At 63.5% G+C, this 115,083-nt stretch carries 102 protein-coding genes (2 of these 102 only partly in view); 38 read left to right on the top strand and 64 right to left on the bottom strand.

Going from position 1 to position 115,083, the window contains the following annotated elements; genetic code table 11:
* The 3 genes from DZG07_RS02155 to DZG07_RS02165 all read right to left on the bottom strand — a co-directional run.
* On the bottom strand, positions 1-165 hold the beginning of the coding sequence (locus tag DZG07_RS02155; protein ID WP_162931534.1) for a hypothetical protein. Its footprint begins 417 nt before the window's first position; 165 of the gene's 582 nt are visible here — the first part of the coding sequence; the start codon lies at positions 163-165; the stop codon falls past the left edge of the window.
* A gap of 42 nt (positions 166-207) precedes the next feature.
* Positions 208-432, bottom strand: coding sequence for a hypothetical protein (locus tag DZG07_RS02160; protein ID WP_133304712.1), 225 nt, complete (start codon positions 430-432; stop codon positions 208-210).
* Between the two features lie 75 nt (positions 433-507).
* Positions 508-720, bottom strand: coding sequence for a hypothetical protein (locus tag DZG07_RS02165; protein WP_119813946.1), 213 nt, complete (start codon positions 718-720; stop codon positions 508-510).
* Positions 721-885: 165 nt separating this feature from the next.
* Between DZG07_RS02165 and DZG07_RS02170 the strand changes: the two genes are divergently transcribed.
* Positions 886-1,872: an NAD(P)-dependent oxidoreductase gene (locus DZG07_RS02170; protein ID WP_119813948.1), complete on the top strand. Its 987-nt coding sequence runs from the start codon at positions 886-888 to the stop codon at positions 1,870-1,872.
* Here DZG07_RS02170 and DZG07_RS02175 read toward each other — a convergent pair.
* On the bottom strand, positions 1,869-2,687 hold the full coding sequence (locus tag DZG07_RS02175) for a class II glutamine amidotransferase (RefSeq protein WP_119813950.1): 819 nt from the start codon (positions 2,685-2,687) through the stop codon (positions 1,869-1,871). The two genes, DZG07_RS02170 and DZG07_RS02175, sit on opposite strands and share 4 nt — an antisense overlap.
* A gap of 57 nt (positions 2,688-2,744) precedes the next feature.
* Positions 2,745-2,963 (bottom strand): DUF6356 family protein, encoded by a 219-nt coding sequence (locus DZG07_RS02180; RefSeq protein ID WP_119821309.1) that lies wholly within the window; start codon positions 2,961-2,963, stop codon positions 2,745-2,747.
* 105 nt (positions 2,964-3,068) lie between these two features.
* On the opposite strand from DZG07_RS02180, the gene DZG07_RS02185 reads away from it, so the two are divergent.
* The 5 genes from DZG07_RS02185 to DZG07_RS02205 all read left to right on the top strand — a co-directional run bounded on the left by DZG07_RS02185 (position 3,069) and on the right by DZG07_RS02205 (position 6,594).
* Positions 3,069-3,539 (top strand): Lrp/AsnC family transcriptional regulator, encoded by a 471-nt coding sequence (locus DZG07_RS02185; protein WP_119813952.1) that lies wholly within the window; start codon positions 3,069-3,071, stop codon positions 3,537-3,539.
* Positions 3,540-3,592: 53 nt separating this feature from the next.
* Positions 3,593-4,066 (top strand): dUTP diphosphatase, encoded by a 474-nt coding sequence (dut, locus tag DZG07_RS02190; RefSeq protein ID WP_091911618.1) that lies wholly within the window; start codon positions 3,593-3,595, stop codon positions 4,064-4,066.
* On the top strand, positions 4,063-4,713 hold the full coding sequence (locus DZG07_RS02195; protein ID WP_091911620.1) for an HAD family phosphatase: 651 nt from the start codon (positions 4,063-4,065) through the stop codon (positions 4,711-4,713). Before dut ends, DZG07_RS02195 begins: the two co-directional genes overlap by 4 nt.
* Before the next feature lie 70 nt (positions 4,714-4,783).
* Entirely contained in the window at positions 4,784-5,593 is an 810-nt protein-coding gene (locus tag DZG07_RS02200; RefSeq protein ID WP_119813954.1) for an isocitrate lyase/phosphoenolpyruvate mutase family protein, read from the top strand.
* On the top strand, positions 5,590-6,594 hold the full coding sequence (locus DZG07_RS02205) for a proline racemase family protein (protein ID WP_119813956.1): 1,005 nt from the start codon (positions 5,590-5,592) through the stop codon (positions 6,592-6,594). Before DZG07_RS02200 ends, DZG07_RS02205 begins: the two co-directional genes overlap by 4 nt.
* 331 nt (positions 6,595-6,925) lie before the next feature.
* Here the strand turns inward: DZG07_RS02205 and DZG07_RS02210 are convergent, their stop codons facing one another.
* Positions 6,926-7,636, bottom strand: coding sequence for a sulfate transporter family protein (locus DZG07_RS02210; protein WP_119821311.1), 711 nt, complete (start codon positions 7,634-7,636; stop codon positions 6,926-6,928).
* Between the two features lie 236 nt (positions 7,637-7,872).
* Between DZG07_RS02210 and DZG07_RS02215 the strand changes: the two genes are divergently transcribed.
* Positions 7,873-8,865: an adenosine kinase gene (locus DZG07_RS02215; RefSeq protein ID WP_119813958.1), complete on the top strand. Its 993-nt coding sequence runs from the start codon at positions 7,873-7,875 to the stop codon at positions 8,863-8,865.
* Positions 8,866-9,127: 262 nt separating this feature from the next.
* On the opposite strand, the gene DZG07_RS02220 is transcribed toward DZG07_RS02215, so the two are convergent.
* The 4 genes from DZG07_RS02220 to DZG07_RS02235 form a co-directional block, all read right to left on the bottom strand.
* A complete protein-coding gene (locus tag DZG07_RS02220) occupies positions 9,128-10,426 on the bottom strand; it encodes a sorbosone dehydrogenase family protein (protein WP_119813960.1) in 1,299 nt (432 codons plus the stop codon).
* Positions 10,427-10,539: 113 nt separating this feature from the next.
* Complete coding sequence (locus DZG07_RS02225; protein WP_119813961.1) at positions 10,540-11,424, bottom strand: prolyl oligopeptidase family serine peptidase; 885 nt, start codon at positions 11,422-11,424, stop codon at positions 10,540-10,542.
* A 250-nt stretch (positions 11,425-11,674) separates the two neighbouring features.
* Positions 11,675-12,352 carry an isochorismatase family protein gene (locus DZG07_RS02230; protein ID WP_119813963.1) on the bottom strand — a complete coding sequence of 226 codons (678 nt, stop codon included), beginning with the start codon at positions 12,350-12,352 and terminating at the stop codon, positions 11,675-11,677.
* A 99-nt stretch (positions 12,353-12,451) separates the two neighbouring features.
* Positions 12,452-14,740 (bottom strand): NADP-dependent malic enzyme, encoded by a 2,289-nt coding sequence (locus DZG07_RS02235; protein ID WP_119813965.1) that lies wholly within the window; start codon positions 14,738-14,740, stop codon positions 12,452-12,454.
* 133 nt (positions 14,741-14,873) lie between these two features.
* Between DZG07_RS02235 and mutS the strand changes: the two genes are divergently transcribed.
* Positions 14,874-17,576 (top strand): DNA mismatch repair protein MutS, encoded by a 2,703-nt coding sequence (gene mutS, locus DZG07_RS02240; RefSeq protein WP_348626419.1) that lies wholly within the window; start codon positions 14,874-14,876, stop codon positions 17,574-17,576.
* 234 nt (positions 17,577-17,810) lie between these two features.
* On the opposite strand, the gene DZG07_RS02250 is transcribed toward mutS, so the two are convergent.
* Both DZG07_RS02250 and DZG07_RS02255 read right to left on the bottom strand, forming a co-directional pair.
* The gene (locus DZG07_RS02250) at positions 17,811-18,782 is read right to left on the bottom strand and encodes a small ribosomal subunit Rsm22 family protein (protein WP_119813969.1); all 972 of its coding nucleotides are present in this window, start codon (positions 18,780-18,782) and stop codon (positions 17,811-17,813) included.
* 92 nt (positions 18,783-18,874) lie between these two features.
* On the bottom strand, positions 18,875-20,137 hold the full coding sequence (locus DZG07_RS02255; protein WP_119813971.1) for an Hsp70 family protein: 1,263 nt from the start codon (positions 20,135-20,137) through the stop codon (positions 18,875-18,877).
* 185 nt (positions 20,138-20,322) lie between these two features.
* On the opposite strand from DZG07_RS02255, the gene DZG07_RS02260 reads away from it, so the two are divergent.
* Together DZG07_RS02260 and murJ are read left to right on the top strand one after the other, a co-directional pair.
* The gene (locus tag DZG07_RS02260; protein WP_119813973.1) at positions 20,323-23,127 is read left to right on the top strand and encodes a [protein-PII] uridylyltransferase; all 2,805 of its coding nucleotides are present in this window, start codon (positions 20,323-20,325) and stop codon (positions 23,125-23,127) included.
* Positions 23,128-23,475: 348 nt separating this feature from the next.
* Complete coding sequence (gene murJ / locus DZG07_RS02265) at positions 23,476-25,068, top strand: murein biosynthesis integral membrane protein MurJ (protein WP_119813975.1); 1,593 nt, start codon at positions 23,476-23,478, stop codon at positions 25,066-25,068.
* 3 nt (positions 25,069-25,071) lie between these two features.
* On the opposite strand, the gene DZG07_RS02270 is transcribed toward murJ, so the two are convergent.
* Positions 25,072-25,386: a HigA family addiction module antitoxin gene (locus tag DZG07_RS02270; protein ID WP_091911644.1), complete on the bottom strand. Its 315-nt coding sequence runs from the start codon at positions 25,384-25,386 to the stop codon at positions 25,072-25,074.
* The gene (locus tag DZG07_RS02275; RefSeq protein WP_091911646.1) at positions 25,361-25,642 is read right to left on the bottom strand and encodes a type II toxin-antitoxin system RelE/ParE family toxin; all 282 of its coding nucleotides are present in this window, start codon (positions 25,640-25,642) and stop codon (positions 25,361-25,363) included. Before DZG07_RS02275 ends, DZG07_RS02270 begins: the two co-directional genes overlap by 26 nt.
* Positions 25,643-25,784: 142 nt before the next feature.
* Between DZG07_RS02275 and trpS the strand changes: the two genes are divergently transcribed.
* From trpS to DZG07_RS02290, 3 genes are all read left to right on the top strand, one after another.
* Entirely contained in the window at positions 25,785-26,852 is a 1,068-nt protein-coding gene (gene trpS, locus DZG07_RS02280; protein ID WP_119813977.1) for a tryptophan--tRNA ligase, read from the top strand.
* Positions 26,853-26,996: 144 nt separating this feature from the next.
* Positions 26,997-27,488 (top strand): universal stress protein, encoded by a 492-nt coding sequence (locus tag DZG07_RS02285; RefSeq protein WP_091911648.1) that lies wholly within the window; start codon positions 26,997-26,999, stop codon positions 27,486-27,488.
* A gap of 106 nt (positions 27,489-27,594) precedes the next feature.
* On the top strand, positions 27,595-28,170 hold the full coding sequence (locus tag DZG07_RS02290) for a NifU family protein (protein ID WP_091911650.1): 576 nt from the start codon (positions 27,595-27,597) through the stop codon (positions 28,168-28,170).
* 220 nt (positions 28,171-28,390) lie between these two features.
* Here the strand turns inward: DZG07_RS02290 and DZG07_RS02295 are convergent, their stop codons facing one another.
* Together DZG07_RS02295 and DZG07_RS02300 are read right to left on the bottom strand one after the other, a co-directional pair.
* Positions 28,391-29,011 carry a L,D-transpeptidase gene (locus DZG07_RS02295; protein ID WP_091911652.1) on the bottom strand — a complete coding sequence of 207 codons (621 nt, stop codon included), beginning with the start codon at positions 29,009-29,011 and terminating at the stop codon, positions 28,391-28,393.
* 358 nt (positions 29,012-29,369) lie between these two features.
* Entirely contained in the window at positions 29,370-29,762 is a 393-nt protein-coding gene (locus DZG07_RS02300; RefSeq protein ID WP_245429565.1) for a type II toxin-antitoxin system PemK/MazF family toxin, read from the bottom strand.
* Between the two features lie 144 nt (positions 29,763-29,906).
* On the opposite strand from DZG07_RS02300, the gene DZG07_RS02305 reads away from it, so the two are divergent.
* Positions 29,907-30,407 carry an MmcB family DNA repair protein gene (locus tag DZG07_RS02305; RefSeq protein WP_091911657.1) on the top strand — a complete coding sequence of 167 codons (501 nt, stop codon included), beginning with the start codon at positions 29,907-29,909 and terminating at the stop codon, positions 30,405-30,407.
* 244 nt (positions 30,408-30,651) lie between these two features.
* Here the strand turns inward: DZG07_RS02305 and DZG07_RS02310 are convergent, their stop codons facing one another.
* From DZG07_RS02310 to DZG07_RS02335, 6 genes are all read right to left on the bottom strand, one after another.
* Entirely contained in the window at positions 30,652-31,215 is a 564-nt protein-coding gene (locus tag DZG07_RS02310) for an ActR/PrrA/RegA family redox response regulator transcription factor (RefSeq protein WP_119821315.1), read from the bottom strand.
* A gap of 117 nt (positions 31,216-31,332) precedes the next feature.
* Positions 31,333-32,658, bottom strand: a complete 1,326-nt coding sequence (locus DZG07_RS02315) for an ActS/PrrB/RegB family redox-sensitive histidine kinase (RefSeq protein ID WP_091911659.1) — start codon at positions 32,656-32,658, stop codon at positions 31,333-31,335.
* Between the two features lie 39 nt (positions 32,659-32,697).
* The gene (gene hrpB, locus DZG07_RS02320) at positions 32,698-35,325 is read right to left on the bottom strand and encodes an ATP-dependent helicase HrpB (protein WP_119813981.1); all 2,628 of its coding nucleotides are present in this window, start codon (positions 35,323-35,325) and stop codon (positions 32,698-32,700) included.
* Positions 35,322-35,969 carry an ATP-binding cassette domain-containing protein gene (locus DZG07_RS02325; RefSeq protein ID WP_119813982.1) on the bottom strand — a complete coding sequence of 216 codons (648 nt, stop codon included), beginning with the start codon at positions 35,967-35,969 and terminating at the stop codon, positions 35,322-35,324. The genes hrpB and DZG07_RS02325 overlap by 4 nt, the downstream gene beginning before the upstream one ends.
* Before the next feature lie 34 nt (positions 35,970-36,003).
* On the bottom strand, positions 36,004-37,683 hold the full coding sequence (locus DZG07_RS02330; protein WP_119813984.1) for an ABC transporter permease subunit: 1,680 nt from the start codon (positions 37,681-37,683) through the stop codon (positions 36,004-36,006).
* A gap of 313 nt (positions 37,684-37,996) precedes the next feature.
* Positions 37,997-39,217 (bottom strand): ABC transporter substrate-binding protein, encoded by a 1,221-nt coding sequence (locus tag DZG07_RS02335; RefSeq protein WP_119821317.1) that lies wholly within the window; start codon positions 39,215-39,217, stop codon positions 37,997-37,999.
* Between the two features lie 255 nt (positions 39,218-39,472).
* Here DZG07_RS02335 and DZG07_RS02340 point away from each other — a divergent pair, with 255 nt between their 5' ends.
* The 4 genes from DZG07_RS02340 (at position 39,473) to DZG07_RS02360 (ending at position 44,099) form a co-directional block, all read left to right on the top strand.
* Positions 39,473-40,180 carry a DUF1045 domain-containing protein gene (locus DZG07_RS02340; protein WP_119821319.1) on the top strand — a complete coding sequence of 236 codons (708 nt, stop codon included), beginning with the start codon at positions 39,473-39,475 and terminating at the stop codon, positions 40,178-40,180.
* Position 40,181: 1 nt separating this feature from the next.
* On the top strand, positions 40,182-41,321 hold the full coding sequence (locus DZG07_RS02345) for an alpha-D-ribose 1-methylphosphonate 5-triphosphate diphosphatase (protein WP_119813986.1): 1,140 nt from the start codon (positions 40,182-40,184) through the stop codon (positions 41,319-41,321).
* Positions 41,318-41,944, top strand: a complete 627-nt coding sequence (gene phnN, locus DZG07_RS02350) for a phosphonate metabolism protein/1,5-bisphosphokinase (PRPP-forming) PhnN (RefSeq protein ID WP_091911671.1) — start codon at positions 41,318-41,320, stop codon at positions 41,942-41,944. The genes DZG07_RS02345 and phnN overlap by 4 nt, the downstream gene beginning before the upstream one ends.
* A gap of 922 nt (positions 41,945-42,866) precedes the next feature.
* Positions 42,867-44,099 carry an HlyD family secretion protein gene (locus DZG07_RS02360; protein WP_091911673.1) on the top strand — a complete coding sequence of 411 codons (1,233 nt, stop codon included), beginning with the start codon at positions 42,867-42,869 and terminating at the stop codon, positions 44,097-44,099.
* A gap of 33 nt (positions 44,100-44,132) precedes the next feature.
* Here DZG07_RS02360 and DZG07_RS02365 read toward each other — a convergent pair whose 3' ends face one another.
* Positions 44,133-45,209, bottom strand: a complete 1,077-nt coding sequence (locus DZG07_RS02365) for an FAD-binding oxidoreductase (RefSeq protein ID WP_119813988.1) — start codon at positions 45,207-45,209, stop codon at positions 44,133-44,135.
* A gap of 160 nt (positions 45,210-45,369) precedes the next feature.
* On the opposite strand from DZG07_RS02365, the gene DZG07_RS02370 reads away from it, so the two are divergent.
* Complete coding sequence (locus tag DZG07_RS02370) at positions 45,370-46,050, top strand: permease (RefSeq protein ID WP_119813990.1); 681 nt, start codon at positions 45,370-45,372, stop codon at positions 46,048-46,050.
* Positions 46,051-46,074: 24 nt separating this feature from the next.
* Here the strand turns inward: DZG07_RS02370 and DZG07_RS02375 are convergent, their stop codons facing one another.
* Entirely contained in the window at positions 46,075-46,404 is a 330-nt protein-coding gene (locus DZG07_RS02375; protein WP_119813992.1) for a metalloregulator ArsR/SmtB family transcription factor, read from the bottom strand.
* A gap of 47 nt (positions 46,405-46,451) precedes the next feature.
* Here DZG07_RS02375 and DZG07_RS02380 point away from each other — a divergent pair, with 47 nt between their 5' ends.
* The 3 genes from DZG07_RS02380 (at position 46,452) to cml (ending at position 50,050) form a co-directional block, all read left to right on the top strand.
* Positions 46,452-46,934, top strand: a complete 483-nt coding sequence (locus tag DZG07_RS02380) for an SRPBCC family protein (protein ID WP_119813994.1) — start codon at positions 46,452-46,454, stop codon at positions 46,932-46,934.
* Positions 46,935-47,042: 108 nt separating this feature from the next.
* Positions 47,043-48,656 carry an EAL domain-containing protein gene (locus tag DZG07_RS02385; RefSeq protein WP_119813996.1) on the top strand — a complete coding sequence of 538 codons (1,614 nt, stop codon included), beginning with the start codon at positions 47,043-47,045 and terminating at the stop codon, positions 48,654-48,656.
* 182 nt (positions 48,657-48,838) lie between these two features.
* On the top strand, positions 48,839-50,050 hold the full coding sequence (cml, locus tag DZG07_RS02390) for a CmlA/FloR family chloramphenicol efflux MFS transporter (RefSeq protein WP_281004515.1): 1,212 nt from the start codon (positions 48,839-48,841) through the stop codon (positions 50,048-50,050).
* A 247-nt stretch (positions 50,051-50,297) separates the two neighbouring features.
* Here cml and DZG07_RS02395 read toward each other — a convergent pair whose 3' ends face one another.
* The 7 genes from DZG07_RS02395 to DZG07_RS02425 all read right to left on the bottom strand — a co-directional run bounded on the left by DZG07_RS02395 (position 50,298) and on the right by DZG07_RS02425 (position 56,983).
* Entirely contained in the window at positions 50,298-51,395 is a 1,098-nt protein-coding gene (locus DZG07_RS02395) for a DUF1513 domain-containing protein (RefSeq protein ID WP_119821321.1), read from the bottom strand.
* Positions 51,396-51,400: 5 nt separating this feature from the next.
* Positions 51,401-52,477, bottom strand: a complete 1,077-nt coding sequence (locus DZG07_RS02400; protein WP_119814000.1) for an imelysin family protein — start codon at positions 52,475-52,477, stop codon at positions 51,401-51,403.
* Positions 52,477-54,003 (bottom strand): di-heme oxidoredictase family protein, encoded by a 1,527-nt coding sequence (locus DZG07_RS02405; RefSeq protein WP_119814002.1) that lies wholly within the window; start codon positions 54,001-54,003, stop codon positions 52,477-52,479. The genes DZG07_RS02400 and DZG07_RS02405 overlap by 1 nt, the downstream gene beginning before the upstream one ends.
* Positions 54,004-54,271: 268 nt before the next feature.
* Positions 54,272-54,757 carry a bacterioferritin gene (gene bfr, locus DZG07_RS02410; protein ID WP_091911689.1) on the bottom strand — a complete coding sequence of 162 codons (486 nt, stop codon included), beginning with the start codon at positions 54,755-54,757 and terminating at the stop codon, positions 54,272-54,274.
* The gene (locus DZG07_RS02415) at positions 54,723-55,034 is read right to left on the bottom strand and encodes a (2Fe-2S)-binding protein (RefSeq protein WP_091911691.1); all 312 of its coding nucleotides are present in this window, start codon (positions 55,032-55,034) and stop codon (positions 54,723-54,725) included. The genes bfr and DZG07_RS02415 overlap by 35 nt, the downstream gene beginning before the upstream one ends.
* A gap of 124 nt (positions 55,035-55,158) precedes the next feature.
* Positions 55,159-56,463 carry an imelysin family protein gene (locus tag DZG07_RS02420; protein ID WP_244537784.1) on the bottom strand — a complete coding sequence of 435 codons (1,305 nt, stop codon included), beginning with the start codon at positions 56,461-56,463 and terminating at the stop codon, positions 55,159-55,161.
* A gap of 10 nt (positions 56,464-56,473) precedes the next feature.
* A complete protein-coding gene (locus tag DZG07_RS02425; protein WP_119814004.1) occupies positions 56,474-56,983 on the bottom strand; it encodes a hypothetical protein in 510 nt (169 codons plus the stop codon).
* A 408-nt stretch (positions 56,984-57,391) separates the two neighbouring features.
* On the opposite strand from DZG07_RS02425, the gene DZG07_RS02430 reads away from it, so the two are divergent.
* Entirely contained in the window at positions 57,392-58,639 is a 1,248-nt protein-coding gene (locus tag DZG07_RS02430; protein WP_119814006.1) for an FAD/NAD(P)-binding oxidoreductase, read from the top strand.
* A gap of 22 nt (positions 58,640-58,661) precedes the next feature.
* On the top strand, positions 58,662-59,396 hold the full coding sequence (locus DZG07_RS02435) for an MBL fold metallo-hydrolase (RefSeq protein WP_119814008.1): 735 nt from the start codon (positions 58,662-58,664) through the stop codon (positions 59,394-59,396).
* A gap of 97 nt (positions 59,397-59,493) precedes the next feature.
* Here DZG07_RS02435 and DZG07_RS02440 read toward each other — a convergent pair whose 3' ends face one another.
* The gene (locus tag DZG07_RS02440) at positions 59,494-60,942 is read right to left on the bottom strand and encodes an aldehyde dehydrogenase family protein (RefSeq protein WP_091911697.1); all 1,449 of its coding nucleotides are present in this window, start codon (positions 60,940-60,942) and stop codon (positions 59,494-59,496) included.
* Positions 60,943-61,246: 304 nt separating this feature from the next.
* Between DZG07_RS02440 and DZG07_RS02445 the strand changes: the two genes are divergently transcribed.
* Both DZG07_RS02445 and DZG07_RS02450 read left to right on the top strand, forming a co-directional pair.
* Complete coding sequence (locus tag DZG07_RS02445; RefSeq protein ID WP_091911698.1) at positions 61,247-62,491, top strand: TCR/Tet family MFS transporter; 1,245 nt, start codon at positions 61,247-61,249, stop codon at positions 62,489-62,491.
* Between the two features lie 212 nt (positions 62,492-62,703).
* Positions 62,704-63,060, top strand: coding sequence for a septal ring lytic transglycosylase RlpA family protein (locus tag DZG07_RS02450; protein ID WP_091911700.1), 357 nt, complete (start codon positions 62,704-62,706; stop codon positions 63,058-63,060).
* On the opposite strand, the gene DZG07_RS02455 is transcribed toward DZG07_RS02450, so the two are convergent.
* From DZG07_RS02455 to DZG07_RS02505, 10 genes are all read right to left on the bottom strand, one after another.
* Positions 63,030-64,109, bottom strand: a complete 1,080-nt coding sequence (locus DZG07_RS02455) for a D-alanine:D-lactate ligase-like protein (RefSeq protein WP_119814010.1) — start codon at positions 64,107-64,109, stop codon at positions 63,030-63,032. The two genes, DZG07_RS02450 and DZG07_RS02455, sit on opposite strands and share 31 nt — an antisense overlap.
* Before the next feature lie 1,389 nt (positions 64,110-65,498).
* On the bottom strand, positions 65,499-67,469 hold the full coding sequence (locus DZG07_RS02465) for a beta-galactosidase (protein ID WP_119814014.1): 1,971 nt from the start codon (positions 67,467-67,469) through the stop codon (positions 65,499-65,501).
* Positions 67,470-67,484: 15 nt separating this feature from the next.
* The gene (locus tag DZG07_RS02470) at positions 67,485-68,363 is read right to left on the bottom strand and encodes an SMP-30/gluconolactonase/LRE family protein (RefSeq protein ID WP_091915584.1); all 879 of its coding nucleotides are present in this window, start codon (positions 68,361-68,363) and stop codon (positions 67,485-67,487) included.
* Positions 68,356-68,994 carry a 2-dehydro-3-deoxy-6-phosphogalactonate aldolase gene (locus DZG07_RS02475; protein WP_119814016.1) on the bottom strand — a complete coding sequence of 213 codons (639 nt, stop codon included), beginning with the start codon at positions 68,992-68,994 and terminating at the stop codon, positions 68,356-68,358. Before DZG07_RS02475 ends, DZG07_RS02470 begins: the two co-directional genes overlap by 8 nt.
* Positions 68,991-69,932: a 2-dehydro-3-deoxygalactonokinase gene (locus DZG07_RS02480; RefSeq protein WP_119814018.1), complete on the bottom strand. Its 942-nt coding sequence runs from the start codon at positions 69,930-69,932 to the stop codon at positions 68,991-68,993. The genes DZG07_RS02475 and DZG07_RS02480 overlap by 4 nt, the downstream gene beginning before the upstream one ends.
* Entirely contained in the window at positions 69,932-70,699 is a 768-nt protein-coding gene (locus DZG07_RS02485; protein ID WP_119821323.1) for an SDR family oxidoreductase, read from the bottom strand. The genes DZG07_RS02480 and DZG07_RS02485 overlap by 1 nt, the downstream gene beginning before the upstream one ends.
* 121 nt (positions 70,700-70,820) lie before the next feature.
* A complete protein-coding gene (locus DZG07_RS02490; protein ID WP_091915940.1) occupies positions 70,821-72,164 on the bottom strand; it encodes an EAL domain-containing protein in 1,344 nt (447 codons plus the stop codon).
* Between the two features lie 144 nt (positions 72,165-72,308).
* Positions 72,309-74,132, bottom strand: a complete 1,824-nt coding sequence (locus DZG07_RS02495; RefSeq protein ID WP_119814020.1) for a GtrA family protein — start codon at positions 74,130-74,132, stop codon at positions 72,309-72,311.
* A 63-nt stretch (positions 74,133-74,195) separates the two neighbouring features.
* Positions 74,196-74,603: a GtrA family protein gene (locus tag DZG07_RS02500; RefSeq protein ID WP_245429566.1), complete on the bottom strand. Its 408-nt coding sequence runs from the start codon at positions 74,601-74,603 to the stop codon at positions 74,196-74,198.
* An 8-nt stretch (positions 74,604-74,611) separates the two neighbouring features.
* Entirely contained in the window at positions 74,612-75,856 is a 1,245-nt protein-coding gene (locus DZG07_RS02505; protein WP_119814024.1) for a glycosyltransferase family 2 protein, read from the bottom strand.
* 210 nt (positions 75,857-76,066) lie between these two features.
* Here DZG07_RS02505 and gshB point away from each other — a divergent pair, with 210 nt between their 5' ends.
* Positions 76,067-77,005 carry a glutathione synthase gene (gene gshB / locus DZG07_RS02510; RefSeq protein ID WP_119814026.1) on the top strand — a complete coding sequence of 313 codons (939 nt, stop codon included), beginning with the start codon at positions 76,067-76,069 and terminating at the stop codon, positions 77,003-77,005.
* A gap of 187 nt (positions 77,006-77,192) precedes the next feature.
* A complete protein-coding gene (locus tag DZG07_RS02515) occupies positions 77,193-78,728 on the top strand; it encodes a YifB family Mg chelatase-like AAA ATPase (RefSeq protein WP_091915942.1) in 1,536 nt (511 codons plus the stop codon).
* 51 nt (positions 78,729-78,779) lie between these two features.
* Here the strand turns inward: DZG07_RS02515 and DZG07_RS02520 are convergent, their stop codons facing one another.
* The 9 genes from DZG07_RS02520 to dnaK form a co-directional block, all read right to left on the bottom strand.
* Entirely contained in the window at positions 78,780-79,355 is a 576-nt protein-coding gene (locus tag DZG07_RS02520) for a transglutaminase-like cysteine peptidase (RefSeq protein ID WP_244537912.1), read from the bottom strand.
* 310 nt (positions 79,356-79,665) lie between these two features.
* Positions 79,666-80,943 (bottom strand): polyhydroxyalkanoate depolymerase, encoded by a 1,278-nt coding sequence (locus tag DZG07_RS02525; RefSeq protein ID WP_119814028.1) that lies wholly within the window; start codon positions 80,941-80,943, stop codon positions 79,666-79,668.
* Between the two features lie 204 nt (positions 80,944-81,147).
* A complete protein-coding gene (locus DZG07_RS02530) occupies positions 81,148-81,438 on the bottom strand; it encodes a DUF1330 domain-containing protein (RefSeq protein ID WP_119814030.1) in 291 nt (96 codons plus the stop codon).
* 168 nt (positions 81,439-81,606) lie between these two features.
* Positions 81,607-82,305 carry an orotidine-5'-phosphate decarboxylase gene (gene pyrF, locus DZG07_RS02535; protein WP_119814032.1) on the bottom strand — a complete coding sequence of 233 codons (699 nt, stop codon included), beginning with the start codon at positions 82,303-82,305 and terminating at the stop codon, positions 81,607-81,609.
* Positions 82,302-82,898, bottom strand: a complete 597-nt coding sequence (locus tag DZG07_RS02540) for an NAD(P)H-dependent oxidoreductase (protein WP_162931535.1) — start codon at positions 82,896-82,898, stop codon at positions 82,302-82,304. Before DZG07_RS02540 ends, pyrF begins: the two co-directional genes overlap by 4 nt.
* Before the next feature lie 61 nt (positions 82,899-82,959).
* Entirely contained in the window at positions 82,960-83,568 is a 609-nt protein-coding gene (pmtA, locus tag DZG07_RS02545; RefSeq protein WP_091915608.1) for a phospholipid N-methyltransferase PmtA, read from the bottom strand.
* A 113-nt stretch (positions 83,569-83,681) separates the two neighbouring features.
* Positions 83,682-84,809: a molecular chaperone DnaJ gene (gene dnaJ, locus DZG07_RS02550; RefSeq protein WP_091915610.1), complete on the bottom strand. Its 1,128-nt coding sequence runs from the start codon at positions 84,807-84,809 to the stop codon at positions 83,682-83,684.
* 174 nt (positions 84,810-84,983) lie between these two features.
* Positions 84,984-86,075 (bottom strand): acyltransferase, encoded by a 1,092-nt coding sequence (locus tag DZG07_RS02555; RefSeq protein ID WP_133304715.1) that lies wholly within the window; start codon positions 86,073-86,075, stop codon positions 84,984-84,986.
* 188 nt (positions 86,076-86,263) lie between these two features.
* A complete protein-coding gene (dnaK, locus tag DZG07_RS02560) occupies positions 86,264-88,180 on the bottom strand; it encodes a molecular chaperone DnaK (protein ID WP_091915614.1) in 1,917 nt (638 codons plus the stop codon).
* 216 nt (positions 88,181-88,396) lie between these two features.
* Here dnaK and DZG07_RS02565 point away from each other — a divergent pair, with 216 nt between their 5' ends.
* On the top strand, positions 88,397-89,521 hold the full coding sequence (locus DZG07_RS02565; RefSeq protein WP_119814036.1) for a zinc metalloprotease HtpX: 1,125 nt from the start codon (positions 88,397-88,399) through the stop codon (positions 89,519-89,521).
* Here the strand turns inward: DZG07_RS02565 and DZG07_RS02570 are convergent, their stop codons facing one another.
* The 7 genes from DZG07_RS02570 to infC form a co-directional block, all read right to left on the bottom strand.
* On the bottom strand, positions 89,522-90,508 hold the full coding sequence (locus tag DZG07_RS02570; RefSeq protein ID WP_119814038.1) for a Gfo/Idh/MocA family oxidoreductase: 987 nt from the start codon (positions 90,506-90,508) through the stop codon (positions 89,522-89,524).
* Positions 90,509-90,988: 480 nt separating this feature from the next.
* Positions 90,989-93,394, bottom strand: a complete 2,406-nt coding sequence (gene pheT / locus DZG07_RS02575) for a phenylalanine--tRNA ligase subunit beta (RefSeq protein ID WP_119814040.1) — start codon at positions 93,392-93,394, stop codon at positions 90,989-90,991.
* 22 nt (positions 93,395-93,416) lie between these two features.
* Positions 93,417-94,502, bottom strand: coding sequence for a phenylalanine--tRNA ligase subunit alpha (gene pheS / locus DZG07_RS02580; RefSeq protein ID WP_119814042.1), 1,086 nt, complete (start codon positions 94,500-94,502; stop codon positions 93,417-93,419).
* A 97-nt stretch (positions 94,503-94,599) separates the two neighbouring features.
* Entirely contained in the window at positions 94,600-95,001 is a 402-nt protein-coding gene (gene rplT, locus DZG07_RS02585) for a 50S ribosomal protein L20 (RefSeq protein ID WP_091915625.1), read from the bottom strand.
* 85 nt (positions 95,002-95,086) lie between these two features.
* On the bottom strand, positions 95,087-95,290 hold the full coding sequence (gene rpmI / locus DZG07_RS02590) for a 50S ribosomal protein L35 (RefSeq protein ID WP_091915627.1): 204 nt from the start codon (positions 95,288-95,290) through the stop codon (positions 95,087-95,089).
* 199 nt (positions 95,291-95,489) lie between these two features.
* Complete coding sequence (locus tag DZG07_RS02595) at positions 95,490-96,110, bottom strand: isoprenylcysteine carboxylmethyltransferase family protein (RefSeq protein WP_091915629.1); 621 nt, start codon at positions 96,108-96,110, stop codon at positions 95,490-95,492.
* 127 nt (positions 96,111-96,237) lie between these two features.
* The gene (gene infC / locus DZG07_RS02600) at positions 96,238-96,774 is read right to left on the bottom strand and encodes a translation initiation factor IF-3 (RefSeq protein WP_091915946.1); all 537 of its coding nucleotides are present in this window, start codon (positions 96,772-96,774) and stop codon (positions 96,238-96,240) included.
* A 205-nt stretch (positions 96,775-96,979) separates the two neighbouring features.
* Here infC and DZG07_RS02605 point away from each other — a divergent pair, with 205 nt between their 5' ends.
* The 9 genes from DZG07_RS02605 to DZG07_RS02645 all read left to right on the top strand — a co-directional run bounded on the left by DZG07_RS02605 (position 96,980) and on the right by DZG07_RS02645 (position 105,760).
* Positions 96,980-97,753 (top strand): alpha/beta hydrolase, encoded by a 774-nt coding sequence (locus DZG07_RS02605; RefSeq protein WP_119814044.1) that lies wholly within the window; start codon positions 96,980-96,982, stop codon positions 97,751-97,753.
* 4 nt (positions 97,754-97,757) lie between these two features.
* The gene (locus DZG07_RS02610; RefSeq protein WP_119821325.1) at positions 97,758-98,900 is read left to right on the top strand and encodes a benzoate/H(+) symporter BenE family transporter; all 1,143 of its coding nucleotides are present in this window, start codon (positions 97,758-97,760) and stop codon (positions 98,898-98,900) included.
* A gap of 220 nt (positions 98,901-99,120) precedes the next feature.
* Complete coding sequence (locus DZG07_RS02615) at positions 99,121-99,582, top strand: DUF2852 domain-containing protein (protein WP_091915635.1); 462 nt, start codon at positions 99,121-99,123, stop codon at positions 99,580-99,582.
* Between the two features lie 152 nt (positions 99,583-99,734).
* The gene (locus DZG07_RS02620; RefSeq protein ID WP_119814046.1) at positions 99,735-100,493 is read left to right on the top strand and encodes a M48 family metallopeptidase; all 759 of its coding nucleotides are present in this window, start codon (positions 99,735-99,737) and stop codon (positions 100,491-100,493) included.
* A gap of 74 nt (positions 100,494-100,567) precedes the next feature.
* On the top strand, positions 100,568-101,227 hold the full coding sequence (locus DZG07_RS02625; RefSeq protein ID WP_119814048.1) for a phosphoribosylanthranilate isomerase: 660 nt from the start codon (positions 100,568-100,570) through the stop codon (positions 101,225-101,227).
* 113 nt (positions 101,228-101,340) lie between these two features.
* Positions 101,341-102,561, top strand: coding sequence for a tryptophan synthase subunit beta (trpB, locus tag DZG07_RS02630; protein WP_119814050.1), 1,221 nt, complete (start codon positions 101,341-101,343; stop codon positions 102,559-102,561).
* Between the two features lie 2 nt (positions 102,562-102,563).
* A complete protein-coding gene (gene trpA, locus DZG07_RS02635; protein WP_119814052.1) occupies positions 102,564-103,403 on the top strand; it encodes a tryptophan synthase subunit alpha in 840 nt (279 codons plus the stop codon).
* A 36-nt stretch (positions 103,404-103,439) separates the two neighbouring features.
* A complete protein-coding gene (gene accD, locus DZG07_RS02640) occupies positions 103,440-104,366 on the top strand; it encodes an acetyl-CoA carboxylase, carboxyltransferase subunit beta (RefSeq protein WP_119821327.1) in 927 nt (308 codons plus the stop codon).
* 62 nt (positions 104,367-104,428) lie between these two features.
* On the top strand, positions 104,429-105,760 hold the full coding sequence (locus DZG07_RS02645) for a folylpolyglutamate synthase/dihydrofolate synthase family protein (RefSeq protein WP_119814054.1): 1,332 nt from the start codon (positions 104,429-104,431) through the stop codon (positions 105,758-105,760).
* Positions 105,761-106,697: 937 nt separating this feature from the next.
* On the opposite strand, the gene DZG07_RS02650 is transcribed toward DZG07_RS02645, so the two are convergent.
* The 6 genes from DZG07_RS02650 to tsaE form a co-directional block, all read right to left on the bottom strand.
* The gene (locus DZG07_RS02650) at positions 106,698-106,979 is read right to left on the bottom strand and encodes a cupin domain-containing protein (RefSeq protein WP_091915649.1); all 282 of its coding nucleotides are present in this window, start codon (positions 106,977-106,979) and stop codon (positions 106,698-106,700) included.
* Between the two features lie 135 nt (positions 106,980-107,114).
* Positions 107,115-107,438: a thioredoxin gene (trxA, locus tag DZG07_RS02655; RefSeq protein WP_091915651.1), complete on the bottom strand. Its 324-nt coding sequence runs from the start codon at positions 107,436-107,438 to the stop codon at positions 107,115-107,117.
* 74 nt (positions 107,439-107,512) lie between these two features.
* Positions 107,513-111,037 carry a double-strand break repair helicase AddA gene (gene addA / locus DZG07_RS02660; RefSeq protein WP_119814056.1) on the bottom strand — a complete coding sequence of 1,175 codons (3,525 nt, stop codon included), beginning with the start codon at positions 111,035-111,037 and terminating at the stop codon, positions 107,513-107,515.
* The gene (gene addB / locus DZG07_RS02665) at positions 111,034-114,165 is read right to left on the bottom strand and encodes a double-strand break repair protein AddB (RefSeq protein WP_119814058.1); all 3,132 of its coding nucleotides are present in this window, start codon (positions 114,163-114,165) and stop codon (positions 111,034-111,036) included. The genes addA and addB overlap by 4 nt, the downstream gene beginning before the upstream one ends.
* Positions 114,162-114,887 carry a nucleotidyltransferase family protein gene (locus DZG07_RS02670; RefSeq protein WP_119814060.1) on the bottom strand — a complete coding sequence of 242 codons (726 nt, stop codon included), beginning with the start codon at positions 114,885-114,887 and terminating at the stop codon, positions 114,162-114,164. Before DZG07_RS02670 ends, addB begins: the two co-directional genes overlap by 4 nt.
* A protein-coding gene (gene tsaE, locus DZG07_RS02675; protein ID WP_119814062.1) for a tRNA (adenosine(37)-N6)-threonylcarbamoyltransferase complex ATPase subunit type 1 TsaE crosses the window boundary here: on the bottom strand, positions 114,884-115,083 show its end. The gene runs 1,300 nt beyond the window's last position; only the last 200 of its 1,500 coding nucleotides appear in the window; the start codon falls outside the window, past its right edge; the stop codon is at positions 114,884-114,886. Before tsaE ends, DZG07_RS02670 begins: the two co-directional genes overlap by 4 nt.

The following is a 115,083-nucleotide window of genomic DNA, read 5'->3' on the forward strand; positions in this document are numbered from 1 at the left end:
GACATAGGCAGGCAGCACGCCCAGAACCGGCGAGGCGGCATCGGGTTTTTCGTGAATGTTCGCAAGCGCGTCCGTGCCCGCGACGGACCAGCCTTCGAAGTTGCAGGCTCCGTCGGCTGCCGCTTCGACACGCAATGGCTGCGCCAGGAGCGCTGATATGGCCATCACCGCGGCAGGCAAAAACCAATTGGTTGTCGCGCCCATCTCTCACGGCTCCCTGGAAGACGGCAGCCGAGGATCGGGAGCGTCCCTGCCTGATGACGCCCTGCCAAGAAAGACGAACATGAGCAGGAGATGCGCGGCCGCGAAGCCTACGGAAAGCCAGAAGAAAGGCGACCATGCTGCCGTGGACACCAGCATCGTCAGCGCGGCATTGAAGATGAAGCCGAGAGCGTCGATCGCGAAGCCGCAGATGACAAGAACCGCTGCCATCGCGATCATGACCGACCGGTGCCGTGGCAGAAACAATGCGGCCGCAAGCGAGATCGGGTAAAGAACGGCATTCAGCTAGCCAAAGAAGGCGTAGAAGACACCGGCTCCCTGCTTATCCGAGGCGGGCTCGCAAGTATCGACAGCGCCGCACATAGCATCGGTGATGGCGCCGATCATGACGTGCAGTTTGAAATAGGCCAGCGCGATGCCTGCGCCGAGCGCAAGAACAATCCAGAAAACTATATACGCCCAGCGCCCCGCTGAATATCCAAGATCGAAACCCCGCATGAAAACCCGTCTTCAGTTCCTCTTGGACCAACTATATGCATGCTTTCCGGGCAGCGCCATCCTTTCCAAAAGAGGTAACTACGAGCGAACATCCCGGTATTTTCTATGGCCGACCGAGCCCTGCTTCGGCACTATCGACGGCATGCTGAAGGGAACCGAATCGCGATGAAAGTTCTGGTGACGGGAAGTGCCGGCCATCTCGGCGAAGCGTTGATGCGCAGCCTGCGTGAGCAAGGGCACGAGGCCATCGGGCTCGATGTTCTGGCTTCGCCCTCCACGGCCGGTGTCGGCTCGATAACCGACCGTGCCTTCGTGCGGCGTCACATGCAGGGCATGCAGGCGGTGCTCCATGCCGCCACGCTGCACAAGCCGCATGTCGCCACCCACAGCCGGCAGGATTTCGTCGATACCAATATCAGCGGCACGCTCAACCTGCTGGAAGAGGCTGCCACTGCGGGCGTCAGCGCTTTCGTCTATACCAGCACGACGAGCGTCTTCGGCGACGCGCTGGTGCCGCCGGCCGGTGCTCCCGCCGCCTGGATCACCGAGGACGTCATGCCCGTTCCCAAGAACATCTATGGTGTGACCAAGGCGGCAGCGGAAGATTTGTGCCAGCTGTTTTCGAGAAACCAGAAGCTGCCGGCGATCGTGCTGCGCACCTCGCGCTTCTTCCCCGAGGAGGACGACGACAGCGATGTGCGAAAAACCTATCCCGACGATGCCAACGTCAAGGTCAACGAGTTCCTGAACCGTCGCGTCGACATCAGCGATATCGTCGACGCGCATCTGCTTGCCATCGAGCGCGCGCCGGCGATCGGCTTCGGCAAATACATCATCAGCGCCACCACGCCCTTCCTGCCGGAGGACCTGGCCGAACTGCGCACCGATGCGCCAAGCGTGGTGCGGCGACGCGTGCCGGGCTACGAGGTCGAATACCGGCGTCTGGGCTGGACGATGTTTCCGAGCATCGGACGCGTCTATGTCAACGCGCGTGCGCGGCGCGAACTCGGCTGGCAGCCGCGCTACGATTTCGGCTCGATCCTCGAGCGCCTCAAGGCCGGGCACGATCCGCGCAGCCCGCTGGCGCAGGCGATAGGCTCCAAGGGCTATCACGACGAGGTTTTTGCCGACGGCCCCTATCCGGTGAATTAGGCCGGGATGCGCTGGCGAGTGGCAGAGGCAACAGCCGCTGCCTCCGGCTCGAACGGCCGAATCGTCATCGCGTCTGCCGTCATGGTGACGAAACTCGAAGGCGGGATCGGCTGCCAGTTCGGGCCTTCGCGGTCGAACGGTTCGGAGACGAGGCAGCGGCCGCCGGACTCGCGGAACGAGCCCGCATAAAGCGTCGGCGCATGAGCGTCGGTGGAATAGCGGATCGCGTAGAGCGTCTCGCCGTCTGAAAAGGCGGCGGTGAGTTTCAGCGCCGGTTCCAGCTCGGCACGGCGGCAGGCTTCAAGCACGCGCACCGTCGCGCGGGACGCAGCACCCTGCGGATCTTCGGCCAGCCCCTCCTGAAGCATCATCAGGAAAAACAATTCGGAATCGGTCGTGCCTTCGCGCTGGTCGTAGAGCGTATCGCTGATCGAATTTTCGAGGCCGCGGCGCACGCGCTCGAAGCCGCCGATCTGGCCGTTATGCATGAAGGCCCAGCGGCCCGACACGAAGGGATGGCAGTTCATGCGGCTGGTCGCGCCGCCGGTCGCGGCGCGGACATGGGCCAGGAACAGGCCGGACCGGATTTGCCGGCACAGGCTTTTCAAATTCGGGTCCGACCATGCCGGAAGGATGTCGCGGTAGAGGCCGGGCTCAGGCCGCGCGCCATACCAGGCAACGCCAAAACCGTCGCCATTGGTCGGCGACTTGGCTTCGAGCGCATGGTGGCTCTGGGCGATCAGCGAATGGCAGGGGGCGGCAACGATGTCTTCGAGAAAGACTTCAGGTCCGAGATAGGCCGCCCATCGGCACATCGATTTACTTGCCCCTCAAGCTTGACCCCGAAAAGTTGCAGACTTTTCGGACGAAGGTCATGCGTTTTTCGCGCGATTATGCGTCCGCTCGTAGAGCTGGCGAATGATTCCGCTCGCCGTAGATTCGAACAGGAAGGGTAACAAAGCGTGAATGAGGGCGGCGAAGGCAGCCAGGAACAGCCTCCCCGAGAATTTTCCGGCAAAGGCCATGTGCTCGAGATAGCTCTCGTCGACCGAAGCCGGGTGATCGGTGAAAATCCTTGCGACGCGGTTCATTGCTGTCTCCCATTTTTGACCGTGCGTGAAGATTAACCCGCCCGACATGGTGATTCGTCCCAATTTTTCCTTGTCCGAAGGATAATTTTGGGACATTCATCCCAAATGAGCGAAAAAATCGATACGATCGATCGAAGAATCCTCGCCGAACTGCAGCGGGACGGCACGCTTTCCGTCGATCAGTTGTCCGAGCGCGTCGCCCTTTCGCGCAATGCCTGCTGGCGGCGGGTCAAGCGGCTGGAGGATGACGGCTTCATCACCGGGCGCGTGGCGCTGGTCGATGCCGAAAAGCTCGGCCTCGGCCTCTCGGTCTTCATCATCGTGCGCACCTCCAACCACGACCCCGAATGGCTGATAAAATTCCGCAGCGCGGTCACCGCATTTCCGGAAATCACCGGCGTCTACCGCATGTCGGGCGACCTCGATTATGTGCTGCGCGCCCGCGTGTCGGACGTGAAAGCCTATGACCGCCTCTACCAGCGGCTGATCGCCAGGGTGCCGCTGTCGGACGTTTCCGCCTCCTTCGTCATGGAAGAGATCAAGGAGACGACGGTCGTTCCTGTCGAAATCCGTTGAAGGAACGGCCACTGGAATTGACGAAACCCTCAAGCCGGACGATAGATCGCGCCATGAAAACGGCTTCCCAAAATTCTCCTGTCGTCGGCGTCGTCCGGCTTTCCCACAGCAATGGCCTCGACCTGCCGGCCTATGAGACGGCGGGGGCGGCCGGCATGGACCTGCGCGCGGCGGTGCCTGAAGACCGGCCGCTGCTGATCCTGCCGGGCAAGCGCGCTCTGGTGCCGACCGGGCTGATCCTCGAAATCCCGGAAGGTTTCGAAGGGCAGATACGGCCACGCTCCGGCCTTGCCTTCAAGCACGGCATCACCTGCCTCAACACGCCGGGCACGATCGACAGCGACTATCGCGGCGAGGTCAAGGTTCTGCTGGTCAATCTCGGCGACGAGGACTTTGCCGTCACGCGCGGCATGCGCATCGCCCAGATCATCTTTGCTCCGGTGACGCGCGCCTCGATCGAGGAACGCAGCCTTGCCGGCTCGACCGAGCGCGGCGCCGGTGGCTTCGGCTCGACGGGCAGCGCGTGACGACGCCAAAGCTCGTCATCTTCGATTGCGACGGCATCCTGGTCGACACCGAGCGGCCGGCCAACGAGTTCATGGCGTCCGTGCTCACGCAGCGGGGCTTTCCGGTCACCTATGAGGAATGCCGGCGGCGCTTCGTTGGCCGCTCGCTCGTCTCGGTCCAGCAGGAGATCGAGGCGACGGGCATTACGATCGGCAATTTCGTCGACGACATCTATGCCGAGCTGCCGCGCATTCTCGATGGCGTGCAGGCCATTCCCCATGTCGAGACTTTCATCCAGACTGTTAAGGCAGCAGGCATCCCCTTCTGCGTCGCCTCCTCCGGCAAGCCGGAAAAGATGAAGATGACGCTCGGCGGCACCGGGCTTCTGCCCTATTTCGAGCATGCCATGTTCAGCGCGACGATGGTAGAACGCGGCAAGCCATTCCCCGACCTGTTCCTTCACGCCGCCCGACAGATGGGCCTTTCGCCTGCTGATTGCATCGTCATCGAGGACACCGTCGCGGGCGTCACGGCGGGCGTGTCAGCCGGTATGCGCGTCTTTGCCTATCACGGCGATCCGCACTCGGACCGGGATGGAATGGCGGCGTCGGGCGGTATTCTGTTCGACGACATGCGCGCGCTGTCAGGATTGATTCCGATCGCCTGAATCGGGTTTGCCGTGCCACAATCTCCAGCGTAGACTTGGCTTCAATTCACCCTGATCGAGGTCATCTGCAATGGACAAGGGCGCGGTTTTTCGCAAGCTCCATGAGGCGCCGGGCGCCTTCGTCATCCCCAACCCATGGGATATCGGCACCGCCAAGCTGCTGGCAGCCTCGGGCTTCAAGGCGCTGGCCACGACCAGCGCCGGCTTTGCCTTTTCGCGCGGCCTGCCCGACGGCGGCGTGCCTTTCGACGTCATGATCGCCCATTGCAAGGAATTGTCCGGCGCAACGGACCTGCCGGTTTCGGCCGACCTGGAAAAGGGCAAGGGCGACAGCCCGGAAAGTGCTGCCGAAACCATCTTCGCCGCCGAAGCGGCAGGCCTTGCCGGCTGCTCGATCGAGGATTTTTCGGGCGATCCGGCCAAGCCGGTCTACGAGTTCTCACATGCGGTCGAGCGCGTCACCGCCGCGGTGGAGGCAGCGCGCGCGCTGCGGCACGATTTCGTCTTCACCGCACGGGCGGAGAATTTCCTGCGCGACAACCCCGATCTCGACGACACGATCGCGCGGCTGCAAGCCTTTGAGCGGGCCGGCGCTGACGTTCTCTATGCGCCGGGCATCACCGACATTGAGACGGTCCGCAAGATCTGCTCGGCAGTGTCCAAACCGGTCAATGTGCTGGTCGTGCCGGGTTTCACCGTGGACGGGCTCGCCCAGGCCGGCGCGAAACGCATCTCGCTCGGCTCGAAGCTGACGACCTACGCCTTCGGCATGCTGCAGAAGGCATCGCGCGAAATGCTGGACAACGGCACATTTGAGTTCTCGCGCGACGGCATGGCCTTCGGCGCATTGCAGACCATGTTCTCGACCGCCGACGCATGACCGAAAGCGTCACCGTCGTTGACATGCACACCGGTGGCGAGCCGCTTCGGATCGTCACCGGAGGCTATCCCAAGATTCCCGCCGGCACGATCCTTGAGAAGCGGGCCTATGTGCGGGACAATCTCGATCATCTGCGCAAACTGCTGATGTTCGAGCCGCGCGGCCATTACGACATGTATGGCGCGCTGCTGGTCGAACCCGACCTGCCGGGAGCCGATCTCGCCGTGCTGTTCATGCACAATGAGGGCTATTCGACCATGTGCGGCCACGCCATCATCGCGCTCGGCCGCCATGCGATCGATCAGGGCATCGTTGCGGCGCAGGAACCGGTAACCACGGTCAACATCGAATGCCCCTGCGGCATGGTCGTCGCCTCGGTTGAGTTGAAGGACGGCAAGTCGGGTGCCGTCTCATTCGAAAGCGTGCCGGCATTTCTGTTTGCGCGCGACCAGAGCCTTGACTTGCCGGGCCATGGCAGCATCGCCTTCGACATTGCCTATGGCGGCGCTTTTTACGCGCTGGCCGACTGCCGCCAGTTCGGGCTGGAATTTGGCAAAAACCGCGCCCGCGACTTCGTCGATGCCGCAACCGCGCTGACCGAAACGCTGAAGCGGGATTTCCCGCTGTCGCATCCCGACCATGACGATCTCGCTTTTCTCTACGGCACGATCCTGACCGATGGCGGCGACGGCACCAACGGCCAAGCGACCAAAAACATCTGTGTCTTCGCCGAGGCCGAGGTCGACCGCTCGCCGACCGGATCCGGCGTCACCGCGAGGCTGGCGGCCATGCATGCAAAGGGGGCGCTGGCAGTCGGCGAGACGCGCCTGTTCGAAAGCATCGTCGGCTCGCAATTCAAGGGCTCAGTGGCACGGACGACGACGGCTGGAGCGCATGACGCCATCATCGCGCGTGTCGGCGGCAGGGCCTTCTACTCCGGTAAAGCCGAGTTCTTCCGCGAGGAGGATGACGAATTGGGTCGTGGGTTTCTGGTGAGGTAATTGCCTGACGCAGGTTTCGGGCCACAACCTTTACGCCGTAAGGACGGCAGGCCTGTCGCGTGAAATTCGACCCCCACTCCGTCTCGGCTTCGCCGAGCCACCTCTCCCCCGATCGACGGGGGAGAGGAAACGCCGTTCGTAAGCTTGGCTCCCTTCCTCTCCCCTTTTGAGGGGGAGAGGTGCCGAGCGAAGCTCGGCGGAGTGGGGTCTGCCCTGCCATATGCGGTTCCCCTAGTAAGGGCGGAGAGAGAAGGAGGCTGGCCGCAACGCTGGCGATCTCCCTCTCCCCGTTCTTCACGGGGAGAGGGTAAGGGTGAGGGGCAATTTGATGCTAAGCCTCTACACGTTCCCGCACTGAGACCATCTTGTGCAGATGCACCATCATGGCGGCGGCAAAGAGCGGCGTCAGCAGGTTGAGCAGGGGCACGGCCAGGAACGCCGCTATCACCAGGCCGGCCATGAACACCGTGCCGGCATATTTGCGCCGCAGCGCCTTGGCCTCGGCTTCCGGCCGGAAGCGCATGGCGGCGAATTCGAAGAATTCCCGACCGAGCAGATAGCCATTTACGACGAAGAAGGCGCCGATATTGACCCCCGGCACCAGCAGCAAAAGCAGGGCGAACAGATTGCCCAGGACGACGATACCGAAGAACTTCAGCGACAGGATCAGCGCCCGAACGGCAGGCACCGCGCGGCCGGGTTTGTCCTGCGGATAATCGTTTCTTTCGACCACCTCGGCGACATCATCCAGAAACAGGCCGGCTACCACGGCCGTCACCGGAGCGATCAGCAGGGCCAACCCCAGCGCCAGCCCGATGCCGGCGAGGATCGCGGCGATCAGGCTGAGCCAGCCGGCCCAGGATGGAAATCCCGGCAGCAGCGCATCGATCCATGGCAGGGCCAGCGCATCGAAGGCCTGATGCAGGCCGAACCACAATGCGGCCAGCGCCAGCAGCGTGATGCCGATAGTCTTGAAAAACACCGTGCGGAATTCAGCGGTGAAGAGTTTGCCGGCAGCGGCGCGGGCGGCGTCGAGGATCATCGGCAACAGTTCCTTTCGCGTCCAGAGGGCGCTTGCAACCGCCGAGAGATAGGCAGGCTTTCTGCCGACCGCAAGAATGCGCAGCCGGCAGGCTTTGCAAAACCGCCCCGCATTTCCGGTCGACCATGATCTTTTGTGAAAATCCGGTTCCACTTTTCAAGATCATGGTCTAGACCCACGCGCGGCCGGTGTGCCAAAGGAATTCATCTTTCCTGCGCGGTTCTGCGGAGATTTTCATGAGCCAGTATGACGTGCTTTGCATCGGCAATGCCATTGTTGACATCATTGCCCAATGCGACGACGCCTTTCTCACGGAAAACCGCATCATCAAGGGGGCGATGAACCTGATCGACGCCGAGCGCGCCGAGCTGCTCTACAGCCGCATGGGCCCGGCGATCGAGGCTTCGGGCGGCAGCGCCGGCAACACGGCGGCGGGCGTGGCAAGCTTCGGCGGGCGCTCGGCCTATTTCGGCAAGGTATCCCGGGACCATCTCGGCCAGATCTTCACCCACGACATCCACGCCCAGGGCGTCGCCTTCGACACCAGCCCGTTGACCGGCACACCGCCGACGGCGCGCTCGATGATCTTCGTCACGCCCGATGGCGAACGCTCGATGAACACCTATCTCGGCGCCTGCGTCGAACTCGGCCCGGACGATGTCGAGGCCGACAAGGCGAGCGGTGCAAAGGTCACCTATTTCGAGGGCTATCTGTGGGACCCGCCGCTGGCCAAGGAAGCGATCCGCCTCACCGCCGGCCACGCGCACGCCGCCGGCCGCGAAGTGTCGATGACGCTGTCCGACCCGTTCTGCGTCGACCGCTACCGCGACGAATTCCTCGACCTGATGCGGACCGGCACGGTCGACATCGTGTTTGCCAATGAGAGCGAGGCGAAATCGCTCTACCAGACCGAATCCTTCGAGCAGGCGCTGGAGCTGATCCGCAAGGATTGCAAGATCGCAGCCGTCACCCGCTCCGAGCTCGGCTCGGTGATCGTGCGCGGCGATGAAACCGTCACCGTCGATGCGATCGAGATCGAGAAACTCGTCGACACGACCGGCGCCGGCGATCTCTACGCCGCCGGCTTCCTGTTCGGCTACACATCAGGCCGAAGCCTCGCCGATTGCGGCAAGCTCGGCTCGCTGGCGGCCGGGCTGGTCATCCAGCAGATCGGCCCGCGCCCACGCAAGAATCTGCGCGAAGCAGCCGAGCAGGTCGGGCTGATCTAACGCCAGCCCGTTCCGGCCGTTCTCAGAGACCGTTTCGAAACTCGCTTTGGCGAGTCATGTGGTGGTGGTTTCGAGAACCGTAGCGCAGCGGACATTCGGGTCCGTGAGCAACGCATGACCCCGAAATCGGAATCGATTTCGGGGTCATGCGCCAAGCAAAGTTCTAGAGCGTCCTTTGCGCGTCCAACCGGACGCGCGGCGCTCTAGTAAGCGCAGAAAACGCCATCAGATGGCCGCCAAAGCGAGTTTCCAAAACGGTCTCTCAGGCTCCCGTCACGCGCCAGATGGCATCACCGGCATCGTCGGCCACCAGAAGCGAACCATCCGGCCCGATGGCGACGCCCACGGGACGGCCGTAGGAAACCTTTTCGTCCGGGGCGAGGAAGCCGGTCAGTATGTCCCGCGCCGGGCCGGACGGCTTTCCCCCCTCGAACGGCACGAAGACGACGCGGTAGCCTGAGAGTTTGCTGCGATTCCACGAGCCGTGCTGGCCGATTGCCATGCCGTCCGGGAATCCCGGCAGCGTGCCCGCCGGCATCCAGCACAGGCCGAGCGATGCCGTATGACCGCCGAGCGCGAAATCCGGCTGGATGGCGCGGGCAACCAAAGCTGCGTCCTGCGGCACGCGGTCGTCCACCGTCTGGCCCCAGTAGCAGTAAGGCCAGCCGTAAAAGCCACCATCCTGCACCGAGGTGAGATAGTCGGGCGGCGTCTCGTCGCCGAGGCCGTCACGCTCGTTGACGACCGTCCAGAGCACGTTCGTCTGCGGCTCCCAGGCGAGCCCGACCGGATTGCGCAGGCCCGCGCCGAAGATGCGGCCCTGACCGGAGGCGATGTCATATTCGTAGATCGCCGCGCGGCCTTCCTCGGCCTCCATGCCCTCATCGCCGATATTGCTCTGCGATCCGACGCCGACATAGAGCTTGGTGCCGTCGCGGCTGGAAAGGATGCTGCGCGTCCAATGGCCACCCGGCTTGAAGTCGAATATTTTTTGGCCGGTAGCCGAAATCTGTGTCTCGCCGGTTTTATAGGGAAAGGCCAAGAGGCCGTCGGTGTTGCCGACGTAGAAAGTGTCGCCGACCAGCGCCATGCCGAAGGGCTGATTGAGCCCAGCGAGAAAGATTTCCCGCGTTTCGGCCACACCGTCGCCATCCGCGTCGCGCAGCAGCGTGATGCGGTTCGCGCTGACGCCGACGGCGGCGGCCCGCTTCATGGTGCTGTACATCGCATAGTCGAACGCCGAGCGTATGCCGCCGGGCGTGCTCAGTGCCTCGGCGATCAGCACGTCGCCATTCGGCAGAACCTCGATCCAGCGGGGATGCTGCAATCCGCGCGCGAAGGCGTTGACCTTGAGGCCGGGCGCGGCAACCGGCGTCCGCCCCTCATGCCAGCCCCGTGCCGTCGGCATCTTCAGCGTCGGAATGCCCTGTGGCCTGGCTGGCGGAATCGCCGGTGTGTCCCCGACCGCCTGCGGCAAGGCCTGGTCACCCCGATGACGCAACAGGATCACGCCTGCGCCAACCATTGCAACCAGCCGCGCAAAGATGTCCGAAAAGGCCATTGATATTCCCGCTCATGAATGATGGCGGCAGGATTACACAAGTCGAACGCGGGTTGAAACCCGGCACCGCAAAACTGGCTGCGCAGAGCCCTGCAGTTCTGTCGCCAGGATTGTCAGATGGTCTCGAAAAAGCGAAGCGCCTCCGCGCTTTCGCCGGGTATGGCCGAGGAGTGATCGCCTTCGACGATGGCACGGCGCACATCCAGGCCGGCCGCACGCGCCCGCGATACCGTCAGGCGGACGGTGTGATCGCTGTTCATCTCCTTGCTGCCATGGAGCATCAGCACCGGGCATTTGAAGCTGCCGGCAAAACAGACCGGCGAGCGCATGTCGAACTCCTGCGGATCGTCGGCATCGAAGCGGATGTCCTCGGGAAAATGGCGGAAGAAAGCCCGCGCGTCCGGGTTGCCCGCATAAGCGGCGGCTGCACGGAAGGGATGCCTGCTCATGGCCGCAAGCAAGGTCAGCGTTCCGCCGACGCTATGCCCCGCAATGTAAAGGCGGGCCGGATCGACCCCCGGATAGGCCCGCAGGACGTCGGCTGCGGCAAGAACGTCGGCCGTCTCGTCATAAAAGCCCGAAAAGCTCCCCGGCAAGCCGTTCTCGCCGCGCATGGCGGGGATCATCGCCACATAGCCCGCTTTCACGAAGGGATGCGCAAGATCGTCCCAATGGCCCGGCCACAATGCGTTGCCGCCATGCAACACGAGCACGCCCGGCCGAGGCCTCGACGCATCGGCGTTCTCCGATACCCACGCGGCAAGCTTGAGCGGGCCGGACCTGTAGTCCAGCCGGCGGGCGCCATGCGGCGGCGAAAGCGGCTGCGGCGGATCGGGCGAAGGGCCGGTCTGGGTCAGATGCGTGCGAAACCGCTCGCGCGCCACCGCATAGTCCTCGCGAACGAGCTTCGGCTCACCTTGGGCCCTGGCGGCGGTTGCAGGAAGAAGCAACCCGGCAGCGGCTGCATGGGAGAGAAAAGCCCGGCGGTCCATCTTCATGAGGAGCGCGTCCTGTTTCGATCAGCAAAGCCATCGCCGATTATTAAGCCGGTTTCACGGCCCTCCCCAATTTTTGAGCGCTGCGTGACGGAAATCAACTGCCTGCACCGCCAGTTGCGGCGGCTACGGCGTTCACATTGTCGCTACTTCGGATTGAAGAAGCGCCGGACAAAGGATGGCGTCCGCCGCAAGGCAGACGCCGGAGAGCCTACGCGCCGGGTGGTTTAGAGGGAACATCCCCTCGCCGGCTTCAAAGGCCGGCGTAAAGCTCCGCCGCATTCTCGTAGGTGAAGCGCAGCGGCACCGCGCCCTCGACCATCCACGCCTGAACCGTCTCACCTGCCATCAGCCGGGAGGCGCTGCCGGTATCGGCAACCGCACCGCCATAGAGCCGGTTGGCAAGGTTGAGAATGCCGGTCTGGTGCATGGCGACGCTGCCGCTGCCGCAGGCATCCTTGACCAGCACGACACGCAGGCCGGTTGCCACCGCATGCTTGACGGTGGCGTCGATGCAGGCTTCCGTCCAGACGCCGGCGACAAAAACCCATTCGACGCCGCGCTCGCGCAGCAGTGCCGCCAGCCGGCCATCGCCAAAAGCGCTCGCCTCGGATTTTATCAGCAGCGGCTCGTCGCCCAGCGGCGCAACCTCGGGGCAGATTGCGGTGAGCGGATCATCCTTGTCGCTGAAATAGGAACGGCCGTCGGCAAGAACCGGATGAAACGGCCTCCTCGCCGCCGCATCGACGACATAGGCGAAATGCAGCACCGGCACGCCGGCGGCGCGTGCGGCCTCCTGCAACCGCACCACATTGGCCAGCACCCGGTCGTAATCCATGGCGAGCAGGCGCGGATCGCCGCGATGCTCCTCCTGCAGGTCGATGCAGAGAAGTGCCGCCTTTATTGGGTCGAGGGACAAGGAGGCTTTCATGCAGGCAATTCTCCGCAGCAACATCTGCTGCGGATTAACAGCCTGCCCCGGTTCGCCGCGCTATCCGTGGAGCGACGCGGTCGAGCGGTTTTCGGCCTCTCACGCCCCCGCGCTATACGCCGCGATTGCCGCCATGTTGACGATGTCTGAATCCTTGGCGTTGAGCTGCACGATCTGCACCGGCTTGTTCAACCCGACCAGCAGCGGGCCGATGACGGTGGAGCCGCCGAGTTCCTGTAGCATCTTGGTCGAGATCGAGGCCGAGTGGAACGCCGGCATGACCAGAACGTTGGCAGCACCCGACAGGCGGCAGAACGGATATTGCTGCTGCATCAGCCGGTGGTTCAGCGCGACGTCGGCGGCCATTTCGCCGTCATATTCGAAATCGACGCGGCGCTTGTCGAGGATTTTTACTGCCTCCTGCACCCGCTCCGAGCGCTCACCCTGCGGGTGGCCGAAGGTGGAATAGGCAAGCATGGCGACGCGGGGCTCATAGCCCATGCGCCGCGCGAAGCCGGCAGCTTCCTCGGCGATATCGGCGATCTGCTCGGCATTGGGCATGTCGTGGACGGCAGTGTCGGCGACGATCACCGTGCGGCCACGGCACAGCGCGATCGACACGCCGATGACGCGGTGGCCCGGCTTGGCGTCGATGACGTGGCGGATATCGTCCAGCACCGTCGAATAGTTGCGCGTGACGCCCGTCACCACCGCGTCCGCGTCGCCCAGCGCCACCATGGTCGCGGCGAAGTGATTGCGGTCGTTGTTGATCAGGCGCTGGCAGTCGCGGAACAGGAAGCCTTTGCGCTGCAGGCGTTCATAGAGATAGTCGGCATAGACGGCGTTGCGGCGCGACAGCCGCGCATTGATGATCTCGATGCCCGGCTTGTCGAGATCGACGCCGGCATGGCGGGCGTTTTCCTTGATGACATCGTCGCGGCCGACAAGGATCGCCGTGCCGAGCTTCTGGTTGGCGTAGGACACCGCCGCGCGCATGACCTGCTCCTCCTCGCCCTCGGCGAAGACGACGCGCTTGGGCTGGCGGCGCACACGGTCGTAGATGCGCTGCAGCGTCGAGGCGATCGGGTCGCGGCGGGCCGAAAGCTCGTTGGCATATTTGCCGAGATCGAGGATCGGCCGGCGCGCGACGCCGCTTTCCATCGCAGCCTTGGCCACTGCCACCGGGATGGCCGAGATCAGGCGCGGGTCGAACGGCACCGGAATGATGTAGTTGGGACCGAATTTCGGCCGCATGCCCTGATAGGCGGCGGCGACATCGTCCGGCACGTCCTGCCGTGCCAGCGCGGCAAGCGCCTGCGCGGCGGCGACCTTCATCTCGTCATTGATGGTGGTTGCCCGCACATCGAGCGCACCGCGGAAGATATAGGGGAAGCCCAGCACATTGTTGACCTGGTTCGGATAGTCCGAGCGCCCGGTCGCCATGATCGCATCGGTGCGGATTTCCGCCACTTCCTCCGGCGTGATTTCCGGATCGGGATTGGCCATGGCGAAGATGATCGGGTTTTTCGCCATCGACTGGATCATCGGCGTGGTCAGCGCGCCCTTGGCCGACAGGCCGAAGACGATGTCGGCGCCGTCGAGCGCGTCGGCCAGCGTGCGCGCATCGGTCTTGGCGGCGTGGGCCGACTTCCACTGGTTCATGCCTTCGGTGCGGCCCTGATAGACCACGCCCTTGGTGTCGCACAGGATGACGTTTTCCGGCGTAAAGCCCATCGACTTGATCAATTCGATGCAGGCGATTCCGGCCGAGCCGGCGCCGTTGCAGACGAGCTTGGCCGTCTTCATGTCGCGGCCGGTGATCTCCAGCGCGTTGATGAGGCCGGCCGCGGCGATAATCGCGGTGCCGTGCTGGTCGTCGTGGAAGACCGGGATATCCATCAGCTCGCGCAGGCGCTGCTCGATGATGAAGCAGTCAGGCGCCTTGATGTCTTCCAGATTGATGCCGCCGAAGGACGGCCCGAGGAAGCGGACGCAGTTGATGAATTCGTCAACATTCTCGGTATCGACCTCGAGATCGATGGAATCGACATCGGCGAAGCGCTTGAACAGCACCGCCTTGCCTTCCATCACCGGCTTGGAGGCCAGCGCGCCGAGATTGCCGAGGCCGAGGATGGCCGTGCCGTTGGAGATGACGGCGACCATGTTGCCGCGCGTCGTGTAGTCGAAGGCGCGGCTCGGGTCTTCGGCGATGGCCAGAACCGGCACGGCGACGCCCGGCGAATAGGCGAGCGACAGGTCGCGCTGCGTCGCCATCGGCTTGGTCGGGTTGATCTCCAGCTTGCCGGGTCGGCCGGATGCGTGGAAATCGAGCGCCTCCTCGGCGCTGACGGAGGGGCCTGCGTTGTCGGATTTCTTGCCGGATGCCATGATTAAGCGCAGTCCCTTCCCTAACGTGCTTCTTTTTGTGGAGTGTTCGGGATTAAGGCTACACTTCCGCTCTGTAAACCGCCAAGCAGGACAAAGCTCTTTTTTGGATGAGACAGTGAACGACGAAACGCCGATCCGCATCGAAGGCAGTTCGCCCGCTTTGAACGCGGCAGCCGCCACGCCGATGATGGAGCAATTTATCGAGATAAAGGCGGCGAACCCGGATTCGCTGCTGTTTTATCGCATGGGCGATTTCTACGAGCTGTTCTTCGATGACGCGGAAGCTGCCTCCCGCGCGCTCGGCATCGTGCTGACCAAGCGCGGCAAACATCAGGGCCACGACATTCCGATGTGCGGCGTGCCGGTGCATGCGGCCGACGACTATCTGCAAAAGCTGATCGCGCTCGGCTTTCGTGTTGCTGTCTGCGAGCAGATCGAGGACCCGGCCGAGGCCAAGAAGCGCGGCTCGAAATCCGTGGTCAAGCGCGACGTCGTCCGCCTCGTCACGCCCGGCACGATTACCGAGGAAAAGCTGCTGGCGCCGTCGGAATCGAGTTTCCTGATGGCGCTGGGGCGGGTGAAGGGCGGGGCCGACAACACCTATGCGCTGGCCTGGATCGAGCTTTCGACCGGCATTTTTCGCGTGGCGGAAACCACCGCCGACAATCTGCTTGCCGACATCTTTCGCGTCGACCCGCGCGAGCTGATCATTGCCGAGCCGGTGTTCTATGACGAGGAGCTGAAGCCGGTCTTCGATCTCGTCGGCCGCGTCGCCAGCCCGCAGCCGCCGAGCCTCTTCGATTCGGCCTCCGCACCTGCGCGCATCGCCCGTTTCTTCGAGGTGGCGACGCCGGACAGTTTCGGCACATTTTCCCGCGCCGAGCTTTCGGCGGTTTCGGGCATCGTCGCCTATGTCGAGAAGACGCAGAAGGCCGAGCGCCCGCCGCTGTCACGGCCCGAACGCGAGCAGTCGGGCTCGACGCTGTTCATCGACCCGGCGACGCGGGCCAATCTGGAGCTGCTGCGCACCATGGGCGGCAGCCGCGAGGGCTCGCTGTTCAAGGCGATCGACCGCACCGTGACCGGTGCCGGCGCGCGGATGCTTGCCGACCGGCTGATGTCGCCGCTGACCGACCCCAAGACGATCAACCAGCGCTTCGATTCCATCGCCTTCTTCCTTTCCGAGCGGCGGCTTTCCGAAAGCCTGCGCGCCTGCCTGAAGGGCGTGGCCGACATGCCGCGCGCGCTGACACGGCTGGCGCTGAACCGCGGCGGTCCGCGCGATCTCGGCGCGCTACGTTCGGGCTTCGAGGCAGCCCTTGCGCTGCGCACGCTGTTCACCGACGTCATCGCTCCCGCCGAGGTAACGGCAGCGCTCGAGGCGATCTCGGCTCTGCCGATCCGCTTTGCCGACCATCTTACGGCAGCGCTTGGCGACGAACTGCCCTTGCTCAAGCGCGACGGCGGTTTCGTCCGCTCGGGCTACCATGCCGAACTCGACGAGATGCGGGCGCTGCGCGACGAATCGCGCCGGGTGATCGCCGGCATGGAGCGGGACCTGATCGAAGAAACCGGCATCCGCTCGCTGAAGATCCGGCACAACAATGTGCTTGGCTATTACATCGAGGTGACCGCCAACCATCAGGCGATCATGATGGGCACGGACGAGGCCAAGGGCCGCTTCATCCATCGCCAGACCATGGCCAACGCCATGCGCTTCACCACCACCGAACTTGCCGAGATGGAAACCAAGATCGCCAACGCCGCCGAGCGCGCGCTGTCGATCGAGCTTGGCGTGTTCGACACGCTGGTGGCGGAATCGGTCGGCCATGCCGACGTGATCCGTTCAGGTGCGGCGGCTCTCGCCGTGCTCGACGTGTCGGCAGCACTCGCCGTGCTGGCGCTTGCTGAAGCCTGGTGCCGGCCGGTGGTGGATGCCAGCCTTGCCTTCGAGATCGTCGGCGGGCGTCATCCGGTGGTCGAGCAGGCGCTGCGGCGCGCGGCGGCAAATGAATTCGTCGCCAATGACTGCGACCTGTCGCCGGAAGGCGGCGCCAAGGCCGGCGCGATCTGGCTGCTGACTGGCCCGAACATGGGCGGTAAATCGACCTTCCTGCGCCAGAACGCGCTGATAGCCATCCTCGCCCAGATGGGCTCCTACGTGCCGGCGAAATCGGCCAGCATCGGCGTGGTCGACCGGCTGTTTTCCCGCGTCGGCGCCTCCGACGATCTGGCGCGCGGGCGCTCGACCTTCATGGTCGAGATGGTCGAGACCGCAGCCATCCTCAACCAGGCCGGCGAGCGCGCGCTGGTGATCCTCGACGAAATCGGGCGCGGCACCGCGACCTTCGACGGCCTGTCGATCGCATGGGCGGCGGTCGAATATCTGCACGAGAAGAACCGCTGCCGCGCGATCTTCGCCACGCATTTCCACGAGATGACCGCACTCGCCGGCAAGCTGGAGCGGCTGCACAACGTCACCATGCGGGTCAAGGAATGGGAAGGCGACGTCGTCTTCCTGCATGAAGTCGGCAAGGGTGCCGCCGACCGTTCCTACGGCGTGCAGGTGGCCCGTCTTGCCGGCCTGCCGGACGCCGTGGTGCAACGGGCCAAGGACGTGCTGCACCAGCTCGAGGCCGGCGAGACATCAGGGAAGGCCGACCGCCTCGTCGACGACCTGCCGCTGTTTTCTGCGGTGGTGAAAAAGGAAACGCCTGCCCCGGCAAAGAACGACGCGCTGGGCGGTGCGCTTGCCGCGCTTAATCTCGATGAAATGACCCCGCGCCAGGCGCAGGAGGCGTTGTATCGGCTGAAGGAGATGCTGGGGAAGGGGTGAGGAACGTCGCGTTCGATTGCAGTTTTATTGTTCAAGCTGCCGCTCGACGTTGCCCCCCTCTGGCCTGCCGGCCATCTCCCCCACAGGTGGGGAGATCAGCCTTCATGACGGCGGCGCGAGCAAAGCTGCTAATCTCCCCACCTGTGGGGGAGATGGCCGGCAGGCCAGAGGGGAGCGCGAAGGAATGCGGCAGACGTGGTTTGGGTTGCCACCATAGCGTAGCAGCCATCAAGCCTACTCCACCCACATCCCATCGCCCCAGTCCAACTTGCGCGCAGACTTGAACGCAGCCCCCTCTCGGCGAGTAATCAGCCTTTCGGCAACTGCGCCATCCGCCTCGCACAGCTTCAGCCGAACCATGCCGCTACTCGCCTGCGGCGGTGCCAGCACGCGCGCCTGCTGCCCATCCGCCGGCACACGCGACGCCGCGACAAAAATATACTTCTCGTCCTCCCACGGCACCTCGCCGCCCTTGGCCAGCCTATGCAGGCGCGAGCGGGCGACGCGGCGGGAGAAGTGGCACCAGTCGGGTGTAACCAGCGGGCAAGCTGCCTGATGCGGGCAAGGCGCCGCAAGATGCGCGCCGGCTTCGATCAGCCGCGAACGCACGCGCAATATGCGCTGCCAGCCGGCCGGCGTGCCGGGCTCGACGATGACCAGCGTGCCCGTCGTCAGGCTCCACAGCCGGTCGACCAGCGCATCGATCCTCGCCGGGTCGAGCTCGTCCAGCACATAGGCGAGCGTCACCAGATCGGCAGGTTGCAGATCGCGAAGACCGCCGCTCACATCGGCGGCGACATAGCGCGCAATTGTCGGCGTAGCATGACCGGCTAGCCCCGCTCCAACCGCGCGGATGGACGGGCTGGTCTCGACCAGCACCGCCTCCTCCAGACCGTCCCAGCAATCGCGCGCCGCCCAGAACGCCGTGCCGGGACCGGCGCCGACATCGAGCAAGGTCCTGGGCGAAAAGTCCGGCAGGCTTTCCGCCACCATCTCCATGCTGGCGCGAACCGCCGCAAAGGTCGCCGGCAGCCGCGTCGCCAGATAGGCTTTCGCCGCGAGATCGTCGGAGAGATGCAGCCGGCCGTCGCGCGTCTCGGCGCGATAGCGGCGTGACAACGTATCCGCCGCCTGCTTCAGCTTCGGCAGCGGGATGCCTTCCAGAACCTGATCAACCGCCTGCCGCAGCGGCGCGGGAAGTTCCATACCTGTTAGTTTCCCTCTTGGGGCGGGACGACCTTCTTATTCCTGAAGCATGATCTTGCCCCAAAAAGTCTGCAACTTTTTGGGATCATGCTTTAGGCGCTGCCGAATTTCCGTGACGCGTCGAGCGCGAGGCCGAGCCCGACCGAGCCGAACATATCGCCTTCCACCACCGTTGCACCCGGAAAAAGCGCAAGCACGCTCTGCTTGAGCAGCGGTATCGCCGTCGAGCCACCGGTGAGGAACAGCGTCGTAATCTGCCCCGCCTTCAGGCCGGCATCCTCGAGCGTCCTGGACACCGTGGCGGTGACGCGGCCCACGGCTTCCTCGATCGCCGCATCCAGCCCGGCGCGCGTCATCGGCACGCTCAGCGTCTCGTGGGTCAGGCGAATGTCCATCAACGCCTCGGCGCTGTCGGTCAGTTCGATCTTGGCGCGCTCGACCTTGCCGGCCAGCGCATGGCCCTGCCGGTGGCTGACGATGTCGATCATGCGCTCGACCAGTTCCGGCCGCGCCGCCTCGTAGCGGATCTGGCGCAGGTCGGTCGCCGCCTTGGCGGTATAGAGCTGGTTAATGCGCTGCCAGGTAGCGAGGTCGAAGAAATAGCCGGCTGGCAAGTTGCGCTTGCCGTCCTTGGTCTGCGTCTTGTAGCCGAGCTCGGGCATCAGATGCGCCATAGACAAGAGCCGGTCGAAATCGGTGCCGCCGATATGGACGCCGGTGTTGGCCAGGATGTCGTCCTTGCGGTCGACGGCGCGTGCCCGCTCTGGCGAGACGCGCACGATGGAAAAGTCCGACGTGCCGCCGCCGATATCGATGATCAGCGCCAGCTCCTCGCGCCGCACGCTCTGCTCGTAATCGAGGGCAGCCGCAATCGGTTCGAACTGGAAGGCGATGTGCTGGAAACCTTGCGCACGGGCGGCCTTTTCAAGTTGGCCCTGCGCGTCGCGGTCGGCTGCCTCGTCGTCATCGACGAAATGCACCGGGCGTCCGAGCACGACGCTGGCGACTTCGCCGTCGGCGGCGTGCTCCAGCCGCTGCTTCAGATAACCGACAAAGGTGCCGATAATGTCGGAGAACGCCAGGTAGCGCGCCTTGATGCGGGTCTTTTCATGGATAAGCGAGGAGCCAAGCACGCTTTTCAGCGCGCGCAACAGGCGGCCTTCGGCATGTTCGGTATAGTCTTCGATGGCGCGCCGGCCGAAATAGGTGCCGTTGTCCTCGAAATTGTAGAAGACCGCGCTCGGCATGGTGACATGCTCGTTCTCCAGCCGCACGAGCCGTGGCCGGCCCTGATCCATGACGCCCACCGTCGAGTTGGACGTGCCAAAGTCGATGCCACCGCTGATCGGTTTCATGGGGTGCTTCCTTGTCTTTGATTGCGGCCGCGGCGCGGGGAGACAGGCGGTTACACAAGGCGGGCGACAATGTCGAGGCTGCAGGCCGGTTTTTTTGCTTGCCCCGCCACGATTTCGCACCCCATACCCACATAAGGAAAAACGCGGTATAGACGCCGCCCGGAAAGCGAGTCTTCTACTCAGGCATGGCAAAGATTCCCCTCAAGCTCGAAGAGATGGTCGACGGCGAAATCCTGCGCCGCGAACTGACGGCACTCACAGCCGAGACCGGCGGCGATGGCTCGTCGCTGGCCGTGCGCGGCAAGGTGCTGCAGCTGCTGAAAGAGACCAGCGTTGCCGGCCGCGCGGTCGCCGAAAGAATGCTGATGGAGGATGGCGGCGGCACCGCCTGTGCGGCGCGGATTTCCCATCTCATGGACGAGATCATCCGCGCGCTCTACGATTTCGCCGTCACCCATGTCTATCGCGCCAAGAACCCGTCATCGGCCGAGCGCATGGCGGTGGTGGCGGTCGGCGGCTATGGCCGCGGCACGCTGGCGCCCGGTTCCGACATCGACCTCCTGTTCCTCCTCCCCTACAAGCAAACGCCGTGGGGCGAGCAGATCGTCGAATACATGCTCTACATGCTGTGGGACCTCGGCCTGAAGGTCGGCCACGCCACCCGCAACATCGAGGAATGCCTGCGCCTGTCGCGCGGCGACATCACCATCCGCACCGCCATCCTCGAGGCCCGTTTCATCTGGGGCGAGGAAAAGCTCTTCAACGAACTGCTTTCGCGTTTCGACAAGGAAGTGGTGAAGGACACCGGCCCTGAATTCGTCCAGGCCAAGCTGGCCGAACGCGATGACCGCCACGCCAAGGCCGGCGAAAGCCGCTATCTCGTCGAGCCCAACGTCAAGGACGGCAAGGGCGGCCTGCGCGACCTGCAGACGCTGTTCTGGATCGGCAAATATTTCTATCGCGTCCGCACCGGCGACGAGCTGATCGACCAGGGCGTTTTCACCCGCGCCGAATACAACCAGTTCCTCAAGGCCGAGGATTTTCTCTGGGCGGTGCGCTGCCACATGCATTTCCTCACCGGCAAGGCCGAGGAAAGGCTGCATTTCGACATCCAGCGCGATATCGCCGAACGGCTCGGCTATACCAGCCATCCCGGCCTGTCGGCGGTCGAGCGCTTCATGAAGCACTACTTCCTCATCGCCAAGACCGTCGGCGACCTGACCCGCATCTTCTGCGCCGGGCTGGAGGAGGAGCAGGCCAAGCATGTGCCGGGCTTCAACCGCATCTTCCTCACCTTCTCGCGTCGCCGCCGCAAGCTGGCCGGCACCACCGACTTCATCGTCGACAATCACCGCATCAACGTCGCCGACGACCATGTCTTCGAGCGTGACCCGGTCAACATGCTGCGCCTGTTCTGGTTCGCCGACCGGCACGGGCTGGAGTTCCACCCGGACGCGCTGAAGCTTTTGACGCGCTCGCTGTCGCTGGTCGACAAGAACCTGCGCCGCAACAAGGAAGCCAACCGGCTGTTCCTGGATATCCTGACGTCGGACCGCAACCCCGAGCTCAATCTGCGCCGCATGAACGAGGCCGGCCTGCTCGGCAAGCTGATCCCGGATTTCGGCCGCATCGTCGCGATGATGCAGTTCAACATGTATCATCACTACACGGTCGACGAGCATCTGCTGCGCTGCATCGGCGTGCTGTCGGAAATCGAACGCGGCGACGGCGAGAAAATCCACCCGCTGTCGCATTCGTTGATGGCGGGGCTGAAGAACAAGCGTGAGGCGCTCTACGTCGCCGTGCTGCTGCACGACATCGCCAAGGGCCGTCCCGAGGACCATTCGGAGGCCGGCGCACGGATCGCCCGTCGTCTCTGCCCGCATATGGGGTTGTCGGCGGCCGACACCGAGACCGTGGCATGGCTGGTGGAAAACCACCTCGTCATGTCGATGACGGCACAGACGCGCGACCTCAACGACCGCAAGACGATCGCCGATTTCGCCGATCTGGTGCAGTCGGTCGAGCGCATGAAGCTGCTGCTGATCCTGACCGTCTGCGACATTCGCGGCGTCGGTCCTGGCGTGTGGAACGGCTGGAAGGGACAGTTGCTGCGCACGCTCTATTACGAGACCGAACTTCTGCTGACCGGCGGCTTCTCCGAAGTGTCGCGGGCGCAGCGTGCCGGACAGGCACGCGAAAGACTGGCGGAGGCCCTTGCCGATTGGCCGGATAATGAGCGCAAGCGCATCGTCGGGCTGCCCTATGAGAACTACCTTCTGGCGGTCGATCTCAAGGACCAGATCCGGCATGCCCAGTTCATCCGCGAGGCCGATGCGGCACAGAAAAAGCTCTCGACCATGGTGAAAACCCATGAATTCGAGGCGGTGACCGAAATCACCGTGCTGGCGCAGGACCATCCGCGCCTGCTTTCCGTGATTGCGGGCGCCTGCGCGGCAGCCGGCGGCAACATCGTCGACGCGCAGATCTTCACCACCTCCGACGGGCGGGCGCTGGACACGATCCTTATTTCCCGCGAATTCGACCGCGACGAGGACGAGCGCCGCCGCGCCGAGCGCGTCGGCCGGCTGATCGAGGACGTGCTGTCCGGCAAGAGCTGGCTGCCGGAGATGATCGAGAAGCGGACCAAGCCGAAGCGCGGCGCCAAGGCCTTCCGCCGCGAGCCGCGCGTCGATATCCGCAACACGCTGTCGAACCGCTTCACCGTCATAGACGTGTCCGGCCTCGACCGGCCGGGCCTGCTGTCGGAAATCACCGGCGCGCTGTCCGACCTGTCGCTGGACATTGCGTCCGCGCACATCACCACCTTCGGCGAAAAGGTGATCGACACTTTCTATGTGACCGACCTGACCGGCCAGAAGATCGACAACCCGACCCGGCTCCAGACCATCCGCACCAGGCTGATCGCCACGCTCGGCGGCGAGGCTGCCGTCCAGCGCGCAGCCAAGGCCAAGGCGGCAGCGGAATGAGCGCCGCGCCGCTATTCTCCCCCTCGAGGGGGAGATGTCGCCAAAGGCGACAGAGGGGGTCGGCAGACGCCGCACTCGACGCAAAGGAACGTCGAGCACTGCCGCACCGACCCCACCCGGCCGCTCGACGGCAGGGCAATTGGATATGGCACGGCCTACCCCCACTCCGTCGCGCTTCGCGCGCCACCTCTCCCCCTCAAAAGGGGAGAGGAAGGGAGCCAGCCTCGCGGCCGTGTGGTTCCTCTCCCCCGTCGATCGGGGGAGAGGTGGCTCGGCGAAGCCGAGACGGAGTGGGGGTCGAATTTCACATGCAATCGCCTCCCCCTCGAGGGGGAGGGAGACCACTCCATGAGCCTGATCAAGAAATTCGCCACCGTCGCGTCGGGAACGCTGATGAGCCGCGCCTTCGGCTTCATCCGCGAGATGCTGATGGCAGCGGCGATCGGCACCGGGCCGATTGCGGATGCCTTCTACGCCGCCTTCCAGTTTCCCAACACGTTTCGCCGGCTGTTTGCCGAAGGCGCCTTCAATGCCGCCTTCGTGCCGCTCTTCGCCAAGGAGATCGAGGCCCACGGCACCGATGGCGCCAAGCGCTTTTCCGAAGAAGTCTTCGGCGTCCTGTTCACCGCACTTCTGGCGCTGACCATCGTCATGGAACTGGCGATGCCGCTGCTGGTGCGCTTCGTCATCGCGCCGGGCTTTGCCGACGACGCGCAGAAATACGATCTCACCGTGGCGCTGGCCACCATCATGTTCCCCTATCTCATCTGCATGTCGCTGGCGGCGATGATGAGCGGCATGCTGAATTCGCTGCGCCGCTATTTCGCTGCGGCAATCGCCCCGGTATTCCTCAATTTCATCCTCATCGGCGTGCTAGCCAACACCTGGCACAAGGGTCATGACGGCCTGACCGTCGGCTATGCGCTGTCCTGGGGCGTGCTGGCGGCGGGGCTGGTGCAGCTCGCCATCGTCTGGATCGCTGTGCGCCATGCCGGGATCTCGATCGGCTTTCGCCGCCCGCGCCTGACGCCCAACGTCAAGCGCCTGCTGATCCTCGCACTGCCCGCCGCCATCACCGGCGGCATCACCCAGATCAACCAGCTCATCGGCACAGCCATCGCGTCGGGCCAGAACAGCGCCGTCTCCTCGCTGGCGCTGGCTGACCGCGTCTACCAGCTGCCGCTCGGCGTCGTCGGCGTGGCGGTCGCCATCGTGCTCCTGCCCGAACTGGCGCGCGCGCTGAAATCCGGCAATCTGAAAGAGGCCGCCAATCTGCAGAACCGCTCGGTCGAGTTCACGCTGTTCCTGACCTTGCCGGCAACCGCCGCCCTGCTGGTCATGTCGGAACCGATCGTGCGCGTGCTCTACGAGCGCGGCCAGTTCGCCGCCACCAACAGCACGCCGACGGTCGCCGCGATCCTCGCCATCTTCGGCCTCGGCCTGCCGGCCTTCGTGCTGATCAAGGCCTTCACGCCCGGCTATTTCGCCCGCGAGGACACGCGCACGCCGATGATCTTCGCCGCGATCTCCGTGGCGGTGAACATCGCCGTCGCGCTGACGCTGTTTCCCGAAATGGGCGCGCCGGGCATCGCGGTTGCTTCCGCTATCGCCGGCTGGGTCAATGCGGCCATGCTCTTCGGCGTGCTGATCAGGCGCGGCCACTGGGGCACCGATCTTCCGCTGCTGACCCGCATCCCGCGGCTGGTGCTGGCGGCAGCGGTGATGGGCCTTGCGCTCTATTTCGCCATCCAGTGGCTCGCGCCCTACCTCGCCTCGTCCTCGCCGGTCTACACGCAGGCCGCGACGCTGGCCATTCTGGTCGGCGCCGGCACGCTCATCTACTTCATCGTCGCCTTCGGCACCGGCGGCGCCGATATCGGCATGCTGCGGCGGAGTATCAAGCGGGGGAGAGGAAAGCCGCCCGCGCCGGAACCGGAGTGACGCCTACGCGGCGCGCGGTTGGATCTTGGCAAGTTCGTCACCGAGCCGGCGCTTTTGCTCCATGAGCTCGAAATCATGCTGAAGACCGAGGAAAAACCCTTCCGATATGCCGAAATAGCGGGCCAGCCGCAGATCGGTATCGGCGGTCACCGCCCGTTTGCCCAAGACGATCTCGTTTATCCGACGCGGCGAAACGCCGATGGCGCGCGCCAGCGCATTCTGGCTCAGATGCATAGGCTCCAGGAACTCGGACAGCAGGATCTCGCCGGCATGCGGATTGTGCAGATGCTCGTCAGTGGTAATCGGTGATTTCGACATCGCTCGGCTGCCCTTCCTTCCATTGGAAACATATGCGCCACTGATCGTTTATCCTGATCGAGAATTGCCCTTTGCGATCTCCTTTCAGGGCCTCAAGCCTGTTGCCAGGCGGCACGCGCAGATCGTCCAGTTGCCGCGCCTGATTGATGAGCCTGAGCTTGATCAGCGCCTTGTTCTGGATGTCGGGCGGCAACCTGCGGCTTCGCAGACCATTCCATATCTTCTCCGTCTCGGGATCAGCGAAGCTTGCAATCATTACTCAATATATAACGCATAACGTTATAAGGTGCAACGGAAGACATTTGAAGCCACTTGATCGCGCCCGCGCCTTCGTTCATAAGCGCGCATCGATTTTCGCCGCGCGCGAAACGGCCCTCCACAAGCCACGAGGAACACAAATGACCGCCTTCAAGCCGCTCGTCTTTTCCGGTGTCCAGCCGACGGGCAATCTCCATCTCGGCAATTATCTCGGCGCCATCCGCCGCTTCGTCATGCTGCAGGACAGCCATGACTGCATCTACTGCGTCGTCGACCTGCACGCGCTGACCATCGCGCCCGACCCGGTCGAGCTGATGAAGGCGACGCGCGAAGTGACCGCGGCGTTCCTGGCCGCCGGCATCGACCCGAAGAAGCACATCGTCTTCAACCAGAGCCGGGTGATGCAGCATGCCGAGCTGGCCTGGGTGTTCAACTGCGTCGCCCGCATGGGCTGGCTGAACCGCATGACCCAGTTCAAGGAAAAGGCCGGCAAGGACCGCGAGAACGCTTCGGCGGGCCTGTTCGTCTATCCGAGCCTGATGGCTGCCGACATCCTCGTCTACCGCGCCACCCATGTGCCGGTCGGCGACGACCAGAAGCAGCATCTTGAGCTGACCCGCGACATCGCCCAGAAATTCAACAACGACTATTCCAGCCGCATCGCCGATCTCGGCGTCGGCGTGGAGATGATGTCGGGCGAGGAGAAGGTGAACGGCTTCTTCCCGCTGACCGAGCCGCTGATCGAGGGCCCGGCGCCGCGCGTGATGTCACTGCGTGACGGCTTGAAGAAGATGTCGAAATCCGACCCTTCCGACCTGTCGCGTATCAACCTGACGGACGACGCTGAGACGATCTCCAAGAAGATCCGCAAGGCCAAGACCGACCCGGACGGCCTGCCGTCCGAGGCGGACGGGCTGAAAGGCCGGCCGGAAGCCGAAAACCTCGTCGTGCTCTATGCCGCCCTTGCCGAAACCAGCAAGGACCAGGTGCTCGCCGAGTTCGGCGGCCAGCAATTCTCCGCCTTCAAGCCGGCACTTGCCGATCTTGCCGTGGCCAAGCTCGCGCCGATCGCCACCGAGATGCGCCGCATTTCGGCCGACACCGCCTATATCGACAGCGTGCTGAAGGACGGCGGCGAGCGCGCCGGCAAGCTTGCCGAGACCACCATGAAGACGGTGCGCGACATCATCGGGCTCGTCAGCAACTGACGAGCCGCCTGCGCCTTGCTTCCAAACCGCCTAGTGACCCCCGAAATGTCAGCAGCATTTCGGGGCCATATGCTGGCGCTTGCCGATGGCGGGCGCCAATGGCAGATTGCGCCGAAACAGGCTTTCCCGCGATAGGGTTGGAAAATGGTCTCTAAACGTCTCAGCCGGGAAGCCGGACACCGGCGCAAATTCCTCGCGATCATCGACGACACGCCGGAATGCGAGCGCGCCGTGGCCTACGCCTCGCGCCGCGCGAAAAGCACCGGCGGCGTGGTCGTGCTGCTCTATGTCATCGAGCCCGGCGATTTCCAGCACTGGCTCGGCGTCGAAAAGATCATGCGCGAGGAGGCGACGGCCACCGCCAAGGCAGCACTGGACACCTATGCGGTGAAGGTGCGCGAGACGCTGGGCATCGAGCCGGAACTGGTGGTGCGCGAGGGCAAGCCGGCCGAACAGATCCATCTTTTGATCGAAGAGGACCAGGATATCGCCATCCTGGTGCTTGCGGCGGGTGCTGCCAAGGAAGGTCCGGGACCGCTGGTTGCCTCGATTGCCGGCAAGGGTGCCGCCTTCCCCATTCCCGTCACCGTCGTGCCGCAGAATCTTTCCGACGAAGACCTTGAAAGCCTGGCCTAAGCAAATCATCTGTCCGGCAGGGTTGCCGACGACCGGTTTCGCTTGAATGTCGCCGGCATAAAGCCTATTTAGAATTATTCCAAACTATACGCACGGAGATGCGGCCATGTTCATCCAGACCGAGGCGACCCCCAATCCCGCCACGCTGAAATTCCTGCCCGGCAAGGAAGTCCTGCTCGAAGGCACGGCCGATTTCCGCGATGCAGACGCTGCGCGCGAAGCCTCGCCGTTGGCCGGCCGCCTGTTCGACATTCCGGGCGTGACCGGCGTGTTCTTCGGCTATGACTTCGTCACCGTCACCAAGGACGGCCCGGACTGGCAGCATCTGAAGCCGGCAATCCTCGGCGCGATCATGGAGCATTTCATGTCCGGCGCGCCGGTGATGGCCGTCGGCGGCCAGGCGGCAACCGACAAGGCCGACCAGAGTGGCGAGTTTTTTGGCGAGGAAGACACCGAGATCGTCGCCACCATCAAGGAACTGCTCGACACCCGGGTTCGCCCGGCGGTGGCGCAGGACGGCGGCGACATCACCTTCCGCGGCTATGAGAACGGCACCGTGTTCCTGCACATGAAGGGCGCCTGCGCCGGCTGCCCGTCGTCCACCGCGACGCTGAAACACGGCATCCAGAACCTGCTGCGCCATTTCGTGCCCGAGGTTCAGCAGGTCGAACAGATCAGCTGATTTTTGGCCGCACAAGAAACCTCTAAAAAACAAAAAACCGGGCCAAAAGCCCGGTTTCCTGTTTTGGACGTCCGTGTTGCCGAGACGGTCCGTGTGCAGTCTGTCGCCACTTTCACCATCCGAAAAGCCTGCAACTTTCCGGACGGCCCCCTAATTCGTCAGAGCAATTCCAGGAAAAGTGTGAAACGGCTTTCCGTCCGGAACTGCGTAAAACAAATACTTAGAGCACCACCACCTTCGCGCCGACTTCGGCACGATTGTAGAGGTCGATGATGTCCTGGTTCATCAGGCGAATGCAGCCTGACGACATTGCCTTGCCGATGGAGAACCATTCCGGCGTGCCGTGCAGCCGGTAACCGGTGTCGCCACCCTTGTTGAACAGATAGAGCGCGCGCGCGCCGAGCGGGTTGGTCAGGCCGGGCGGCATGCCCTGGCGCCATTTGGCGAGCTCCGGCTGGCGGCCGATCATCTGCGAGGGCGGCGTCCAGACCGGCCATTCGCGCTTCAGTGCGACGCGCGCCGAGCCCTTCCATTCGAACCCTTCACGGCCGACGCCGATGCCGTAGCGCATGGCCTTGCCTTCCGGCAGCACGAAATAGAGGAACTTGTTGCTCGTATCGACGATGATCGTGCCCGGCGCTTCCGCCGTGTCATAGCGCACGACCTGGCGATGGAACTGCTTGGGCACCTTGTAGATCGGGATCGTCGGAAGCTGGTAGCCTGCGTCGGTGCGCGTGCCGTAGTCGCCCGAGAAAGTCCTGAGCCCGCCGTCGAAAGTGCAGCCTGCCAGGGCTGTAGTCAGCGCCAGGGCTGCCGCAACGAAAAGTGGTTTCATGCGCATGAATAAATCCGCTGCTCCAACCCGACCACGCCGGCCCGATTCGGGCCGCATTTTCGCCTTCATTCTTAACGGGCGTTTTTAACCATTGCCAAGAGCACGGCCCCGCCAGCGCGGGCTTGACGCACGGGTAAGTTGAGGCTGTGGCGCTTTTGCAACAGAATTGGCGGGGTTTCAGGTGCGGAGTAGAAGATTAGGCGAAGCCGATGGAAAAAGACAAAACCCCGCCAAAGCGGGGTTTTGAGCTATATATCGGCACTGACCTTAGAGCTTGCCTTCGCTCAATCTGGCCAGTGGCCCTTGGTAGGGTCTTAGACGCGGATGACATGAGCAGAGCCGCTAGCGCATCGAATATGGGGAGCTACAGATGTTTTGTCAACGCTGAGAGACCCATCCCATGCAGCACACATTGCCTCACTATCTTCATGAGCTCGTCCGGCAAAACACTATACTGATAGGTTCGTTTTCCGCCTTTGTCTTTTCCCAAGCGAAGGAGATCGACACGATGAAAACCGACCGCGTTGACCATGTCACCCTTTATCCAGCGCTCATGATCGCCCCATTCCTTCGGAAGTTCGAACGGAATCCTGATGCGCTTGTGATAAGGCATCTCCTTGCTTGGTTCGGTCAGGCTAAGCGGAACAACCGTACATAGATGAGGACGCGCCGCAATCTTCGGCGAGATGATTACGGCCAGCCGCCGCTTCATCATCTCCGGTTCCTGAAACCCACCCTTTGAGTAGTCGACCGTCACAAGGCTCCCTTGCAACGGATGCTCTCTAATCCCCATGCGAAATTCATAACAGACGATGCTTGATTTGCCATCGCGTTCTTCAAACGCCTAAGCGCCTCCCAAAAACAGGTTCAAAACGAGAACATTCGGTGGCATGCTGTCGCCATGCCTATTGTCCTGCCGATTCCCGTCAACCCGCTTGTCGATGGCCGCCAGTCCGAGCGCGCGATGATTGTGCGGCGTGGGGTGCAGCGGCTGTTGATGCAGATGGGCATGCATGTGCTGCCCGAACTGTCGCTGGCAACCGGGCGGCGCGCCGACCTCGTTGCGCTGACGCGGCAGGGCGACATCTGGATCATCGAGATCAAATCGTCGATCGAGGATTTCCGCGTCGACCGCAAATGGCCGGACTATCGGCTGCATTCGGACCGGTTCTTCTTTGCCACGCACCCGGACGTGCCGGCGGAAATCTTTCCGGAGGAATGCGGGTTCATTCTCTCCGACGGCTATGGCGCGGAGATCATGCGCGACGCGCCCGAGCACCGCATGGCGGCGGCAACGCGCAAGGCGCTGATGCTGCGCATTGCGCGCGCCGGGGCGGCGCGGCTGCTGGCGGCGGAGCTTGCCGGGGTTTCGGTGCCTGCGCTGGAGGGTGAGAGCGAGTAGCGTCTTTCCGGCAAAGTGCCCCCTCTCCGTCGCGCTACGCGCGCCACCTTGCCGGGGCGAGCCGCGGGTCTCGCCGTCCTTCGGACCCCCGCTTTGCGGGGGCGAGGAACCGGCACTCGCCGAGGTCGCGACTTTCCAGGACTTGGGTTCCTCGCCCCATGAAATGGGGAGAGGTGGCTCGGCGAAGCCGAGACGGAGAGGGGTCTTGAGGCCGCAACTCAACCGAAAGCGTGCGAAAAAACCCCTACCTCGGCGCGCGCTTGGCCAATATCCGCTGCAACGTCCGCCGGTGCATGTTGAGCCGGCGTGCGGTCTCAGACACGTTGCGCTCGCACATTTCGTAGACGCGCTGGATATGCTCCCAGCGCACGCGGTCGGCCGACATCGGGTTTTCCGGCGGGGCGGCGCGCTCGCCGCCGGTGCGGGTGAGGGCGGCAAAGACGTCGTCGGCATCGGCTGGCTTCGACAGATAGTCGATGGCGCCGAGCTTCACCGCGGTCACGGCGGTGGCGATGTTGCCGTAGCCGGTGAGGATGATGGTGCGGGCGTCGTCGCGCTTCTCGCGGATCGCAGCGACCACGTCGAGGCCGTTGCCATCGGCCAGCCGCATGTCGACCACGGCATAGGCCGGCGCATGTGCGCGCGCCTTGGCGACGGCTTCCTCGACGCTCTCGGCGGTCTCGACCTGGAAACCGCGCGTTTCCATGGCGCGGGCCAGTCGGGTCAGAAACGGCTTGTCGTCATCCACGATCAGCAGCGAGGTGTCGCCGCCGGTAATGCTGCCATCAACTGTTTCTTCCACGATCATCATCGTCCATCCATCTGTCTAATTTTTAAGCGAATATAAGCGTGTAACGCCTGTTTTGCCACTGCGCAGGGTTAAACGCCGTCCTTTCAGGCGAAACAGCCTTTATTTTCACGGTCTCTATGCCGTATCGAACATCGAGGACGATGCCGAGCCGGGGTTCAGGAACACCTCGCGCGGCCAGTCGATCTGCACCACTGCTCCCTTGCCGCGCTCATTGGCGTTGTAGAAGGCAAGCGTGGCGCCGGAGCGTTCCAGCAACGTCTTGGCGATGAACAGGCCGAGCCCGAGGCCACCGCCCGACTCCGGCCCCTGCCGCGTCGACATATAGGGTTCGCCGATGCGGTCGATGATTTCGGGCGGGAAGCCCGGCCCGTCATCGACGATCTCGAAGACGACGCTGCGGTCGTCCCAGCGCCAGCGTATGGTGACGGCGCTGGCGGCGAAATCGACGGCGTTCTCGACCAGATTGCCGAGCCCGTAGATGACGCCCGGATTGCGCCGCCCGACCGGCTCCGCGCCGATGCGCTCGCCCGGCTCCAGCTTTATCGAGATGCCGAAATCGCGATGCGGCGCGATCACCTCCTCGACCAGCGAGGTCAGCGGCAGCCGCGCCAGATGCTCCTCGCTTTCCGACGACAGGCTGGTGAGCCGCTTCAGGATCTGGCGGCAGCGTTCGCTCTGCGAGCGCAGCAGCGTCACATCCTCATGGAACTTGGTGTCCTTGCCGAGCGCGCGTTCCATCTCCTTGGCCACCAGCGCGATGGTTGCCAGCGGCGTGCCGAGTTCGTGCGCGGCGGCAGCGGCAAGACCGTCCAGCGCCGACAGATGCTGCTCGCGCTGCAGCACCAGTTCGGTGGCGGCGAGCGCGTTGGCCAGCAGCCGCGCCTCCTCGGCGACGCGCCAGGCATAGATGGCGGTGAAGGCGATGCTCGACATCACCGCCGTCCACATGCCGGCGACATAGACGAAGGGCATGGCGAGCTCCGCACCTGCCGTCCATGGCAGCGGCAGATGCACGAAGACCAGCAGCGTCGCCATCGCCATGACGAAGCCGCCGAGCAGTGCGGTCATGCGCAGCGGCAGAGAGGTCGCGGAAATCACCACCGGCACGGTCATCAGCAGCGAAAACGGATTGGTCAACCCGCCGGTCATGTAGAGCAGGCCGGCAAGCTGGAGCGCGTCGAAAGTGAGGATGCCAAGTGCAGCCAGCGGCTGCAGGCGGTGCGCGGAGGGAAAGCGGAAGGTCAGCAGCAGGTTCAGCCAGGCCGAGCACGCGATCAGCGCAAAGCACAGGCTCACCGGCAGCGGGTAATCGAGCCAGTAGGCGACGAACATCACCGTGACGCTCTGGCCGATGATCGCCAGCCAGCGCAGGCGGATCAGCGTGTTCAGCCTCAGGCGGTGGGTCTGCTGGAAATCGGGCGTTTGCAGCTTCTTGATCATGCCGGCTTTATGCGCTGGAGAGGCGTTGTGCGCCAAGCGCTATTTGACGCGGGGTTTTGCCCGCGCGGTGGCTGCCGTGGTCAGCGGATCGTCGGGCCAGACGTGCTTGGGATAGCGCCCGCGCATGTCGGAGCGGACATCGGCCCAGGAGCCGCGCCAGAAGCCGGGCAGGTCGCGCGTCGTCTGGATCGGCCGGTGCGCCGGCGACAGCAGTTCCAGCGTCAGCGGCACCGTGCCGTTGGCGATCGAGGGATGGACATCCAGCCCGAACAGTTCCTGCACGCGGATCGCCAGAACCGGCCATTCGCCCTCATAGTCGATCGGCACATGGCTGCCTGACGGCGCATCGAAATGCGTCGGGGCCAGTGCGGAAATCTTGCGTTGCAGGTCGTGCGGCACGAGCGACATCAGCCCGGCCTGAAGCACGCTCGACGGAATGCGCGCGAAATTCGCCTCTCCGGTCAGGAAGGGCAGCAGCCAGTCGTCCAGCGCGGCAATCAGCGCTTCGTCGGAAACATCGGGCCATGGCGCGCCGAGGCCCTGATGCAGCCATTGCAGGCGATGGCGCAGGATTTCCGCTTCCTTGCCCCAGTTCAGCAGCGACAGCCCATGCTCGCGCAGCGCGTCGATGATGGCGCGGTCGGCGTCAGTGCCCGTCGGCGGCGGCAGCATGCGTTCCGAAAGAAGAATCGCGCCGAGCCGCACGATCTCGCGCACCCGCACGGCGCGTTTGTCGCGGTCGAAGGCCGTCTCCAGTCTCTTCTCGATGCGGTGGCCAAGGGCAGCGCGGATATCGGCTTCCGAGACAGGAGCGGCGGCGGAAATGCGCGCATTCTGCGCCTTGCCCTGCAGGTCGGCGACGACAAGGAAGGTTTCGCCGGCGAGCGGATCGGCAGCATCGAGTGCCGCGCCGCTGCCATTGGCAAGGACAAAACGCCCGCGCTCGCCGCGTGCCTTGGCGACGCGGTCGGGCCAGGCGTGGAGTAGAAGCGCGCCGGCATTCCCCTCCCCCCTTGAGGGGGAGGTGCCGCCGAAGGCGGCGGAGGGGGTCGGTAGAGGCAGCACGCCAACTTTGCCCTTTTTCTTTTGGGACGGGTCGGTCTGCACAGCGGATCGGGATGAGGGTATGTCAGCTGAGAGCCCGTCCCCGGCCACCCCCACCCCGGGCCTATGGCCCGACCCTCCCCGCAAGGGGGAGGGTAAGGCCCGCGCCAGCCTCTCCGCCAACTGCCGCGCCGCAGTCGCCCGCGGCGATCTTTCGCCGCGAAACCGCGACAGCCGCCGCTCAAGATCGGCACCATCCCCACCAAGGCCGCGCTCGGTCAGGAGAACGGCAAGCTGCGCCGCCTCGCCGGCATGACCGTCGCCCGCCGCTTCCGCCACCATATGCGCCAGCCGCACCGGCAGGGCCAGCTTGCGCATGGCCTCGCCGGACGGCGTCAGGCGACCGTCGGCGTCGATGGCGTCGAGTGCGCCGAGCAGCGCCTTGGCCTCGGCCAGGGCGGGTGCGGGCGGCGGATCGAGAAAGCCGAGGCTTGCCGGGTCGGCGACGCCGAAGGCAGCACAATCAAGCACGAGGCCGGACAGATCGGCCTCCAGGATTTCCGGCGGCGTGAAGGCAGGCAATGCCGCCGTCTGCTCGGCGCGCCACAGCCTTATCGCGACGCCCGGCTGGGTGCGGCCGGCGCGGCCGGCGCGCTGATCGGCCGAGGCGCGGGAAACGCGCACCGTTTCCAGCCGCGTCAGGCCGCTTGCCGGCTCGAATTTCGGCAGGCGCGACAGGCCGGAATCGATCACCACGCGCACGCCGTCGATGGTGATGGAAGTCTCGGCAATCGCCGTCGCCAGCACCACCTTGCGGCGTCCCGCCGGGGCCGGCTTGATCGCAGCATCCTGCGCCTTGCCGTCGAGCATGCCGTAGAGCGGCACGATATCGGTGTCGGCTCCGACGCGCCCCTCCAGCCGTTCGCGGGTGCGCTCGATCTCGCGCTGGCCGGGCAGGAAGGCGAGCACGCTGCCGGGCTCGTCCACCAGCGCCTCGCGGATCGCTTTCGCCATGGCGTCCTCGACCGGCGTGCCGGCTGGCCGCTCCTGATAGCGGACATCGACGGGAAAGCTGCGACCCTCGCTCTCGATCACCGGAGCCCTGCTGAGCAGCCGCGCGACCCGCGCGCCGTCCAGCGTCGCCGACATCACCAGCAGCCGCAATTCCGGGCGCAGCGCGCCCTGCACGTCGAGCGCCAGCGCCAGCCCGAAATCGCCATCGAGCGAGCGTTCGTGGAACTCGTCGAAGATGACAGCCGAAACGCCGGGCAATTCCGGATCGTCGAGGATCATACGCGCCAGGATGCCCTCGGTGACGACGAGAATTCTTGTGCCCGCCGTTTGCCGGCTTTCCATGCGCATGGCGTAGCCGACGGTGCCGCCCGGCTCCTCGCCAAGCAGCTGTGCCATGCGCCGTGCGGCGGCGCGGGCGGCCAGTCGGCGCGGCTCCAGCAGCAATATTTTTCCGCTCCCCAGCCACGGCGCATCGAGGAGTGCCAGCGGCACCAGCGTCGTCTTGCCGGCACCGGGCGGCGCGACGAGCACGGCGCTCGAGCCTGCCGCCAGAGCTTCGAGCAGCGCCGGCAGCACTGCCGTCACGGGAAGTTCAGGCAAGGCGGTCATTGCGCGTTCCCGATGCGGACGATGGGTCCGCTTGCGGCGTCGGCATCGGCCTCGTCATGGGTGACCAGCACCACCGGCAGCGCACCGTCGCGCGCCTTGGCGAAAACCAGTTCGCGCATCTGGCCGCGCAGTTCGGCGTCGAGCTTGGAAAAGGGTTCGTCCAGCAGCAGCATGCGCGGCGCCGACAAAAGCGCACGCGCCAGCGCCACCCGCGCCTTCTGGCCGCCCGACAGCGTGTCGGGATCGCGCGGCGCCATGCCGGCGAGGCCGACACCTTCGAGCGCTGCTTCGGCAAGCGCGTGGCGAGCGGCCTTGCCCTTTACCGATGCCGGAATGGCAAAGACCAGATTGCCACCCACCGACATATGCGGAAACAGCAGCGGGTCCTGAAACAATATGCCGACGTGCCGGTCCTCAGCCGGCAGAGCGGTAAGCTCCAACCCGTCTGAAAACACCTTGCCGGACGCTTCGAAAGCCGGCGCAAGAAAGCCGCCGATATAAGCAAGCAATGTCGACTTGCCTGAACCGGACGGTCCCATCACCGTCAGCACTTCGCCCGGCGCGACGCGATGCGTCAGCGCCACGAGCCTGTGCCCGTTCAGCGCGATCGACACATCGTCCAGAAAGAGCCCGTTCTCGGCCATCACCCAACCGGTCTTAAGTTTCAGCGCCGTGCGCTCATACGCGCATGGCGCGGCGATGCCGGAATATCAGCGCCGGCACGAGCGTGGCAACCGCAAAGCCGATCACCGGCAGCAGCATCTGGAGAAAGGCATAGACGCCGATGATGCGGCGGTTGCCGCCGGAGGCCAGCGCCACCGCCTCGGTGGTGATGGTTTCGAGCCGCCCCGCGCCGATCAGCACGGTGGGCAGATACTGGCCGATCGAGACTGCAAAGCCGACCGCCGCCGCAACCAGGATGGCGCGGAGCATCATCGGCAGGCGGACGCGTAGAAGCGTCGCTGCGCGGGATTTGCCAAGCCCCGCCGCCACCGCCTCGTAGCGCCGGTCGAAGGCGCGCCACGGGTCGCCCAGCGACAGGAAGACATAGGGCATGACGAAGACCAGATGCGCCAGAACCAGCGCCGGCAGGCTGGCCACCGTGCCGGTACCGACGAAGATCAGCTGCAGCCCGAACAGGAACGCCGCCTGGGGCACCAGCAGCGGCAGGTAAATCAGGAACAGCGCGCGCCGGCCCGCCCTTTTCCCGGTCTCGTCCTCGCGGATCAGGCAGAGCAGGGTCAGCGCCACGGCAAGCAGCGTCGAAAGCGTCGCGACCAGCAGCGTCGTCGCCAGCGATGCGGCAATGCGCGGCGCAGTCTTCATCCAGGCGTTGGCGATAAAACTGTCGGGCAGCGCGTTGGGGAACTGCCACAGCCCGGCGAAGGACCAGAGGGCGAGCGTCGCAAGCCCGGCGAAGATCGTCAGCGCCGAGACAACCATGGCGACGAGGGCCGCTCGCGCCAGCCACGCATCGCGCCGCAAACGCAGTCCGCGATCACACAGATGATCGCGCATGGCCGCGCCGATATGCTCAAGCCCGATCCAGATGATGATCGCCAGTGCCGTGATGCAAAGCTGCAGCAGCGCGCCGGCAGACGCAAAGAACCGCATCGACAGTTCCGGGTCGCTCATCCAGCCGACCAGCCGCACGGCCAGCGGCGCCGGCGTGGTCGGGCCGAGGATCGCCGCGACATCGACCACCGACGACGAGAATGCGATGACCGCGAAGACGGCAAGTCGGATCTGGCGGTAGAGCGGCGGCCATACGCCATGGATAAACCCCGCAATGCGGCCATAGCCGAGCGAGGCTGATAGCGCCCGCGTGCGGGCAAGGTCGATCTGCGGAAGTGCCGCCAGCGCGATCAGGAGAAGAAAGGGTATTTCCTTGACGATCAGCCCCACCATCATCGACAGGCCCATCGGATCGTTGACGATGAGCAGATCGGGCGGGCGCTGCCAGCCGGTCAATCCAGGCGAGATCAGCCGCGATATCATGCCGGACGGGGCGATGAGGAAAGCGAAACCGAACGCCGCCGCCGCATGCGGCACCGAAAGCAGCGGCGAAATCAGATGCTGGATGCGCGAGAAAATCTTCGTGCCGGCCCAGCCGGCGATGAACAGCGCGACGATGCCGAGCGAAATGGCGGCAGTGACGAGCCCTGCGGCAAGGCTGATCAGCGCCGACATCATGATGCCGGGGCGGGCAAGCAGTTCGCCGATGTGGTCGAGGGTGAAGCCGGTTCCACCGAGCGCCGGCAGATAGCCGAAGGCGGGCAGCAGCGTGCCGAGAAGCCCGGCGAGGATCGGCCCGGTGAGGAGGATAACCGCCAGCGGCGGGCCTAGGCGGGGGAGCATTGGATAGGTTGAGGTGATGGTATTTTGCTCTGCTTCGCGGGACTATCGCAGTCTGGAATGCGGAGGGTTTCGCTTTGGACGCGACCCCCTCTCCGTCTCGGCTTCGCCGAGCCACCTCTCCCCCGCTTCGCAGGGGCGAGGAACCCAAGTCCTGAAATGTCGCGGCTTCTCAGAACCCAGGTTCCTCGCCCCCATGAAATGGGGGAGAGGTGGCGCGCGAAGCGCGACGGAGAGGGGGCGATAGCGTAAGCATCACCGAACAGGCCAGCGCCATTCCTGCAAATCGCAGTCACCACCAACCTCATCCCTTCGTTCAATTGGCCGCGCCGTAGCGCTTCTTCCATTCCAGTTCCAGCCGCTCCATCCAGCTTGGGTGCGGCTCGTCGATGGCAGGGCCGAGCTCATCCGGCTTCAGCGTCGCAACACCAAGATCGAGCGCGTCGAAACGCGCCTTGTCCTCCGCATCGAGTTTCGACACCGCAAGTACGGTCGGGTCGCCCCAAATCTTGGGGTCCTGCTTGCGCGCCTGCGCTTCCGGCGAGATCAGGAAATCGGCCAGCACCAGCGCGCCGGCCTTGGCGGCGGCGTTGTAGGGGATGGCGACGAAATGGGTGTTGGCGAGCGTGCCCGCCGGGAAGGTGAAGGAGCGCACGGTGCCCGGCAGTTCGCCATTGGCGATGGCGCCGGAGGCTTCCGACGGGTTGAAGGCGAAGATGATGTCGACCTCGCCATCGGCGAGAAGCTGCTTCATCGCCGGATAGTTCTGCGGAAAGGCCTTGCCGCCGCGCCACAGCAGTGGGTTGAGTTCATCGAGATAGGCAAACAGCGGCTTCGTCACCTCATCGAAGGAAGCCTCGTCCACCGGCTTCTGCAGCACAGCGCGCTCGGTGACGAGTTCAGACAATATCTGCTTGAGGAAGGACGAGCCGATGAAATCCGGTGGTTGCGGATAGGAGAAGCGGCCAGGGTTTTTCCTGGCCCATTCCAGCAGCTCCTTCGCCGATTTCGGCAGGCTCGCGGCATCGGTTTTGGCCTGGTCGTAGAAGAACACCAGCTTGGCCATGCCCCATGGGCTTTCCAGCCCCTCGACGGGAATGGTGAAATCGGTGCGGATGGTCGGCTTGTCGTCGGCGTCGACATATTTCCAGTTGGGCAGCTTTTCGGCCCAGCCCGGCGACATCAGAAGATCCTGCCGCTTCATCGACGAAAAGTTCTCGCCGTTGATCCAGATGAGATCGACCGTGCCGGTGTCGTTGCGGCCGGCGGCCTTTTCGGCCACCACCTTGGCCACAGCATTGGCGGTATCGTCGAGCTTCACATGCACCAGCTTGACGCCGTAGCGCTTCTCAAGCTCGCTGCCGGCCCATTCGAGATAGGCGTTGATGTTTTCGGCGCCACCCCAGGCGTTGAAATAGACCGTCTCGCCGCGCGCTTGCCTGAGCACATCGTCCCACTTCGCCGGATCGGGATTCTGCGCGAAAACCTGAAAGGTCATGGCCGCGAGCGCGGCCGCAGCAAGCAAAAATCTTTTCATGGAAACCCCGTCTTCCCTTGTCTTTTCGTTGCAGCGATTGAGCATCCAAGGCCAAACCGGGTCAATGCACGCTCGCCCGGCCGACGGTCACTTCGCTGTGACAGATGGCCGAAAACCCACCACCACAGCACCAGCCGCCCACCGCTTCTGGCTGATGACGCAAAGAAACTTGTCTGATATTACCGACAAATCAAAAAGCTTCGTCAATCCGTCATGCAAATCGCCTATGGCAGCGAGGCTGACCAGGACCACACGATGCGATACGCCATTTACTTCACCCCCGGACCCGACGACGCGCTGACCCGCATCGCTGCCAATTGGCTCGGCCGCAACCCTTTTACGGGTGCGACCAGCACTGCGCCGGCAACATCGCTGCTGACGCCGACGGAGATCGCCTTCCACACCGCTGCCGCCCGGCGCTACGGCTTCCACGCCACGCTGAAGGCGCCGTTCCGGCTGGCCGAGGGTGAGAGCGAAGCCTCGCTCGACAAGGCGCTAGCCGCCTACGCCGCATCGGTCGAGCCGGTGATCATCCCGCATCTCGTGCTGGGCCAGATCGACCGCTTCTTCGCGCTTATCCCGGGCGAGGTGTCACCCGAACTCAATCGCTTCGCCGGCGATGTGGTTGAAAAGTTCGATCGCTTTCGCGCGCCCTTGACCGATGCCGAAATCGAGCGCCGCAACCCGGATGCACTGAGCCAGATCGAGTTCCGCAACCTGTGCCAATGGGGTTACCCTTACGTGTTCGACACGTTCCGTTTCCACATGACGCTGACGGGCCGCGTCAGCGCCGAAGAAAGCCCAAAATTGCGTGCAACCATCGAACGCCTGTTCGGCAACGCCGTTGCCGAACCCTTTGCCATAGACGGGCTGGCCCTGTTCGTCGAACGCGAGCCTGGCGCACCCTTCATGGTGCATTCCTATCACGCGCTTGGACAAAGACGCGAAAGAAAGACTGCTTGAAATGACCACCGAGACGACACTGACAAATGCCCGCATCGTGCTTGCCGACGAAATCGTCAACGGCTCGATCCTGATCCGCGACGGCAAGATCGCCGACATTTCCGCAGGCGCCGGCAAGACCGGCGACGACATGCAGGGCGACTACATCATTCCGGGTCTGGTGGAACTCCACACGGACCATCTCGAAGGCCACTATGCGCCGCGCCCGAAAGTGCGCTGGAACCCGATCGCCTCGGTGCTTGCCCATGACGCGCAGGTCGCCACCGCCGGCATCACCACCGTGTTCGACGCGCTTCGGGTTGGCATGGACACCGACTCCGACATCACCGCCGCCGACATGCGCAAGCTCGCCGACGCCATCGAAGACAGCGTCGTCAACGACCGGCTGCGCGCCGACCACTTCATCCACCTGCGCTGCGAGGTTTCGGCGCCTGACTGCCGCGAGGCGTTCGCGCTTTTCGACGGCGACGAGCGCGTGAAGCTCGCCTCGCTGATGGACCATGCGCCGGGCCAGCGCCAGTTCGCCAGCTTCGACGCCTATGCCGTCTACTACATGGGCAAGCTGAAGATGAGCGAAGAGCAGTTTCGCGCCTATTGCCAGAAGCGCATGGCGCAGTCGGCCGAAAATTCCGCGCCCAACCGCGCCGCGATCGCCGAGGCCTGCCAGGCGCGCGGCATCATCCTCGCCAGCCATGACGACGCGACAATTGCCCATGTCGACGAGGCGATATCGCAAGGCATTCGGGTGGCCGAATTCCCGACCACGATGGAAGCGGCGAAAGCCTCCAAAGGTGCCGGGCTCGGCGTTCTGATGGGCGCGCCCAACGTCATGCGCGGCGGCTCGCATTCGGGCAATGTTTCGGCCCGCGCGCTGGCCGAGGACGGGCTGCTCGACATCCTGTCGTCCGACTACATTCCGTTCAGCCTGATCCAGTCGGCCTTCTTCCTTGGCGAAGTGGTCGACGCGATCTCGCTGCCGCAGGCCGTCGCCATGGTGTCGAAGACGCCGGCCGAAGCCGTCGGCCTCACCGACCGCGGCGTCATCGAGACCGGCCGCCGCGCCGATCTGGTGCGCGTGCGCGTCGACGAGCATGTGCCGGTGGTTCGCACCGTATGGCGCGAAGGGCGCCGCGTCGCATGATGGTCTCGGCCCTCATCGAGCGCGAGCAGGCAAGCGCTGAATTCCCGGTCCGCAACGGCGTCTTCATCGCCGTGGTCGGCCCAAGCGGCGCCGGCAAGGACACCGTCATCGCCTATGCGCGCCAGCATTTCGCCGAGGACGATACGGTGGAGTTTGTCCGCCGTGTCATCACCCGTCCTTCCGACGGCGCAACCGAAGACCATGACACGCTGGAAGATGCGGCATTCGTTGAAGCCGCGACTGAGGGCGCCTTCGCGCTTTCCTGGGAAGCGCATGGGCTGAAATACGGCATCCCGGCAAGCGTCGACGAGGCGATCGCCAACGGCCACATCGCGGTGGCCAACGGCTCGCGCAATGCCATTCCGGCGCTGCGCGAACGCTACGAGAATGTCGCCGTGGTCGAAATCACCGCGGCCCCGGAGATACTGGCCGAGCGGCTGGCCGCACGCGGCCGCGAATCGCGCGGCGAGGTGATGGCGCGGCTGGCACGCACGGTGAAGGTCGAACTCACCGGCCCCGGCATCTCGACCATAGACAACAGCGGTCCCAAGGAGATCGCCGGCGAGCAGCTCGTCGCCATCATCCGCAAGGCTATCGCCTTCGCCGATGTCGGGCGGTTTTAGGGCAAGCCCCTTTGCTGATTGGGGTCGGCCTCGAGCCGATCCATAACCCAGCCAGCGCCTAATTCTTTTCGGACTTTGTTCGAGCTGCGACCGCAGGCGCGTTCCGGCGGCGGGCCGTGCCTTGGCATTTTCACATCAGTCGCAAGAGACAATATTCCACAAAATATACTTAAATCTATCGCGAATACACGCATCAAAAAAAGATGAGATAAAGTTATTCTTCGGTGCTAATGTGGTCCGAGCTATTGTTCTTTGTTTGGGGAACTACTCGATAAACGAGTAAAAAAGAAGATCCGGCATATACAGCCATAGGATTATCGGTGATGTCCGAGGCAATGCACCCCCTGGCACCTCACTATCTGCCGGGGTTCATAACACCTCCCGGGGAAACGGACGTTCTGTTCGTGGGCTCGGTAATAGCCCTCATCATCATAGTACTCATGATCGGGAGCCTGTATTTCTGGCTTCATGCATTGCCGGAGCGAATGGCCCACGGCGCCAGCAATCTGCAGTTTCAGTTGGTTGGGGTTCTGTCGTTGCTTGCGTTGTTCACACACAACAACGCGTTCTGGGTCGCAGCGCTGTTGCTTGCCTTCATTCCCATTCCCGACTTCTGGACACCCCTGGCCAACATGGCCGAGTCTCTCGCGCGCATGGCTAACCGGAGAGCGCACGCCTCGGATGCGCCTCCCATGTCTGCAACCGAGGGAACCGCAATCAGCTCGCCGGCCTTGGCCGGTCACCCGCTATCGCAGGAAGCTGCCGCTGATGTAACGGCCAGGCGGGGCAGCGAGACACCATCACCCGCGCCGTCAATAGGACCGGATAGCAGAGCGCCAGCTTCCGGCACACAGGGGCAATCTCTGCCGGAGAGTTCTTCCGACAGCCGTCCCCACGTCTTGCCGGCGGAAGGGCGCGAACCATGATCGAAGTCCTGCTGTGCTCGATCGTCACCATCCTTCCCGATTTTCTCTATCGCCGTTTCGTGCAGGGAAAACGGATCGGACGCGAGCTCACGCTGTATTCGGTTTGGTACGAGCTTCGCTATGGAATAACCGCCTGCATCATGCTCACCATATCGCTTCTGACGCTCATTCTTTACTTTCACCCATCGACGAACAGCGCCGTTTCCTTCTATCGCACCGTACCCATCATTCCCGAGGGCGTTGGCCGCGTCGAGGAGGTCTATGCCGGCTTCAGGGAAAAGGTGAAAGCCGGCCAGCCCATCTTCAAACTCGACAGTTCGGAGCAGGAGGCCGCGTTGGAAACCGCACGGCGGCGCGTGTCCGAGATCGACGCGACATTGGAGCTGGCGAAAACCGATCTGGCCGGCGCCGACGCCAAGATCCAGGAGGCGCAGAGCGCATATCAGCAAGCCGTCGACGAGCTCGACACCAAGACCGAGCTGCAGAAGCGAAATGCCAACGCGGTTGCGCAGCGGGAGATCGAGAAGCTTCGGAACATCGTCGAAGGCCGCCAGGCCGGGGTGTCTGCCGTGCTGGCAGGCAAGCAGTCCGTGGAGGCCCAGATTTCTTCAGTGCTGCCGGCGCAAAAGGCCACGGCCGAAGCCACGCTTGCCCAGGCGCAGGTCGAGCTGGACAAGACGGTCGTCTATGCGGGCGTGGACGGAACGCTTGAGCAGTTCACTTTGCGCAAGGGAGATATCGTCAATCCCGTGATGCGGCCGGCGGGCGTGCTGATACCGACAGAAGCCGGCAGGGAGGCGCTCGTCGCGGGCTTCGGCCAGCTCGAGGCGCAGGTCATGAAGATCGGCATGGTCACCGAAGCCACCTGCATCTCGAAGCCGATGACCATCATACCGATGGTCATAACCGAGGTGCAGGATCTTATCGCAGCCGGCCAGGTCCGGGCATCGGACCAGTTGATCGACCCTCAGCAGGTGATAAAGCCCGGCACGATCACCGTCTTCATGGAACCGCTTTTCGAAGGCGGGCTCGACGGCGTCCCGCCCGGCAGCAGCTGCATCGTCAATGCCTACACCAACAATCACGACCTTCTCGCGGCAAAGGATCTGAGCACCTCCAAATGGGTGTTTCTCCATGTCATCGACACGGTCGGGGTGGTCCACGCCATCATACTGAGATTGCAGGCGCTGCTGCTCCCCGTGAAGACGCTCGTCCTCTCCGGGCATTGAAATCAGCGCTGCGCGCAGCGGACGAGATCGCAGTCAGAACCGGCTCGACCTGTATGGCGCAAGCAGCGGATCTTCCACGCCATGAGCTATTTCCGATGATGCGAGCCGCCCGATCAACGGGGCCAGCATCACTCCGACATGCATGACGGACAGATACAAGCCGGCGATCCTGGGAACCCATCCGACAATGGGTAAACCATCTGCTGGAACGGGCCTTATACCGACCTGGACATCCATCAGTTCGACTTCCTCGCCACCGACGAGCTGCTGCCTGATTGCGGCCAGCGCGCGCTGCGCCACGGCCTCAGGTCCGTTCTCCGCGGAGGCGTCGATATAATCTTCCGCGCCGACCATGGTCGTATCGGTCTGGGGCCGTATCTCCATGTGCTGGTTGCACACCACCCGGCTGACCAGGCGGCGAGGCGTGCGAAAGCGCATCAGGATGCAGGGCGAGGCGTCCAGCGGCAGCGTGAGGCCGAGCGGTTGGGACAAGGTCTTTGTCCCAACGCCTGCCGCCAGCACGACGGCGTCCGCCTCGATCTTGCCGGCGGAAGTCACAACGCCGGTCACCCCCGAATCCTGCGTAGCCAGGGACAGGACTTCGGTATCGAGCCGGATATCGGCGCCTGCCTCCCTTGCCGCCTGAACGAGAAGCTCCGTTACAGCCACGGGATCGATAGCGCCTTCGCCTGCTGCGAAGGCGGCACTGTCGGGCAGGTTCTTCAGGTTCGGTTCAAGGGCGGCTATCTCGTCGCGCCGAATGAGCCGCACGTCATGCCCCATGGCGGCGCTGTCGTGAGCAAGGCGTTCGGTATCGATGGAATTGGCGTGCCAGGTCAATGCACCTGACCAGTCGACCCGAAGCCGCCCGCTCAGCTCGCTTTCCAGCCTGTGCCACTCGCCGATGCCCCGCTTGCGCAGTTCCGGATAGGTCTCGGGCAGGCCGTGGGACACGTTGATCCATGCGAACGACCGATGCGTCACGCCGCCGGCAGGCTTTGCCCTGTCGACAAGCGTAACCGCCACATTCAGCCTGGCCAGATGATAGGCGATGGAAGCGCCGACAATCCCGGCTCCCACGATAACGACGCTTGATCGCCGTGATGTCATTTCTGTGCCCGCCCCGTTTTCCCCGATTGGTGTCGCAAACTTCCCGATCAGGCAACTGTTTTTGCAGCCGGCATTCGCGGCATCTCAACGGGCAGTTTGCCCGATCCCCACGCTCGTGTTTAATGGCGCAGGCGGCCAGCCATGAGCAGGAGAGCTCGCAATGGATTTCATGCGATTGCTGAAGTCGCTCGAGGAACTCCTCTATGAGCTGGCGTCATGGCTGCTGTTCTATCCGCTGACCATGTGGCGAACGTTGCGCCGTCCGACAGCGATGATGCGCTACGCCGACGTGGAGCTCGCCGATACACAGGCCGAGCAATATATCGACACGCTGAGCCCGCCGCTGTTCCTGCTCATCACCTTGCTGCTTGCGCACGGAATAGAGCTCAGCCTGCGCGATGCCGCCCCATGGGTGCTGCCTGCGATCCTGGCCAGCGATTCCAACCTGCTGATCTTTCGCGGTGTCGCGTTCAGCATCTTTCCGCTGCTGATGTCCCTGAAGATGCTGCGCCACCGCGGCATCCGGCTCGACCGCCATACGCTCAAGCCGCCCTTTTACAGCCAGTGCTATGTCGCCGCACCTTTCGCCTTTTCGTTCAGCCTGCTCGGGTCCCTGTCGCGCATGCACAACCCCACCGTGGTCGCATCGGGGATGGTTATCTTCGCCATCTCCCTGATCTGGTACGTGGTGATCGAGACGCGCTGGTTCGCGTCCCATCTCAAACTGTCGACCGGACGCGCGGCGTTCATGGTGATCGTCACGGTTTGCCAGGCGATACTGATCATGTTCCTGGCCGGAGCGGCCATCGTCTATGGTCTGGGCTCCGGCATCACTCGGTGAAGCTGCGTTTCCCGCCCGCCACACTCACAGCGTCTCCTCCAGATCGGTCTTCAGCCGGTCCAGCACCTCGGTTGCGTAGGCCGCGTAAGGCCCGATCCAGCGATCGTGGATGTGCTTGATCGGCAGGGGGTTGAGATGGTTCCAGCGCTCACGCCCCTCGCGGCGCACGATGATCAGGTCCGCCTCCTCCAGCACCTTCAGATGCTGCATCACCGTGCAGCGATCGAGTGCGGGAAAGCGGGTGCAAAGCTCGCCAGTCGTCTGGGGATCATCCTTGAGCACATCGAGGATCGAGCGTCGGGTCGACGCCGCCAACGCCTTGAAAATCATGTCGTTTTCACCATCGCTTGACATGTTATGTTTTTATAACATAATTGCCGCAAGAACAAGGAGAAAAGATCATGGAACTGAAGTTCAATGTCAGTGCACGGGTCTCGAAACCTGTTGCTGAAGTCTTCGAAGCAGTGGTCGATCCCGCCCAGCTGTCGCGCTATTTCACCACCGGCGGCGCCAAGGGGCGGCTTGAGACGGGCGCCACCGTCACCTGGGACTTTCATGACTTTCCCGGCGCCTTTCCGGTCCATGTCGTCGAGGTCGAGAAGGACCGCAAGATCGTCCTGCAATGGGAGGCCAATGAGGGCGCGCCGTCGGACGGCGAGGCGGCGGTCACCGCATCCACCGGCTACATGACCACGGTGACGATGACGTTTGAGTCGCTAGAGGGTAACCGCACGCTGGTCTCCATCGCCGAGGAAGGCTGGCGCGAGACGCCGACCGGCCTGAAGGCCTCCTACGGCAATTGCCAGGGCTGGTCGCAGATGCTGTGCGCGCTGAAAATCTGGCTCGAGCACGGCATCAACCTGCGCGAAGGCATGTACAAATAGCTACGCGGCCCGGCTCTCGAGCTTTCAGACAATCCGATAGACACGAAAGGGAATTTCTTAACGCCGGCCGGCGCATCATGGCCCGCGTAGAACCGCGAAGTTGCGGAGATGGAAATGCGACGCTCCCGCATTATCGCGACAGGTGTCCTGCTGGCTTTGCTCGGCGCTGCAATCCCCATTGCCGCGATGGCCTATATGTCGTGGGCGATTGCGGTGCAGAAGGAGCAAGCCCTCCTGACGCTGTTTGCCGATCGCACGATCGTGCGGGCGAACAACACCTTCCGCGAAGCGAAAGACGCGCTCGATGCCGTCGAAGCCACGCCGTTCATCCCCTGTTCGGAAGAGCACATCGCGCGCATGCGGCTCCTCACGGTCAATACACCTGCCATTGAGGAAATGGGGTATTTCGAAAACGGTTTCCTCAAATGCACGTCCTGGGGACAGACGGCAGGTAAAATCGCGCTGACGCCTGCAGACTATGTGACGCCGGACGGGCTGGACGTGAAATTGCGGATAGCGCCGCGGGTCACCCGAGGCAACCCGATGATGGCTCTGCGTCGTGGCAGGCACAATGTTCTCGTCGTGCCCTCACGCTTTGTCGATGTCCTGGTCGACGACAGCATGTCGCTGGCGCTGACCAACGACCAGGGCACGCTGATCGATACGCTCAACGCCCCGGACGCAGCGCTCGTCAAATCCGCGATCGGCAATCCGCAGGACGGCATGACCGACGACGCACTGTACGCCGTGGCGCGCGACACCGGCCTTGTCGCGGTCGTCACCGAACCGAAAGCGAAACTCGCCGGCAAACTTCGACAGGAGCAAATGTTTCTCCTGCCCATCGGGGCATTCATCGCGGCCTTCATCGTCGGCGTCGTCGTCTGGCTGTCGCGAAAACAGCTTTCGCCGCTGGGTGAGCTTGCGATCGCCGTGCGCAATCGCGAATTCATCGTGCACTACCAGCCTATCGTCGAACTCAAGTCCGGCATATGCGTCGGCGCGGAGGCGCTGGTGCGCTGGAAGCGCCCCGATGGCAGCATCGTCCGCCCCGATCTGTTCATTCCGCTGGCGGAAGAGAGCGGCCTGATCATGCCGATCACCGATCAGGTTTTCGAGGCCATCGTCTTCGACCTGAACCGGATGCTGGTCGAGGACCGTACGCTCCACATCGCCATCAACATCTGCGCCGCCGACATCAAGTCCGGCCGAATTCTCGATTTCATAGAAGACAGGCTGCGCCACACCGGCATCAGGCCGACGCAGATATGGCTGGAGGCGACCGAGCGCGGCTTCATCGACATCGACGCCGCGCGCGTGACGCTCGGCCGGGCGCGCGCGTTCGGTCATTCGGTGGCGATCGACGATTTCGGCACCGGCTATTCCAGCCTGCAATATCTCCAGGGCCTGCCGATGGATGCGCTGAAAATCGACAAGTCCTTCGTCGACACGGTCGGCAAGAACACGGCCACAAGCTCGGTGACGTCCCACATCATCGACATGGCGAAGGCGCTCGGCCTCTATACGGTGGCGGAGGGCATCGAGACCGCAGGACAGGCGGACTACCTCAAAGCGCAGGGCGTCGATTTCGGGCAGGGATGGCTGTTCTCCAGGGCGCTGCCTGCCGCCGAATTCATCGCCTATCATCGCCGCAGCAAGGAGACTTACGGCACGGCGCCCGAGGTCATTCAGGTGCTGGCCGTTGCCGGATCGGCCCGAGGCTGATAAAGCACGGCGCATTCATTCACGGGGCAAGACCATGGGACCCACCAAGTCAGCAGACAAGTAAGCCGCAGCAACTCGACTGTTGTTGCGGCGTCTGTCCCGTCATTCCCGGTTTGAAATACCGACCCTAAAGGGAAGGCAGATCGCCGCCAGATCTTACCCATTTGAGCGGATGCATAATCGTGCCTTATCAAAACTCCCCTTCTCCCACGCCGAAGGCGTGGAACTACGCCCTGCCCTCAGCCCTGCTGCTGATGGCGCCCTTCGACATCCTGGCCTCGCTGGCCATGGATATTTACCTCCCGTTCGTTCCGGCGATGCCCGGCATCCTCGGCACCACGCCGGCGGTCGTGCAACTGACGCTGAGCCTCTACATGATCATGCTCGGGCTCGGCCAGATCGTCTTCGGGCCTATCTCCGATCGCATCGGCCGCCGTCCGGTGCTGATCGGCGGGGCGCTGCTCTTTGCGGCGAGTTCGTTCCTGCTTGCCGGCACCTCGTCGGCTGCGATCTTCGTCGTGCTGCGCCTGCTGCAGGCGGCGGGCGCGTCGGCGGCACTGGTCGCCACCTTTGCCACGGTTCGCGATGTCTATGCCGAGCGGCCGGAAGGTGCTGTCATCTACAGCCTGTTCAGCTCCATGCTGGCTTTCGTGCCGGCGCTCGGCCCGATCGCCGGCGCAGTGATTGCCGATCATCTCGGCTGGCGTTTCATCTTCGTCACGCTCGGCGTGCTGGCAGTCTTGGCTTCGCTGAATGCGATGCCGCGATGGCATGAAACGCGGCCTGCAGGCACGTCGGCAAAGCGGCCGGCTTTCAGGCCGATCCTGAAGAGTTTTACGTTCTGGACCTACACGCTCGGCTTCAGTGCGGCGATGGGCGCGTTCTTCGTCTTCTTCTCGACGGCGCCGCGCGTGCTTATCGGCCGTGCCGGCTTCTCCGAGATGGGATTCAGCATCGCCTTCGCCACCGCGGCACTTGTGATGATCGCCACCACGCGCTTCGCCAAACGCTTCGTCGCGCGTTGGGGCATTGCCGGCAGCCTTGCTCGCGGCATGGCGATGCTGCTTCTCGGTGCGGCGCTGCTGGTGGCGGGACAGTGCTTGTTCGAACCGTCCTTCTGGACCTTTGTCCTGCCGATGTGGGTCATCTCGGTTGGCATCGTCTTCGCCGGCTCAGTTAGCGCAAACGGCGCGCTGCAGGCGTTCGGCGATGTCGCAGGTACTGCGGTCGCGCTTTATTTCTGCGTCCAGAGCCTGATCGTCGGTATCATCGGCACGCTATTGGTCGTGCTGCTCGGCGGCGACACGGCATGGCCGCTGGCCGGCTATTGCATGGTCATGGCGCTGGTCACGCTGGGCATGCTCGCGCTGTTGCAAAGCCGGCAAAGCACCTGACAGAGCGCCGGACCAAACTCGACCCCCACTCCGTCTCGGCTTCGCCGAGCCACCTCTTCCCCGTTCGCAGGGGGGAGAGGTGTCACGCGAAGCGTGACGGAGTGGGGGTCGACCGTACCGTAGGCGATTGCCCTGCCATAAACTGGGAGAAGGAGGCTGGCCGCAACGCTGACGACCCCCTCTCCCCGTCCTTCACGGGGAGAGGGTAAGGGTGAGGGGCATTTTCGCACCAAAGACCTGAAACGATCTAGCCGATTCTGAGGAGATGATTATCCCAGACATAGTCAGCTTCCTCGACCGTCCCACCGTCGGCATCCACGATTTCGCCCGTGCCGGTGGTGGCGCGGAAGCCGGCATGGTCGGGCGCAAGCCCGCAGACCTCGCGCAGCGATTGGTCCGAGACGATCCTGCCGCTCGCCGCCTCGAAAACGGCGAAGGAATTGCCCTGCGGCGACGATACCGCGACCATACCGGCATCGCGGTTGGCGGCGACCGAGCCGATATAGTTGCGGAAGCCGCCGAGCACGTCTTCCGGCATGTCGAGAAGCTGAAGCCCCTTGCCGCGCTCGGCCTTGCCGACGAGCGAAGGCTTTTCGGTTGCCGGGCCTCTGTGCTGGCAGCCGAACCAGATTGCGCCCGTTGCGTCCGTATCCATGTGGCGAATCGAAAGCTGGTGTAGCGCTGGGGGCAATTCATGGCTTTCGATCAGGTCGCCCGAGACGCGATCGACGAACACCAGCGACGGCTTCATCGTCGACAGGTTCATCTCGGCACGGCCGAAATCCGGATGGGTCTCGATGCCGCCATTGGCGATGGCCAGCGTCCTGCCATCATCGAGCAACAGCAGCTCATGTGGCCCGACGCCATGAGTCGGAAATTCGCCCAGCCGCCGAAAACCGTCGCGCGCATCATAGATGCCGACCATGCCGGCGGCGTTGTCGAAATCATTCTCGGTCGCATAGAGCAGCGCGCCGTCCGGCGAAAAGACGCCATGGCCGAAGAAATGACGGTCCGGCAGGCTGGCGACGGTCTGCGGCGCGGCCTTGCCGGTGGGGTCGAAGGCGACGAAGAAGGTTCCCGGCTGGCGCGCGAACACCACGGACTTTCCCGATATCGGATCGAAGGTCACGTCGTGGCCGCGGTCGGGCAGGTCGACCTGATGCAGCAGCTTGCCGGCTTCCGACAGGATCGCCGCGCCATAGCTACCGTCGCGCTTCTGGTAGGCGGTGGCAAAGACCGCGTCGGCATCCAGCGTTTTCGCCCAGGCGGCAGGCGCCAGCGATGCTGCAAAGGCAGCACCCGCAGCCTTCAGGAAGTCGCGGCGATCGATGAGCGGCGTGCGCATCATGGTCAGTCCCCGTCGAGGGAGGAGAAACCCGAGGTCAGGCCGAGTTCGCCGGCGAGCCGCTTGCCGAAAAGTTCGCTCAGGCTCGACGTCACCACGCTGAGATAGGAGAGCCTGCCGCGCCGCTGCGGATCGGCCAGCACCTCGGTCAGCGGACCTTCCGAGCCCGCCGCTGCCCTGGCGGCATTGGCGAATTCGAAGTTGATGGAATTTTCGATCCACCGCATCTCATCGGAAAGCGCATCGCCAAGACCGGATGTTTCGAACAGAGCCTTCATGCCGGCCAGATTGCCGGCAACCGAATCGACCGTCTTTTCCGAGCGCCAGAACACCGCCTGTTTCGGCTTGTCCTCCGCCGCCGACATCTTGCCGAGGAAACCGCCCAGCCGCACGTCGCGGTCCATCTCCAGCCCGGTGACGAAGACGTCGAACAGTTCGCTCACCGCCTCGTCATTGTTGCGGTAGAGCGGATTGTTCGCGCCCGGCTTCGCCCACGTGCCGGCGAAACCGTCGGGCGCGTCCCACGCCTTCTCGAGCTCGCCGGCCATCGTATCGAGATTGATCGCGATCGATGCACCGAAGCTGCAGCGATAGGCGCCGTCGGTGCCGGCGAGCGTGTCCGCGTCCGTGCCGAACAGCACGAATTCCAGCGCGCCGAGACCCTGCACGGCGACGCTCTTGGTCGCCAGCTTGGCCGGGTCGGCAGCGGTTTCGTCCTTGGACTGTATCGCCGCCTGTACCTGTTTCAGGCCGGTGCTCTTGCGGTCAGGCCAGAACAGGATGCGGTCGAGCCGGTTCTGCTCCGTTACCGGACCGAACCGGATGATCTCTGCCTTCGACCAGGCGTCGACGGTGCCGCCAAACGCCTTTCGCGCGCTATCGAGTGCTGCTTGCGAGGGAGCCGAGCACAATGCCTTGACGTCGCTCGACAGTTGCGACGTCGCCTGATGGAAGCCGTGATAGACGGGCCGCACGAAACCGTCGATGACCTTGCCGACGATCTTCGGCGCGTCCAGCTCCGCGGCGTGCGCGGCAGACTGGCCCAGCACGAAAAATGCAGCAGCAACCAAAACCCTGAACATCACAGCGACTCCAGAAATTTCACCAGCGCATCGCGCTCGGTTTTAGACAGGGCGGCGAAGCGGTCACGCGCGGCCTGGCCCTCGCCGCCATGCCACAGGATCGCCTCGACCAGATTGCGGGCGCGACCATCATGCAGGAAGAAGGTGTGACCGTTGACGCGCTTGGTCAGGCCGATGCCCCACAGCGGCGCGGTGCGCCATTCATTGCCCGTCGCATCGCCCACCTGCTGCCCGTCCGCCAGCCCGTCGCCCATGTCGTGCAGCAAAAGGTCGGTATAGGGCCATATCAGCTGGAAGGACTGCGCCTTGTTGGGTGCATCGCGACGGGTGACGAATTTCGGCGTGTGGCAGGAGGCGCAGCCGCTTTCGTAAAACACCTTCTTGCCGGCCAGCACGTCGGCCTTGCCGACATCGCGGCGGGCCGGCACGGCGAGGTTCTGCGAATAGAAGGTGACGAGGTCGAGGATCGGGTCCGGCGCTTCGGTGTCGCCCAGCCGCTCCTGCACGCCGTTCGGCATGGCTAGGCATTTTTCCTGCGCTACCGTGCAATCACCCCAGTGGTTCGGCACGTCGGGATTGGAGATTCCGATATCGCCGGCGAAGGCTTCCGCCGACTGGCGCCTTATCGACGGGGTCGATGCCTTCCAGCCGAAACGGCCGAGCGTCAGCTCGCCGGTCTTGTGGTCGCGCACGATCGAGGCTTTGCCCGATATGCCGTCGCCGTCCTTGTCGTCGGGATCGGCGCGGGCGAGGATATCGGCGGGGTGGATCTGCTCGAGCAGGCCGAGGCCGATCATCTGGGGCGTAACGCGCGGCGACAGCGTGACGCGCGGGTCGATCGGCCCCTGCGCCAGATTTGTCACCGAATAGGTCGGCTTGCGCAGCGAAACGACCGTACCGTCGGCCAGCGTCACCGGCTGTTCCTCGTAGGAGATCGCCATCTTGCCTTCGCCGGCGAGACCCGGAACGGCAAGATCCTGCAACTGCCCGCCATAGACCGGATCGGGGAAATTCAGCGCCGTCTTGTGCGCTATGGCCGCCTTTTCCTCGTCGGTCTCGGCCTGACGGGCCAGGCGCAGGAACATCGAGGTCGCGTCCGGGTTGCCTTCCGGCGGATGGCCGCGCCCGTCCTTCAGGTGGCAGCTCTGGCAGGCGCGGGCGTTGAACAGCGGACCGAGCCCGTCGGAGGCCTGCGTCGAGGATGGCGACGACACCCACAGCTTGCGAAACAGCGCATTGCCGAGCTTGAAGGTGCCTTCTTCCTCGAAGGTGATGTTGGCGGAAAACTGCGAGAACGCGTCCTGGTTGACGCGCTTGCGCGACGTGCCTGCGCCGCCCTGCATCTGCTCGAATTCTTCCGGCTTGGAAAAATCGCCCGTCGGCTTGGTGATCGCCTCGACGCGGCCAAGGTCATTGGGGTTGAGATCGCTGCGCGTGGTGGCAAGGCCGGCGGGTTCGGCCTCGCCAGCATGGGCGGGCGCGGTGAGAAGGGCCGCACAGACAATCAGAAGCGCGCGAAAAAACACGCGTTTTTGTGGATCCCGCTTCTGGGGAAAAGCGCGGTCATTGCGGCAGTCCTCCCTCTCCCCGTTTACGGGGGTCCGAAGGACGGGTTGAGACCCGTGGCTCGACCCCGGTCGATGCCGGCAGGCAGGTGAGGGGCGGGATAAGACGTCGGATGGTTGGCGTCGCCCCTCATCCGGCCCTTCGGGCCACCTTCTCCCCGTAAACGGGGAGAAGGAATAGCTCGCGCTGCGGCGCGTCAAATTGTAGGCGCGCCGCATTGTCTCATGCCTATTCCGCGTCGTCCGCCGACGCTGCGTTGAGCTGTCCGTATTTCTCGTCGCCGATCTTGGCGAGCAGGTCGAGCTGCGTCTCGAGGAAGTCGATGTGACCTTCCTCGTCCGTCAGCAGTTCCTCGAACAGTTTCATGGTTACGTAGTCGCCTATTTCCTGGCAGATTTCGCGAGACTTCTTGTAGGACGTCCGCGCGTCATATTCGCCGGCAAGATCCGATTCCAGCACTTCCTTGACGTTCTGCCCGATGCGCAGCGGCGCAACCGACTGAAGGTTCGGGTGGCCTTCGAGGAAGATGATACGCTCGATGATCTTGTCGGCGTGGTGCATTTCCTCGATCGATTCCTCGCGTTCCTTCTTCGCGAGCTTCTTGTAACCCCAGTCGTCGAGCAGGCGATAATGCAGCCAGTACTGGTTGACGGCGCCCAGCTCTAGAAAAAGCGCCTCGTTAAGCCGCTCGATGACCTGTTTTTCGCCCTTCATGGCTCCTGCTCCCAAATTGGCCGCGCAGACCTCGCACGCGGTCCAGGTGTGAAACGATGTCCATTTCGTTCGCCTCCGAACGGGAATGGTAGTTCTCGGTGACCCGAATGATCGTTTCCACCACATTTGGGAAGCAGCCGCAACAGCGTCCGCGCTTTTGCAGAGAATGATAGACCTTCGCCGGCACGATGAGGTGCCAGGGGTTTTCATCCAGAAGGGCGATGATCGCCTCCTCGATCTCCTTCTCGGTAATCAGGTTACAGTGGCATACAAGCATGCTTTGCTCTGGTGGCTGACGGCGCTACACGCGCCGTTTGGCTGTTGAACTTTCTTCCGTTTGACCATGATCTTCCCAAAGCCGGCTTCGGCTTTGCCGGATCATGGCCGGGACCCCGCAGGGCTTACTTGAACACCTTGTCGGGCGAATCCAGGCTGTCGGAACCTTCGAAGGCGATCGTGTCCAGCTTGAGGGCCGAGACGGCGCGCTCGATCGACTTGGTCTGGTCGACCAATGCGTCGATCGCCTTCTGCACGCGGGCATTGCCCTCGGTGTTGCCTTCGCCGATCTGCTGGTCATAGGCCTCGCCGCCTTCGGCAGCCTTGGCGATGGCTTCCATGTCGGCCACCGTCGCGTCGAGCTTGCCGGAAAGCTCGGTGTCGATGGCCGGATCGGCAGCCTTCACCAGCGCCTGAACCGATGGTCCCTCGACGACCGAGCCGTCGATGCGCTTGTACTTGCCGAGATAGGCATCGCGGATGCCGACGGCATCATAGAGATGCGAGATATGGGTGTTGTCGGAGAAGCAGTCATGCTCCTCTTCCGGATCGTGCAGCAAGAGGCCGAGCTTCATGCGCTCGCCGGCCAGTTCGCCGTAGGAGAGCGAGCCCATGCCGGTGAGGATGACCGAGATGCCGGTATTGGCTTCGCCATCGACCAGCGTCTTGCGGGCTTCGCCTTCCGGTCCCCAGTTGCCGACCATTTCTTCGAGATCGCTGACCAGCAGTTTTGCGGCCGACGACAGATACTGCGCGCGGCGGTCGCAATTGCCGCCGGTGCAGTTGGCGGTGTCATAGTCGGTGTAGGGGCGGTTGCCGGCGCCGGGGCCGGTGCCGTTCAGGTCCTGGCCCCAGAGCAGGAATTCGATGGCGTGATAGCCGGTGGCGACATTGGCCTCGATGTCGCCGGCTTCCTGCAGCGTGCCCGACAGGAACTCCGGCGTGATGTTGGTGGCATCGACCTTCTGGCCGTTGATCTCGATCTCCTTGTTGGCGATCACATTGGCCGTGTAGAGCGTGTTCTCGTCCGACTCGGTGCCGTAGCTCTTGTCGACATAGTCGATCAGCCCTTCGTCCAGCGGCCAGGAGTTCACGCGGCCTTCCCAGTCGTCGACGATGGTGTTGCCGAAGCGATAGACCTCGGTCTGCTGGTAGGGGATGCGCGCTGCCTTCCAGGCGGTGCGGGCGGCCTCCAGCGTCTCGGCCGACGGCTTGGCGATGAGCGCGGAAACTGCCTCGTCGAGCGCCTTCGCCGTCGTCAGCGAATCCTCGTATTTGGCCAGCGCGATGTCGGCATAGCTGGAAACCACCGCCTTGGCGTCGGTGTCTGCCTTGGCCGGCAGTACGAAGATCGCCGCCGTCAGGGCTGCCGTTGCCGCGATTGCCGCCAGTCGCCCACCTTTGCGCGTCGTCACCATTGTGGCTTTCATTTCATTCTCCTCAGTGAACGGTGGCGCGGGGTGCGGCACGCGACAGGACGTCTTCGATTGCGCCTTGCGGGATGGGCAGAAGATATTGCTGAAACCCCGCCAGTATCTCGGCAAAACTGGCCGCCGCTTCGCCGATCGGCCCATGCAGCGGCGCGCATGCCATGGCACCGAGACAGGCGCGCGCGGCGCCGTCATCGTTGTGCTGGATGGCAGCAATAAGGCCGAGCGTCATGCATTCGTCGCGGCAGATATGGTGGGCGCCGAAGGGAAAGCTGCGCAGCGGGCAGGCAGCGCACTGCCGCAGCGTGCGCACATAATGCGAAAGCTCGCCCAGCGCGCGACGGCCTTCGACGCCGCCGAGAAGCTCGGTGTAGAGCGCGAAGGTCAGCTCCCAGGGGGCTACCGAGCCGGTCTCGAAGCCGGCCATCCAGCGGCGATACCCCTCAAGCACCAGCTTTTCGGGAACGCGCTCGAAATAGCAGCCGCCACTCGCGTCAAAATCAGGAATCCGCAACGACATCAGCAGCTTCTCATATTGCTGCCGCCCGTCGTAGGCGTGCCGCGCCAGCGCGCGGACCAGAAGAAACAGACACCAAAGTCCTCCAATCGAACGGGTTCAAGGCCCAAACATCAAAGGGATATGCCACCATCGGCATGGTGCCCTTAAAACGCCAGCCAAGCGAAAAGTCAATAAAAATTCGACGAAAACGACTATAAATCAATAGCTTAGAACTATTCTAAACTAGCAGCATCAAGTTTAATACCGGACACGGCTTCGCGGGCACATGGCGACTGGGCCAAGAGGTCGTGGGGCGGGACGCTTGACACCGCCATATTCCAGGTGCGACCCAGAAGCCGCTTTCCCGGTCGGTTCGGGACGGATCGGGGGCGCGGTGGAAGCCTATTCTGTGTCCGGAAACCAAAATTCATGAAAAACGGCGTAGTCATTATCGGTGCGGGTCATGGCGGGGTGCAGGCGGCGGCAAGCCTGCGCGACGAAGGCTATGATGGGTCGGTGACGCTGATCGGCGACGAAAACGAGCTGCCCTATCACAAGCCGCCGCTGTCCAAGACCTTCATCAAGGACGCGCAGGCCCAGCCGCAAGTGCTGCGTGCCGAAATCTTCTACGCCAATGGCAAGATCGACCTCAGGCTCGGCAAGAGCGTCGAGCGGATCGACCTTGCGGCCAAGCGCCTCGATCTCGCCGGCGGAGAGAAGATTGTCTTCGACCATGCGATCCTGGCGACCGGCTCGCGGCCGCGCATCCTGAAGCTCAACGGCTCGGACCTTGGCGGCGTGCTGTCGCTGCGCTCCATTGCCGACGCCCGCGCTATTCGCGAACGCAGCGCCGGCGTCGAGGATGTCGTCGTGCTTGGCGGCGGCTTCATCGGCCTCGAAATCGCTGCAACGCTGGCGCTCGGCGGGCGGCGCGTCACCGTGGTGGAAGCGCAGGACCGGCTGCTCGGCCGCGCCGTGGCCCCGGCCATCTCGGCGCATGTGCGGCAGCGGCTGGAAGCCTCCGGCATCCGCATCCTCACCAACACGACCATCGACCGGCTTGAAGGCGACAACGGCCATGTCAGCGCCGCCGTCACCTCCGCCGGCGAGCGCCTGCCGGCGCGCATGGTCATCGTCGGCGTCGGCGTCGTGCCCAATGTCGAACTCGCCGACGCCGCCGGCATCGCCATTGCCAACGGCATACGCGTCGACGGCCAGCTGCGCTCCTCGCAGCCCGAAATCCTCGCCATCGGCGATGCCGCCAGCTACCGGCACTGGTTTTCCCGCAGTGATGTGCGTCTGGAATCGGTGCAGAACGCCACCGACCACGCAAGGCTCGCCGCGCGCACCATCACCGGCCATTCGGACCATTACCAGAGCGTGCCGTGGTTCTGGTCGGATATCGGCGACATGAAGCTGCAGATGGTCGGGCTGGCCTCGGCCAGCGACCGCAATCTCGTCGTCGGCGATCTGGCCGACAACAAGTTCTCGGTCTACCACTATACCGGCGGCCAGCTGATCGCGATCGAGTCCGTCAACCGGCCTGCCGATCATATGCTCGGCCGCAAGATGCTCGGCGCCGGCTTCTCGCCGGATGCCGAGACAGTGGCAGCGGGAGCCGACGTCCTGAAAGCGGCTTTCATGGAAGCGCAAAAGGAAGCGCAGGCCACGACCTGATTTCAAAGAATGCGGGGTTGGAATGGAGATTGCACCGGCCGGACAGTGGTTCAGGAAGACCGTGGTCGACAGCGTCGTCACGCGCTTCGAGGAGCCTTTCGTCCATTCCTATTTCGCCGCCAACATCTGGCTCGTTAAAGGCAGAGACGCCGACCTGCTGGTCGACGCCGGCATGGGCCTGCGGCCGCTCAAACCTGTGCTCGACCTGACGCCCGGCAAGCCGGTCCTGGCGCTGGCGACGCATATCCATCTCGATCATGTCGGCGCGCTGTGCGAGTTCGAGCATCGCCTCGGCCCGCGCGAGTCGGCTGCGGCCTTCGCCACCATGCCGGACGCGCTGACCTATGCGCATGAGTTCCGCCATCTGGACGACGCCGTCAGCGCGCTGCCTGCGCCGGGCTGGACGCCCGCCGACTACCAGCTGACGCCCGCACCGCTGACCCGCATCCTCACCGAGGGCGACGTGATCGACCTCGGCGACCGCTCCTTCACCGTGCTGGAGCTTCCCGGCCATTCACCCGACGGCATCGGCCTCATCGACGAGAAAAGCGGCCTCTTCTTCGGCGGCGACGCCATCTATGACGCCCAGCTTCTCGACGACATGCCCAACTCCGACCGCACCGTCTATCGCCAGACGATGGAGCGGCTGAAGACCCTGCCGATCAGCATCGGCCACGGCGGCCACGGACCAAGCTTCGATGCCCGGCGCATGCGCGAGATCATCGAGGCGTATCTGCGGCGGGGTGCGGAAGGATAGGAACGCCGCGTGGTGAGAAGCCCCAACCACCTTCGCAAGCCTCAAAACAAAAATGCCCCGCAAAGCGGGGCATTTTCATTTCAATCAATCAACGCAATCAGGCTTCCTGGGCGCCCCAGCCGGCGACGGCCTTGACCTCGAGAAAATCCTCGAGGCCCCACTTGCCGCCTTCGCGGCCAAGGCCTGACTGCTTGTAGCCGCCGAACGGGCTGCCCGAGCCGCGCGAGGCGCCGTTGATCTGCACCATGCCGGCGCGCAGGCGGCGTGCGACGCGGTGGGCCTTTTCCTCGTCGCCCGTCTGGATATAGCTCGACAGGCCGTAGGGCGTGTCATTGGCAATGGCGATGGCGTCTTCCTCGCTGTCGAAGGGGATCATCGTCAGCACCGGGCCGAAGACCTCTTCCTGGGCGATGCGCATGTCGTTCGAGACGTCGGCAAAGACGGTCGGGCGCACGAAATAGCCGCGGTTGAAGCCTTCCGGACGGCCGAGGCCGCCAGCGACGAGGCGCGCGCCTTCCTTGATGCCGACATCGATCAAGCCCTGGATCTTGTCGAACTGGGCTTCCGAGACGACCGGGCCGATATGATCGCCGTCATCGGTCGGGTTGCCGACCTTGGCGTTCCTGGCAAAATCGGCGGCGACTTCGACGGCGCGATCATAGACCGAGCGCTCGACCAGCATGCGCGTCGGCGCATTGCAGGACTGGCCGGTGTTCTCGAAACAGTGGGCAAGACCGCGCTGCACGGCAGCCTGAAGGTCACTGTCGGCGAAGACGATGTTGGGCGACTTGCCGCCGAGCTCCAGCGTCACGCGCTTGACCGTCTCGGCAGCCGCCTTGGTGACGGCGATGCCGGCGCGGGTCGAGCCGGTGAACGACATCATGTCGATGCCGGGATGGCGCGACATCGCCTCGCCCACCGTCGGGCCGTCGCCATTGACCATATTGAAGACGCCGGCGGGGAAGCCTGCCTCTTCCATCATCTCGGCAAAGACGATCGACGACATCGGCGCGATTTCGGACGGCTTCAGCACCACGGTGCAGCCTGCGGCGATGGCCGGCACGACCTTCAGCGTCACCTGGTTCATCGGCCAGTTCCACGGCGTGATCAGGCCGCAGACGCCGATCGGCTCATGGACGATGCGGTCATTGGGGGCAACATCGCTCAGCCGGTGCTCGAAGTCGAAATTCTTCAGCGTGCGGATGAAGCTCTTGATGTGGCTGACGCCGACGGCCGCCTGGGATTCGGTCGCAAGCTTGATCGGCGCGCCCATTTCCGAGGAGATGGCGCCGGCCATGTCGGGCAGGCGCTTCTTGTAGGCTTCGAGCAGCTTTTCGAGATATTCGACGCGCTCTTCGCGGCTGGTGCGGCTCCAGCTGTCGAACGCCTTGCGGGCGGCTGCGACCGCCTTGTCGACATCGGCACTCGAGCCCAGCGAGATCACGGCAAAGGCCTGCTCGTCGGCAGGGTTGATGACCTCCAGCTCCTTCGGCGTGACCGGGGCAGTCCATTTTCCGTCGATGAAGAAATCTGTCTTGCGCAGCATCGGGCTCTCCTTTTGACGACGGCATCGCATGTCGCGCCGTCTCGTACTCTCGCGGTTCGTGCGACCGGCATTTTAGCTAGTGACGCATAAAGCAAGGTTCAAATGGCGTGGCTATCACAGACCTCGCCGTGGCGCTCAAGAGTCCCGCCTGTGGCCCAATGGTTTCGGCCACGAACCACAATCGTCGCGCGTTTCCTGCAACAGGTTCAACCAAACTGCCACATCCTGTCAGGACATTTTACCCTGCGGGATGGCCGAGGATTGAAGCGCCCCCTATAAATCCGCTCCCAAGCGAGCAACCGCCATGTCAGCCCTGTCAGGATCGCGCCGCCAGGCGGCCATCGCCTTCATTCTCGTCACCGCGGTGCTCGACATCGTGGCGATGGGCATCATCATTCCGGTGCTGCCGTCGCTGATCGAGGAATTCGTCGGTTCGAATGCCGAGGCCGGATGGATCAACGGCGTCTTCGTGGCGCTGTGGGCCGGCATGCAGTTCGTCGCCTCGCCGATCATCGGCTCGCTGTCGGACCGCTACGGCCGGCGGCCGGTGATCCTGCTCTCCACCGTCGGGCTCGCCGCCGACTATGTGCTGATGGCGGTCGCGCCGAACCTGTGGTGGCTGGCGCTCGGCCGCATCATTGCCGGCATCACTTCGTCGAGCTTTACCACGGTCTTCGCCTATATGGCCGACATCACCGCGCCGGAAGATCGCGCCCGCGGTTACGGCCTGATCGGCGCGGCCTTCAGCGCCGGCTTCGTCGCCGGCCCGCTGCTCGGCGGCGTGCTCGGCGAGATTTCGCCGCGCGCGCCCTTCTGGTTCGCCGCCGGCATGAGCGGCATCGCCTTCCTCTACGGCCTGTTCGTGCTGCCGGAATCGCTGGTGCCTGCCAAGCGCATGAAATTCTCCTGGAGGCGCGCCAATCCGTTCGGCGCGATGATGCTGCTGCGCTCGCATCCCGAACTCTCGGGGCTCGCCGTGGTCGGCTTCCTGCTGCATTTCGCCCACCACGTCTTTTCCGCCGTCTTCGTGCTTTATGCCGCCTATCGCTATGGCTGGCACGCCTGGGAGGTCGGCGTGCTGCTGGCGATGGTCGGCGTGCTCGACATGATCGTGCAGGGCGTGCTCGTCGGCCCGGCGGTCAAGCGCTTCGGCGACCGCGCCGTCATGGTCTTCGGCCTGTTCGGCGGCGCCGTCGGCATCGCCTGCATGGGGCTGGCGCCGACCGGCCTGCTGTTCACGCTGGCGATGTTCCCCAATGCCTTATGGGGCCTTGCCATGCCGACACTGCAATCATTGATGACGCGGCGTGTTTCGGAGTCGGAGCAAGGCCAGCTCCAGGGTGCGAATATGAGCGTCGCCAGCATTGCCGGCGTCGCCTCGCCGCTGTTCTTCGGCGCAGTCTATGCCTTCACTTTGCGCGACGGCTCGTGGCTGCCCTATCCCGGCGCGTCCTTCCTGATCGCAGCGGCAGTGCTCTTGTGCGCGGCGATTTTGGGCTGGGCGGTGGCGCGTCAGGCAGGCCGGCGGGAAGAGGAAGCATTGCCCTGAAAGGGCAGTTGGGCCAGTCAACAAGCTTAAGATAAGGTTATCGGAAATCGCGTCAGAGCAGCGAAACCACGCCTGAAATCCTGACAATATATTACCCAAGGACTCCAAAGTTGTTCCTCCGTCACAAAGCTGCCGGAGGTTTGCCGCATTTGATGCCACATTTGGCTCCTACCGGCTCGGGGCATGTCCAACCTTGGAGCCCTCCCCGAAAGATGAAGATCACTAGAACCGCGATCTGCGCGGTAACGATGACGGCCGGCCTGATGGTCGCCGCTTCCGCAGGAACCGCCTCGGCCCAGTGCGGCCGCGCTTCCTGGTACGCCCTCACCTCCAAGACCGCCTCCGGTGAGCGCATGAACCCCTCCGCCATGACCGCCGCGCATCGCAGCCTGCCCTTCGGCACCAAGCTGCGCGTCACCAACAAGAACAACGGCCGCAGCGTCATCGTGCGCATCAACGATCGCGGACCGTTCATCAAGGGCCGCGTGCTCGACGTCTCGAAGGCTGCCGCAAGGAGCCTCGGCTTCATCGGCTCGGGTCATACCGCCGTCTGCATGGCCAAGGCCTGAAACCTATTCGCCGCAGTCGCGGCGATCGCCTCGGCCAGTTCGAGCCCCCATTGCGCCTTGCAATAGGCACGGAAATCGAAACAGGGCAGGCCGGGGCAGACCTCGAATTCGATGAGGTGGACAGTGTCGTCCGCTTCCACGCGAAAATCCATCGAGAACACATCGCGCAGGCCGAGCGCCTGCATCAGCCGCGTTGCGATGGCGCCAATGCGCCCTGCCGCAACCGGCTGGCTCACTGCTACCGGCACCAGTTCCGGCTCGGCATAGCTGCCTGTCGCCCTGGCCTCCGCGCCGGTCTCGCCATAGAGCGCAAGACTGTCTTCCATGGTCTGGAAATCGCCGCCTGAATCGACAAAGAAAATGCCGAGCGCCTCCGCCCCGGCATCCGGCGTCACACCCAGAAAACTCAGGCGGACATTGCGGCCCGAAACATAGGGCTGGACGACGACATCGTCGCGATAAGCCGCAAAGACGCGGTGGCTGAGCTCCAGCGCATGGCCGGCAGTCTCGCAGCGTGAGTCGGCATAGATGCCGATCTTGGCGCCCAGGCGGTTCGGCTTGACGAAATAGCCCGTCACCGACGCCGGCGGCTCGACCAGCCAGCGCCCGTCGCGCGCCAGCCCCGCCTGCGGCACCGGCATATCCAGTGCGCCAAGCACTGCGCCCGCGCGAAACTTGTCCTGGCAGAGCGCAAACAGCGAATCGTCCGAGCCCAGCGTCCGCAGGCCGTTCAACCGCGCCAAAGCCGGGCCGGCGCTGCCGCGAAAATAGGCGATGCCATCGCTGATCGTCCACACCAGCGTGTTTTTGGGATCGCGCCCGGCAAGAGCTGTCGCAGCATCGTCCAATGCGACAGGCTCGAAGCGCAGACCGCGGCGGGCGCAGGCCGTTTCCATTGCGCCGAACTCCGGCGCAATGTCGGTCGACTGCGCCAGATAAGACGAAATCTCCGCCGCCCGCGCGGCCGGAAACCCGTCGCCCACCAGCCGGTCGAAGCAGGCCTTTTCCGGCTCGTAGATGAAGATCAGCGTCGGCGTCTGGTCGGGCATTTTGATGGTTCCCGCAAAGGTGTGTTGCCGCCCAAGAATCGCACCACCCCGGAAAACGGCTTGCGCGAAATCGACCTCGGCGGGGCGCTGGCGTGACAGTGGTGTGTGACGTCGTGCGCGATCCATTGCGGGCAGGGTCCTGATGTCGACGCGCGTTCTGCGCCGTTGAGGCTCTTCAGCGTTCCGGCATGGATCCCGAGTTTGCGCATTCGCTTCGCTCATGCTCCGCCCGGGATTGTTTGTTTCGGGTGATGACGAGCGAGGAGCGGCACTTCAAATATCAACCTTGGCGACTAGCAGTGACAACCCTGAAGCTCGTCATCCCGGAAACCGGAGCGGAGCGGAGGTTATCCGGGACCTATTGGCCGCAGCATCGTCGGGCGCGGCCCGGTCCTGACGCTGTTGCAGTCTGCACCGCCGAAACTCTTCTCCGTTCCGGCATGGATCCCGGGTCTCCGCTTCGCTCCGCCCGGGATGACGAAGAGAGGGGGTGTCGCCGCTAATCGCAAACGTTGTTGACTGCCGCACAGCAGGCGCGGCTACCGCGCCGGAGACGTAACTGCCGCGCGCCAGCGTTGACGATTAGCGAAGACCTAACATGCCGTTCGTCATCCCGGGCGCAGCATGAGCGAAGCGCATGCGGGGGTCGCTCTTGCGACGGATCCATGCCGGACCATCGATGAAGGCCGCAGCGGTGCAGAACTGCCGAACCCGAAGCTCACGCAGCGGGGGAAATATTTTCACCCAATTTCCCCTCAACCCATTGTTTCCATTCACCCCACACATTTTTTCTCGCCCGATTTATCCCCACCCTCAAACACCCCCCGCATAATCCCCGCATCGCTCCTGCGGGACCGGGTCTGGAACCGGGATCAAGGGGGAGTGGCGGTGACCTCCCGCCCTGGTGTGGTAACCAGGGACCCGAGGGCCCGACACAGGCCGGCGTGGAACGAGCACGGCGCAAATGCCTCTGCCCAAAACCATGCGGAGAACCCGCGGCGTCTTGTCCATGGAATGTACATGGAGCGGGCGTTGTGACCGGCCGACTTCGGGACAGACACCGAGCGGGGCGCGGAAGTCGCGCCACGTACTAAACACTAGGAAGGCACGGCCAAGCGCCCCGCTTCCCGATCTTTGACAATGGCCAGACGGTGAAAACCGGGCGTGGCGATGATGAAGCGCGCCTCACCTTCTCCCCTTGTGGGAGAAGGTGGCCGACCCGAAGGGGAGGTCGGATGAGGGGTGTTGGAAGAAATGCGACGAGGGGCGGGTAGCTATGCCTGCTACGGCTGTTCGGAACAGACGGCACTCCGTCCAGCACCCCCCATCCGTCTTGGCGCTGCGCGCCAATCCACCTTCTCCCACAAGGGGAGAAGGAAGGGCGCAGCCTCAGCCCCGCCTGAACACCGCCACGCCGCATGGCTCCAGCAACTCATTGCCGAGCAGCAGCGATTTTCCTTCCGTCCACTGGCCTATATCGATCGGCTCCGGGCCGTAGTTGAAGATGTAGCGCAGCGGGCCGTTGTCGCGGATGCGGATGTCGCGCGGCAGGCGCTGGATGGCGATGCCGGCCTTGCCGCAGAGATATTCGACCACGCGCGCGGCGTAAGCGGCGTTGGGCTGGCCGGCGAGATAGTGGAAGGCACCGCCAGCGTCGCAGCAGAAAGCAGCCTCGTGGTCCTGCGTCCGGTCGATGACGCGAACGCCCTCGCCGGCGACGAGGAACTCGCGCCAGGTCTCGAAGGCCGAAACATTGGCAGGCTCCTCGATGGGGATGGCGAAAGGTGGTTCAAACGTTTCCGAGCGCCTGACCTTCACTGGAATGCGGCCCTGCAGGCCCTCGCCCGGCGGCAGTGCATCGGGAATGCGGAAGTCCGGCGTGCGTGACCCGGTTCGCGGGCCGGCAAGCACGATCTGGCCGTCGCCTCCGAGGGCTGCGGCAAGCTCTCCCGGCACCGAGAACAGGCCGGGCAGGAGAACGAGCCTGTAGCCTTGCACCGCCTCCGGCCTGGCCGGCACGATGTCGACCGAGATCCCGAGCGCGCGCAGGGCGCGGTAGAAAATCAGGATCAGGCGCGCATAGGAAAAGGATCTTCCCTGCGGCTGGATCGACCACGCCCAGGCGCTTTCATAGTCGAAGACGATGGCGACCCGTGCCGGCGTCGTCTCGACCCTGGCGCCCAGATTTTCCAGCTCGCGCGAAACCGCGCGCACGACATGAAAGGCTTCGTTGGGCGCAGCATTCGGCAGCAACAGGCCCTCATGCATCTGCTCCTGTCCGAACGGCGCCTGGCGCCAGCGGAAATAGCTGACCACCTCCGCACCCGCCGCGAAGGCCTCCCACGCCCACAGGCGGATGGCACCGGGCGCGGGCGCGGGATTGTGGGCGGCCCAGTTCACCGGGCCGGGTTGCTGCTCCATGACCCACCAGCGACCGCGCCCGCAGGCGCGATAGAGATCGTGGTTGAAGGCCTGGAAATCGGGATCGCCGACGCGCATGTAACGCTGCCGGCGCTCTGGATCGGAACTGTTTTCGAGAAAGCCCAGCGGATAGGCATCCCACGAAGCGGCATCGAGATCGGCGGAGAGCACGAAATGATCGAAGCCGGTGAAGCCGCCCATGAAATTGTGCAGGATCGTGCGGCCGGGCGAGTGCTTTCTGATGATGTCGGTCTGGAGCCGGTTGAAGGCCGCCACCTGCTCCGACGCATAGCGCCGAAAATCCAGCCGGTGTGCGGGAGCGGCTTCGGTGACAGTGAGATTGGGCAGTTCGATCTCGTCGAAGGAACGATACTCCATCGACCAGAAAACGGTGCCCCATGCCCGGTTCAGCGCCTGCGGCGACTGGTATTTTCGCGACAGCCAGTCGCGAAAGCCGGCAAGGGCTGCGCTGGAATAGCTGAGCACAGTGTCGTGGCAGCCATATTCATTGTCGGTCTGCCAGGCGACGATACCGGGATGCCCGCCGAAGCGCTCGGCAAGCGCGGTGACGATGCGGGCGCATTCGGCGCGATAGGGAAGATGGCTGAAGCAGTAGTGCCGGCGCGAGCCAAAACCGCGTGTGCGGCCTTCGGCATCGACCGCCAGCATGTCGGGCATGGAATCGACCAGCCATTTGGGCGGCGTCGCCGTCGGCGTCCCGAGCACGATGTCCAGGCCCTCGCCGTGCAATGTCTCGATGGCGCGCTGGAGCCAGTCGAAATCGTAGCGGCCGGGCTCCGGTTCGAGCCGCGACCAGGCGAATTCGCCGATGCGCACAAGGCCGATGCCGGCTTCGCGCATCATGCGCGCGTCGATCGCCCACCGCTCCTCCGGCCAATGTTCGGGATAGTAGCAGACGCCGAGTTTCTGGACGGTCATCGGCGTAACCCCGGATCAGATCAGGACGCGCGGCTCGAAACGGCCTTTCACCGGCAGGTCCAGCAGCAAGGTCTTGCCGGCCGTCGGGTCGGCCTTTCGCGCTGCCGCATCCATGCCTTCCTGAGCGGTGGTGACGGCAAGGCGATCGGCATTCGCGCCGACAAAAGCCGGGCAGGACGGCTGCAGCGTGCCCACCTCGATGGTGCGGATGCGCTTGCCGTCGGGCGAATAGGCATCGACGCAGGATGCGCCCCAGCGTGCGTTCCACAACACGCCGTCGGCGTCGACCACAGAGCCGTCGAGGCCACCCTTCTTGCCACTGTGATCGAAGAACACTTTCGGCTCGCCGACCGGCAGCCCGGTCTCGGGATCGCAGCCGACGCGGTAGAGGATGTTTTCCCTGGTGTCGGTGTAATAGGCGGTCGCGCCGTCAGGCGAAAAACAGATAGAATTCGGGATCGAAATGTCGGGAAACAGTTTGCGGAACTCGCCCTTGAAGAACCAGTAGATCGAGCCGGCCTTGCGCTCGGCTTTTTTGCCCATCGTACCGACCCAGAACGCGCCGCAGGGGTGCACGCGCGAATCGTTGGAGCGGGTCGATGGATCGTCCGCCTCAATGGCGAAATGCGGCGTGACCGCACCGGTCCTGACATCGCGGATGTTCAGGCCGCTTTCGGTCATCAGCAGTTGATGACCGTCATTGATGACAGCCAGCGCGCTCGTCATCTCGGGCAGGTCGTGGACAATCGTCTCGCCGCCGGCGACGCGCTTTTCGAGCAGCTTTTTGCCCAGAATATCGAACCAGAACAGCGTGTCGGTGGCCGGATCGTAAGTCGGGCCCTCGCCGAGATGGCAGACATGTTCGGACAGGATCGAGACGCCGGTTTTATCCATCGAGCTTTCCTCCGAAAACGGCATCATAGGCGCTGACGGCCGCATGCGCACGGTCGCGAACCTCGGCCACGCTCATGCCCGGCTTGAACAGGCTCGAGCCGAGCCCGAAGGTGCGGACCCCGACCTTGGCGTAGCCGGCGAAATCGGTTTCCGACACGCCGCCGACCACACCGACAATGGTCTCGGCCGGGAGGACGGCCTTGATCGCGGCAATACCGCCGGGTCCGAGCACGCTTGCCGGGAAGAATTTCAGCGCCGATGCGCCAAGGCCGATCGCCTGGAAGGCTTCCGTCGGGGTGAAGATGCCGGGCATGGTGACCATGCCGTGGTGGTTGGCGCGGTTCATGACGCCGGCATCGATGTTGGGGCTGACCAGAAGCCGCCCGCCGGCATCATGCAGCCTGTCAACATCCTGCGGCGTCAGCACCGTGCCGGCGCCGATCAACGCCTTGGGGAGTTTCGCGACCAGGCTTTCGATGGAGGTGAAAGGCTCCGGCGAATTGAGCGGCACTTCGATGGCCTCGATGCCGGCTTCGAAAATCGCGCTGCCGATGTCGACCGCCTCTTGCGGCTTCAAGCCACGGAGGATGGCTACAAGGCCGCGGCGGAGTTCTGGAAAGGGTGTCGTCATGCCTGCGTTCCGATGCTGCCAATCATGCCATTGTGTCTTGCCGCCGCAAACAGGCCGGCGCGTACCACCGCATCGCCGTCGACGACGCGGACCTCGCGGCCGGCCATATGCAAGGCGGCTTCGTAGAGTTTCGCCAGGCTGCTCGACGCAACCAGCGTAACCGGACCGCCTGCGCCGGCAAAGCGCCTCCGCGCCGAGGCGATCTCGGCGCCGATCAGCAGGCCTGAAAGGGCGGCCGCCGCATCAGGCGGCGACAGATCGAGAAGCAACGTCGAGGCGCGGATGCGAAACAGATGCGCGCCGATATCGCCGCCCTCCGACAGCGCATTCGCGCACCAGTGGCGGAAGGTCGCGTTGTCGGGCGAGACGGAAGCCGGGCTCTCACCGAGCGAATGCCGGAGAATGGACTGGCGCGACAGAAGCGAAAACAGCTCGCCGGTCAGCCAGCTGCCGAAACCGGAAACTGCGCCGTTATTCGTCTCGACCCATTTCGAATGCGTACCCGGCATGCAGACGAGATGACTTCCCGACGACAGCTCTGCGATGCCGGCAAGCTGGGTCTCCTCGCCGCGCATGACATCGGGCGCGCTTTCATCACGCTGGGCGATGCCCGGAATGATGCGCACGTCGCGGCGCGTGCCGGGCGCTGCTACGGCGCCGGCAAGGATGTCGCCAATGGATGCCGGGACGAAGACATAGGGCGCCTCGATCCAGCCCTGTCGCGAGCCGGCCATGCCGCAGATGATCACTGAGAGCGTTGCCGGCGCACCCATGGCGTCGAGATGGCTTTCAAGCACGTCAGAGAAGCCGCCCGGCTTCACCGAAAGCAGTCCCTCGGCGCTTCGCCGCTCGGCCAGAGCGTTGCCGTCGGCATCCAAAAGCCAGACGCGCAGATGCGAGGTGCCCCAATCGGCTGCGGCGATTGCCGGGTTTGGCATTAGAGATAACCTCCGTCGACGATCAATGTTTGCGCGGTCAGCATGCGGGATGCATCCGAAGCCAGGAACAGGCAGGTGCCGACCATGTCTTCCGGCAGCATCACCTGCTTGATGCTCTGCTTGGCGACATGGGCGGCAAGCGCTTCATCGGTCACCCACAATTCGCGCTGCCGCTCGGTGATGACCCAGCCCGGCGCCACTGCGTTGACGCGGATGTTGTGCGGGCCGAGATGGCCGGCAAGTCCCTTGGTCAGGCCGATAATACCCGCCTTGGCCGCCGTGTAGGACGGCATGTCGGGATGGTTGATCAGGAACGAGGTCGAGGTGAAATTGATGATGGAGCCACCGCCCGCCGCCTTCATGCCCGGCACGACGGCCTGCGCGCTGAAGAAATGCGGGCGCAGATTGATCGACTGGTTGTTGTCCCAATAGTCGACCGTGACATCCTCGACGGCGTGACGCTCGTCGAAGGCGGCATTGTTGATCAGTGTCGTAATCGGCCCATGCGCCTCGATTGCCTGGGCGACGGCAGCGCGCAGGGCATCGATGTCGCGCAGATCCGCCTTGATGAACAAGGGCCGCACGCCGGCACTCTTTTCGACGTGCTCGCACAGCGCCTCGCTCGCGGCTTGAGCGATATCGACAAAGGTCACCTTGGCGCCCTGACGCGCAAATCCCTCGGTGAGGGCCGCACCTATGCCGGAACCGCCGCCGGTGATCAGGACAGACGTTCCCTGAAGATCGGTAAACTGCGCGGACGGCATCATGGCATCTTCCCCCTCGACCTCTCCTGGTCCGCGTATGGAATGCACCAAGAGGCGACGAAGGCCAAGAGGAGAATTCTATGGCTGCAGGACGCTACGGGCTTGGGAGCGACAGCTGTGGCGTTTAAGCACCGACCCGCCGCGCGCCACGAAAGGCGTCGCGCAGATAGCCGAGCGTAGCGTCGGCATCTGCCGGCTTGCCGAAGAGATAACCCTGCCCGCCGCCGCAGCCGAATTCGATGAGACGGCTGGCCTGCGCCTCCTGCTCGATGCCTTCGGCCACCACATCCATGCCCAGCCCCTCGCACATGGCGAGGATGGCGCGGATGATGTGTTCGGACGGCCTGTCTTCCAGTATCGAGGACACGAAGGCGCGATCGATCTTGAGCTTGTCGAACTGGAACTCGCGCAGGCGGCCGAGCGAGGACTGGCCGGTGCCGAAATCGTCAAGCGAGACGCGGATGCCGCAACGGCGCAGATCGTTGACGATCTTTTCGGCGGAAGCCGGGTCCGTCATCAGGCCGGTCTCAGTGATCTCGATCTCGAGGCGGCGCGGATCGAAGCCGGTTCGCTCCAGAATGGCCAGTATGTGCAGGCCAGTGTTCTGGTCAACGAGCTGCGATGGCGAGAGGTTGAACGACAGGAACAGGTCTTCGGGCCAGTTGCGGGCGGCCTCGGTTGCCTTGCGCAGGACCAGCTGCGACAGTGGGCCGATGATGCCGCGTTCCTCGGCGATCGGGATGAAGACGACCGGCGAGACGAAACCGAGATCGCGGTCGGTCCAGCGGGCGAGCGTTTCGAAACCGACGACGCGCCGCGTCTTCAGGTCGACGATCGGCTGGAAATGCGGCTCGACCTCGCCGGCCGAAACGGCGCGGCGCAAGGCCTGCTCGATGCGGGTGACGCGCTTGGCCGCCTCCTCCATTTCGCGCGTATAGACGACGACGCGGCCCCGGCCCGAGCGCTTGGCGTGATAGAGCGCAGTCTCGGCCTTGTTGACCAGTATCTCGGTCGTCTCGTCACCCGAATAGAAAAGCGAGCAGCCGACCGAGGCCGACAGCCTGGCGGTTCGCTCCCCGACATCGTAGGGCGCCGAAAGAACCTCGATCAGCATCCTCGCCCTTTCGGCGGCGGCGTCCTCCGAAAACACCATGGGATAGAGGAACGCGAACTCGTCGGCACCGATGCGCGTGACCGCCGAATGCCCGTCCATGGCGGCACGCAGGCGCATGGCTACCTGGATGAGGATATCGTCGCCGGCCTTGTGGCCGAAAAGATCGTTGATCGGCTTGAACCCGTCCAGATCGATGATGCCTACGGTGAAAGGCGCGGGGTCGTCAGCGCGGTCGCTGATGAGCCTGTCGACCTTGTCGAAAAAGCGCCGGTGATTGCCGAGCCCGGTCAAAGGGTCGGTAAAGGCAAGATCGGTGTTCTCCCTGGTCTCGTCAAAGCCGAACGACGGCTGCATCATGGTCCCCGCAGTTTTTTTCGTGATTTGCGCGCAACAATGCCAGCAAACCGTTTAGGAAACGTATCGCGTGCAACCGCTTTTCGCCGGAAAATCAGTCAAAGATTCGAACCACCGCCGCGCGGCACTTGCAGCGTGAAACGATCAGCGGTCGAGGACAACCCGATAGAGCTGGAGCGGCTTTCCCGCGGTCTCCGGCACGGGTTCAAGCCAATCCGGCATCGCCCCCTTCATCATGCCTGCAAGCAACCCATCGGGGGCACGGTCCGTCAGAATCCTGTTCTCGTCGTTGCCTCGGCAAAGCGCGACAAGACCGACATGACGCGCTTCGACGATGCGCCGGGCTTCATCTGGCGATCCCATCAGGGCGTCCAGCGCCAGAAGGTTTCCCTCGATATTGCGGTGATAGGGGCCGGAGAAAACGCGGTGCCCGCTGTAGGCAAGGATAGGCGAACCCAGATTGGAGATCGCCAGAACGGTCGTTGCCGGCAAGCTGGCGAGCACGGCGAAGTCCGTTTCCCGCTGGCAGGCGGCAACCGACGCGGCCTGCGCCTCGGGCTTCGACGACTCGCCTTCGAGAACGGCGGAAGCGGCGGCGGCGGCGGTCGTCCAGCTCGCATTGAGCGAGACCAGCCATACCGCAGCCATTCTGAGAGACGCAGACGTAGACGGGCTTTTTTCCGCCCGCGCACGCCAGTTTCCGACCCACGCCGAAAGCGGGATAACGGCGAAGGCGATCGAGAAGGTCGACCCGCGCACCTGCCACACGCTGACCATGAAGGCCGCGATCAGCACCGCGCCGACAAGGATGTCCCGCCGCTGCCAGCCTTGACGGCGAAGACGCAGCAGCATCCAGCCGATCGCCAGCAACGGTGTGATGTAGCGGGCGAAGACGGAGGCGGGATCCTGGACAATGAGCTCGAACAGCGACTGCGCCTCCGAGACATGATCGAGCCAGTCCGCCTTAAGTCGCGCATCGAGACCCGAATACGGTGCCGAGATACATTGCGGAAAGGCAAGGACCAAAGTCGCGCCGACGCATGCTCCGAGCAAGGCAAGGCCAAGCAGGCGGCGGCTGCGCGTGCGCGTAAACACATCAAGGGATGCCACGGCTGCAAGACCCACGCCGGCAATGGCCGCCAGCGCGAATTGAACGACAGAAAAGGCATCGCACTGGGCCTCTCCCCAGCCAGAGGCCGGAACTGTGGCGAAGAAGACGGCAGCCGACACCACGGCAAAGCCGAACCCGAAATCACGGGCAATATGCCTTTCGCCGGTACCGTCGAAGAGAAACAGACCTGCAACGCAGAGGCCGATCACCGCCACATAGGGCGCGGTCTCCATGCCGACCGCCAGCATCAGCGCTGAACATACACCCGACATTGCGGCGGCCAGCCGATTGTCCGGCGCCTCGAGAAGCAGGCACAGGCTGCCGGCGGCGAGCATCAGCTGGATGTTGTGATGATCGAGTGCGGCGGGCTGACAGATGCCTAGAAAATGAAGTGCCGCAGCACCGATGATGACAGATGGCAGGACCGCGCTTTCCCCGCCGAAAATACGCGCGGCGCGCAGGATGAAAAACAGCGTGCCGCAATAGAGCAGTGCCGGCCAAAGGATGCGCGCGACGGTTTCGCCAATCGCCACGCTGCCCGTCAGCGCCGAAACGGCAAGGATGATCGCGGCGATCGGCGCGTCGACCAGCCTGGACCAGTGCATGACGAAACCGCCCTCAGGCCCCATGCGGTATTGATACAGATCGAACCAGCCCTGACCGCCGAGCAGGTCGCGGACTTCGACCAGTCGAAGCAGGCTGTCATTGTCGCCGCCGAGGTTGGACAATGTCCTGAAACCGGTCGCAGCATTGATGGCCAAAACGACCAGCGTCGCGCCCAGCGCAAGGGCAATATCCCTGCTCGCCGGCGAAAGGCCCGCCGCCCGTCTTGCGATCGTTGAATGCAATCCGCTCATTCGCTCACAGCCCGCCCATAACCCGACGTGACCCTAATCCGCGCAGTTCAACAAACGGTAAAGCTAGCGTCCGCTGCCATGTCCCGGCTTGTCCGGAAAAACCCAGAGCGAGGAGACGACATAGCTGACCGTGCTTGCGACTGCCGTGATGAGGACCGACATCGCCAACGGTGACATCTGGAAGCGATCGACGGCGATATGGGCGAGCACGCCCGACAGCAACGCGCAGCCGGCCTGCAAGACGAAATAGCGCGGCAAAGCGTGGCCATGACCATGCGCGGCACCAAACGTCCAGCCGCGCTGCGCCGAATAGGCCACCACGAAGGCCACGGCATAGGCGATGAGGCCCGCCGCGAAAGGCGGCATGCCGATGGAAGCCAACACATAAGATAGAACAAGCAGGAGCGCAGCCGCGCCGACGCCGACCGTCACGAAACGAACGAACCGCAGGCGAAAGGCCGTTTGCAGCATCGCCGTCATCAGGAGGCTTGGGCGCGCGCTGCTGCCTCGGCGACGATGGTTTCGCCGGATTTGCGGCGCATGACCGGGATTTCCAGGACGCCGAGAAGGAAGGCCGAGAAGAACACCTGCATCGCGATCACGATCAGCGTCAGCCCGAATACGACGATACGCGGGATCTCCGGGTCGTTGAGCGGCCCAAAACTCAGGCTGGCCCAGGACAGGGTCGCGTAGCCGAAGAACGAAAGGCCAGCCAGCAGGCAGACGCCTGCGCCGAGCGCCAACCGGTCGGTGCTGATATGGCGCGTGAGCCAGTCCGAACGAGCATTGCCCGGCAGGATGCCGGTGATGTCGGCGTAATATCGCGACAGGACACCGAAGGTGGTGAGCTGCACGCCGGCGACGATCATGAAACAGGCCGCGACGAATGTGTTGAGGTCGAGCGAAAGGTTGTCGACGACCTGCAGCGGACCGAAGAAGAGCAGCGTCGAAAGCAGGAGGCCCAGCGCGCACAGGCTCATGCCCGGAATGAAGAACAGCCAGCGCGGATTGTACATCAGCAGGAATTTGAGATGGCGCCAGCCGTCGCGCCAGGTCTTGAGATGCGGCGGGCGGCTGCGGCCGTCCGGCTTCAGCGTGGTCGGCACTTCCTCGATGCGCAGGCCGGCGAGCGCGCTGCGCACCACCATTTCGCTGGCGAATTCCATGCCCGCCGTCTTGAGGTCCAGATCCCGGATGCGCTCGGCATTGAAGCCGCGCAGGCCGCAGTGAAAGTCTCCCGCCTTGATGCGGAAAAACAGCCGGCCAAGGAAGCTCAGCACGGGATTGCCGAGATAGCGGTGCAGGACCGGCATGGCGCCGGCTTCGATGCCGCCCTGAAAACGGTTGCCCATGACCAGGTCCGCACCCTCACGAAGGCGCGACACGAAGGCATCCAGCGCGCAGAAATCGTAGGAATCGTCGGCGTCGCCCATGATGATGAAGCGTCCGCGCGCCGCCGCTATGCCGCCCTGAAGGGCTGCGCCATAGCCCCGCGCCTGAACGGGCACGACCCGGGCGCCAAGGCTGGTAGCGATGAGCTGCGAACCGTCGGTGCTGCCATTGTCGGCTATGAGAACTTCGCCAGAGACGCCGGCTTGCTGCAAAAAGTGCTGCGCCTTGCCGATGCAGGTCGCAAGCGTTTCAGCCTCGTTGAGGCAGGGCATGAGAATGGTCAGTTCGATCTGATCTTCAGAGACTGCCCGGATTGGCGTGACTGCGTTCATGACCACCCTCGACAAGCGTGCTCTTCGGCACGTCTGCCAGCTTCTTAGCCGAGAATGATTGGCGTCCTGTTAACGCGGTCATGACATTCCGAGACATTTCCGTGAGGTGAAGTCTGGGCACCCGGAGGATGCAAGGTCGCCATTGGCAGATGCCGGGCAAAGCTATACATCCTCTCGACGATAAAAGCCCGCAGCGCCGGAGAAGCCTTCATGCCGCTCAACATCGCCGTCCAGATGGACCACATCTCCACCGTCAACATTGCCGGCGACACCAGTTTCGCGCTCTCGCTCGAGGCGCAGCGGCGCGGGCACAAGCTGTTCCATTATACGCCTGACCGGCTGTCCATGATCGGCGGCAAGGTGTTCGCGCGGCTGGAAACGCTGGAGGTGCGCGACGAGAAGGGCAACCATTTCACGCTCGGCGAGCCCGTGCGCACCGATCTCTCGGAAATGGACGTGGTGCTGCTGCGGCAGGACCCGCCCTTCGACATGAACTACATCACCACCACGCATATCCTAGAGCGCATTCACCCGAAGACGCTGGTGGTCAACGATCCGGCCTGGGTGCGCAATAGCCCGGAAAAGATCTTCGTTACCGAGTTTCCCGACCTGATGCCGGAAACGCTGATCACCAAGGATCCTCTGGAGGTGGCGGCCTTCCGCAAGGAGTTCGGCGACATCATCGTCAAGCCGCTCTACGGCAATGGCGGCGCGGGCATCTTCCATATGCTTGAGGCCGACCGCAACCTCGCCTCACTGCTGGAAATGTTCGGCCAGATGTTCCGCGAACCCTTCATCGTCCAGCGCTATCTCAAGGACGTACGCAAGGGCGACAAGCGCATCATCCTGATCGACGGTGAGCCTGTCGGCGCCATCAACCGCGTGCCTGCCGAGCACGATTCCCGCTCCAACATGCATGTCGGCGGACGCGCCGAAAAGACGGAACTGACCGAACGCGAGCGCGAAATCTGCGCGCGCATCGGCCCCTCGCTCAAGGAACGCGGTTTTATCCTCGTCGGCATCGACGTGATCGGCGATTACATGACCGAGATCAACGTGACCTCGCCGACCGGTGTGCGCGAGGTCAAGAAATTCGGCGGGGCCGACATCGCCGCGCTGTTCTGGGATGCGGTGGAAGCGAAGCGCTGAGGCGCAGCGCCCAACAAACGCCATGGAATGTTCCAGCGTTGCAACCGGCATCAACCCGGTTGCAATCTGGACGGCAATTTTGTTCCCGTCTTGTTCTTGATTTGCTCTACAATCTATGCTTGTCTGGCCTGGGGTTATCACTGGGTTGGACATCTAGCTGATGTCCGGCGGTACGTCGGGGGACGGCATGGTATCGCGCGTACGCACGGTTGCATTTCAGGGCATCGAGGCGGTTCCCGTCGACGTGCAGGTGATGGTCGCGCCCGGTAAAGTCGGCATGCACATCGTCGGCCTGGGCGACAAGGCGGTGGCCGAAAGCCGGGAACGGGTGCAGGCGGCGCTTCACGCATCCGGTCTGTCGATGCCGTCCAAGAAGGTGACCGTTAATCTCGCACCGGCAGACCTGCCGAAGGAAGGCAGCCACTACGACCTGCCGATCGCGCTCGGCCTGATGGCGGCACTTGGCGCCGTCCCGGGCGATGCGCTTTCCGGCTATGTCGTGCTTGGCGAATTGTCGCTCGACGGCACGATCGCCGCAGTGTCCGGTGCGCTGCCGGCGGCAATGGCAGCCAATGCCGAAGGCAAGGGCCTGATCTGTCCGGCGGCGTCCGGACCGGAAGCGGCATGGGCAGGCTCGGAGATCGACATACTGGCGCCGCGAAGCCTGATCGGCATTGCCAACCATTTCCGCGGCACACAGGTTCTGTCGCGGCCGGAGGCAAGCATCCACGCGCCGGCCTCGGACCTGCCGGATCTTGCCGATATCAAGGGGCAGGAGAGCGCCAAGCGCGCGCTGGAGGTGGCCGCTGCCGGCGGTCACAATCTGATGATGGTCGGGCCGCCCGGATCGGGAAAATCCATGCTCGCCCAGCGCCTGCCCTCCATTCTGCCGCCGCTGGCGCCCAAGGAACTGCTCGAAGTCTCGATGATCGCCTCGGTTGCCGGCGAACTCGCCGGTGGCAGGCTGACCGACCGGCGGCCCTTTCGCGCGCCGCATCATTCGGCATCGATGGCGGCGATGGTCGGTGGCGGCCTTCGCGTGCGTCCGGGAGAGGTTTCCCTCGCCCACAATGGCGTCCTGTTCCTCGACGAGTTTCCGGAGTTCTCGCCGCAGACGCTCGACGCGCTGCGCCAGCCGCTCGAAACCGGCGAGTGCATGATCGCGCGCGCCAATCACCGCGTCACCTATCCGGCGCGTATCCAGCTGATCGCGGCGATGAACCCGTGCCGCTGCGGCATGGCCGGCGAGCCCGGTTACCGCTGCGCGCGCGGTCCGCGCTGCCAGTCGGACTATCAGGCGCGGATTTCGGGACCGTTGCTGGACCGCATAGACCTGCGCATCGAGGTGCCGGCGGTCTCGGCGAGCGATCTGATCCGGCCCGGTGCTGCAGAAAAGAGCGCCGTGGTGGCGGCACGCGTGTCGGCCGCCCGCGCCATTCAGCGGGACCGTTTCGAGCGCATCGGCGCCTCGGCGTCGCTCACCAATGCGCATTGCGCAACCGCGCTCATCGAAGAGATCGCCAAGCCTGATGCAGCCGGGCTGTCGCTGTTGCATGATGCGAGCGAAAAGCTCGGCTTTTCGGCGCGCGCCTATCATCGTGTGCTGAAAGTGGCGCGCACTTTGGCCGATCTCGACGGCAGCGAAACCGTCGGCCGCATTCATCTCGCGGAGGCTATTTCCTACAGGATGACTGGTGAGCGGCTCGCACAGGCAGCCGCGTAGAAGGGAAGAGGCGCCGCTGTGTCAAGCATGGCGCGGCGTTATACGGCGTAGCTACTGAACCGCGCCAACGAGCGGTGCCTGGCCTTCGCGGATCGTGACCCAGTGACCGGTGTGATCGCTGGCCTGACGCTTGAGGAAGCGATAGCCGGTTTCGTCCCACTGGCGCACGGCATCCGTCAGATTGTCGAGGATGAAGTCGCCCTTGTCGGTTCGCACGGTCAAAACGGCATGGCCTTCGCCATCCGGCTTGCGCACGACGGTTATCAGCAGGTTGGATACCGACAGGCCCTTGTGGATCAGCTGCCGGCGCTTTTCGAGCACATAGTCTTCGCAATCGCCGACGCCGTTGTCGGGATAGGCCCAGACCTCGTCCTTGCCGTAGATGTCGAAATCGTTCATCGGCGTGACGGCGCGGTTGACCTCGAGGTTGACGGCAACAAGCGTCTTCCAGAGAGATCCGGTGACATGTTCCGGAACTGAGTTGCGCGAGCGTATGGAGCATTCGGAGGGATTGATCTTGCAGAACTCGTAGTGACCGATCGGCTGCGAGGTCAGGCCACCCGTGACCATCGGCGACGACGCGAGAGCAGGCGAGATCGACCACGCAGTCGCCGTCAAGCCGATCATCAATGCCACGCGCCTGGATGCGCGCCATGCTTTCGGTGAGGAGTTCATTGCCCCGGTCCCGTTCGCCCTGTTTGTTAACAAAACGTTAAGGTCCGTGATGGGTCAATGTCAATTACAGCGAAGGGATGATTGACTTCATGGTTACCGACGAGGCCGGACAGCGACGATTTTGCAACAGAAGGCCCGGCCCTCAGGCAAATTGGTGGATCGGCCTACACGTATAGGTCGAGCGCAGGGTATAGGAACCCACAAGCATCCCTGTCCTGATCAAAAGGACAGGGTGTCATCCGCGTCCTACGCTCAACGGCGGTCAGGACTTGCCGGAGCGCACCAGTCGCGGCTTCTGCTGCACGCGGCTTTGCCGGCCATAGCTGTTGATGAAATCGGCAATACGCGGCACGATCTCCGACCGGAAGCGCGAACCGTTGAACACGCCATAGTGACCGACGGCCGGCTGCATGTAGTGCGCGCGCATCTCGTCAGGGATGTTGACGCAGAGATCATGGGCCGCCTGGGTCTGCCCCAGGCCTGAAATATCATCGTTCTCGCCTTCGATCGTCAGCAGCGCCACATTGCGGATGGCTGTTGGATCGACCGGAACGCCGCGATGAGTCATCTCGCCCTTCGGCAAGGCGTGGCGGACGAACACCGTATCCACCGTCTGCAGGTAGAATTCGGCGGTCAGGTCCATCACCGCCAGATATTCGTCATAGAAGTCGCGATGCTTTTCGGCGCCGTCGCCATCGTGCTTCACAAGGTGCATGAAGAAGTCCTTGTGGGCGATGATGTGCCGGTCGAGATTCATGCTCATGAAGCCGGAAAGCTGCAGGAAACCGGGATAGACATCGCGGGTGAAGCCAGGCACCGGCCACGGCACCTGCATGATGACATTGTCGCGGAACCAGTCGATGCCCTTTTCCTCGGCCAGGAGATTGACCGCGGTGGGGTTGCGGCGCGTATCGATCGGCCCGCCCATCAGCGTCATCGTTGACGGCGCGAAACGATCGCCCCGCGCTTCCATGATCGCAGCTGCCGCCAGAACCGGAACGGACGGCTGGCAAACGGCCATGACATGGGTGTCGGGACCCAGCGCATGCAGCATGTCGATGACGTAGTCGATATAGTCGTCGAGATCGAACCTGCCTTCCGAAACCGGCACCATGCGGGCATCGGTCCAGTCGGTGATGTAAACGTCGGCATGCGGCATCATCGCTTCAACGGTGCCGCGCAGCAGCGTTGCGTAGTGACCCGACATCGGAGCGACGATCAAAAGCTTCGGATCCGGCCGGCGCGCTGCGGGCAAAGCGCGCTCGAAATGCAGGAGATTGCAGAACGGGCGCGACCATACCGTCTTTTCAGTCACCGGCACCGTCTTCCAGTCGACCACCGTCTGCGGCAGGTCGAAACGCGGCTTGCCATAGCGCCGCGTCGTGCGCTCGAACAGTTCGGCCGTCGCTGCTATCGAACGGCCCCATTGGGTGTGAGAGAAGGGGTTGAGCGGGTTGGAGTAGAACAGCCTCACCGCATCGGCATAGGCTCTCGCCGGCTGAAGCGCCGCGTGGTTCATTTCATAAAACTGATAGAACATTCGAGAACCTTCTCCAGCCAGACAGCCGTCCGGGAGCCTGTTTCGCCCTGCTGACAAGGTAGCGCGAAATTGTTGCAGCGCAATACGTCACGCTGCGTGAATTATACTCATACTTTGGTCCAAGGTGTTGAAAAACCGTTGCAGCCGGTGCTTGCCGGCTCACAAACCGTCATTTTGCATTGCAACAAGCTGCTTGACCTAGCGTCAGGATGACCCTTCCACCAACACGATCTCGCCATCGGCGAATTTCTGCCGGATAGCCTTTGCCGCCTGGTATTCGGGTGAGTTGTAGCAATCGCGCGCGGCCGCCAGCGACGGAAACTCGATCACCACATTGCGCGCGCGGCCGGGGCCTTCAACGACCTCATGCGCACCGCCACGAACCAGGAAATTGGCGCCAAAGCGCTCGAAAGCCGGCTTGGCGGTTGAAACATAGTCCTTGTAGCCCTCGGGGTCGCGAACATCGACGCGAGCGATCCAATATCCCTTGGCCATTATTTTCTTCTCCTTTGGTCTTGTGCGTCCTTCGAGGCTCGCCCTTCAAAGAAGAGGGAACCCGGCTGCGTCCTGCCGGCTCGCACCTCAGGATGAGGGAGACAAGTACGCAATCCTCCCTCATCCTGAGGTGCGAGCGAAGCGAGCCTCGAAGGACGCACGGCAAGCCTATGCCGCACTCATTTCCTGCAAGATAGCTTCCGCCGCTGCTCGTCTGTCAACCGCAGCGACGATCGGCCGTGCGACGACGAGGTGGCTGGAGCCGTTGCGGATGGCCTGGGCCGGCGTCACGACGCGTTTCTGATCGCCATGCTCGCTGCCGGCGGGGCGAATGCCCGGCGTAACGACGGCCATGTCGGGACCGACGATCTTGCGCACGGCGGATGCTTCATCGGCCGAGCAGACGATGCCGCCCATGCCTGCCTGCAATGCCTGTTCGGAACGTCGCAGCACCAGCGTGTGCGGATCATATTCATAGCCCGCGTCGATCACGTCCTGCTGGTCCATGGAGGTCAGCACGGTCACGGCGAGCAGACAGAGATCGCTGCCCTGGGCAGCCGCGACTGCAGCCTTCATCGCCTTGGGGTAGGCGTGCAGCGTCAGCATGGACACGCCCATCTTGACGATGTTCTCCACGGCCTTGGCCACCGTGTTGTCGATGTCCAGCAGCTTCATGTCGAGGAAGACTTTCGTTCCGCCGCTTGCCAGTTCGCGGGCGAAATCGAGGCCTCCGGCAAAGGCGAGCTGGTAGCCGATCTTGTAGAAAGTGACGGTGCCTTCAAGCTCGCGCACCGCAGCTTCCGCTTCCTTCAGCGTCGGCACATCAAGGCCGACGATCAGGCGGTCGCGCATCGCTTCAACCGTCATGCGTCGATCCTTGTCGAAAGCATGCGAGCGCGCTCGATCAGCGTGCGCGCGACATTTTCCATGGCGTGGCGAAGACGCTCTTCCCTGAAGTCGCCGTTCTCGTCAAAGGCTTGGCTTGCATGGGCGACGGAACATTGCGGCGTGATGATTTCGACCTGGCAATTCATCAGCACCGAGCGCAGGTGATAGAGGCCGCGGAGGCCGGCGAAATTACCGTCCGACGACGAGCACAGTGCCGCGACCTTGCCGGCATATGGCTTGAAGGGGTGGCCGCCATCCTTGCGGACGCGACTGACCCAGTCGATCGCATTCTTCAACAGCGGCGGGATCGACGAATTGTATTCCGGGCTGGCGATCAGGAAGCCGTCATGCGCGGCGATCTGGCGGCCAAGCCTGACGGCGTTTTCGGGGACGCCTTTTTCCGCCTCGAGATCCTCGTCCATGATCGGCAGCGGATAGTCGCCAAGCGAAATGCGGGTCACTTCGGCGCCCTGGAGGGCCAATTCCTTGACCGCGGCATCAGCGGTCCTGCCGCTAAATGCCCCGGTGCGGATCGACCCGGCAAAGACGAGAATTCGGGCAGTCATCGGCATAGCTCCTGTTCACCCGGGTATAGGCGAACTGGCGTTCTAATCAACCGTCAAGATTGCAGCGTCAACCGTTTGCGCCGCGGCGATAGATCCAAAGCTGCGCCGGCGGAATGTTGCGGATAACGAAGTCGAAATGCTCGACCGTATATTCGCCCCGTCCGGCCGGAACCGGCGACAGCGGCCCATAGGTGATCTGGACGACCGGCCGACCATGCGGCAGCCGATCGAGGATGCCGTTTATGTAGTCGACCCGCTTCGAGACCGGGAAGTTGAGCAGCGGCACGCCGGAAATCGCGCAGTCGAACTGAATCCGATCCTTGGGGCCAAGCGTCTCGTCAAGGTTGAAGGCATCGCCCTGGATGACGTTGACGCCGGGATAACCCCTGCGCACATGGTCGACGAATTCTTCCGAATATTCGACGGCGTAAAGGTTCTGCGGCTTGATGCCCCGGGCCAGGATCGCCTTGGTGATGACGCCGGTGCCGGGTCCGAGTTCCAGAACGGGCAGGCCGGAGGCCGGGTTGATGATGGAGGCCATGCGGCGGGCGGTGATGGAGCTGGTCGGAACGATGGAGCCGACAGCCTTGGGCTTGTCGATCCAGCCCTTGAAGAAGCGCAACTCGTCGTCGAACTTTGTCGCGAGCGACTTGCGCAAACCAGACCCACGTGCCATCGGCATACTCTCCTGCTTTCGTGTGCCCCGGTGTGATCTTTACGTCACGTAATCTGTGACGCAAGACAAAATGGGGCCGACTTTCGCAAAACCAACAGCTTGCGGTTGCTGCTCTACTCTCCGAAAGACTCGAAAAAGTCCTTCATGCGCGAGAAGAATCCGCTCGACTGCGGACTGTTGTCCTTGGATGAAAGCTGCTCGAACTCCTCCAGAAGCTCGCGCTGACGCTTGGTCAGGTTCTGCGGCGTCTCGACCGCCGTCTGGATATAGAGGTCGCCGATATTGGGCTGGCGCAGAATGGGCATGCCCTTGCCCTTGAGGCGGAACTGACGGCCGTTCTGCGTGCCTTCCGGCACCTTCACGCGGGTCTGGGTGCCGTCGAGGGTCGCCACCTCGAAAGAACCGCCGAGGGCGGCGGTCGTCATCGAGATCGGCACCTTGCAGTAGAGGTCTGCGCCGTCGCGCTGGAAGAACTCGTGCGGTTTGACCGAGAGGAAGATGTAGAGATCGCCCGAAGGTCCACCGCGCAGGCCGGCCTCGCCTTCACTGGCGAGCCTGATGCGCGTGCCGTCCTCGATGCCGGCCGGAATGTTGACCGACAGCGAGCGCTCTTCGGTGACGCGGCCCTGGCCCGAGCATTTTGCGCACGGGTCCTTGATCATCTGGCCGCGGCCCTGACATTGCGGGCAGGTGCGCTCGATGGAGAAGAAGCCCTGGCTGGCGCGAACGCGGCCCGAGCCGGAGCACATGGTGCAGGTGACCGGCTGCGTGCCGGGCTTGGCGCCCGAACCGGAACAATCGGTGCAGGAGATGGAGGCCGGCACATGGATCTGCGCGGTCTTGCCGGCAAATGCCTCCTCAAGCGTGATTTCCATATTGTAGCGAAGATCGGCGCCGCGCTCGCGGCCGCCGGAGGAGCGGCGCTGGCGGCCACCCATCATCTCGCCGAAGATATCTTCGAATATGTCGGAGAAACCGCCGCCGCCGAAACCCTGTCCGCCGCCATTCATGCCGCCGTTCTCGAAGGCGGCGTGGCCGAAACGATCATAGGCCGCGCGCTTCTGCGGGTCCTTCAGCGTCTCATAGGCTTCGTTGATTTCCTTGAACTTGTGCTCGCAGGCATGATCGCCCGGATTACGGTCCGGGTGGAACTGCATTGCGAGCTTGCGAAAGGCGCTCTTCAGTTCCTTCTCGTCCGCGCCCTTCTGGACGCCCAAGGTTTCGTAGAAATCAGCTTTCATCTTATCCCATGAACCGGAGAGCAATGTCTTTGCGCATCGTTTCGTCCGTCTGCTTGCGGCAACTGGCACCGATTTAGTAAACCGCGAGCCCATATGCCATAGGGCAGAGCAGTCAAAGGCGCAGTTTTCGCCAGAAAATCAGTGCTTGCGGCAAGTAAAACGGGTTTGTGGCCCTTAGGCAGCACTTCTCCCGGCAGCAGACGTCGCCGCTTCGCCGAAACGAGCGTTGAGATAACGGCTCACTGGGCCTTCGAAATAGCGGTCGGAAAGCAGGGCAACCGCCAAAACAGTGGCTGCCGGCAGAAACCAATAGGCGTAAAAGGAGACCATGCCCGTTGGCTCGACGACCTTGCGCCAGAGGACGGCGAAAAGAACCGTCTCAACGACCGGATGGAGCATGTAGATGCCGAAGGAGACGCGGCCGATCGGATGAAGCGGCTTCAGGTAATGCGCAGCTTCGGGATCGTTGCGCTCGGCCACGGCGGCAAAGAACGTTGCCGCTGCCAGCAGAAGCACGATGACATAGGCGTTTTGCAGCGTCGCCATGGCGATGATCGCTGCAATGAAGAACAGCCATCCCGGCACCATGCTCGAAAGTTTCAACCGGCTGTCGCGGACGGCTATGGCGACCATGGCGCCAAGGGCGAAATCGGCAAAGGCGCGGTAGGCGCCCCAGGTGTTGGCCTCAAGCCAACTCGGAAACGGCATCCAGCCCCAGGCGACGGCAAACTCCAGCATGGTGATGGTGGACGCCGCCACCCCCGCCACGCCCCATATTCCCTGCCAACGATATGCCAGCACGATGACAGGCAAGGTCAGGTAACAGAACCACTCGGCAGACAGCGTCCAGCCGACATAGTTGAAGGTGAGACTGTCAGTCAGGCCCCAGGCCTGTACCAGCGCAATGTTGGCCGGCAGCGCCGACCAGGCGTAGCGCTCAGGCTGGTCGGACTGGACCAGGCCAAAATGCAGCGCCAGTGCCACCAGGCAGAAGAACAGCACTGTTGCCAGATAGAGCGGATAAAGCCGCGCCAGGCGCCGCACGATGAAGCGCCGGAACGAGCCCGGCTCGGTCAGCAGCGTATCGGCATAGCGCAGAGTGATCAGGAAGCCGGAGATCATGAAGAACATCTCCATCAACGGCAGCAGGCGGTAGAGTGCAGCACTCGCTGCCTCATGCCCGGCCGGTGCGTAGCGCAGGAAATGCCACATCATCACAGCTAGTGCTGCAGAAAGCCGCCAGACTTCGAGTGTCCTGAAATGCACGCGTCCCTATCCCAGCCCATCACCGACGGCGGAACTGCCGTGCGGTCCCCTGGCGATATTTCTACCACCATGAGGCTAGGTTGGCCCGGTTTCCTTTAGGCAAGCTTAATACGCGCTGAAGTTGCAAATCCGCACAAACAAAAAGCCCGGCGCGATGGCCGGGCTTTCGTGTCTACCTGCTAGTCGGATCAGGCAGATTTCTTCTTGTCGTCGTCTTCGTTGATTTCTTCGAAATCAGCGTCGACCACGTCGGAGTCCTTGGCGGCGTCGGCGGCGGCATCAGCCTCGGCTGCTTCCTTCTGCGAAGCCTCGTACATGGCCTGGCCGAGCTTCATGGAAACTTCGGCAAGCGTCTGCGTCTTGGCGCCGATGTCATCGACATCATCACCCTCGGCAGCCGTCTTCAAGGCAGCGATGGCGTCGGAGATCGCGGTGCGATCGGCTTCCGTAACCTTGTCGCCATAGTCCTTGAGCGACTTCTCGGACGAATGCACCAGAGCCTCGGCCTGGTTGCGAGCCTCGACAAGAGCACGACGCTTCTTGTCGGCCTCGGCATTGGACTCGGCATCCTTGACCATCTTCTCGATGTCGGCGTCCGAAAGGCCGCCAGACGCCTGGATGCGGATCTGGTGTTCCTTGCCGGTGCCCTTGTCCTTGGCCGAGACGTTGACGATGCCGTTGGCGTCGATGTCGAAGGTCACTTCGATCTGCGGCACGCCGCGCGGTGCCGGCGGAATGCCGACGAGATCGAACTGGCCGAGCATCTTGTTGTCGGCAGCCATTTCACGCTCGCCCTGGAAGACGCGGATCGTCACGGCCGACTGCGAATCCTCGGCGGTCGAGAAGACCTGGCTCTTCTTGGTCGGGATCGTGGTGTTGCGCTCGATGAGGCGCGTGAACACGCCGCCAAGCGTCTCGATGCCGAGCGACAGCGGGGTCACGTCGAGCAGCAGCACGTCCTTGACGTCGCCCTGCAGCACGCCGGCCTGAATGGCGGCGCCCATGGCAACGACTTCGTCAGGATTGACGCCCTTGTGCGGCTCCTTGCCAAAGAACTGCTTCACGATCTCCTGGATCTTGGGCATGCGGGTCATGCCGCCGACCAGAACGACCTCGTCGATTTCACCGGCCTTGAGGCCGGCATCCTTGAGGGCTGCCTTGCAGGGCTCGACCGTGCGCTGGACGAGATCGTCGACCAGCTGCTCGAACTTGGCGCGGGTAAGCTTCATCGTCAGGTGCTTCGGACCGGAAGCATCGGCGGTGATGAAGGGCAGGTTGATTTCGGTCTGGGCCGACGAGGAGAGCTCGATCTTGGCCTTTTCCGCAGCTTCCTTGAGGCGCTGAAGGGCGAGCTTGTCGTTCTTCAGGTCGATGCCCTGTTCCTTCTTGAACTCAGCCGCCAGATATTCGACCAGACGCATGTCGAAATCTTCACCGCCGAGGAAGGTGTCGCCATTGGTCGACTTCACCTCGAAGACGCCGTCGCCGATTTCCAGCACGGAAATGTCGAAGGTGCCGCCGCCAAGATCGTAGACGGCAATCGTCTTGCCTTCCTTCTTGTCGAGGCCATAGGCGAGTGCCGCAGCCGTCGGCTCGTTGATGATGCGCAGGACTTCAAGGCCGGCGATCTTGCCTGCATCCTTGGTTGCCTGGCGCTGGGCGTCGTTGAAATAGGCCGGAACGGTGATGACGGCCTTCTCGACCTTCTCGCCGAGATAGGCTTCCGCCGTTTCCTTCATCTTCTGAAGGATCATCGCCGAAATCTGGCTCGGCGACTGCTTGCGGCCGACAGCTTCGACCCAGGCGTCGCCATTGTCGCCCTTGACGATGTGGTAAGGGACAAGCTTCTTGTCCTTTTCGGTGACCGGGTCGTCATAGCGACGGCCGATCAGGCGCTTCACCGCAAAAATCGTGTTTTCAGGATTCGTCACCGCCTGGCGCTTGGCCGGCTGACCGACGAGGCGCTCGTCACCGTCACTGAAAGCGACGATGGAAGGGGTCGTGCGTGCGCCTTCCGCATTCTCGATGACCTTCGCGTCCTTGCCGTCCATGACGGCGACGCAGGAATTGGTCGTTCCCAAATCGATACCGATTACTTTAGCCATTTTTTCTACTCTCCGCTAAGCAGGCTGCCAGGACCCATGAGGCGTTCCGACGGCAGCCCCTGTTCACAAGAAATTTCGCTGGCTTGACCGTATCTGCGGCAGTTCCAGCGATTGTTGGGCGTATATAAGAACAGGCGCCACGGCGCGCAAGCGTCCTGACAACTATGCTGATGCCGGGAATAGGCAAATCGATACATCCATACCATATTTCATTGGATGAGCCCGAACCGAACGATCAATCTCTTCGCCCAACGCCGCAATCGCGTCGTCAACACTCTGCATACGTGGCTGCTGGGCGCGGCCAGCCTTTTTCTGCTCGCCATCACCGCCTGGGCCTTCGGCGGTGTGACGGGCGTGATCTTCGCCGTCATTTTCGGCGCGGTTTCGATGGCGGCTATACGCCGCGTCAGCCCGCAGATGGTGCTGGGCATGTACAAGGCCAAGCCGGTATCGCCCGAGATGTTTCCCACCGGCTTTCGCATCGTTTCGGACCTCGCACGCTGGGCCGGCCTGCCTTCGACGCCGAAACTTCACGTCATTCCTTCGAAGATGATGAATGCCTTCGCCGTCGGCCGGCGCGAGGATTCGGCCATTGCCATCACCGACGCGCTGGCCCGCAATCTTTCGACGCGCGAACTGGCCGGCGTCCTGGCCCATGAAATGAGTCATATCGCGCATGAGGACGTGAAGGTGATGGCCTTTGCCGACATGGTTTCGCGTTTTACCTCGATCATGTCGACCGTCGGGCTGTTTTCGCTTTTCCTCAACATCGGCGGGTTTTTCGGCGGCATGGGCCAGCAGATACCCTGGCTCGGCGTGCTGGTGCTGCTTGCCGCGCCGACGATTGGCGGCCTGCTGCAGATGGCGCTATCGCGCACCCGCGAATTCGATGCCGATCTGGGCGCCGCGATGCTGACCGGCGACCCGGACGGGCTGGCCTCCGCACTCGCCAAGCTCGAAAAGGCGCAAGGCCGGCGCTGGGAGAACATTTTGTTGCCGGGCGGGCGCATTCCCGACCCGTCGATCCTGCGCACCCATCCGAGAACCGAAGATCGCGTCGCGCGGCTGATGGCGCTGAAAGCGGCACAGGCTGCGGAAGACGGGATCGCTCTGCCGATGGGTACGCCCGCACAGCCACGGCCTTCGATCGTTCCAAAGATCAGGCCTTCCGCAGCCTCGCCCTTCGAGCCGACGGCCAATATCCACGCATTGCTGGCAATGCCGGATGCACCGGTCCCCGCCGATGGCGCCGATATCGAGCTGCCGGCCTGCATCGCCTCGCTCAATCCGCCGCAAAGCGCGCCGCGCGTCAGGTTCAGGCGCGGCGGCGTCTATTGGTAATCAGACCTTTTCCCAGCCGTCATGCTCGCCGGCGCGGAAAATGGCGTCGATGACCTTCTGGTTGAGAATGGAGTTTTCCAGCGTGAACACTTCGTCCTTGCCGCCCTGTGCGGCGCGGGCGAAGGCTTCGACCTCCAGCCGATATTGTTGGGTTCCCGGGAACCGGAAAACCTGCGCTTCGGAGTGATTCTGGTTGTGCAATTCGATGCGATGATGATCGTAAAGCCCGGCATTGAAGGGTGAGGCGACTTCGATAAAACCCTTGTCGCCGTGGAACACCATGCTCTGCCGCGCCGCCATCTGCGTCGAGAGATAGAAGGACAGCTCGAAATCGCCGAAATCGGCGCGGATCGATGAGTAGATATCCGTGCCGAAATTCTTGTCGCGCTCGATGGTCGCCTGGACGCGGTTCGGCTCCTTGCCGGTCGAAAAACGTGTCGCAACGGTCGGATAGACGCCGATGTCGGGCAACGCGCCGCCGCCGAGATCGAGATTGTTGCGCATGTTGTTCGGATCGACGTTGTAATAGGAAAACGCGCCCTGGACATGCCGCAAGCGCCCGATGGCGCCCTCGGCAATGAGGTCGCGCACCTTGATCCACTGCGGGTGGTAGACGACCATGAAGGCTTCGCAGATCAGCACCTTCTTGCGGTCACGAATTGCGATCAGCGGGACGATATCCCTGGCATCAAGCGCCAGCGGCTTTTCGACCAGCACGTGTTTTCCGGCCTCGGCGGCCTTTGCCGCCCATTCGACATGCTGCGAGGTCGGCAGCGGAATATAGACGCCGTCGACCGTATCGGAGGCCAGCAGCTCGTCGTAAGAGCCGAAGGCATGCGGCGCACCGAAGCGATCTGCAAGTGCTCGTGCCTTTTGCGCGTCGCGGCTGGCGATGGCGGAAATCACGCCATTCTGCGCGTCGGCGATTGCCGGCAAAAGCTGCTCGCGCGCGATCTTGGCGGTCGACAGAACTCCCCATCGAAACATTCTTGGCTCTCCTCACTCGTCGTTGGGCCGGAGCGTAGACAGCATGCGGTCAAAAGAAAAGCCGGACACGAGGCCCGGCTTTGCGACATGATTGACTACACAATCTTTTCCTAGTGTTTCCGCGTTGAGTCAGCATTTCGATCAATTTCGGACCAAAAAAATGGTTCCTCTATCGAGGGCCATTGTTCGCCGAATACGGAACCTTCAATAGAATCCAGCTTTCCCGTAACGCTGTCAAAAAATAACATCATCCCGCATTTCACGCTATCTGGCCCCACCAACGCTATGCGGGGCGGATCGAATACTCTGTGCCCCCAGCAGAGTGCGCGAGGAACACTCGCGGCGAGAATCGTAGTCATAAAACCGACCGGACTCCGTTCTCGCTCGCCGACTCGAAGTTTTCCGGCTTCGGAGGACGGATAGCCTATGAAGCGACAAAACTCCTCAACGAAAAACGTCTCCAACGGCGTGAGGAGCATTTCACCCCCGCAGCGCGCCGCCGGTCTGCTTCTTCACATTGTCGACGATACGCCCGGCGAGTGCTTCGAAATCCTCGTCGGTCAGCGTCTTTTCGACCGGCTGGATCGAAACTTCGATGGCTATCGACTTCTTGCCTTCGCCCAGCGAAGCGCCTTCGAAGATATCGAAGACGGAGACACCGGTGATCAGCTTCTTGTCTGCCGAGAGGGCCGCGCGCGTCAGCGTTCCGGCTTCCACCGCCTTGTCGACGACGAAGGCAAAATCGCGCTTCACCGCCTGGAAGGCTGAAAGCTCCAGCTTCGGCTTGGTGCGGGTCGGCTTGGCCTTTGGCTCGGGAATGGCATCGACGAACACTTCAAAGCCGCAGAGCGGGCCTGACACGTCGAGCACTTCGAGCGTTTTCGGGTGGAATTCGCCGAATGTGCCAAGCACGGTCTTGGGGCCGAGCTTTATCACGCCGGAGCGGCCCGGATGGTACCAGGAAGGCGCGCCCGTCTCGATCTGCAGCTTGTCGACCGGCGCGCCACAGGCTTCGAGCGCGGCAAGCGCGTCGGCCTTGGCGTCGAACACGCCGACCGGGCCGGCATTGCCGCTCCAGCTGCGGCCTGAGCCTTCGAGCTTCGCGGTGCCACGGCGAATGCCGGCAGCCACACGGCGCTGTTTTTCCGGCGTGTCGCCCTCATAGGTGCCCGACACTTCGAACAGCGCGACATCACTAAGCCCGCGATCGGCGTTGCGCTGGGCAGCAGCGAGCAGGCCGGGCAGCAGCGAAGGCCGCATGTCGGACATGTCGGCGGCGATCGGATTGGCAAGCTTCAGCTCGTTCTGGCCGCCGCCGAAAAGCTCGGCGTGCTTTGCCGGGATGAACGACCAGGTGACGGCCTCCATCATGCCGCGCACGGCCAGCGCACGACGGGCGGCGCGCGTGCGGATCTGGAGCGTCGTCAGGATCTTGCCATTGACGGCATCATGCGCGCCCAGCGGCTGGGGCAGGATGTTGTCGACGCCGTGAATGCGCATGACCTCTTCGACCAGATCGGCCTTGCCGTCGACATCGGGCCGCCAGGAGGGGACCTCGACATCGATCACGTCGCCATTGCCCAGCGGCTTGAAGCCGAGGCGCGCCAGAATATCGAGCGCTTCGTCCTTCGGAACCTCGATACCGGTCAGCCGCTTCACTTCCGACACGGGGAAGGAAACGATCTTGGGCGTGTGTCCGGCATAGCCGGTCACGTCGATCTCTGTCGGTTCGCCACCGCAGAAATCGAGCACCATGCGGGTTGCGAGCTCCAGGCCCGGAACCATGAATTCCGGATCGACGCCGCGCTCGAAGCGGTAGCGCGCATCGGTGATGATGCCGAGCGTGCGGCCGGTGCGGGCGGTCGTGATCGGATCCCACAGGGCCGATTCGATCAGCACGTCGGTGGTGTTCTCGTCGCTGCCGGTGTGCTCGCCGCCCATGACGCCGGCGATGGAATCGGCACCATTGTCGTCGGCGATGACGCACATTTCTGGCGTCAGCGTGTATTCGCGCTCGTTCAGCGCCAGCACCTTCTCGCCTTCCAGAGCCCGGCGCACGACCAGATTGCCGGCCACCTTCTTCAAGTCATAGACATGCAGCGGCCGGCCGCGGTCGAAGGTGAGATAATTGGTGACGTCGACCAGCGCATTGATGGGGCGCAGTCCAATGGCGATCAGCCGCTGCTGCAGCCATTTCGGCGACGGGCCGTTCTTCACGCCGCGCACGAGGCGCAAGGCAAAACCGGGGCAGAGCTCCGGTGCCTCGATCGTCACCTTGACCGGGCATGCGCCCTTGCCGGCGACCGGCTCGACTGCGCCGGTCTTCAACGTGCCGAGGCCGCTGGCCGCAAGATCGCGGGCGATGCCGTAAACGCCGGTCGCATCCGGGTGGTTCGGCGTCAGGTTGATCTCGATGACCGGGTCGTCCAGCTTGGCATAGGTGGCGAAAGGCGTGCCGACAGGAGCGTCTGCCGGCAGGTCGATGATGCCGTTATGTTCGTCGGAAAGTTCCAGCTCGCGCTCCGAGCACATCATGCCATGGCTCTCGACGCCACGAATCTTGCCGACGGAAAGCGTGACATCGATACCGGGCACATAGGTGCCGGGGGCAGCGAAAGCACCGATCAGCCCGGCCCGCGCATTTGGCGCACCGCAGACGACCTGCACCGGCTTGCCGTCGCCGATATCGACGCTCAGCACGCGCAACTTGTCGGCGTCGGGATGTTTTTCCGCCGTCAGCACCTTGGCGATGACGAACGGCTTGAGCGCTGCCTTGTCATCGACGGCTTCGACTTCGAGGCCGATCGAGGTCAGACGCTCGACGATTTCGTCAAGCGAAGCGTCCGTCTCGAGATGGTCCTTGAGCCAGGATAGGGTGAATTTCATTTTTCTGTCCCTTGCCGCGCGATCAGTTGCTCAACCCGCCGAACAAAGTCGGCATGTCGAGCGGGCGGAAACCGTAGTGCTGGAGCCAGCGGACGTCGGCGTCGAAGAAGGCGCGCAGGTCCGGCATGCCGTATTTCAGCATGGCGATGCGGTCGATGCCCATGCCCCAGGCAAAGCCCTGATACTCGTCGGGATCGAGCCCGCCGGCGCGCAGCACGTTCGGGTGAACCATGCCGCAGCCGAGGATTTCCATCCAGTCGCTGCCCTCACCGAAGCGCACTTCGCCCGGCCGCGAGCGGTCGCACTGGATGTCGACTTCCAGGCTTGGCTCGGTGAATGGGAAGAAGCTCGGGCGGAAGCGCATGTTCAGCGACGGCACTTCGAAGAAGGCCTTGCAGAACTCCTCCAGCACCCACTTCATGTTGGCGACATTGGCGGTTTTGTCGATGACCAGCCCCTCGACCTGATGGAACATCGGGGAGTGGGTGGCGTCCGAATCCTGCCGGTAGGTCTTGCCGGGAATGACGATGCGGATCGGCGGCTTCTGCGTTTCCATGGTGCGGATCTGCACCGGCGAGGTGTGCGTGCGCAGCACCTTGCGCTCACCCTTCTCGTCCGGGTTGAAGAAGAAGGTGTCGTGCATTTCGCGGGCCGGATGGCCTTCAGGGAAATTCAGCGCGGTGAAATTGTAGTAGTCGGTCTCGACATCCGGGCCTTCGGCGATGGCGAAGCCGAGATCGCCGAAGATCGCCGCGATCTCGTCGATGACCTGGCTGATCGGGTGGATGCGGCCGCGCTCGGCCGGCGACTGGCGCACCGGCAGCGTCACGTCGAGCTTTTCGGCGACGAGGCGCGCGGTGATCGCGACGTCCTTCAGCTCGCCCTTGCGCGCGGCGAGCGCTTCGGTGACGCGGTTTTTCAGGCCGTTGATGGCCGGACCATTGGTCTGGCGCTCTTCTGGCGTCATCGACCCCAGGGTCTTGAGCAATTCCGATATGGAACCCTTCTTGCCAAGTGCTGACAGGCGAACGGCTTCGATTGCCTGTTCGTCGGCAGCCGACCCAATGTCGCTCAGCAGCGATTCTTCGAGCGTTGCAATATCACTCATGTCTCGGACCCGTTTTTGGCAAAGAAAAACCCGCGCCAGCCCTGCCGGCGCGGGTTTCCCAAATCATAAAATCGAAAGCTTGGGAAGCGCGGCGGCCTTAGGCGACTGCGCTTTCAAAAGCGTTCGGGGTGGTGTTCTTCAGATATTCAAGCGCGACCTTGGCCTTGCCGACGAGCACGACGAATGCCTGCGGCTCGTGGATAGCCATGTCGGACAGAACCTTGCGGTCGATCTCGATGCCGGCCTTGTTGAGACCGTCGATGAAACGGCCATAGGTCAGGCCATGCTCGCGAACGGCGGCGTTGATGCGCTGGACCCACAGAGCGCGGAAATTGCGCTTGCGGTTCTTGCGATCGCGATAAGCGTACTGCAGCGACTTCTCGACTGCCTGCTTGGCGATGCGGATGGTGTTCTTGCGACGGCCGTAGAAACCCTTGGCGGCTTTCAGGACCTTCTTATGCTTGGCGTGCGAGGTGACGCCTCTCTTTACACGTGCCATGTCATGATCTCCTTAAAACGCTTTGTCTGTTCGCATGGCGCTTGTCCAAAAAGTCTGCAACTTTTTGGGGCCATGCTTGCCCGGCTCAGAGGCCGTTCGGCAGAAAATTCTTGATGACCTTCTTGGCATCGGGCTCAGCGAGAACCATGGTGCCGCGGGCATCGCGAATGAACTTGTTGCTGCGCTTGATCATGCCGTGGCGCTTGCCGGCAGCAGCCGACAGAACTTTACCGGTTGCAGTGATCTTGAACCGCTTCTTGGCGGCCGATTTGGTCTTCATCTTGGGCATTTTGCTACTCCGTGTTCTTTAAGAGGTCCCCGTCGTGCCTACGGCACTCCGCGCCTCTTGTTGTTTGCTTCGGGCAGACCAATGCCCGAAAAGCATTAGAAACCGCCACGGCATGCCCTGCCGGACGGTTCTTGGACGCGGCCTTATAGCGATGCGCCGTCAAAAGCGCAACCGGTGAATCGCTGCGGGCAGCGTCAGGTCAATAAAGCCGCAGAAAGACCGGCAAATAACCGGCATTCTGGAGATATTCCACGAACTCGAAGAACGGATAGGCGGCCAGAAACAGCAGGCCGTCCGTAAAGGTGCGATAGAGTATCTGCGGCCGCACCGAAAGCAGTTCGCTTTCCTTAAAGAGGCTGAAGCGTGGGAAGAAGCGCGGCACCTCGCGCATATAGCGCTCGTAAGGCTCGCCGAAGGCCTGCTTCAGGTAAGCCTCCTCGACGAGGGTGACCGAATGAAACGCCACGTAGGTGATGACCGCGAAGGCCACCGCCACCGTGATGCTGCCGGTCATGGCGCCGATGCCGGCTGCGCCGATCGTGCTGAAGACATAGAGCGGGTTGCGGGTGACTGAATAAGGACCGCCCCTGACGATCTCCGAGCCCTTGCGCCCGCCGATATACATAGTGCACCAGGTGCGGCCGAGGATGGCCGCCAGGATCGCAGCACCACCGAACATCTCGACATATTCGTGCAGGTCGTCGTCTGACACCATGGCCGACTGGACGAACAGCAGAGCAGCGAAAATCACCACGACGAGTATCGCAAGCACGATACGTCGGCGCTGCTGGTAACGGCTCAATTCGGCGGATGGAGACATCTCGGTTCTCGAAAACAAAGAAGGGCTGCGGCATCCGAAGTTTCGACGAACGCCGCGCCCATTCAAAAATTTTGCTCAATGAACCCTGAAAAGGACTGGGTTCATCCGTGGCAGGCAGCGCGCAAACTCAGCGCGGCGCCAGAACCATCATCATCTGACGGCCTTCGAGCTTCGGCTCGGCCTCGACCTTGGCGATCGTGGCGACCTCTTCCCGAACCTTGTTCAGAAGCTGCATGCCGAGTTCCATATGGGCCATTTCGCGGCCACGGAAACGCAGGGTCAGCTTGACCTTGTCGCCTTCCTCGAAGAAGCGGCGAACCGCCCGCATCTTCACCTCATAGTCATGGGTGTCGATGTTGGGGCGCATCTTGATCTCCTTGATCTCGATGATCTTCTGATGCTTGCGCGCCTCTGCCGCCTTCTTCTGGTTGGCGTATTTCAGTTTGCCGAGGTCGAGAATCTTGACGACCGGCGGCTGTGCGTTGGGGGATATCTCGACGAGGTCCAGGCCCGCCTCTTCGGCAGCCAGCAGAGCATCGTTGATTGAAACTTCGCCGCGATTGCTGCCATCTACATCGATGAGCTGAACCCGGGGAACCCGGATATCGCGATTGGAGCGCGGGCCATCCTTGGTGGGCGCCGCTGCTTTGAAGGGTCTGCGAATGGTCGTTGTCTCCTCGAACCGTTGACGTTCATTTCGTGGGTTGCGCCTATGTCGGTACGGCGCGGAGCAAGTCAATAGCACAGCAAACAGAATAAATCACCTGACTCGATATTGGCCCACCAAGCCCGTTACATTCGCTGTCTTGTGGGCCTTTCCGCCGGATTCGAGCTGTGTCAAAAGAGCGTCACCCGACAGGAAAGAAGACATGACCGAAACGCCACCGGACTTTCTTGACGTAGCCGGCACCGCGATCGCCTTCCGTCATCTCGACGGCAAAGTGCCCGGGATCGTCTGGCTCGGCGGCTTCCGCTCCGACATGCTCGGCACCAAGGCCGAGACGCTGAGCGACTGGGCCGAACGTCACGGCCGCGCCTTCCTGCGGCATGATTATTCAGGTCACGGCGAGTCCGGCGGCGCCTTTGCCGACGGCACGATCTCCAAATGGCTGGCCGAGAGCCTCGCCGTGTTCCGGAAATTTACCCACGGCCGGCAAATCCTCGTCGGTTCGTCCATGGGCGCGTGGATCGCGCTGCGGATGGTCGAGGAGCTGCGCAAGTCCGGTGAAGGCGAGCGCGTCGGCGGCCTGGTGCTGCTGGCGCCGGCGCCTGACTTCGTCTCCGAACTGATGGAGCCGCAGTTGAACGAAGCCCAGCGGCGCGATCTCAGGGAAAAAGGGTTTTTCGAGGAGCCGTCGGAATATTCGCCGGAACCCAATGTCTACACCCGCGCGCTGTTTGAGGATGGGAGAAAAAACCGGGTGATGACCGGGCCGATCGATACGCATTGTCCCATCCACATCCTGCAAGGACTGGCGGACCCCGATGTCCCGCACAGCCACGCCTTGAAGCTCGTCTCCTGCCTGCCTGCCGACGACGTCACGCTGTCTCTCATACCGGAGGGCGACCACCGCCTGTCGCGGCCGCAGGATCTGGACATGCTTTTGCGCGCAGTCGAAGCCATCAGTGCGCAGGCGGGCTGACGGCATGCGGCTTTCCATTCCGGTCTCCGCCTTCGTCGCGGCAATCGTTGGGTTTGGCGGCACGCTGGCGCTGATCATCGCCGCCGCCGATGCGGTCGGCGCGTCGCGCGAGCAGACGGCAAGCTGGGTCACCGCGATCTGCCTGGCCATGGCGTTCGAAACGGCCTGGCTGAGCTGGCGAACGAGAATGCCGGTCATCACCGCATGGTCTACGCCGGGAGCGGCGCTGATTGCTGCCAGCTCCGGCTTCAACATGAATGACGCGGTCGGCGCTTTCATCGTCACGGCGGTGCTGTTGATCATCACCGGCCTGTTCAAGCCGCTGACGCGGCTGATCGCGAAAATCCCCGCCTCGGTCGCCTCGGGAATGCTCGGCGGCATCGTCGTCACCTTCGCCATCAATGCGGTGAAGACGGTTCCGGTAGATCCTGTCCTCATCCTGCCGCTGATCGCGGCCTTCTTTGTCATTCGCGTGTTCAATCCGGCGCTTTCGGTGCTGGCGGTGCTGGTCGGCGGCGGGGCGATCGCATTCCTGACCGGCCGTGTCGGCGGGTTGCCCACGCCCGAACTTTCGACGCTGACGCTGATCAGCCCGTCCTTTTCGCCCGCCGTCATCGTCGGTCTGGCGATACCGCTCTATCTCGTGACCATGGCCTCGCAGAACCTCTCCGGCCTCGCCGTGCTGCGCGCTGCCGGCTACGATCCGAACCCCGGGCCGCTGATCTCGGTGACGGGATTGTGCTCGCTGCTGACGGCCCCTTTCGGCGCGCTGACCACCAATCTGGCGGCAATATCGGCAGCGATCTGCACCGGGCCAGACGTTCACCCCGATCCGGCCGAGCGCTGGAAGACCGGACCGTTCTACGCGCTCGCCTATCTCGTCTTCGCCATTTTCGGCGCATCGCTGGTGGCGATTTTCGCCGTGCTGCCGCAGAGCCTGATAGTGCTGGTTGCCGGCCTCGCGCTGATGGCGCCGCTCGCCAATGCGCTGTCGATCGCGCTCAAAGACGAGAGCGAACGCATGGCGGCAACGACCGCCTTTGCGGTGACCGCGTCTAGCCTGACGCTGTTCGGCATCGGCGCCGCATTCTGGGGTCTGGTTGCCGGAATGGTTGTCCTTGCGCTCGATTTTCTCAAAAAACGCTGACGCATAATTCAAAAAAGCCGAAACAATTCCTCGGAAAGAATTATTCGTAGATTCAAAGTATTACAGCATCCGTTGGGCGTTCAACGCCCCTTCGGCGCTGTAAATTTTCCAAAAGCTTGTCCGGTTTTCAACAAAACCGTCTTGAATAGCCATTTTTCCGTTCCCATTTCGAATTGAAGCAGCCGGATTGGCTGCCTCCAACTGAAGGAACCGGAGAAACATGAACACGACTGCACTGATCCGTCCGGCATGGACGCCGGCAACCATCGCGTTGATGGTGATCGGCTTCATGGTGTTCTGGCCGCTTGGCCTCGCCATGCTTGCCTACATCATCTGGGGCGATCGGCTTGAAGGCTTCAAGCGCGACGTAAACCGCGCAACCGACGGCATCTTCGCCGGCTGCCGCCGCGGCTCCGACAAGGCTGCCCGCTGGGGCAAGGGCTCCTACACGCCCACCGGCAACGTCGCCTTCGACGACTGGCGCGAGAAGGAACTCGAGCGCCTTGCCGAAGAGCGCCGCAAACTCGACGAGACGCTGGCCCAGTTCGACGACTATGCCCGCGAACTGCGCCGCGCCAAGGACCAGGAAGAATTCGACCGCTTCATGGCCAACCGCAACAAGTCGACCGCGCCGACGACCACCAAGCGTGGCGGCAAGTCCGGCCTGCTTGATGAAGCATAAGGCTTTGTCCTGACAAGAAGTTCGAACGGCGTCGCATTCGCGGCGCCGTTTTCCTTTATGCCTACGCCGTTCCTCTCCATCAAAATTCCGCCCGAAAGACCTGCGCTTTTCAGGTAGAATTCCTTCCAGCGCGAATCACGTACCGTCACCTGATGCCCTTCGGTTTTCTGAAAAAATTGCAGGCCCGCCCCGTAGCTCCGGTGCTTGAGCGGGAGCATGTCGTCGCCGGCCGCGCGCTGCCGCTGCGCATCGTCGAGAACGATCGCGCGCGGCGGCTGACCCTGCGCATCGATTCAGGCGGCCGCGGCCTGCGCATCACCGTGCCGCCGGGCCTGGCGCGCGGCGAGGTCGACCGCTTCCTGCACCGGCATCAGGGCTGGCTGGAACAGCGCCTGGCCAAGGTGCCCGATCGCCCGCAGGTGCGGCCGGGCATAAAAATACCCGTTCGCGGCGTGCCGCATATGATCGTGCATGAGCCCGGCAAGCGCGGCACGGTGACGGTTTCGCATGACGACAGCGGCCCGACGCTGGTCGTGCATGGCGACCGGCTTCATCTGCCCCGCCGCATTGCCGATTTCCTCAAGCGCGAGGCCAAGCGCGATATCGAACAACTGGTGGCGAAGCACGCTGCGGCGGCAGGCCGAAAGGCCAAGGCGATCCGCTTTCGCGACACGTCGAGCCGCTGGGGCTCCTGCACGTCCGACGGCACGCTCTCCTTCTCGTGGCGCATCATGATGGCGCCTGCGCCGGTGATAAATTATCTCGTCGCGCATGAAGTGGCGCATCTGCGCGAGATGAACCACGGCCCGAAATTCTGGAAGCTCTGCGAGGAGCTTTGCCCCGACACCGAACGCTGCAAGGCCTGGCTGAAGCGCAATGGCGGGGCGCTGCAGGCGATCGTGTTCGAGTGAGCCGGTGCCCTGAATAAGGTTTTCACGCGCTCTTTTCCTCGACTTCGCCGCCTTTTCATGGCAATTCCCGCGCCATGGCACTCGACATCAAAATCTGTGGCTTGAAAACCGATGAGGCCCTTGCTGCCGCCCTTGCGGGCGGCGCGAGCCATGTCGGCTTTATTTTCTTCCAGAAGAGCCCGAGAAACATCAATCCGCTCGAAGCCGGAAGGCTGCGCGAAATCGCGCGCGGGCGTGCCAAGGCGGTTGCGGTGACCGTCGATGCCGACGATCAGACGCTGGACCATATCGTCGCTTCGATGACGCCCGACATGCTGCAGCTTCACGGCCATGAGACGGTCGAACGTGTGGCCGAGGTCAAGGCGCGCTATGGCCTGCCGGTCATGAAGGCCTTTGCCGTTCGCGAAGCTGCCGATATCGATGCAATTGCGCCTTACATCGGCGTTGCCGACCGCTTCCTGTTCGACGCCAAGCCCCCACTGGGATCGGAGCTGCCCGGCGGCAACGGCGTGTCCTTCGACTGGCGCCTGCTTACGGGTCTCGAGAGCCAGGTCGACTACATGCTTTCCGGCGGCCTCAACGCCGCCAATATCGGTGAGGCCCTGCGCCTTACGAACCCGCCCGGCATCGACATATCGTCCGGCGTGGAAAGCGCTCCCGGCGTCAAGGACGTGGCGCTGATCGACGGTTTCTTCCGGGCCGTGCGGGCGGCGACAGATAATCGCGCCGCCTGACGATGTGCAGAGAGCAGTTTACATTTAACCCCCGAAAGGCTTAAGGCTCGGCAAGATCGTGCAAGGGCAGTAGCAGGCTGCCCTGCCGCCGCCCGGACCAACAGGATACTGCGATGAACAAGCCGGCAGAGCCCAATTCCTTCCGCACCGGACCCGACGAACAGGGCATGTTCGGCATTTTCGGCGGCCGCTTCGTCGCCGAGACGCTGATGCCGCTCATCCTTGACCTGGAGCGCCACTGGAACGAGGCCAAGAACGATCCGGCCTTCAAGGCGGAACTGCAGGATCTTTCGACCCATTATGCCGGCCGGCCGTCAAAACTCTATTTCGCCGAAGGCCTGACAAAACATCTCGGTGGCGCGAAAATCTATTTTAAGCGCGAGGACCTGAACCACACCGGCAGCCACAAGATCAACAACTGCCTCGGCCAGATCCTGCTTGCCAAGCGCATGGGCAAGACGCGCATCATCGCCGAAACCGGCGCCGGCCAGCATGGCGTTGCCTCGGCGACCGTGGCGGCGCGCTTCGGCTTTCCCTGCATCGTCTATATGGGCGCCACCGACGTCGAGCGGCAAAGCCCCAACGTGTTCCGCATGAAGCTGCTCGGCGCCGAAGTGCGGAGCGTCAGCGCCGGCCACGGCACGCTGAAGGACGCCATGAACGAGGCGCTGCGCGACTGGGTCACCAATGTGCACGACACCTATTACCTGATCGGCACGGCAGCCGGCCCGCATCCCTATCCGGAACTGGTGCGCGACTTCCAGTCGGTGATCGGCATTGAAGCCCGCGCCCAGATCCTCGAACAGGAAGGCCGCCTGCCCGACGTTATCGTTGCGGCCGTCGGCGGCGGTTCCAACGCCATCGGCCTGTTCCATCCGTTCCTCGACGACCGCAACGTCAAGATCGTCGGCATCGAGGCCGGCGGCCGTGGCCTCGACGGCATCGAACATTGCGCCTCGATGAATGCCGGCAAGCCGGGCGTGCTGCATGGCAACCGCACCTATCTCCTGCAGAACGATGACGGCCAGATACTCGACGGCCACTCGATCTCCGCTGGCCTCGACTATCCCGGCGTCGGTCCAGAGCATAGCTGGCTGCGCGACAGCGGTCGTGTCGACTACGTGCCGATCCTCGACAATGAGGCGCTGGAGGCCTTCCAGCTGACCACGCGCGTCGAAGGCATCATCCCGGCGTTGGAATCGGCGCATGCGATTGCCCATGCGGTGAAGGTCGCGCCGACGATGGGCAAGGATCAGGTCATGATCGTCAATCTTTCGGGCCGTGGCGACAAGGACGTCCACACCGTCGCCAAGATGCTGGGAATGGAGATCTGACCATGAGCACCCGCATCGAACGCCGCTTCGACAAGCTCAAGGCCGAAGGCCGCCCCGCGCTCGTCACCTATTTCATGGGAGGCGACCCCGACTACGAAACGTCGCTCTCCATCATGAAAGCGCTGCCCAAGGCCGGCAGCGACGTGATCGAGCTTGGCATGCCTTTTTCCGACCCGATGGCCGATGGCCCGGCGATCCAGGCCGCCGGACTGCGCGCGCTGAAGGCTGGCCAGACGCTGAACAAGACGCTGCAGATGGCGCGCGAGTTTCGCGCCACCGACAATGAAACGCCGATCGTGCTGATGGGCTATTACAACCCGATCTATATCCACGGCGTCGACCGTTTCCTTGCCGACGCCATCGACGCCGGCATAGACGGGCTGATCGTGGTCGACCTGCCGCCGGAAATGGACGAAGAGCTTTGCGTTCCGGCCATAAAAGCCGGCATCAACTTCATCCGGCTGGCGACGCCCACCACCGACGACAAGCGCCTGCCCAAGGTTTTGGAAAACACCTCCGGCTTCGTCTATTACGTGTCGATGACCGGCATCACCGGCTCGGCGCTGGCTGACACGTCCAAGGTCGCCGAGGCCGTTACCCGCATCAAGAGCCACACCGATCTGCCGGTCTGCGTCGGTTTCGGCGTGAAGACCGCCGAACAGGCACGGGTGATCGGCGCGTCGGCCGACGGCGTGGTGGTCGGCACCGCGATCGTCAATGCGGTCGCCAACGTCATCGGCCCCAGGGGCGAGATGACAGCCAACCCGGCCGAGGCGGTTGCCACGCTGGTCAATGGCCTGGCGCAGGGCGTTCGTTCCGCCCGCCTTGCTGCTGCCCAATAAAGTACCCATGTCTTTGACATCACAGGAATGGATGCCATGAACTGGATAACCAATTACGTCCGCCCGAAGATCAACTCGATGCTCGGCCGGCGCGAAATGCCGGAAAATCTCTGGATCAAGGATCCCGAGAGCGGCGAGATGGTCTTTCACAAGGACCTCGAGAGCAACCAGTTCGTCATCCCGTCCTCCGGCCATCACATGAAGATTTCGGCGCGCGAGCGGCTGAAATTCTTCTTTGACAATGGTGCCTTCGAGACGCTGGAAAACCCGAAGGTCGCCACCGACCCGCTGAAATTCCGTGACGAAAAGCGCTATGTCGACCGGCTCAAGGACGCCAAGGCCAAGACCGGCCTGGAAGACGCGATCCTGAATGCGCTCGGAACCATTGAGGGATTGCCCGTGGTCGCCACCGTGCAGGATTTCGCCTTCATGGGCGGCTCGCTCGGCATGGCTGCCGGCGATGCGATCATCCATGCCTTCGAGACGGCAGTCGAAAAGCGCCGCCCGATGATCCTGTTTGCCGCTTCCGGTGGCGCGCGCATGCAGGAAGGCATCCTGTCGCTGATGCAACTGCCGCGCACGACCGTCGCGCTCGACCGGCTGAAGGAAGCGGGCCTGCCCTATGTCGTCGTGCTGACCAACCCGACGACCGGCGGCGTCACGGCGTCCTATGCGATGCTGGGCGACGTTCACATTGCCGAGCCGGGCGCGCTGATCGGCTTTGCCGGCCCGCGCGTCATCGAGCAGACCATCCGCGAAAAGCTGCCGGACGGCTTCCAGCGCGCCGAGTATCTGATGGATCACGGCATGGTCGACATGGTCGTCTCGCGGCTGGAGTTGAAATCGACCATCGCCCGCCTGCTCAAAATCCTGATGATGACGCCGGAGGCATCCAAGCCGGAAAAGTCGGAAATCGTGCCGGCACCCGTCGTCGTGACGACTGAGGCGCGTCCTCAGGCCTGATAGAGTCGAAGGCGGGGTCCAAAAAATTCCCGCCCACGACTTCTGCTCCCGGAGGAGCCTTCATGTCCACTCTGCTCGCCGATCGCGAAATCGAGCGCCTGATGACGCTGCACCCGAAAGGCTTCGACCTTTCGCTGGACCGGGTTTCGCGCCTGCTCGGCCGTCTCGGCAACCCGCAGGACAGGCTGCCGCCGGTGATCCATATCGCCGGCACCAACGGCAAGGGCTCGGCGGCAGCCTTCTCGCGCGCCCTGCTCGAGGCGGCGGGCTATCGCGTGCATGTCCATACCTCGCCGCATCTGGTTCACTGGCACGAGCGCTACCGGCTGGCGGCAGATGGCGGCGGAAAGTTCGTTTCCGACGATGTGCTGGCCGACACCATCACGCGCGTCGCCGAGGCCAATCGCGGCGAGACCATCACCGTCTTCGAGATTTTGACGGCGGTTACCTTCCTTCTGTTCGCCGAGCACCCGGCCGACGCCGCGATCATCGAAGTCGGGCTCGGTGGCCGCTTCGACGCGACGAATGTCATCCGCAAGCCGGCGGTTTCCCTGATCATGCCGGTGTCGCTCGATCACGAAGCCTATCTCGGCGATCGGGTCGAGCTCATCGCCGCCGAAAAGGCCGGCATCATCAAGCCGGGCTGCCCGGTGGTTGTCGGTGCGCAGGAGAACGGCACCGCGCAGGACGTGATCATGGAGACGGCGGATCGCCTGGGCTGTCCGGTGCAGGTCTACGGCCAGGAGTTCCTTGCCGCCGAAGAGCATGGCCGTTTGATCTACCAGGACCAGACCGGCCTGATGGATCTTTCGCCGCCGCGCCTGCCGGGCCGCCATCAATACGCCAACGCGGCCGCCGCAATCGCTGCGGTCAAGACGGCCGGTTTCGAGATCAGCGAAGCATCGGCCAACAAGGCGATGACCACCGTGTCGTGGCCCGGCCGCATGCAGCGGCTGACGCAGGGCGCGCTTGTCGACCTGGCGCCACCCGGTGCCGATATCTGGCTCGACGGCGGCCACAATCCCGGCGCGGGCGTGGTGATCGCCGAAGCGCTGGCCGAGCAGGAAGAAAAGCTTGCGCGGCCGCTGTTCCTCATCTGCGGCATGATCAACACCAAGGACCAGACCGGCTATTTCCGCGCCTTCCACGGCATCGCCCGTCATGTCTACACGGTGCCGGTGAGCCTCAGCGAAGCGGGCGTGCCGAATGGCGAACTCGCCGCCCGCGCCAACGAGGCCGGGCTTTCAGCGGAGCCGGTCAGCTCCGTTGCCAACGCACTGATGCTGCTGCGCGACACCTGGGGCGAAAAGGAAGCACCACCTCGCATCCTGATCGGCGGTTCGCTTTATCTGGCGGGAGCGGTGCTTGCGGAGAACGGCACGCCGCCGGTGTGAGAGTCTGCGTTTCCCTCCCACTTGAGGGGAGGGTGGCGGCGAAGCCGCCGGGTGGGATCGCTGCGGCAGTGCTCGACGTTCCTTTGGCGTAGAGCGCTGCCTTGACTGACCCCACCCGCTTCCTTCGCTTCGCTCAGTCCGCGACCTCCCCTCAAGGGGGAGGTGGACGCACTTCATCATCGCCACGCCCGGTTTTCACCGTCTGTCCGTTGTCAAAGAACATTTTTCCTTGCTCATGACTCGCTATCTCGACCCGGCTTCGCCGATCGAGGCATCATGAGGGAAGACGGGCGGTCGTTGGATCGCTCGTTTATTGTATTTATCTGCGGTCCTTCGACCGCCCGTTCAGTGCTCTTGTCCCGCTCAGTCGCCTCCACATTCGCGTGGCCAGCCGCCGCCAAGACCCGGACTTAGGGGCTCATCACCCAGCAGCGCTACCGCAGCACCACCAGCCCGGACACCGCCGTCCCCCACGCTCATCCGGTTCATGACCCGTGTTCCCGGTGAGGACGATGGAGGGATTATGCGGGAGGCGGAAAGGGTGGGGATAAATCAGGCGTGAAAAAATGTTCGGCGTGAATGGAAACAATAGGTTAGTTGGAAATTGGCTAAGAATCTTTCCACACCTTCGTAAGCCTTGAGCTGAGCAAAACCCTCTCCGTCGTCATCCCGGCCAACCGAGCGAAGCGAGGGCAGAGCCGGGACCCATTGACCAGCACGGCCGGGTACCGAGTTCGCACATTGGTGTTGACCAGCGCCAAGGCAAGGACCGGACCGCGCCTGATGATGCCGCGGCCAATAGATCCCGGATAACCTCCGCTTCACTCCGGTTTCCGGGATGACTACTTCACGACTGCGATAGCCAATCGCTTACTGTTGGCCTCTTCCCTTCGTCATTCTCGAGCTCGTGAACGAGCGGACGACGTCAGCATGAAGGCTATTTCAGCTCGATCTCGATGAAGGCATATTCGCCGTCATTGGCGTTGATGACGTCGTGCTCGACGCCTTCGGAGCGGAAATAGGGGACGCCCTGTTTCATCTCGGCGAAAGACTCTCCGTCCCTGGTGAGCAGTTTCACCTTGCCGTCCATCAGCGGCACGACGACGTAGTCGTGGCCATGACGGTGCCAGCCGGTATTGGCGCCCGGCGCAAAGCGCCATTCGGTGACGATGACGCGCTCATTGTCGACGAAGACGGTTGGCTTGGCTGTTCCGGACATTTTTTCTGCTCCTTTGTTCGCCCAAGCGATCAAGGAATGAAAAGCGCCTTGCGAGAAGAGCCAGCTGGAAAATTCCGACAGCCAACAAAAAGCCCGGCACGATGGCCGGGCTTTGAATTTTCGTATTTCGGACGATCAGGCGACGTTGCCGCCGATCCAGTGCGAAAGTGCCGTCTTGGGCAGCGCGCCGACCTTGATGTCGGCCACTTCACCGCCCTTGAAGATCATCAGAGTCGGGATGGAGCGGACGCCGAACTGGGCAGCAATTTCCGGATTCTCGTCGATATTGAGCTTGGTGATCTTCACCTTGCCGGCCAATTCGGTCGAAATTTCCTCGAGCGACGGGCCGATCATCTTGCAGGGGCCGCACCATTCTGCCCAGAAATCGACGACGACGGGACCCGAAGCGTCCAGCACGTCAGACTGAAAATTGCTCTTGTCGACCTTGACTGTGGCCATGATGAAATCCTTTCCGGGTTCGATGTCGCGCTATATGTGGTGTCGGCCTTGCAGGCGTTCAAGCAGACCTTGTGTCACGCCTGTGTGAGTCGGACAAGGGCATCGTCCATCGCGGTTTCGGGAATCCGCATCAGGTTGGGCGCCTCCGTAAACAGAAGGGCCGCCGAAACCTTGTGGCGCGGATAAAGCGGCTGGAGCAATGCACGGTAGAGTGCGAGTTGCGTGACATAGGACAGCGGAACATCACTGAACAACGCGGGGGCCGGCCGGTTGGTCTTGTAGTCGACGATGAAGACCTCGTCGGCGGTGACGGCCAGCCGGTCGATCTTGCCCGAAACCGAGCGTGGCTTGCCGCGAACCGTGACGCTGCCCATGATCGACACTTCCGCGCGCGAGCCCGCCCCGAACAGGGGCGCGAAATCCGGAGATGCCAGAATGTCCTGCACCGAGGCGAGTGCGGCGTGACGCTCCTGCTCCGGCCAGCCTGCGGCGATGCGCTCGAGATAGCGCAATGCAGCGGCGTTCCTTTCCGTCAGGGGAATATCCGGCAGCATCTGGAGCAGCTTGTGCAGCGCCAGGCCGCGGGCAATGGCGAAACCCGGCTCGATCTCGGGATCGAGCACCGGCGAGCGGTCCGACACGACCGGTTCCTTCGTTTCCTCGATCAGCGCCGAGGCGCCGGACGGGGACAGAGGGCGCGGCAGGCGTTCCACGGGCGGCAGCGGCTTCAGCAGATGCGGCGGCATCGGCGAGGATGACAGCACCGGCGTTTCGGGCGTCTCGGCGGCGGCCTGCGCGGTGGTGAACGGCGTGACGCGAAAACGGTGCACCGTATCGTCGATGACCGGGTGCTTGCGTTCCTCGCTGTGCTCGATGCCGACCAGCGCCCGGGTCACGAGAGCATGCCATGTCGCGGCGTTCTGCGCGCGCTTGCCGTGATAGCCACAGACGATCAGGCGGTCCTCGGCGCGCGTCATGCCGACATAGAGCAACCGGCGATATTCGTCGTCGGCGCGCTCCTTCGCCTCGCCGCCCGCAGCCTGCGAGAACAGGTTGGCGACGTCGCTGCCCGAGCGCCAGAGGAAAGCTTTGACGTGCCGCAATTCCTCGCCCTTCGGCTGGAACGGCATCAGCCGCGGCAAATGCTGGTCGCTGAAGGGGGCGGCCCCGCCATCGACAAGGAACACGACCGGCGCTTCGAGCCCCTTGGCTGCGTGGACGGTCATGATGCGGACTTCGTCGCGCGTCTGGTCCATCTCGCGCTTGATCTCAGGACCGGCGCTTTCGAGCGTTGCGAGGAAGGATTCGAGGCCGGGAAGGCCCGTGCGTTCCTCAGCAAGACAGAAATTCAGGAATTCGTCGAGGATATCGCCGGCGTCCTGGCCGAGGCGCGCGACCATCTTCCTGCGCACGCCGTCGCGGCCGAGAATGCCGGAATAGAACTCGAACACCGGCCTGAAGGCCGATTGCGTCGACCATTCGGTGAGGCGTTTTACGGTCTCGGCCAATTGCTGAGAATTTTCGGCCAGTTGCCGGAGCGATGCATATAGGGACAGCCCGCCGGCGCGACCGGCGGCAAGATCGAAAAGCGTGTCTTCGCCGAGCTGGAAGATCGGGCTTTTCAGCACCGCCGCCAGCGACAGGTCATCCTCCGGCTGGATCATGAAACGGCCAAGCGCCATCAGATCCTTGACCGCGATATGGCCGGGCAGGCTCAGGCGGTCGGCGCCGGCGACCGAAATGTTGCGGTTCTTCAGGCTGCGGGCCAGCGCATGGACGAAACGGTCGCGCTTGCGCACCAGCACGATGACGTCGCCGGCGCTGAGTTTTTTTCCGGTGCCTTCGATGATCTCGCCCGAGCGTATCCAGTTCTGGATGGTCGCAGCGACATTTTCGGCAACGCGCACGGCAGGGGCATGGGCATGGTCGACGGCCTGCGTCCAGTCGTCCGGCTCTTCCGCCGCATCGGCCCCGACCGAAGGCCAGACCTCGACATAGCCGGGCGCGCCGGCGCGGATGGCGTTGTGCTGGACCGGGCCGGGATCGAGCGTGATGCCGCGTTTCGCCTCGTCGCTGGCAAAGACCCGGTCGACGGCCTGCAGCACGTCTTCGGTGGAGCGGAAGGACAGCGTCAGCTTGACCGGCTCGAAGCTGCGGTTGGCGGCGCGGATCTTCTGCGAAAATTCCTGGCCGCTGCGGGCAAAGGATTCGGGCGCTGCGCCCTGGAAGGAATAGATCGACTGCTTTTCGTCGCCGACGGCAAAGACCGTGCGGTGGACGTTGTCGCGCGCACCGAAGCCGGCAAAGAATTCCTCGGCCAGCCGCTTCACCACTTCCCACTGGTCGGGGCTGGTGTCCTGCGCCTCGTCGAGCAGGATATGGTCTATGCCCTTGTCGAGCTTGTATTGCACCCATGGGCCGGCATCCTGCCTGGCCAGCAGGCGCACGGTGCGGGTGATGAGATCGTTGAAATCGAGAAAGCCGCGCCCGGTCTTCAGCCGCTCGTAGCGGGCGATCAGCCAGTCGGCGATGGTGAGGGCTGCGCGCGTGCCTTCCAGCATGCGGAAGGTGGCAAGGCGATCGGACGTCTCGATGATCGCAGCGGCAGCAGCGGCATAGCGCTCCGCAAGGTCGGGCATGCGGTCGTGCAGCGCTTTCTTGAACGTCTTGACCGGGTCGTAGGAATCGCCATCCGACTTCAAAAAGCCTTTCGCCAGCAGTTTCAGCCGGGCGACCGGGTCGGGTTCGGCAAAAGCCAGGATCACATCCGGAATGATGCTGTCCAGCGCGCGGCGGGCATCGACGGCGGCGGCCTGATTGGCGAACTCGGTGAAGTAGTCGGCTGAAAAGCCCGGCAGCGGCCAGATCGAGGCGGCAATGTCTTCCGCCGTGTCCTCCGGGGAGAAGCCGAATTCGGCAAACAGCATGGCATAGGGCACGGTGTCGTGTGCTGCGGCATCGATGAAATCGCGCAAGCCGTCGCGCTTGCGCACGATCTCGCCGAGCAACGCGTCGAGCCCGGCTTCGCCGCCACGCTCCAGCACCATGGCGAAGGCCTCGCCGAGTTCGGGATTGTCGGATGCGACCGCGCCCGTCACCATCTCGCGCCGTGCGGTGGCAAACAGCGTTTCTTCCATCAGCGGGTCGAGCATCTGGAAGTGTGCTGCGATGTTGGCTTCCAGCGGAAACTGATGCAGCACGGATTCGCAGAAAGCATGGATGGTCTGGATCTTCAGGCCGCCCGGCGTTTCCAGCGCCTGCGCGAAAAGCCGCCGCGCCCGGCGCAGCTTTTCGGCATTGGGCGCCTTGTTGTCGATCTTCTCGATCTCCGCCCGCAAGGCCGCGTCGCCGAGCATGGTCCATTTCGACAGATTGCCGAAGACGCGGTTCGACATATTGGCGGCGGCGGCGCGCGTATAGGTCAGGCAGAGGATTTTGGATGGGTCCGTGCCTTCCAGCAGAAGGCGGATGACGCGCTGGGACAGCACATGCGTCTTGCCTGAGCCGGCATTGGCCGACACCCAGGCGGAATTCTGCGGGTCGGAGGCTCGCGCCTGCCGGTCAGATGTCTCGGCGGGGACGGGATAGGTCTTTTTCATGCGTCGTCGCCGCCATTGTCAGCGCCGTCACCGCCGGCTGACCATTCGAGGACGCGGGCGAGATGGTCGTAGTCGCCGTCCGTCTCGCCTTCGCGGAAAGGCAGCGCGCGCGACAGGTAGCCCGTTTCGAGCCGGCCATAATGCTTGAGCAGTTCCTCGAGCCGGTGCCAGGCTTCTTCCGAGAGATCGCCGGCCGTGCGTGGCTTGCGGTTGTATTCGAGGATCGATTCCTCGAAGACCTCGCCATTGGGCTTGAAGCGGACGAAGGCCAGTTGCGAAGGCTCCAGCCGGCCGAGTTCGCGGAATGCGCCGCGCTTCAGTAGCGCGCCTTCCAGCGCCAGCTGGGGTGCAAGCAGCGTATGCGCCTGCGCCTTGGACGGCGACGAGCCGGTCTTGTAGTCGAGAATGTCGGCCATGCCTGCGGGCAGCACATCGACGCGGTCGGCATAGCCCGAGAGAGTTACGCCCGAAGCGCCGACGACGGTCTTTTCGGCGCGCTCCTCGGCGTGGCGGGTGTTCACCGAGGGCGCGCGCGTGCGCTCCCAGGAGATGATGTTTTCGGCCAGCTTTTCGAAGCGCGGCCACCAGATCGCATGAACGTCAGCCGGCAAAAGAGCCTCTATAAAACAGGTGCGGCCGGCGTCGAGCAGGACATCGAGCGCCGAACCATCGCGCGGATCGACGCTAGATGCCGAAAAGCGATGCATGATGGCGTGGAACAGGGTACCGCGCTCGGCCGCACCGGGGTCGCGCACCAGCGGATCGAGCGGCATCAGGCCGAGGATGCGGCGGGCGTAGATCGCATAGGGATCGCGGCGCAAGGTCTCGATCTCGGTGACGGAGAAATGGTGCGGCCGCGCCTCGAGCGGCGGCTTGGGCTGCGGGCGCTCGGCGAAAGGAATTTGCGGCCCGCCATCCAGCGCCCTTGCCCAGCCGAGCAGTTCGTTGCCGCGCGCGCGCATGGCTTGCGCCTGCTCGGCCCCGGCAAAGGTGAGGATGCGCTGAAGCCAGCGCGACGGAACCGCCGGCGCATCGCCCGAGCGGGCAGAGCGGGCGAGGATGACCTTGCTGGCACCCATCGCCATTTCGAAATCATGCGCCGACTGGCCGATCCGGCGCTCCGGCGGCTCGAGGTCGATGCCGGTCTTCATGATGCGCGACATGAAACGGTCGGCCTGGGCCTTGCGCGGCCACACGCCTTCGTTCAGGCCGCCGACCACCAGCGTATCGACGGACAGGAGGCGGGCTTCCAGCGCGCCCCAGATCGAGACGCGGCTGTCGCTACCATAGGCCGGCTTGACCACTTCCGGCGCGACCAGCGCGTCCATGATGTCGGGCCATTCCTCAGCCGGGAAGGAGAAGGGCGCACTCGCCGCCACGAGCCCGCGCAGGAGTTCGGCCAGCTTTTCGCCGGCGTCGCCGGCATAGAGCTCGGTGAGGCTACCGTCTGCGCCTCGCCCGAGGGCTTCCATAGCCGTGACCGTCGCGCGGATGATGGCGGCAAGTTCGACCGTCTGGTCGTTGCGGAAGGCAACCAGAGGCGCCAGCGCATCGTGAAGGCGTGCAAGCATCGCCCGCGCTTCATCGATGCGTCTGACCGTCATGCGCGAAAACCAGAACGGTTTGCGGCCCTCGTCGGCCAGCGCTTCAAGCCGCTTTTCGAAAAGCGCGCCGAGGCTGGCGACATCCGGCCGGCCGGTACCGCCGCGCAGCGCCACCAGCTCGATCGTCTCCGCAGCATGGCGCACCGTGGAACGCTCGATGCCGAGCGAGAGCAAGGGGTGCTTGAGCAGCGACAGGACCGCCACCGGATCGCCGGGATTGAACGCCGCCTGCAACATGAGACGCAGGAAAGCGCCGGGCGGCGTATTGGAAAGCGGCGTGCCGCCGGAATCATCGGCCTGGATGCCGAAACGCAGCAGCTCGGCCGAGACGCGGCGCGCCAGATTGCGGTCGCCTGTCACCAAGGCGGCGGTGCTGTCCGGCGCCTCGATCGCGCGGCGCAATGCGATGGCGATCGCGACGGCTTCGTCGCGCTCGCTGGCGGCTTCCAGCAGCGTCACATCGGCGAATGCGCCCGTCAGGCTTTCCTCCGATATTCTTTGCCGATGGTCCGCCCAATCGTCGGTGGTTTCGGCCGGCAGCAGGGCTTGCCCGACGAATGAGGCGCGCTGCGCAAGATCAGGTTTGACGGTGCCGATCTCGTCGACATCGGCGCGCAGGACGCCGAGTTTTCGCAGCAGCTTGGCCAGGCCGTATTGCGGGTGACCGAGCACGGAAGGTTGCGGCGCATCGCCCGCAATCACCGACCAGGAGCGCTCGTCCATGCGCTTGTCGAGGCCCGGCAGCACGACCGCACCACGCGGCAGGCGGGCGATGGCCGACAGCAACTCGGCGGTGGCCGGAATGGAACCGGTGGAGCCGGCGGCGATGATCGGCCCCTGTGGCGGGTCGAGCCTAAGCCGCTCGGCCTCTAGCCGGATCAGGGCGCTGCGATGGGCGGCAGGATTTGACAGGTCGCGCTCGGCCAGCACGGCCGGCCAGCTGGTCATGACGATTTCGAGGAAATCCAGCGTCACCTGCCACCAATTGGCGAGGTCGCCGGAAACCAGATCGCGCAGCCGCGACCACTCGGAACCTTCGGTTTCGATCTCATCCATCAGGCCGGCCAGATCGCGGGCAAGCCAGACGGCGTCGGCCGAGGAGGCAGGCACAACGATCTCTTCCTCGAAAAGGCTGGCGACATGGGCCGGCAGGCGCCGCTTCCAGCTGCGGACCAATGGCGCCAGCAGAAGCAGGCGATCGATCGACGCGATCGGCGGCGCCAGATCAAGGCTGGCAGAGCCTTCCGGATTGAACAGCGCCTCATCCTCGTCGAATTCGCCAAGCGGGCGAATGGTCGGCAGGATGGCCGCGCGACCGCCGGAGCTGTCGACGAAAACGCCGCGCAGCTCGCGCGCGGCACGCCGCGTCGGCACATAGATCGTGACATCGGCAAGGGCCAGCGGGTCGCCGTCGAAACGAAACCCAGGGATCAGCCGGCCGGCAAGCAGTTCATCGGCAAGCGTCGGCAGAAAGGCGGCACCGGGCGGGATCGACAAGACCCGCGGCGTCGAGCGTAGACTCATGCGTCCTGCGCCAGCGCGGCGGCAACCACCGCTTCAGCCGGTGCGATGGCATCCGGCGTGCCGACCGTGATCCACTGGCCTTCCATCTTCATGCCGAACAGGCGGCCGTCCGCGATGGCGCGATCGAAATAGAGGTTGAGCGAATGCGGTGTTGGTTCGGCGCCGTCGAAAATGCGCGGATTTATGATTGCCGCGCCGGCATAGATCATACCCGTCGGATCGCCGGCGGCGCGCGCCAAAGTGCCGTCGGGCGCGGCAAGGAAATCCGTGCCGCCGCTGTGTCCGGTCGCCGAGTCGAGATCTGCAAGCATCAGAAGAATATCCATTCTCGATGCATCCCAGGCAAGGGCAAGCCGTTTCAGGTTCGGCTCGTCCCGATCGATCCAGAAGGTGTCGGCGTTCAGGATGTAGAAGGGTTTTGCGCCTAGTTCCGGCAGTGCCTTGACGATGCCGCCGGCCGAGTTGAGCAGGCTTTCGCTCTCATCGGAGATGATGATTGCCGGCTGCTTGCGGCCCGCGACATGGGCGACGATCTGCTCGGGAAGATAGTGGACATTGACCACCGCCCTGGTGACGCCGGCGGCGGCAAGACTGTCGAGGCCCCAGTCGAGCAGCGTCTTTCCGGCGATGCGCACCAGCGGCTTGGGCAGCGTTTCGGTGATCGGCAGCATGCGCTTGCCGAGGCCGGCAGCCAGCACCATGGCAATTTTTGGAGCGGTCAAATCGATGCGTCCTCAGTGAGGCCGTGACGGTGATAGAAATCGCGCAGTTCGGCAAGTGCCGGATGGGAAAGCGCGCGGCGCAGATAGTCGCGGATGCGCGGCAGATGCTTCAGATAGTCCGGCTTGCCATCGCGGCGATCGAGGCGAACAAAAATGCCGAGGATTTTTGAATTCCGCTGCGCGGCCATGATCGCGT

Origin of the sequence: Mesorhizobium sp. DCY119 (genome assembly GCF_003590645.1) — a bacterium.
Taxonomy (GTDB): domain Bacteria; phylum Pseudomonadota; class Alphaproteobacteria; order Rhizobiales; family Rhizobiaceae; genus Mesorhizobium_M.

Coding starts and splice junctions, on each gene's coding strand:
- DZG07_RS02160 (WP_133304712.1), bottom strand. CDS start 432: ATGGCAGCGGTTCTTGTCATCTGCGGCTTCGCGATCGACGCTCTCGGC.
- DZG07_RS02165 (WP_119813946.1), bottom strand. CDS start 720: ATGCGGGGTTTCGATCTTGGATATTCAGCGGGGCGCTGGGCGTATATA.
- DZG07_RS02170 (WP_119813948.1), top strand. CDS start 886: ATGAAAGTTCTGGTGACGGGAAGTGCCGGCCATCTCGGCGAAGCGTTG.
- DZG07_RS02175 (WP_119813950.1), bottom strand. CDS start 2,687: ATGTGCCGATGGGCGGCCTATCTCGGACCTGAAGTCTTTCTCGAAGAC.
- DZG07_RS02180 (WP_119821309.1), bottom strand. CDS start 2,963: ATGAACCGCGTCGCAAGGATTTTCACCGATCACCCGGCTTCGGTCGAC.
- DZG07_RS02185 (WP_119813952.1), top strand. CDS start 3,069: ATGAGCGAAAAAATCGATACGATCGATCGAAGAATCCTCGCCGAACTG.
- dut (WP_091911618.1), top strand. CDS start 3,593: ATGAAAACGGCTTCCCAAAATTCTCCTGTCGTCGGCGTCGTCCGGCTT.
- DZG07_RS02200 (WP_119813954.1), top strand. CDS start 4,784: ATGGACAAGGGCGCGGTTTTTCGCAAGCTCCATGAGGCGCCGGGCGCC.
- DZG07_RS02205 (WP_119813956.1), top strand. CDS start 5,590: ATGACCGAAAGCGTCACCGTCGTTGACATGCACACCGGTGGCGAGCCG.
- DZG07_RS02210 (WP_119821311.1), bottom strand. CDS start 7,636: ATGATCCTCGACGCCGCCCGCGCCGCTGCCGGCAAACTCTTCACCGCT.
- DZG07_RS02215 (WP_119813958.1), top strand. CDS start 7,873: ATGAGCCAGTATGACGTGCTTTGCATCGGCAATGCCATTGTTGACATC.
- DZG07_RS02220 (WP_119813960.1), bottom strand. CDS start 10,426: ATGGCCTTTTCGGACATCTTTGCGCGGCTGGTTGCAATGGTTGGCGCA.
- DZG07_RS02225 (WP_119813961.1), bottom strand. CDS start 11,424: ATGAAGATGGACCGCCGGGCTTTTCTCTCCCATGCAGCCGCTGCCGGG.
- DZG07_RS02230 (WP_119813963.1), bottom strand. CDS start 12,352: ATGAAAGCCTCCTTGTCCCTCGACCCAATAAAGGCGGCACTTCTCTGC.
- DZG07_RS02235 (WP_119813965.1), bottom strand. CDS start 14,740: ATGGCATCCGGCAAGAAATCCGACAACGCAGGCCCCTCCGTCAGCGCC.
- DZG07_RS02250 (WP_119813969.1), bottom strand. CDS start 18,782: ATGGAACTTCCCGCGCCGCTGCGGCAGGCGGTTGATCAGGTTCTGGAA.
- DZG07_RS02255 (WP_119813971.1), bottom strand. CDS start 20,137: ATGAAACCGATCAGCGGTGGCATCGACTTTGGCACGTCCAACTCGACG.
- DZG07_RS02260 (WP_119813973.1), top strand. CDS start 20,323: ATGGCAAAGATTCCCCTCAAGCTCGAAGAGATGGTCGACGGCGAAATC.
- murJ (WP_119813975.1), top strand. CDS start 23,476: ATGAGCCTGATCAAGAAATTCGCCACCGTCGCGTCGGGAACGCTGATG.
- DZG07_RS02270 (WP_091911644.1), bottom strand. CDS start 25,386: ATGTCGAAATCACCGATTACCACTGACGAGCATCTGCACAATCCGCAT.
- DZG07_RS02275 (WP_091911646.1), bottom strand. CDS start 25,642: ATGATTGCAAGCTTCGCTGATCCCGAGACGGAGAAGATATGGAATGGT.
- trpS (WP_119813977.1), top strand. CDS start 25,785: ATGACCGCCTTCAAGCCGCTCGTCTTTTCCGGTGTCCAGCCGACGGGC.
- DZG07_RS02285 (WP_091911648.1), top strand. CDS start 26,997: ATGGTCTCTAAACGTCTCAGCCGGGAAGCCGGACACCGGCGCAAATTC.
- DZG07_RS02290 (WP_091911650.1), top strand. CDS start 27,595: ATGTTCATCCAGACCGAGGCGACCCCCAATCCCGCCACGCTGAAATTC.
- DZG07_RS02295 (WP_091911652.1), bottom strand. CDS start 29,011: ATGCGCATGAAACCACTTTTCGTTGCGGCAGCCCTGGCGCTGACTACA.
- DZG07_RS02305 (WP_091911657.1), top strand. CDS start 29,907: ATGCCTATTGTCCTGCCGATTCCCGTCAACCCGCTTGTCGATGGCCGC.
- DZG07_RS02310 (WP_119821315.1), bottom strand. CDS start 31,215: ATGATCGTGGAAGAAACAGTTGATGGCAGCATTACCGGCGGCGACACC.
- DZG07_RS02315 (WP_091911659.1), bottom strand. CDS start 32,658: ATGATCAAGAAGCTGCAAACGCCCGATTTCCAGCAGACCCACCGCCTG.
- hrpB (WP_119813981.1), bottom strand. CDS start 35,325: ATGACCGCCTTGCCTGAACTTCCCGTGACGGCAGTGCTGCCGGCGCTG.
- DZG07_RS02325 (WP_119813982.1), bottom strand. CDS start 35,969: ATGGCCGAGAACGGGCTCTTTCTGGACGATGTGTCGATCGCGCTGAAC.
- DZG07_RS02330 (WP_119813984.1), bottom strand. CDS start 37,683: ATGCTCCCCCGCCTAGGCCCGCCGCTGGCGGTTATCCTCCTCACCGGG.
- DZG07_RS02335 (WP_119821317.1), bottom strand. CDS start 39,217: ATGAAAAGATTTTTGCTTGCTGCGGCCGCGCTCGCGGCCATGACCTTT.
- DZG07_RS02340 (WP_119821319.1), top strand. CDS start 39,473: ATGCGATACGCCATTTACTTCACCCCCGGACCCGACGACGCGCTGACC.
- DZG07_RS02345 (WP_119813986.1), top strand. CDS start 40,182: ATGACCACCGAGACGACACTGACAAATGCCCGCATCGTGCTTGCCGAC.
- phnN (WP_091911671.1), top strand. CDS start 41,318: ATGATGGTCTCGGCCCTCATCGAGCGCGAGCAGGCAAGCGCTGAATTC.
- DZG07_RS02360 (WP_091911673.1), top strand. CDS start 42,867: ATGATCGAAGTCCTGCTGTGCTCGATCGTCACCATCCTTCCCGATTTT.
- DZG07_RS02365 (WP_119813988.1), bottom strand. CDS start 45,209: ATGACATCACGGCGATCAAGCGTCGTTATCGTGGGAGCCGGGATTGTC.
- DZG07_RS02370 (WP_119813990.1), top strand. CDS start 45,370: ATGGATTTCATGCGATTGCTGAAGTCGCTCGAGGAACTCCTCTATGAG.
- DZG07_RS02375 (WP_119813992.1), bottom strand. CDS start 46,404: ATGTCAAGCGATGGTGAAAACGACATGATTTTCAAGGCGTTGGCGGCG.
- DZG07_RS02380 (WP_119813994.1), top strand. CDS start 46,452: ATGGAACTGAAGTTCAATGTCAGTGCACGGGTCTCGAAACCTGTTGCT.
- DZG07_RS02385 (WP_119813996.1), top strand. CDS start 47,043: ATGGAAATGCGACGCTCCCGCATTATCGCGACAGGTGTCCTGCTGGCT.
- DZG07_RS02395 (WP_119821321.1), bottom strand. CDS start 51,395: ATGCGCACGCCGCTCATCGATCGCCGCGACTTCCTGAAGGCTGCGGGT.
- DZG07_RS02400 (WP_119814000.1), bottom strand. CDS start 52,477: ATGTTCAGGGTTTTGGTTGCTGCTGCATTTTTCGTGCTGGGCCAGTCT.
- bfr (WP_091911689.1), bottom strand. CDS start 54,757: ATGAAGGGCGAAAAACAGGTCATCGAGCGGCTTAACGAGGCGCTTTTT.
- DZG07_RS02415 (WP_091911691.1), bottom strand. CDS start 55,034: ATGCTTGTATGCCACTGTAACCTGATTACCGAGAAGGAGATCGAGGAG.
- DZG07_RS02420 (WP_244537784.1), bottom strand. CDS start 56,463: ATGAAAGCCACAATGGTGACGACGCGCAAAGGTGGGCGACTGGCGGCA.
- DZG07_RS02425 (WP_119814004.1), bottom strand. CDS start 56,983: ATGTCGTTGCGGATTCCTGATTTTGACGCGAGTGGCGGCTGCTATTTC.
- DZG07_RS02430 (WP_119814006.1), top strand. CDS start 57,392: ATGAAAAACGGCGTAGTCATTATCGGTGCGGGTCATGGCGGGGTGCAG.
- DZG07_RS02435 (WP_119814008.1), top strand. CDS start 58,662: ATGGAGATTGCACCGGCCGGACAGTGGTTCAGGAAGACCGTGGTCGAC.
- DZG07_RS02440 (WP_091911697.1), bottom strand. CDS start 60,942: ATGCTGCGCAAGACAGATTTCTTCATCGACGGAAAATGGACTGCCCCG.
- DZG07_RS02445 (WP_091911698.1), top strand. CDS start 61,247: ATGTCAGCCCTGTCAGGATCGCGCCGCCAGGCGGCCATCGCCTTCATT.
- DZG07_RS02450 (WP_091911700.1), top strand. CDS start 62,704: ATGAAGATCACTAGAACCGCGATCTGCGCGGTAACGATGACGGCCGGC.
- DZG07_RS02455 (WP_119814010.1), bottom strand. CDS start 64,109: ATGCCCGACCAGACGCCGACGCTGATCTTCATCTACGAGCCGGAAAAG.
- DZG07_RS02465 (WP_119814014.1), bottom strand. CDS start 67,469: ATGACCGTCCAGAAACTCGGCGTCTGCTACTATCCCGAACATTGGCCG.
- DZG07_RS02470 (WP_091915584.1), bottom strand. CDS start 68,363: ATGGATAAAACCGGCGTCTCGATCCTGTCCGAACATGTCTGCCATCTC.
- DZG07_RS02475 (WP_119814016.1), bottom strand. CDS start 68,994: ATGACGACACCCTTTCCAGAACTCCGCCGCGGCCTTGTAGCCATCCTC.
- DZG07_RS02480 (WP_119814018.1), bottom strand. CDS start 69,932: ATGCCAAACCCGGCAATCGCCGCAGCCGATTGGGGCACCTCGCATCTG.
- DZG07_RS02485 (WP_119821323.1), bottom strand. CDS start 70,699: ATGATGCCGTCCGCGCAGTTTACCGATCTTCAGGGAACGTCTGTCCTG.
- DZG07_RS02490 (WP_091915940.1), bottom strand. CDS start 72,164: ATGCAGCCGTCGTTCGGCTTTGACGAGACCAGGGAGAACACCGATCTT.
- DZG07_RS02495 (WP_119814020.1), bottom strand. CDS start 74,132: ATGAGCGGATTGCATTCAACGATCGCAAGACGGGCGGCGGGCCTTTCG.
- DZG07_RS02500 (WP_245429566.1), bottom strand. CDS start 74,603: ATGCTGCAAACGGCCTTTCGCCTGCGGTTCGTTCGTTTCGTGACGGTC.
- DZG07_RS02505 (WP_119814024.1), bottom strand. CDS start 75,856: ATGAACGCAGTCACGCCAATCCGGGCAGTCTCTGAAGATCAGATCGAA.
- gshB (WP_119814026.1), top strand. CDS start 76,067: ATGCCGCTCAACATCGCCGTCCAGATGGACCACATCTCCACCGTCAAC.
- DZG07_RS02515 (WP_091915942.1), top strand. CDS start 77,193: ATGGTATCGCGCGTACGCACGGTTGCATTTCAGGGCATCGAGGCGGTT.
- DZG07_RS02520 (WP_244537912.1), bottom strand. CDS start 79,355: ATGATCGGCTTGACGGCGACTGCGTGGTCGATCTCGCCTGCTCTCGCG.
- DZG07_RS02525 (WP_119814028.1), bottom strand. CDS start 80,943: ATGTTCTATCAGTTTTATGAAATGAACCACGCGGCGCTTCAGCCGGCG.
- DZG07_RS02530 (WP_119814030.1), bottom strand. CDS start 81,438: ATGGCCAAGGGATATTGGATCGCTCGCGTCGATGTTCGCGACCCCGAG.
- pyrF (WP_119814032.1), bottom strand. CDS start 82,305: ATGACGGTTGAAGCGATGCGCGACCGCCTGATCGTCGGCCTTGATGTG.
- DZG07_RS02540 (WP_162931535.1), bottom strand. CDS start 82,898: ATGCCGATGACTGCCCGAATTCTCGTCTTTGCCGGGTCGATCCGCACC.
- pmtA (WP_091915608.1), bottom strand. CDS start 83,568: ATGGCACGTGGGTCTGGTTTGCGCAAGTCGCTCGCGACAAAGTTCGAC.
- dnaJ (WP_091915610.1), bottom strand. CDS start 84,809: ATGAAAGCTGATTTCTACGAAACCTTGGGCGTCCAGAAGGGCGCGGAC.
- dnaK (WP_091915614.1), bottom strand. CDS start 88,180: ATGGCTAAAGTAATCGGTATCGATTTGGGAACGACCAATTCCTGCGTC.
- DZG07_RS02565 (WP_119814036.1), top strand. CDS start 88,397: ATGAGCCCGAACCGAACGATCAATCTCTTCGCCCAACGCCGCAATCGC.
- DZG07_RS02570 (WP_119814038.1), bottom strand. CDS start 90,508: ATGTTTCGATGGGGAGTTCTGTCGACCGCCAAGATCGCGCGCGAGCAG.
- pheT (WP_119814040.1), bottom strand. CDS start 93,394: ATGAAATTCACCCTATCCTGGCTCAAGGACCATCTCGAGACGGACGCT.
- pheS (WP_119814042.1), bottom strand. CDS start 94,502: ATGAGTGATATTGCAACGCTCGAAGAATCGCTGCTGAGCGACATTGGG.
- rplT (WP_091915625.1), bottom strand. CDS start 95,001: ATGGCACGTGTAAAGAGAGGCGTCACCTCGCACGCCAAGCATAAGAAG.
- rpmI (WP_091915627.1), bottom strand. CDS start 95,290: ATGCCCAAGATGAAGACCAAATCGGCCGCCAAGAAGCGGTTCAAGATC.
- DZG07_RS02595 (WP_091915629.1), bottom strand. CDS start 96,110: ATGTCTCCATCCGCCGAATTGAGCCGTTACCAGCAGCGCCGACGTATC.
- DZG07_RS02605 (WP_119814044.1), top strand. CDS start 96,980: ATGACCGAAACGCCACCGGACTTTCTTGACGTAGCCGGCACCGCGATC.
- DZG07_RS02610 (WP_119821325.1), top strand. CDS start 97,758: ATGCGGCTTTCCATTCCGGTCTCCGCCTTCGTCGCGGCAATCGTTGGG.
- DZG07_RS02615 (WP_091915635.1), top strand. CDS start 99,121: ATGAACACGACTGCACTGATCCGTCCGGCATGGACGCCGGCAACCATC.
- DZG07_RS02620 (WP_119814046.1), top strand. CDS start 99,735: ATGCCCTTCGGTTTTCTGAAAAAATTGCAGGCCCGCCCCGTAGCTCCG.
- DZG07_RS02625 (WP_119814048.1), top strand. CDS start 100,568: ATGGCACTCGACATCAAAATCTGTGGCTTGAAAACCGATGAGGCCCTT.
- trpB (WP_119814050.1), top strand. CDS start 101,341: ATGAACAAGCCGGCAGAGCCCAATTCCTTCCGCACCGGACCCGACGAA.
- trpA (WP_119814052.1), top strand. CDS start 102,564: ATGAGCACCCGCATCGAACGCCGCTTCGACAAGCTCAAGGCCGAAGGC.
- accD (WP_119821327.1), top strand. CDS start 103,440: ATGAACTGGATAACCAATTACGTCCGCCCGAAGATCAACTCGATGCTC.
- DZG07_RS02645 (WP_119814054.1), top strand. CDS start 104,429: ATGTCCACTCTGCTCGCCGATCGCGAAATCGAGCGCCTGATGACGCTG.
- DZG07_RS02650 (WP_091915649.1), bottom strand. CDS start 106,979: ATGTCCGGAACAGCCAAGCCAACCGTCTTCGTCGACAATGAGCGCGTC.
- trxA (WP_091915651.1), bottom strand. CDS start 107,438: ATGGCCACAGTCAAGGTCGACAAGAGCAATTTTCAGTCTGACGTGCTG.
- addA (WP_119814056.1), bottom strand. CDS start 111,037: ATGAAAAAGACCTATCCCGTCCCCGCCGAGACATCTGACCGGCAGGCG.
- addB (WP_119814058.1), bottom strand. CDS start 114,165: ATGAGTCTACGCTCGACGCCGCGGGTCTTGTCGATCCCGCCCGGTGCC.